The sequence below is a fragment of the Mycobacterium attenuatum genome, from assembly GCF_900566085.1.
GTDB lineage: Bacteria > Actinomycetota > Actinomycetes > Mycobacteriales > Mycobacteriaceae > Mycobacterium > Mycobacterium attenuatum.
The window spans coordinates 1-100,714 of record NZ_UPHT01000004.1; the positions used below are offsets into that span (position 1 = coordinate 1).

At 65.5% G+C, this 100,714-nt stretch carries 105 protein-coding genes and 2 pseudogenes; 53 read left to right on the forward strand and 54 right to left on the reverse strand.

What is annotated here, in order from left to right; all coding sequences use genetic code 11:
- On the forward strand, positions 1-341 hold a 341-nt coding region (locus tag EET13_RS30080), incomplete at its 5' end, for a PPW family C-terminal domain-containing PPE protein (RefSeq protein WP_483237986.1).
- Positions 342-348: 7 nt separating this feature from the next.
- On the opposite strand, the gene EET13_RS00325 is transcribed toward EET13_RS30080, so the two are convergent.
- The 4 genes from EET13_RS00325 to EET13_RS00340 all read right to left on the reverse strand — a co-directional run bounded on the left by EET13_RS00325 (position 349) and on the right by EET13_RS00340 (position 3,557).
- Positions 349-648: a GNAT family N-acetyltransferase gene (locus tag EET13_RS00325; RefSeq protein WP_122440404.1), complete on the reverse strand. Its 300-nt coding sequence runs from the start codon at positions 646-648 to the stop codon at positions 349-351.
- Positions 645-1,622 carry a pirin family protein gene (locus tag EET13_RS00330; protein WP_122440405.1) on the reverse strand — a complete coding sequence of 326 codons (978 nt, stop codon included), beginning with the start codon at positions 1,620-1,622 and terminating at the stop codon, positions 645-647. Before EET13_RS00330 ends, EET13_RS00325 begins: the two co-directional genes overlap by 4 nt.
- 52 nt (positions 1,623-1,674) lie before the next feature.
- Positions 1,675-3,057 (reverse strand): acyl-CoA dehydrogenase family protein, encoded by a 1,383-nt coding sequence (locus EET13_RS00335; RefSeq protein WP_122440406.1) that lies wholly within the window; start codon positions 3,055-3,057, stop codon positions 1,675-1,677.
- Between the two features lie 83 nt (positions 3,058-3,140).
- Entirely contained in the window at positions 3,141-3,557 is a 417-nt protein-coding gene (locus EET13_RS00340; protein WP_122440407.1) for a WhiB family transcriptional regulator, read from the reverse strand.
- Between the two features lie 190 nt (positions 3,558-3,747).
- Between EET13_RS00340 and EET13_RS00345 the strand changes: the two genes are divergently transcribed.
- From EET13_RS00345 to EET13_RS00370, 6 genes are all read left to right on the forward strand, one after another.
- Positions 3,748-4,545, forward strand: coding sequence for a helix-turn-helix domain-containing protein (locus tag EET13_RS00345; protein WP_122440408.1), 798 nt, complete (start codon positions 3,748-3,750; stop codon positions 4,543-4,545).
- The gene (locus tag EET13_RS00350; RefSeq protein ID WP_122440409.1) at positions 4,542-5,354 is read left to right on the forward strand and encodes a C40 family peptidase; all 813 of its coding nucleotides are present in this window, start codon (positions 4,542-4,544) and stop codon (positions 5,352-5,354) included. The genes EET13_RS00345 and EET13_RS00350 overlap by 4 nt, the downstream gene beginning before the upstream one ends.
- Before the next feature lie 50 nt (positions 5,355-5,404).
- Positions 5,405-5,767 carry a DUF4226 domain-containing protein gene (locus EET13_RS00355; RefSeq protein ID WP_122440410.1) on the forward strand — a complete coding sequence of 121 codons (363 nt, stop codon included), beginning with the start codon at positions 5,405-5,407 and terminating at the stop codon, positions 5,765-5,767.
- A 62-nt stretch (positions 5,768-5,829) separates the two neighbouring features.
- Positions 5,830-7,080 (forward strand): DUF4226 domain-containing protein, encoded by a 1,251-nt coding sequence (locus EET13_RS00360; protein ID WP_122440411.1) that lies wholly within the window; start codon positions 5,830-5,832, stop codon positions 7,078-7,080.
- Positions 7,081-7,119: 39 nt separating this feature from the next.
- Positions 7,120-7,437: an ESX-1 secretion-associated protein gene (locus EET13_RS00365; RefSeq protein WP_122440412.1), complete on the forward strand. Its 318-nt coding sequence runs from the start codon at positions 7,120-7,122 to the stop codon at positions 7,435-7,437.
- 7 nt (positions 7,438-7,444) lie between these two features.
- On the forward strand, positions 7,445-7,750 hold the full coding sequence (locus EET13_RS00370; RefSeq protein WP_122440413.1) for a DUF2694 family protein: 306 nt from the start codon (positions 7,445-7,447) through the stop codon (positions 7,748-7,750).
- 6 nt (positions 7,751-7,756) lie between these two features.
- Here the strand turns inward: EET13_RS00370 and EET13_RS30085 are convergent, their stop codons facing one another.
- Positions 7,757-7,900, reverse strand: coding sequence for a hypothetical protein (locus EET13_RS30085; protein ID WP_168990630.1), 144 nt, complete (start codon positions 7,898-7,900; stop codon positions 7,757-7,759).
- A gap of 79 nt (positions 7,901-7,979) precedes the next feature.
- Between EET13_RS30085 and EET13_RS00375 the strand changes: the two genes are divergently transcribed.
- The gene (locus tag EET13_RS00375; protein WP_122440414.1) at positions 7,980-9,227 is read left to right on the forward strand and encodes a DUF5631 domain-containing protein; all 1,248 of its coding nucleotides are present in this window, start codon (positions 7,980-7,982) and stop codon (positions 9,225-9,227) included.
- Between the two features lie 56 nt (positions 9,228-9,283).
- Positions 9,284-9,604, forward strand: coding sequence for a DUF2710 family protein (locus EET13_RS00380; RefSeq protein WP_122440415.1), 321 nt, complete (start codon positions 9,284-9,286; stop codon positions 9,602-9,604).
- 73 nt (positions 9,605-9,677) lie between these two features.
- Here the strand turns inward: EET13_RS00380 and EET13_RS00385 are convergent, their stop codons facing one another.
- Both EET13_RS00385 and EET13_RS00390 read right to left on the reverse strand, forming a co-directional pair.
- Positions 9,678-10,451 (reverse strand): TIGR03084 family metal-binding protein, encoded by a 774-nt coding sequence (locus EET13_RS00385; RefSeq protein WP_122440416.1) that lies wholly within the window; start codon positions 10,449-10,451, stop codon positions 9,678-9,680.
- Between the two features lie 11 nt (positions 10,452-10,462).
- A complete protein-coding gene (locus EET13_RS00390) occupies positions 10,463-11,749 on the reverse strand; it encodes an MFS transporter (protein WP_122440491.1) in 1,287 nt (428 codons plus the stop codon).
- A gap of 144 nt (positions 11,750-11,893) precedes the next feature.
- Here EET13_RS00390 and EET13_RS00395 point away from each other — a divergent pair, with 144 nt between their 5' ends.
- Positions 11,894-12,499 carry a YqgE/AlgH family protein gene (locus tag EET13_RS00395; RefSeq protein WP_122440417.1) on the forward strand — a complete coding sequence of 202 codons (606 nt, stop codon included), beginning with the start codon at positions 11,894-11,896 and terminating at the stop codon, positions 12,497-12,499.
- A 20-nt stretch (positions 12,500-12,519) separates the two neighbouring features.
- Here EET13_RS00395 and EET13_RS00400 read toward each other — a convergent pair whose 3' ends face one another.
- From EET13_RS00400 to EET13_RS00410, 3 genes are all read right to left on the reverse strand, one after another.
- On the reverse strand, positions 12,520-13,509 hold the full coding sequence (locus tag EET13_RS00400) for a bile acid:sodium symporter family protein (protein WP_244603709.1): 990 nt from the start codon (positions 13,507-13,509) through the stop codon (positions 12,520-12,522).
- A 21-nt stretch (positions 13,510-13,530) separates the two neighbouring features.
- The gene (locus tag EET13_RS00405) at positions 13,531-13,881 is read right to left on the reverse strand and encodes a hypothetical protein (protein WP_122440493.1); all 351 of its coding nucleotides are present in this window, start codon (positions 13,879-13,881) and stop codon (positions 13,531-13,533) included.
- A gap of 65 nt (positions 13,882-13,946) precedes the next feature.
- On the reverse strand, positions 13,947-14,993 hold the full coding sequence (locus EET13_RS00410) for an LpqN/LpqT family lipoprotein (RefSeq protein WP_122440418.1): 1,047 nt from the start codon (positions 14,991-14,993) through the stop codon (positions 13,947-13,949).
- A gap of 196 nt (positions 14,994-15,189) precedes the next feature.
- Here EET13_RS00410 and leuS point away from each other — a divergent pair, with 196 nt between their 5' ends.
- On the forward strand, positions 15,190-18,129 hold the full coding sequence (gene leuS, locus EET13_RS00415; protein WP_122440419.1) for a leucine--tRNA ligase: 2,940 nt from the start codon (positions 15,190-15,192) through the stop codon (positions 18,127-18,129).
- A gap of 85 nt (positions 18,130-18,214) precedes the next feature.
- On the opposite strand, the gene EET13_RS00420 is transcribed toward leuS, so the two are convergent.
- The 7 genes from EET13_RS00420 to EET13_RS00450 form a co-directional block, all read right to left on the reverse strand.
- Complete coding sequence (locus EET13_RS00420) at positions 18,215-18,880, reverse strand: SDR family oxidoreductase (protein ID WP_122440420.1); 666 nt, start codon at positions 18,878-18,880, stop codon at positions 18,215-18,217.
- Between the two features lie 41 nt (positions 18,881-18,921).
- Positions 18,922-19,422, reverse strand: a complete 501-nt coding sequence (locus EET13_RS00425; protein WP_122440421.1) for a MarR family winged helix-turn-helix transcriptional regulator — start codon at positions 19,420-19,422, stop codon at positions 18,922-18,924.
- 63 nt (positions 19,423-19,485) lie between these two features.
- Positions 19,486-20,232, reverse strand: coding sequence for an amino acid ABC transporter ATP-binding protein (locus EET13_RS00430; protein WP_122440422.1), 747 nt, complete (start codon positions 20,230-20,232; stop codon positions 19,486-19,488).
- A complete protein-coding gene (locus tag EET13_RS00435) occupies positions 20,229-22,049 on the reverse strand; it encodes an ABC transporter substrate-binding protein/permease (RefSeq protein ID WP_425294210.1) in 1,821 nt (606 codons plus the stop codon). The genes EET13_RS00430 and EET13_RS00435 overlap by 4 nt, the downstream gene beginning before the upstream one ends.
- Positions 22,050-22,085: 36 nt before the next feature.
- Positions 22,086-22,850 (reverse strand): GntR family transcriptional regulator, encoded by a 765-nt coding sequence (locus EET13_RS00440; RefSeq protein ID WP_122440424.1) that lies wholly within the window; start codon positions 22,848-22,850, stop codon positions 22,086-22,088.
- 120 nt (positions 22,851-22,970) lie between these two features.
- Complete coding sequence (locus EET13_RS00445; protein WP_122440425.1) at positions 22,971-23,759, reverse strand: LLM class F420-dependent oxidoreductase; 789 nt, start codon at positions 23,757-23,759, stop codon at positions 22,971-22,973.
- 36 nt (positions 23,760-23,795) lie between these two features.
- On the reverse strand, positions 23,796-24,710 hold the full coding sequence (locus EET13_RS00450; protein ID WP_122440426.1) for an alpha/beta fold hydrolase: 915 nt from the start codon (positions 24,708-24,710) through the stop codon (positions 23,796-23,798).
- Between the two features lie 553 nt (positions 24,711-25,263).
- Here EET13_RS00450 and EET13_RS29795 point away from each other — a divergent pair.
- Positions 25,264-26,289, forward strand: a complete 1,026-nt coding sequence (locus EET13_RS29795; RefSeq protein ID WP_136623072.1) for a hypothetical protein — start codon at positions 25,264-25,266, stop codon at positions 26,287-26,289.
- Between the two features lie 365 nt (positions 26,290-26,654).
- Here EET13_RS29795 and EET13_RS00460 read toward each other — a convergent pair whose 3' ends face one another.
- The 3 genes from EET13_RS00460 to EET13_RS00470 all read right to left on the reverse strand — a co-directional run bounded on the left by EET13_RS00460 (position 26,655) and on the right by EET13_RS00470 (position 29,419).
- Positions 26,655-27,764 carry an inositol-3-phosphate synthase gene (locus EET13_RS00460; protein WP_122440428.1) on the reverse strand — a complete coding sequence of 370 codons (1,110 nt, stop codon included), beginning with the start codon at positions 27,762-27,764 and terminating at the stop codon, positions 26,655-26,657.
- A 73-nt stretch (positions 27,765-27,837) separates the two neighbouring features.
- Positions 27,838-28,380: a PadR family transcriptional regulator gene (locus EET13_RS00465; RefSeq protein WP_075545942.1), complete on the reverse strand. Its 543-nt coding sequence runs from the start codon at positions 28,378-28,380 to the stop codon at positions 27,838-27,840.
- A gap of 169 nt (positions 28,381-28,549) precedes the next feature.
- Complete coding sequence (locus EET13_RS00470) at positions 28,550-29,419, reverse strand: DUF1707 SHOCT-like domain-containing protein (RefSeq protein ID WP_122440494.1); 870 nt, start codon at positions 29,417-29,419, stop codon at positions 28,550-28,552.
- Between the two features lie 144 nt (positions 29,420-29,563).
- Here EET13_RS00470 and EET13_RS00475 point away from each other — a divergent pair, with 144 nt between their 5' ends.
- The 8 genes from EET13_RS00475 to rplI all read left to right on the forward strand — a co-directional run bounded on the left by EET13_RS00475 (position 29,564) and on the right by rplI (position 36,816).
- Complete coding sequence (locus tag EET13_RS00475; RefSeq protein ID WP_211189003.1) at positions 29,564-30,007, forward strand: DUF5318 family protein; 444 nt, start codon at positions 29,564-29,566, stop codon at positions 30,005-30,007.
- Positions 30,000-32,528, forward strand: a complete 2,529-nt coding sequence (locus EET13_RS00480; RefSeq protein WP_122440429.1) for a transglycosylase domain-containing protein — start codon at positions 30,000-30,002, stop codon at positions 32,526-32,528. The genes EET13_RS00475 and EET13_RS00480 overlap by 8 nt, the downstream gene beginning before the upstream one ends.
- Complete coding sequence (locus tag EET13_RS00485) at positions 32,525-34,159, forward strand: glycosyltransferase family 87 protein (protein WP_122440430.1); 1,635 nt, start codon at positions 32,525-32,527, stop codon at positions 34,157-34,159. Before EET13_RS00480 ends, EET13_RS00485 begins: the two co-directional genes overlap by 4 nt.
- Positions 34,159-34,797 carry a DJ-1/PfpI family protein gene (locus EET13_RS00490; RefSeq protein WP_122440431.1) on the forward strand — a complete coding sequence of 213 codons (639 nt, stop codon included), beginning with the start codon at positions 34,159-34,161 and terminating at the stop codon, positions 34,795-34,797. The genes EET13_RS00485 and EET13_RS00490 overlap by 1 nt, the downstream gene beginning before the upstream one ends.
- A 211-nt stretch (positions 34,798-35,008) precedes the next feature.
- Positions 35,009-35,299 carry a 30S ribosomal protein S6 gene (gene rpsF, locus EET13_RS00495; RefSeq protein WP_023369150.1) on the forward strand — a complete coding sequence of 97 codons (291 nt, stop codon included), beginning with the start codon at positions 35,009-35,011 and terminating at the stop codon, positions 35,297-35,299.
- Positions 35,300-35,504: 205 nt separating this feature from the next.
- Positions 35,505-36,017, forward strand: coding sequence for a single-stranded DNA-binding protein (locus EET13_RS00500; protein WP_122440432.1), 513 nt, complete (start codon positions 35,505-35,507; stop codon positions 36,015-36,017).
- Positions 36,018-36,061: 44 nt separating this feature from the next.
- Positions 36,062-36,316 (forward strand): 30S ribosomal protein S18, encoded by a 255-nt coding sequence (rpsR, locus tag EET13_RS00505; protein ID WP_023369156.1) that lies wholly within the window; start codon positions 36,062-36,064, stop codon positions 36,314-36,316.
- A gap of 41 nt (positions 36,317-36,357) precedes the next feature.
- On the forward strand, positions 36,358-36,816 hold the full coding sequence (gene rplI, locus EET13_RS00510) for a 50S ribosomal protein L9 (RefSeq protein ID WP_122440433.1): 459 nt from the start codon (positions 36,358-36,360) through the stop codon (positions 36,814-36,816).
- Between the two features lie 86 nt (positions 36,817-36,902).
- Here rplI and EET13_RS32215 read toward each other — a convergent pair whose 3' ends face one another.
- The gene (locus tag EET13_RS32215) at positions 36,903-37,031 is read right to left on the reverse strand and encodes a hypothetical protein (RefSeq protein WP_280177651.1); all 129 of its coding nucleotides are present in this window, start codon (positions 37,029-37,031) and stop codon (positions 36,903-36,905) included.
- A 67-nt stretch (positions 37,032-37,098) separates the two neighbouring features.
- Between EET13_RS32215 and EET13_RS00515 the strand changes: the two genes are divergently transcribed.
- From EET13_RS00515 to EET13_RS32680, 6 genes and pseudogenes are all read left to right on the forward strand, one after another.
- The gene (locus EET13_RS00515; RefSeq protein ID WP_122440434.1) at positions 37,099-37,281 is read left to right on the forward strand and encodes a hypothetical protein; all 183 of its coding nucleotides are present in this window, start codon (positions 37,099-37,101) and stop codon (positions 37,279-37,281) included.
- Between the two features lie 141 nt (positions 37,282-37,422).
- Positions 37,423-40,488, forward strand: coding sequence for a replicative DNA helicase (locus tag EET13_RS00520; protein ID WP_122440435.1), 3,066 nt, complete (start codon positions 37,423-37,425; stop codon positions 40,486-40,488).
- A gap of 127 nt (positions 40,489-40,615) precedes the next feature.
- Entirely contained in the window at positions 40,616-41,362 is a 747-nt protein-coding gene (locus EET13_RS00525) for a TnsA-like heteromeric transposase endonuclease subunit (protein ID WP_122440436.1), read from the forward strand.
- Entirely contained in the window at positions 41,352-43,469 is a 2,118-nt protein-coding gene (locus EET13_RS00530; protein WP_122440437.1) for a Mu transposase C-terminal domain-containing protein, read from the forward strand. The genes EET13_RS00525 and EET13_RS00530 overlap by 11 nt, the downstream gene beginning before the upstream one ends.
- On the forward strand, positions 43,469-44,686 hold the full coding sequence (locus EET13_RS00535; protein ID WP_122440438.1) for a TniB family NTP-binding protein: 1,218 nt from the start codon (positions 43,469-43,471) through the stop codon (positions 44,684-44,686). Before EET13_RS00530 ends, EET13_RS00535 begins: the two co-directional genes overlap by 1 nt.
- Positions 44,683-45,042 (forward strand): annotated as a pseudogene (locus EET13_RS32680) (TniQ family protein); the annotation flags it as partial. The gene EET13_RS00535 and the pseudogene EET13_RS32680, both read left to right, overlap by 4 nt.
- 241 nt (positions 45,043-45,283) lie before the next feature.
- Here EET13_RS32680 and EET13_RS31105 read toward each other — a convergent pair.
- Positions 45,284-45,544: pseudogene (locus EET13_RS31105) on the reverse strand (permease); the annotation flags it as partial.
- A 199-nt stretch (positions 45,545-45,743) separates the two neighbouring features.
- Between EET13_RS31105 and EET13_RS00550 the strand changes: the two are divergent.
- Complete coding sequence (locus EET13_RS00550; protein ID WP_122440440.1) at positions 45,744-46,001, forward strand: hypothetical protein; 258 nt, start codon at positions 45,744-45,746, stop codon at positions 45,999-46,001.
- Between the two features lie 75 nt (positions 46,002-46,076).
- Here the strand turns inward: EET13_RS00550 and mrf (EET13_RS00555) are convergent, their stop codons facing one another.
- Positions 46,077-47,270 (reverse strand): ribosome hibernation factor-recruiting GTPase MRF, encoded by a 1,194-nt coding sequence (mrf, locus tag EET13_RS00555; protein WP_122440441.1) that lies wholly within the window; start codon positions 47,268-47,270, stop codon positions 46,077-46,079.
- 61 nt (positions 47,271-47,331) lie between these two features.
- Here mrf (EET13_RS00555) and EET13_RS00560 point away from each other — a divergent pair, with 61 nt between their 5' ends.
- From EET13_RS00560 to EET13_RS00585, 6 genes are all read left to right on the forward strand, one after another.
- Entirely contained in the window at positions 47,332-47,784 is a 453-nt protein-coding gene (locus EET13_RS00560) for a hypothetical protein (RefSeq protein WP_122440442.1), read from the forward strand.
- 100 nt (positions 47,785-47,884) lie between these two features.
- The gene (locus EET13_RS00565) at positions 47,885-48,841 is read left to right on the forward strand and encodes a metal ABC transporter solute-binding protein, Zn/Mn family (RefSeq protein ID WP_122440443.1); all 957 of its coding nucleotides are present in this window, start codon (positions 47,885-47,887) and stop codon (positions 48,839-48,841) included.
- Positions 48,834-49,613, forward strand: coding sequence for a metal ABC transporter ATP-binding protein (locus EET13_RS00570; RefSeq protein ID WP_122440496.1), 780 nt, complete (start codon positions 48,834-48,836; stop codon positions 49,611-49,613). The genes EET13_RS00565 and EET13_RS00570 overlap by 8 nt, the downstream gene beginning before the upstream one ends.
- A 14-nt stretch (positions 49,614-49,627) precedes the next feature.
- Positions 49,628-50,539 (forward strand): metal ABC transporter permease, encoded by a 912-nt coding sequence (locus tag EET13_RS00575; protein ID WP_122440497.1) that lies wholly within the window; start codon positions 49,628-49,630, stop codon positions 50,537-50,539.
- Positions 50,540-50,607: 68 nt separating this feature from the next.
- Entirely contained in the window at positions 50,608-51,570 is a 963-nt protein-coding gene (locus EET13_RS00580) for a permease (RefSeq protein ID WP_122440498.1), read from the forward strand.
- Positions 51,567-52,301, forward strand: coding sequence for a TIGR03943 family putative permease subunit (locus EET13_RS00585; RefSeq protein ID WP_122440444.1), 735 nt, complete (start codon positions 51,567-51,569; stop codon positions 52,299-52,301). The genes EET13_RS00580 and EET13_RS00585 overlap by 4 nt, the downstream gene beginning before the upstream one ends.
- Before the next feature lie 10 nt (positions 52,302-52,311).
- Here EET13_RS00585 and rpsR (EET13_RS00590) read toward each other — a convergent pair whose 3' ends face one another.
- From rpsR (EET13_RS00590) to rpmB, 4 genes are read right to left on the reverse strand one after another with little or no spacing between them, the layout of a single operon-like run.
- Positions 52,312-52,566, reverse strand: coding sequence for a 30S ribosomal protein S18 (gene rpsR / locus EET13_RS00590; protein WP_122440445.1), 255 nt, complete (start codon positions 52,564-52,566; stop codon positions 52,312-52,314).
- A 6-nt stretch (positions 52,567-52,572) separates the two neighbouring features.
- Entirely contained in the window at positions 52,573-52,878 is a 306-nt protein-coding gene (rpsN, locus tag EET13_RS00595; protein WP_122440446.1) for a 30S ribosomal protein S14, read from the reverse strand.
- A gap of 1 nt (position 52,879) precedes the next feature.
- Complete coding sequence (gene rpmG / locus EET13_RS00600; RefSeq protein WP_122440447.1) at positions 52,880-53,044, reverse strand: 50S ribosomal protein L33; 165 nt, start codon at positions 53,042-53,044, stop codon at positions 52,880-52,882.
- Positions 53,044-53,280 (reverse strand): 50S ribosomal protein L28, encoded by a 237-nt coding sequence (rpmB, locus tag EET13_RS00605; protein ID WP_122440448.1) that lies wholly within the window; start codon positions 53,278-53,280, stop codon positions 53,044-53,046. The genes rpmG and rpmB overlap by 1 nt, the downstream gene beginning before the upstream one ends.
- 109 nt (positions 53,281-53,389) lie before the next feature.
- Between rpmB and mrf (EET13_RS00610) the strand changes: the two genes are divergently transcribed.
- The 3 genes from mrf (EET13_RS00610) to EET13_RS00620 are packed head-to-tail and all read left to right on the forward strand — an operon-like array spanning position 53,390 to position 55,988.
- Complete coding sequence (mrf, locus tag EET13_RS00610; RefSeq protein ID WP_122440449.1) at positions 53,390-54,592, forward strand: ribosome hibernation factor-recruiting GTPase MRF; 1,203 nt, start codon at positions 53,390-53,392, stop codon at positions 54,590-54,592.
- Positions 54,589-54,843: a type B 50S ribosomal protein L31 gene (locus tag EET13_RS00615; protein WP_122440450.1), complete on the forward strand. Its 255-nt coding sequence runs from the start codon at positions 54,589-54,591 to the stop codon at positions 54,841-54,843. Before mrf (EET13_RS00610) ends, EET13_RS00615 begins: the two co-directional genes overlap by 4 nt.
- Before the next feature lie 2 nt (positions 54,844-54,845).
- A complete protein-coding gene (locus tag EET13_RS00620) occupies positions 54,846-55,988 on the forward strand; it encodes a GTP-binding protein (RefSeq protein ID WP_122440499.1) in 1,143 nt (380 codons plus the stop codon).
- A gap of 58 nt (positions 55,989-56,046) precedes the next feature.
- On the opposite strand, the gene EET13_RS00625 is transcribed toward EET13_RS00620, so the two are convergent.
- Together EET13_RS00625 and EET13_RS00630 are read right to left on the reverse strand one after the other, a co-directional pair.
- Positions 56,047-56,472 carry a Fur family transcriptional regulator gene (locus EET13_RS00625; protein ID WP_122440500.1) on the reverse strand — a complete coding sequence of 142 codons (426 nt, stop codon included), beginning with the start codon at positions 56,470-56,472 and terminating at the stop codon, positions 56,047-56,049.
- Complete coding sequence (locus EET13_RS00630) at positions 56,472-56,774, reverse strand: ArsR/SmtB family transcription factor (protein WP_122440501.1); 303 nt, start codon at positions 56,772-56,774, stop codon at positions 56,472-56,474. The genes EET13_RS00625 and EET13_RS00630 overlap by 1 nt, the downstream gene beginning before the upstream one ends.
- A gap of 307 nt (positions 56,775-57,081) precedes the next feature.
- Between EET13_RS00630 and EET13_RS00635 the strand changes: the two genes are divergently transcribed.
- Together EET13_RS00635 and EET13_RS00645 are read left to right on the forward strand one after the other, a co-directional pair.
- Entirely contained in the window at positions 57,082-57,558 is a 477-nt protein-coding gene (locus EET13_RS00635) for a hypothetical protein (RefSeq protein ID WP_122440451.1), read from the forward strand.
- A gap of 701 nt (positions 57,559-58,259) precedes the next feature.
- Positions 58,260-59,474, forward strand: coding sequence for a cytochrome P450 (locus tag EET13_RS00645; RefSeq protein ID WP_122440453.1), 1,215 nt, complete (start codon positions 58,260-58,262; stop codon positions 59,472-59,474).
- Positions 59,475-59,509: 35 nt separating this feature from the next.
- Here the strand turns inward: EET13_RS00645 and EET13_RS00650 are convergent, their stop codons facing one another.
- The 3 genes from EET13_RS00650 to EET13_RS00660 all read right to left on the reverse strand — a co-directional run bounded on the left by EET13_RS00650 (position 59,510) and on the right by EET13_RS00660 (position 62,494).
- Complete coding sequence (locus tag EET13_RS00650; RefSeq protein WP_122440454.1) at positions 59,510-60,544, reverse strand: zinc-dependent alcohol dehydrogenase; 1,035 nt, start codon at positions 60,542-60,544, stop codon at positions 59,510-59,512.
- Positions 60,545-60,605: 61 nt separating this feature from the next.
- Positions 60,606-61,496, reverse strand: a complete 891-nt coding sequence (locus tag EET13_RS00655; RefSeq protein WP_122440455.1) for an NAD(+)/NADH kinase — start codon at positions 61,494-61,496, stop codon at positions 60,606-60,608.
- Entirely contained in the window at positions 61,493-62,494 is a 1,002-nt protein-coding gene (locus tag EET13_RS00660) for an SPFH domain-containing protein (protein WP_122440502.1), read from the reverse strand. Before EET13_RS00660 ends, EET13_RS00655 begins: the two co-directional genes overlap by 4 nt.
- 83 nt (positions 62,495-62,577) lie before the next feature.
- Here EET13_RS00660 and EET13_RS00665 point away from each other — a divergent pair, with 83 nt between their 5' ends.
- The 3 genes from EET13_RS00665 (at position 62,578) to EET13_RS00675 (ending at position 65,787) form a co-directional block, all read left to right on the forward strand.
- Positions 62,578-63,300 (forward strand): NUDIX hydrolase, encoded by a 723-nt coding sequence (locus EET13_RS00665; protein WP_122440456.1) that lies wholly within the window; start codon positions 62,578-62,580, stop codon positions 63,298-63,300.
- A 185-nt stretch (positions 63,301-63,485) separates the two neighbouring features.
- A complete protein-coding gene (locus tag EET13_RS00670; RefSeq protein ID WP_122440457.1) occupies positions 63,486-64,493 on the forward strand; it encodes a glycoside hydrolase family 6 protein in 1,008 nt (335 codons plus the stop codon).
- A gap of 130 nt (positions 64,494-64,623) precedes the next feature.
- Positions 64,624-65,787 carry an AAA family ATPase gene (locus EET13_RS00675; protein ID WP_122440458.1) on the forward strand — a complete coding sequence of 388 codons (1,164 nt, stop codon included), beginning with the start codon at positions 64,624-64,626 and terminating at the stop codon, positions 65,785-65,787.
- A gap of 23 nt (positions 65,788-65,810) precedes the next feature.
- Here the strand turns inward: EET13_RS00675 and EET13_RS00680 are convergent, their stop codons facing one another.
- Both EET13_RS00680 and EET13_RS00685 read right to left on the reverse strand, forming a co-directional pair.
- Positions 65,811-66,257: a hypothetical protein gene (locus EET13_RS00680; protein ID WP_122440459.1), complete on the reverse strand. Its 447-nt coding sequence runs from the start codon at positions 66,255-66,257 to the stop codon at positions 65,811-65,813.
- A gap of 238 nt (positions 66,258-66,495) precedes the next feature.
- The gene (locus EET13_RS00685) at positions 66,496-67,410 is read right to left on the reverse strand and encodes a ribonuclease Z (protein ID WP_122440460.1); all 915 of its coding nucleotides are present in this window, start codon (positions 67,408-67,410) and stop codon (positions 66,496-66,498) included.
- A gap of 71 nt (positions 67,411-67,481) precedes the next feature.
- Between EET13_RS00685 and EET13_RS00690 the strand changes: the two genes are divergently transcribed.
- Positions 67,482-68,201 carry an NUDIX hydrolase gene (locus EET13_RS00690; protein WP_122440461.1) on the forward strand — a complete coding sequence of 240 codons (720 nt, stop codon included), beginning with the start codon at positions 67,482-67,484 and terminating at the stop codon, positions 68,199-68,201.
- A gap of 71 nt (positions 68,202-68,272) precedes the next feature.
- On the opposite strand, the gene EET13_RS00695 is transcribed toward EET13_RS00690, so the two are convergent.
- From EET13_RS00695 to EET13_RS00730, 8 genes are all read right to left on the reverse strand, one after another.
- Complete coding sequence (locus EET13_RS00695) at positions 68,273-68,941, reverse strand: type II CAAX endopeptidase family protein (RefSeq protein ID WP_244603714.1); 669 nt, start codon at positions 68,939-68,941, stop codon at positions 68,273-68,275.
- Between the two features lie 255 nt (positions 68,942-69,196).
- Positions 69,197-70,384 carry a glycosyltransferase gene (locus EET13_RS00700; protein WP_122440463.1) on the reverse strand — a complete coding sequence of 396 codons (1,188 nt, stop codon included), beginning with the start codon at positions 70,382-70,384 and terminating at the stop codon, positions 69,197-69,199.
- A 4-nt stretch (positions 70,385-70,388) separates the two neighbouring features.
- The gene (locus tag EET13_RS00705; protein WP_122440464.1) at positions 70,389-71,600 is read right to left on the reverse strand and encodes an acyl-CoA dehydrogenase family protein; all 1,212 of its coding nucleotides are present in this window, start codon (positions 71,598-71,600) and stop codon (positions 70,389-70,391) included.
- Between the two features lie 27 nt (positions 71,601-71,627).
- Entirely contained in the window at positions 71,628-72,233 is a 606-nt protein-coding gene (locus tag EET13_RS00710) for a TetR/AcrR family transcriptional regulator (RefSeq protein WP_122440465.1), read from the reverse strand.
- 105 nt (positions 72,234-72,338) lie between these two features.
- A complete protein-coding gene (locus tag EET13_RS00715; protein ID WP_122440466.1) occupies positions 72,339-73,556 on the reverse strand; it encodes a GNAT family N-acetyltransferase in 1,218 nt (405 codons plus the stop codon).
- Between the two features lie 78 nt (positions 73,557-73,634).
- Positions 73,635-74,039 (reverse strand): nitroreductase family deazaflavin-dependent oxidoreductase, encoded by a 405-nt coding sequence (locus EET13_RS00720; RefSeq protein WP_122440467.1) that lies wholly within the window; start codon positions 74,037-74,039, stop codon positions 73,635-73,637.
- A 224-nt stretch (positions 74,040-74,263) separates the two neighbouring features.
- Entirely contained in the window at positions 74,264-76,501 is a 2,238-nt protein-coding gene (locus tag EET13_RS00725) for an NADP-dependent isocitrate dehydrogenase (RefSeq protein ID WP_122440468.1), read from the reverse strand.
- A 165-nt stretch (positions 76,502-76,666) separates the two neighbouring features.
- Positions 76,667-78,292 carry an FAD-binding protein gene (locus EET13_RS00730; protein WP_122440469.1) on the reverse strand — a complete coding sequence of 542 codons (1,626 nt, stop codon included), beginning with the start codon at positions 78,290-78,292 and terminating at the stop codon, positions 76,667-76,669.
- Positions 78,293-78,679: 387 nt separating this feature from the next.
- On the opposite strand from EET13_RS00730, the gene EET13_RS00735 reads away from it, so the two are divergent.
- On the forward strand, positions 78,680-79,063 hold the full coding sequence (locus EET13_RS00735; protein ID WP_122440470.1) for a hypothetical protein: 384 nt from the start codon (positions 78,680-78,682) through the stop codon (positions 79,061-79,063).
- Between the two features lie 277 nt (positions 79,064-79,340).
- Here the strand turns inward: EET13_RS00735 and EET13_RS00745 are convergent, their stop codons facing one another.
- Positions 79,341-81,113 carry an N-acyl-D-amino-acid deacylase family protein gene (locus EET13_RS00745; RefSeq protein ID WP_122440472.1) on the reverse strand — a complete coding sequence of 591 codons (1,773 nt, stop codon included), beginning with the start codon at positions 81,111-81,113 and terminating at the stop codon, positions 79,341-79,343.
- Between the two features lie 153 nt (positions 81,114-81,266).
- Positions 81,267-81,644 carry an STAS domain-containing protein gene (locus EET13_RS00750; protein WP_122440473.1) on the reverse strand — a complete coding sequence of 126 codons (378 nt, stop codon included), beginning with the start codon at positions 81,642-81,644 and terminating at the stop codon, positions 81,267-81,269.
- 289 nt (positions 81,645-81,933) lie between these two features.
- Here EET13_RS00750 and EET13_RS00755 point away from each other — a divergent pair, with 289 nt between their 5' ends.
- On the forward strand, positions 81,934-82,983 hold the full coding sequence (locus tag EET13_RS00755) for an ABC transporter permease (RefSeq protein ID WP_122440474.1): 1,050 nt from the start codon (positions 81,934-81,936) through the stop codon (positions 82,981-82,983).
- 3 nt (positions 82,984-82,986) lie between these two features.
- Positions 82,987-83,979: an ABC transporter ATP-binding protein gene (locus EET13_RS00760; protein WP_122440475.1), complete on the forward strand. Its 993-nt coding sequence runs from the start codon at positions 82,987-82,989 to the stop codon at positions 83,977-83,979.
- Positions 83,980-84,057: 78 nt separating this feature from the next.
- Here the strand turns inward: EET13_RS00760 and EET13_RS00765 are convergent, their stop codons facing one another.
- A complete protein-coding gene (locus EET13_RS00765; RefSeq protein ID WP_425293614.1) occupies positions 84,058-84,981 on the reverse strand; it encodes an extracellular catalytic domain type 1 short-chain-length polyhydroxyalkanoate depolymerase in 924 nt (307 codons plus the stop codon).
- A gap of 107 nt (positions 84,982-85,088) precedes the next feature.
- On the opposite strand from EET13_RS00765, the gene EET13_RS00770 reads away from it, so the two are divergent.
- On the forward strand, positions 85,089-85,553 hold the full coding sequence (locus EET13_RS00770; RefSeq protein ID WP_122440477.1) for a MarR family winged helix-turn-helix transcriptional regulator: 465 nt from the start codon (positions 85,089-85,091) through the stop codon (positions 85,551-85,553).
- A 46-nt stretch (positions 85,554-85,599) separates the two neighbouring features.
- On the opposite strand, the gene EET13_RS00775 is transcribed toward EET13_RS00770, so the two are convergent.
- The 3 genes from EET13_RS00775 to EET13_RS00785 form a co-directional block, all read right to left on the reverse strand.
- The gene (locus EET13_RS00775; RefSeq protein ID WP_122440503.1) at positions 85,600-86,925 is read right to left on the reverse strand and encodes an acyltransferase family protein; all 1,326 of its coding nucleotides are present in this window, start codon (positions 86,923-86,925) and stop codon (positions 85,600-85,602) included.
- Positions 86,926-87,092: 167 nt separating this feature from the next.
- Entirely contained in the window at positions 87,093-87,473 is a 381-nt protein-coding gene (locus EET13_RS00780) for a hypothetical protein (RefSeq protein WP_122440504.1), read from the reverse strand.
- A 119-nt stretch (positions 87,474-87,592) separates the two neighbouring features.
- Positions 87,593-88,423, reverse strand: coding sequence for an alpha/beta fold hydrolase (locus EET13_RS00785; protein ID WP_122440478.1), 831 nt, complete (start codon positions 88,421-88,423; stop codon positions 87,593-87,595).
- A 65-nt stretch (positions 88,424-88,488) separates the two neighbouring features.
- On the opposite strand from EET13_RS00785, the gene EET13_RS00790 reads away from it, so the two are divergent.
- Positions 88,489-89,094 carry a TetR/AcrR family transcriptional regulator gene (locus EET13_RS00790; protein WP_122440479.1) on the forward strand — a complete coding sequence of 202 codons (606 nt, stop codon included), beginning with the start codon at positions 88,489-88,491 and terminating at the stop codon, positions 89,092-89,094.
- On the opposite strand, the gene EET13_RS00795 is transcribed toward EET13_RS00790, so the two are convergent.
- Positions 89,091-90,041, reverse strand: a complete 951-nt coding sequence (locus tag EET13_RS00795; protein WP_168991206.1) for a LysR family transcriptional regulator — start codon at positions 90,039-90,041, stop codon at positions 89,091-89,093. The two genes, EET13_RS00790 and EET13_RS00795, sit on opposite strands and share 4 nt — an antisense overlap.
- Positions 90,042-90,143: 102 nt before the next feature.
- Between EET13_RS00795 and EET13_RS00800 the strand changes: the two genes are divergently transcribed.
- The 4 genes from EET13_RS00800 to EET13_RS00815 all read left to right on the forward strand — a co-directional run bounded on the left by EET13_RS00800 (position 90,144) and on the right by EET13_RS00815 (position 94,545).
- Entirely contained in the window at positions 90,144-91,256 is a 1,113-nt protein-coding gene (locus EET13_RS00800; RefSeq protein WP_122440481.1) for a hypothetical protein, read from the forward strand.
- 38 nt (positions 91,257-91,294) lie between these two features.
- Entirely contained in the window at positions 91,295-91,885 is a 591-nt protein-coding gene (locus tag EET13_RS00805) for a UGSC family (seleno)protein (RefSeq protein ID WP_136623073.1), read from the forward strand.
- Positions 91,878-93,053, forward strand: coding sequence for a CaiB/BaiF CoA transferase family protein (locus EET13_RS00810; protein WP_122440483.1), 1,176 nt, complete (start codon positions 91,878-91,880; stop codon positions 93,051-93,053). Before EET13_RS00805 ends, EET13_RS00810 begins: the two co-directional genes overlap by 8 nt.
- Before the next feature lie 268 nt (positions 93,054-93,321).
- Entirely contained in the window at positions 93,322-94,545 is a 1,224-nt protein-coding gene (locus EET13_RS00815) for a PPE family protein (RefSeq protein ID WP_122440484.1), read from the forward strand.
- 70 nt (positions 94,546-94,615) lie between these two features.
- On the opposite strand, the gene EET13_RS00820 is transcribed toward EET13_RS00815, so the two are convergent.
- From EET13_RS00820 to EET13_RS00835, 4 genes are all read right to left on the reverse strand, one after another.
- Entirely contained in the window at positions 94,616-95,425 is an 810-nt protein-coding gene (locus tag EET13_RS00820; protein ID WP_168990635.1) for a polysaccharide deacetylase family protein, read from the reverse strand.
- Positions 95,426-95,646: 221 nt separating this feature from the next.
- On the reverse strand, positions 95,647-96,201 hold the full coding sequence (locus EET13_RS00825; RefSeq protein WP_122440486.1) for a pyridoxamine 5'-phosphate oxidase family protein: 555 nt from the start codon (positions 96,199-96,201) through the stop codon (positions 95,647-95,649).
- 52 nt (positions 96,202-96,253) lie between these two features.
- Entirely contained in the window at positions 96,254-97,231 is a 978-nt protein-coding gene (locus tag EET13_RS00830) for an LLM class flavin-dependent oxidoreductase (protein WP_122440487.1), read from the reverse strand.
- Positions 97,232-97,233: 2 nt separating this feature from the next.
- Positions 97,234-97,890: a TetR/AcrR family transcriptional regulator gene (locus EET13_RS00835; protein ID WP_122440488.1), complete on the reverse strand. Its 657-nt coding sequence runs from the start codon at positions 97,888-97,890 to the stop codon at positions 97,234-97,236.
- Positions 97,891-98,041: 151 nt separating this feature from the next.
- Here EET13_RS00835 and EET13_RS00840 point away from each other — a divergent pair, with 151 nt between their 5' ends.
- On the forward strand, positions 98,042-98,698 hold the full coding sequence (locus EET13_RS00840; RefSeq protein ID WP_122440489.1) for a TetR/AcrR family transcriptional regulator: 657 nt from the start codon (positions 98,042-98,044) through the stop codon (positions 98,696-98,698).
- A gap of 415 nt (positions 98,699-99,113) precedes the next feature.
- On the opposite strand, the gene EET13_RS00845 is transcribed toward EET13_RS00840, so the two are convergent.
- Positions 99,114-100,271 carry a Zn-dependent alcohol dehydrogenase gene (locus EET13_RS00845; protein ID WP_122440490.1) on the reverse strand — a complete coding sequence of 386 codons (1,158 nt, stop codon included), beginning with the start codon at positions 100,269-100,271 and terminating at the stop codon, positions 99,114-99,116.
- A 145-nt stretch (positions 100,272-100,416) separates the two neighbouring features.
- On the opposite strand from EET13_RS00845, the gene EET13_RS00850 reads away from it, so the two are divergent.
- Positions 100,417-100,714 (forward strand): PE family protein (locus EET13_RS00850; RefSeq protein ID WP_136623074.1); only part of this gene is annotated, 298 nt, incomplete at its 3' end.

Sequence of the window (100,714 nt, forward strand, 5' to 3'; positions counted from 1 at the left end):
CGCCGGCGGTCGGCGTCGCCGCGCCGGCCGCGGCCATTCCCGCGGGCGCGACACGCCGAACCCGCCGTCGAAGCAAGGCGCCGGAGCCGCAGCGTCAGTATGGCGACGAGTTAATGGATCTGGATGGTGAGGCCGACCGCGACCCGGTTGATGACGCCGCAGATCTGCGTGCCGCCGCATCGAGCCGCGGGGCCGGTGAGATCGGCTTCGGCGGCACCGCGGTCAAGGGCAATGCCGACGCGACTGGATTGACCACGCTGTCGGCTGGCTTCGACCGCGGTCCGACCACCCCGATGCTGCCGGGCACCTGGGACCCCCACGGGTCAGCCGCGCGCACCTAGACCTCACCTAGACCGGGTCGGTGATGTCGGCGTATTCCGGGTGCTTCTTGAGCACGGTGACGACCATTGAGCAGACCGGGACGATGCGCTTGCCGTCGGCTCGCGCCCGTTCCAGGGCCTGCTCGACGAGCAGAGTCGCCAGCCCACGTCCACCGAACCTGGGGTCGACTTCGGTGTGGTCGAAGACGCGCTGGTTGCCGCGGTCGAGGTAGGTGGCGAAGCCGACCGTCTTACCCTCGACCGCGATCGTGTACCGGCCCTCCTCCGCGGTGATCGTGGCTTCTGCGCCGGTGTTGTCGGCAGTCATCCGGTTTCCCTCCGGTCGGATATCGGTCTGGGAAGCAGGCGGGTGTTCGGCAGTGGCGGGGCGGGTAGCCGAGGGACCCGGCCCTGGTATCCGCGGACGGCGCCGAATCGTTCGTCGCCGTCGAGCCACAACTGCCGATAGGTGACGATCTCGTCGTGGCTGCGCCCGACGAAGTTCCACCACATCACCAATTCCTCGGTGAACGGCGTGCCGCCGAGCAGTAGCACGCGGCCGGGTCGTGGCCCGGCGTTGCGCAGGCGCAGGTTGGTGCCACCCGGACCTTGATAGCCCAGGTCGCCGACCGTAAGAGCGGTGCCACCCAGCTCTATGTCACCGACGTCGCAGAGCACCCCGTGCTCGAACGCCGGGTCGACGTCGAGGTCCAGCGCGGCGTGGGGTTCCAGATCGATTTGGGCGCCGACCAGTGCGGTGAATGTCTCTACCGGCGACCGGCTGTCAGCGAGCTCGCCGAGAAACACCCGCACCGCCGCACCCGGCAGCCACACCGGTGCGGGCGCGTAGTGCGCGAAATCTCGCCCGGTGTGACGAGCGGAGTCGGGAAGCGCCACCCACAATTGGGCGCCGTGCAGCACACCGGATCCGACGGAGACTTCGGAGTGGCAGATGCCCGCGCCTGCCGTCATCAGATTCAGTTGGCCGGGCCGCACCCGCGCGTGCACCCCGGCGCTGTCGCGGTGCTCCACGTCCCCGCTGAACAACCAGCTCACCGTTTGCAATCCGGTATGCGGATGGGGTGCGACGTCCATGCGCGCGGCGGGTCCGGACACCGGACCGTAATGGTCGACAAAGCACCACGCGCCGATCAGCGAGCGCTGCCGCTGCGGAAGCGTGCGCTGCACCCGGATCGCCCGGGGGCCGCCTAGCGGAACCTCGCGCGGACGCAGCACCTCGATACCCGCAATCTGCGAAGCACTGCAGGCGAATTCAGCAGGCGTGGTTTCGAGGTTGCTCATCGGTCCCCTTGATCGTGCGCTGTCCGGTCCGATACCGCGACCCTACGCCGGCTCACCTGCCCGGCGGCCGCAGCACCTTCATGGCCGCCCGCATCACCGGCTCGGGGACCCGGTCTTGCATCGACAGCGCGGCGTCGGCGGCCCGGGACCTCAGGGGGGTGCCCCGGCCGAAGATCCGGTTCAGCGGTCCGCCGGACGGCTCCAGCACCACATGCAACGGCGGAGTGCCCGCGGCAGCGCCTAGCGCATTCGAGATGACCATCCGCTGGATTTCGCTGGTGCCTTCAAAGATCGTGTACAGCTTGGCATCTCGGTACCACTTCTCGACCGGATGATCGGTGATGTAGCCCCAGCCGCCCATGGTTTGAATGGCGCGTTCGGTGGCCTTGACGGCGACCTCGCTGGCCGCAAGCTTGGACATCGAGCCTTCGCCGCGTTCGAAAGGTACGCCGTTGGCGGCCATCCAGGAGGCGCGCCACGTCAATAGCCGCGCGGCGTCGATCTGAGTTGCCAAGTCCGCCAACGGAAACGCTATGCCCTGGTTATCGATGATGGGTCCGCCGAACGCTTCCCGCTCGGTGGCATACGCCGTCGCATATTCCAAAGCCGCGCGGGCGATCCCGATCGCCTGTGCGGCGACCATCGGCCGCGTCTGCTCGAAAGTGCCCAATGTTGCCGAACCCGAGCGTTTCCCGCCCGCCACGACTTCGCGCGCTTTGGCAAGTTTGCGCTCCAACTTTTCCTGCCCGCCAAGCAGATTGGCGCCTGGGACCCGGACGCCGTTGAATCGTAACTCGGCGGTGTGCGAAGCCCGGCAACCCAGCTTGTCGAGCTTTCGCACCAATTCCAGCCCGGGTGTGCCGCCCGCAACCACGAAGAGCGCCTGACCCCGGTGACCAAGTTCCTCGTCGACGACGGCGTTGACCACATGCACGTTGGCGATGCCGCCGTTGCCGATCCACATCTTGTGGCCGTCAATGACCCAGTCGTCGCCATCGCGGCGGGCGCGGGTGCGCAGGTTGCGGACGTCGCTGCCGCCTTCGGGTTCTGATATCGCCAGCGCGGCGAGTTTGATATCACCCGGCGTGCCGAAACATTCCGGCGCCCACCGCAGCATCTGCTCTGGCGAGGCGGCCTGACCGATGGCCGACAGTGCCAGTGCGGGCATGACGATAGCCAGGCCGATTCCGGCGCAGCCCCAAAACAGCTCCTCCATGAACATCGGCAGCGACAGGCCCGTCGGGTCGCCGATCAAGTCGCGGTAGAACAGCGGGCTGTAGAAGCCGCGCTTGGCGGCTTCCTCGAGCACCGGCCAGGGGAACTCCTGGCGCTGGTCGTAGTCCAACGCGACCGGGCGGATCACCTCGTTGGCGAACTCATGGGTGCGCCGGGCCAGATCGTGTTGTGCCGCGGTGGGTGTCAGGTCGAACGTCATGGGGCGCCCTCGGAGTCGATCATCTCGGTTACCCGGATCTACCCCGAAAGCCGACTCAGCAAACTGACCGCCGTCGTCGTGCGTTACGCCGCGGAGCGGGGCCCGACATGTGCCGACGGCAGGTGCACTACGAGTGCGGTCACCGGCGTGGCGTCGTGTTCGCTGCGCGCCAGCAGATCAGCGTTTTCCGGGAGCTGCCGGGCATTGATCTCACCGGCGGCGATCCGCCGCAACACCTCGTGAGCCTGAGCAAGTTGCGCCCGCTTGCGGTATTGGCCGCCGGGAAGCTTGACGCCGGCCCATACGCCGTACTCCTCGCGATACTTGACCGCCCGTTGTGCGCATAGCCGCTGCTGCGCCAGCGGGCACCGGCGCAGGCACTGAATCCGGGCTTCGGTGGCCGACCGCTCGTAGGCGCGGGCCTTTGCCGCGCCGTCGCCGGCGTCGTCGTCGGGGTAGCCGAACCACAGTTCCGGGTTGGCGGTGCACGGGCTGGCCATGTGCTTGGTCGGGTACCTAGCGATGTCTACAGCGATGTCGTTAGCCATGTCTGAGTCTCCTTATCCGACGAAACGTAGGCAAAAGCGTATACACAATGCGGGCCGCCCCGCAAGCGAAACGTGACAAAAACGTATATAGAAGCGTATGTGGTCGGTGGTGTGTACTATCCGGCTATGGCCGGAGCCTGCGGTGAGCCGTGAATCGGCCGGCGCGGCCATCCGTGCATTGCGCGAGTCGCGCGATTGGTCGCTGGCTGAGCTGGCCGCCGCCACGGGCGTGAGCATCATGGGCCTCAGCTATTTGGAGCGTGGCGCTCGTAAGCCACACAAAGGCACAGTTCAGAAGGTCGAAAACGGCCTCGGTCTGCCGCCCGGCACCTATTCTCGGCTGCTGGTCGCCGCCGACCCCGATGCCGAGCTCGCGCGGCTTATGGCCGCGCAGCCACCGGCGGCAACCTCGCCGCGACGGGCCGGCGCCGTGGTGGTCGATCGTCACAGTGACACCGATGTGCTCGAGGGCTACGCCGAAGCCCAGCTCGACACCCTCAGATCCGTCATCGATAGACTGCCGGCGACAACATCAAATGAATACGAGACGTATATTCTGTCCGTGGTCGCGCAATGCGTGAAGGCGGAAATGCTGGCAGCAAGCTCCTGGCGGGTGGCTGTCAATGCCGGTTCGGAATCCAGCGGCCGGCTCATGCAACATCTGCAGGCGCTCGAGGCAATGCGCAGCACGCTACTGGAGCGGATGTCGACCAGCTTGAGCGCGCGATTCGATCGGGCATGTGCGCGCTCACCCCTGCCGGAAGCCGTCATCGCCGCGCTGATCGGAGTGAGCATCGACGAAATGTGGGATATCCGCAATAGGGGAGTCATCCCCGCGGGAGCGCTGCCCCGCGTCCGGGCCTTCGTGGACGCGTCGGCGGCTGACGAGGCGGTGGAACCCGACCAACCCGACCCAGACGGCGGTGGCCAAGACCCGTGAGTCAGACCGAAATCGAGGTGTTGCGCCGCGCCCATCAGCTTTTCGACGGCAGCAGCCGCCCGCCTGCGCTGGACGCCGGTACCGCATCGTACGAGCAGCTGCTGCGACGCGCCGCGCAGTTCAACAATGCTGTGGTGCAAGGTCGTTACCAGCTCCGGGTAGATCATGGCCGGGAAGCCCTGCTGGCTGCGGCTCACACCGACGCCGAAGTTGCCGCGGTCATCGCCGACGCCCAACGCGACCGGGAGCGGGCTCGCCGGTCGACCGGCGACGTCGTCGAGCAGGCGCATGCGGATGCCGCGGTGCTCTCGGCGACGCCACTAGCTCAGCGTGAAGAGATCCGCCGTCGCGTGGCGCGATTGCGTGCCCAACGAGCACATATCTTGTCAGCCAGCCGACGGGCGCGTCGGCATCGCGCGGCGCTGCGTGCGCTGCGCTACCGGATATCGCATCACGGCGGCGGGTCACTGCACGGCCCGGCCGGAATCGCCGTGCGGGCGGCGCTGTCCCGGCTGGGCTGCCCCTATGTGTGGGGCGCAACGGGGCCCGACCGCTTCGACTGCTCCGGTCTGGTGCAGTGGGCCTACGCGCAGGCGGGTGTTCACCTGGACCGCACGACCTATCAACAGATCCACGACGGGGTTGCGGTGCCGCGTTCGCAGGTGCGGCCCGGTGATCTCGTCTTCCCGCATCCGGGACACGTGCAAATGGCGATTGGCAACAACCTGGTTGTCGAGGCACCGTACTCGGGCGCTTTGGTGCGCATCAGTCGGTTGGGCGGCAACGTGCAGATCCGTAGACCACTTTGAACGGCCGATTACCGCCCGGCGAGCTCGGGCCGGATGGGAAGGTTGAACCCATGTCGGAGCAAGCGGGATCCTCGTTGGATGCCATCGCGGCACGGCAGGCGGCCCTGGGTCGGCATTACGAAGGGATTGCCGAGGCGGATCGCGTGCTGGCCGAGGCACTGGCCAGCGCGCACACCGCGATGCGGGAGAGTGTTCGCCGGCTGGACACGATTGCGCGCGACATCGAGCGTGCGGTGTCAGGCCAGGACGAAGTGGCCGTCGATACTTCGATGGGAGCCCGGGAGTTTCAGAAGTTTCTGCTTACCAAGCAACGCGAGATCGCGGCGATCGTGGCCGACGCCCATGAGCTGGATCGCAGCAAAAGCGCTGTGCTGGCTCGGCTCCTGGCGCGATATGGCGGGTCCGCGGGTTAGCCGGCCTCCGCCGACCCGAGGTGAATTGTGGGCACTCGAGCACCTGGGTACTGTCACGCGGCATGGCAGGGTCGCGGGATCACGTGCAGCGCGTCGAATCTGCATCCCCACCACCGGATGGCGGCCGAGCTGCCGCCAGTGCTATCGCAGGTGCGGAAGCCGCTCTGGCACAGCAGAATTCAGCAAGCTCGCAACTCGATCTGCAGGTGATTTCGGCGATCCTGAACGCGCACCTGACGGCGGTCGACGGTCGAGACGCGCTCGACAAACTTCAGCAGGAGACGGAAGCAGCGGTTCAGACCCGATCGGATCTCGACACGCCGGCCGGAGCCCGCGACTTTCAGCGGTTCCTGATCGGCAAGCTCAGGGATATCCGTGAAGTTGTCGCCAACGCCAGCCTCGACGACACGTCCAAGGCGGCCCTGATGGCTGCATGGACGGCGCTGTACAACGCGTCGAAGGACGCGGGCGGGAGCAGCCCGGCGGCGGCCCCCGCGAGTGTGACCGCTCAGGGTGCCGGCGGGCAGACGGATCTGCTGCCCGACGATGCCCTTCTCGATTCACTGTTGTATGACGACCCGGGTCTGCCGGCAGGGGATTCCCCGCCGGCAGGCGGCGGATCCCCGGCACCGCCGACGACGCCCGGCATGCCCAGCCTTGGCGGCCTGCCGTTGCCGGGATCGCCCAGCGGTACAACCGCGCCGATGCCCGGCCTCGGTTGGAGCTCACCAGGCGACTTCCCGCTGTCGGGAGCGCGCCGGGGCTCTGAACCAGCATTCGCGGACGGCGACGAACATCAGCTGGGCGCCGACCAAACCGACCACGACACCGAGGGCCACGGCGAAGACGGTGAAGGCAAGGACGACACCGACCGCACCGAGCCATCGGACAATCCGGAACAGCCACCGGTGGGCCCGACGACCGTCACCCTGCCTAACGGCGAGCTGGTGACCGCCGCCAACCCGCAACTGGCCGCTGCCATCAAGGCCGCCGCCTATGGAGTGCCTATCCCAGATGCGTTCCAGCAGCAGGGAATTGACCTCCCGCCGCTGGGCACGAAGGTCGCTGGCCCGCTGGATCCGTCGCGACTCGAACCCGGAGACGTCGGCCGCTTCGTCGACCGATATGTGCTTGCACTCGGCCGCGGCAAAGCTCTGCTCGATGGTCAGATTCAGCAGGTCTCCAGCATCGCCGGGCCAAGCTTCTTAGGCTGGGAGCACCCGCCCGCATCGGCGACCACGACCGCGCCGGCCAGGACCGGCGCACCGACACCGACCCGGCCGGCGGCGCCGTCGGCCGCTTCGCAATACTGACCCCGCCGGCCTCATCGCTGGCCACAAAAGGAGACGCGGATGGCAGATCAAATCCATGTGGTGCCGGCGCACTTACGTGAAGCCGCTGCCCGTCACCAGCAGACCTCCGAGTACCTGCGTACGGTGCCGTCGTCACATGAGGCGATCCTGGAGAGTCTGGAATCACTCGGACCGATTTTTGGTGAACTTCGCGGCGCCGGCCGGGAACTGCTCGAGTTGCGCCGCCAGTGCTACGAGCAGCAAGCCGATGACCATGCCGACATTGCGCAGAGCCTGAAGACCTCGGCGGCCATGTGGGAACAGCACGAACACAGCGCGGCGAGCGACTTCAGCAGCGTCTTCGACACCGACCGATGACAGGTCGATGACCGACGCCAATCCTGCCTTCGATACCGTGCACCCCAGCGGCCACATCCTGGTCCGCTCCTGCCGCGGCGGGTGCCTGCACAGCGTGGCGCTGAGCGAGGGCGCGATGGATACCGACGCGGAGACGCTGGCCGAGGGCATCGTGCTCACCGCCGATGTCTCCTGTCTGAAGGCGTTACTGGAGGTCCGTGATGAGATCATCGCGGCCGGTCATACGCCGTCGGCTGGTGTACCGACAAATCAGGATCTTGACTCTGCGATCGAGAAGCTACTGGCGCATCAACTGCGGCGCCGCCGCCGCTGAGGAGCTCTAGCGCATCCAGGTCTTGGCGGTGTCGGGATCCGGCGCGATGTCGGTGGGCGGCTCAATAGGGTTGGCGCCAAACAATTCTCGCGCGCGGCGTAACAAGACACGAACCTCGTCGAGTTGCTGCTGCAGCGCAGAATCGGCCATGGCTTTACGCTACCCAGACCAAGAGGACGGCACAATTCACCATCTGCTGCGGCTCTAGCAGCCCCGGTACGCTTAGCCGGTGGCGATCTTCGGCAGGCGGACGGCGCGCCAGCGCCTGCGGAGAGCGACCGAGGAATCCCTGACAATTCCGGCTTTCAGCTCTCCCCCCGATTGCACCCCCTGGGTGATCGGGGGGCTCTGGCCCGCCCAACTCTCGCCGAATGACGCCGAAACAGCCGCGCTGGCAGAGTATCTGAAAGCCGACTTAGACCGGATCGCCAGATCGGCCAACGAAGAACTGCGGACCCTGTGGCTAACGGTGATGCTTGACTCGGCGCGACGCGCGGCGGAAACCGCGGTGATCGACGAGGCGCGCCAAAGGGCGATGCGACGGGTCGAGTCCACATTGCGTCAACTGCGCGCGGACGGTGCGCCGCCGGCTGCACCGCGTCCGACGGTATCCGCGGCACCGGATCTGGACAGGACCCAGGTGCTGCCAGCCATCAAGGAAGCCATCAACGACCACGCACCGGGCGCACCCAGCGACCTGGAGAGGACCCGGGTGCTTCCTGCCGTCAGGGAGCCCACGACGGACGAGGAACCGGCGATCGACGAGCAGGAACGAGACTCGCCAGCCGCCACGACGGTCGGACCTCCCGAAGCTGAGGTCGCTGCGGCGGAGCCCGCGGTGCCAATGCCGGATGTGGTTGCGCCGGAGTCCGACGACGAACGAGTGCAGCGGCTACTAACCTTCGTGGCTCGCCAGGAACCGCGGCTGAACTGGGCCGTCGGCCAGCGCGTGGACGGCATGACGGTGCTGGTGACAGACCTGGCCCACGGTTGGCTACCCCCCGGGGTCATGCTTCCCGAAGGTGTGCAGCTGCTGGAGCCGAAGCGCCGCAGCGGCGGTGTCACCACGCTGATCGGCTCCACCGTGCGCGTGGCAACCTATCGCCCCGGTGACATGTTGGCGTGGACAAGCGACTTCGCTACGACGAGATCCTCGCCCCAGCCGCGCGAATTGCCGATGTCCGACACCCTGGGATCGGAACTCGCCGAGGCCACTCGCTGGCGCGACGGATTGCCGCGGATCGCACACCTGCTGGCCAACGCCGCCGTTGCCGAAACCGGGGTCGCCGACGACGAAATCGACCTGCTACGAGTGCATCTCGATACTGCGCGCCACGGAATCGTGGCCCAGTACCCGAGTGTCGATCCCGCGTTGTTGCTCAACTGTATGTTGTTGGCCGCCACCGAAAGCAGTGTTACCGGAGACGCGGTGTCGGCCAACTATCACCTCGCCTGGTTCCGAGAACTCAGCGCGTAACCGGTCGACAACCCGCCGCTTGAATTGACGCTGGTTGGAGCCGTCGACATACTGACCTGGTGCCGGGGTCTGGTGATCGCGCGGAACTGAGCGACAAAGACCTCGTCGAATCAGTTCTTCGGGAGCTCAGCGAGGCAGCCGACAAGTGGGAAGCGCTTGTCGAGCAGGCCGAGAACGTCACCTACAGCGTGGATCTGGGAGATGTTCACGCCGTTGCCAATTCGGATGGTCGACTACTCGGGTTGACGTTGCATCCGGGTGTCATGACCGGCTATTCGCACGCGGAACTGGCCGACAGATTGAATCTGGCGATCGCCGCAGTGCGCGAGGAAGCGGAGGCCGAGAACCGGGCGCGATACGGCGGCTCATTGCATTAAGCGCCCGCTTGGCCCTGACGCCGCACCGTGCCGCGGCTCGGTGGTGGCGCTAGCTGCTAGCGCTAGCGCGCGTTCATCGCCCGCGGCCGGGAGGGCCAGCAAACGCTTGCGCGATCGTCAGCCACCGCTGCGCGTCCTCCCCGGTTGCGGTGAGATCGAGGGTGCCTAATGCCCGCCGCTGCGTGACCAGGAAACAGAAATGCTCGGCGGATCCGGTGACACGCTGCGCCGCATCGGCCGGCCCCCAGGACCAGGTGTCTCCGTCGGGGCCATGTAACTCGACCCGGAACGGCTCGGCCGGGGGTGCGAGATCGTTGACGAAGAACGCGTAATCACGGGTGCGGACACCGAGATGGGCGATCGAGCGCAGCCGCTGGGTGGCGGGGCGAGTGACACCGAGGGCGTCGGCGACGTCCAGTCCATGTGCCCAGGTCTCCATCAACCGCGCGGTCGCCATCGAAGCCGCGCTCATCGGCGGGCCGAACCACGGCAGTTTGCGGCCGTCGGGAACCTTCAGCAGCTCGTCGTGCAATTGGCCGCGGGTGACCCGCCACTCCCCCAACAACTCCCCCGGCGGCCGGGCCGCCAATTCTTCGGCGCCGGCGTCCACGAAACCTGCCGGATCGGCCGCCGCCTTGGCGAGCACGTCGGCGAATCCGGTCTCGTCGGTGACCGCAGTCAGCGCCACCTGGTCGGTCCACAACAGGTGACCGATCTGGTGTGCAATGGTCCAGCCGGCTGCGGGCGTCAGCTCAGCCCATCGCTGCGGCGCCAGCGGCGCCACGAGGGCGTCGAGGTCGTCGCTTTCAGCCCGCAGGTCAGCGACGATCGGACCCGGACCTGCCATCAGTGCCTCCCTCAATCGCCGTTCGCCGGCCGGCCCCGTCGGCCGACGATGCCATGAATCGCCAATCCGATCAGATAGATCACCGAGCCGAACAATACGAATACCGGTGCGTGCCCGTCAGCGGGAACCAAGGCCGCTGCCACCGTAACCGACGCGATGTAGGACACCCAGAACAACGCATCCTGGACGGCGAACACGTGACCGCGCAACGCGTCATCGACGTCGATCTGCATCGCGGAGTCGGCAGACAGCTTGACCACTTGACCGGCGACGCCGAGCAGGAACCCACACGCCACCATGATCGGGAGCACCAAGCCCGCACCGGCTACCTCGATGATCGCCGCCGCCAATAGGGCGCCGTTGGCCGTCGCATAGCGGCCCCATCGCCGTATCAGTACCGGTGTCAATACGTTGGCCAGGAAGGCCCCCAATCCCGTGGCGGCGAAGAACAGCAGGGCGGTACCAAACCCTTCGACTTCCGCATTCTTCATGTGATGCACCAGTAGCAAGATCAGCAGTGAGTTGATGCCGACCACCATCCGGTGTGCCGCCAACCCCGACAAGGCGGCGGCAACCGTCGGCTGCTGCACAACCGTCCGGACACCGTGCAGCCAGCCCGTGACCACCAGATACACGACCGACCCATGGACCGCGCGCTTGGTGTCGTCGGGGCCAAGCACCCGTGGGCCGAACCGCATTGACAACAGCAACGCGATCAATACCGGAACCAGAACCGTGAAGACGACTACCGCGGCACCATGGTCGCCGTCGCCGGCCAGCCAGCGGGGCAACAGCATGAAGTTGGCGCCCAGAAACGCGGCGACCGCACCCGATGCGCTGGCCACCGAGTTCATCGTGACCACCTGTTCGCGCGGCACCACGTGGGGCAATGCTGCCGACAGCCCCGACGCGACGAACCGGGCCAAACCGTTGGCCAAAAGCGCTCCGCACAGGAGCAGCAGATCGCCGCCCCCGACCGCCAGAATCGTGCCGATCCCGGCAATGAAGGCCAGCCGGCCGATGTTGGCGCCGACGAGCACCAGCCGCCGATCCCAGCGGTCCATCAGGGCCCCGGCGAACGGTCCCAACAGCGAATACGGCAGGAACAGCACCGCGAAGGCTCGGGCAATCGCCATCGGATCGGTGGCACGATCGGGATTGAACAGCAGTGCACCGGCCAGCCCTGCCTGGAAGATGCCATCACCGAAATGACTGGCCATGCGCAACTGCAGCAGCCGGCAAAAGTCGGGCAGATCGCGTACCGAACGCCAAAGTTCGACGGGAGCGCGGGTTTGCATCTGGCTGCGAGTCACAGAACCTACTTCCAGGATCGGGCACAGGCAATGCAGGTTGCGCGCTGTGCCGACCCGACCACAGTACAAATATCTGCCGACCGTGTTTGTTTGGACTGACGATGCTGTGGTGAGTGCGATGATGGTTTCGTGGCTGCGCAGGAAGACCCCGAGGACTACATTGCACCCGCCGCACAACGGGTGCGAGCGGGTACTTTGCTGCTGGCTAACACCGACCTGCTGGAGCCGACGTTTCGCCGCAGCGTCATCTATATCGTCGAGCACAACGAAGGCGGCACCTTGGGCGTGGTGCTCAACCGGCCCAGCGAGACGGCGGTTTACAACGTATTGCCGCAGTGGGCCAAACTCGCCGCCAAGCCAAAGACGATGTTCATCGGCGGCCCGGTGAAGCGCGACGCTGCGCTGTGCCTGGCGGTGCTGCGGGCGGGCGCCGATCCGGACGAGGCGCCGGGCCTGCGGCATGTTGCGGGCCGCTTGGCGATGGTCGATCTGGACGCCGATCCCGACCTGATCGCACCGGTGGTCGAAGGTGTGCGAATCTTCGCCGGGTACTCGGGCTGGACGATCGGTCAGCTGGAAGGCGAAATCGAACGCGACGACTGGATTGTGTTGTCGGCGTTGCCTTCTGACGTTTTGGTTCCGCCCAGGACCGACTTGTGGGGCCAAGTACTGCGACGGCAGCCGTTGCCGCTTGCCCTGCTCGCCACCCACCCGATCGACCTCAGCCGCAACTAGGTACCGGCCGGCTGCACCGGTCAATGCGGGAATGCGCTCGGGTCAGCCTGTCGGGCCTGCCCGAGCCGGCTGGCAATCAGGGCGCAGACGATCAGCTGAAGCTGGTAGTAGAGCATCAGCGGCAGCATGGTCAACGGAACGGCGGTGGCGGGAAACAGCACCAGCGCCATCGACAAACCCGGCGACAGGCCTTTGATCGAACCGCAGAACATCAATACGGCCGCATCGGCCGAGTCGAGTTCGGCAAGCCGGCCCAGCGTCGCGGTGCTCAACAGTATCGCGGTCAGCAGCACACCAGCTGTGGCTGTCACCGCAACGAGCCGCCAGGTATCGACCCGACCCCAGATGCCCTCCACTACGGCGATCGAGTACGCCGAATACACCAAGAGCAAAATGACTCCGCGGTCCACCCGTTTGAGCACACTGGCCCGGCGGACGAGCAGTTCGGTGATCCACGGCCGAGCCAGTTGGCCCACCAGAAAGGGCACCAACAGTTCGAACACGATGGCGCGGATGCCGGCACCATTTACGCCAGCCGCGTCCGTGGTGTCCATCAATAGCATCACCAGCAGCGGTGCGAACAGCACCCCAAGAATGTTGGACAACGATGCGCCAATTACGGCAGCCGGCACATTGCCGCGAGCTACCGAGGTGATGGCTATCGAGGACTGCATGGCCGACGGGACAAGGCACATATAGAGCAGCCCGTTGCGCAAGTCGGGGCCGAGCCACGGGCCAATCCATGCGCTCGCGACGGCTCCGAGAACTGGAAAGATCACGAACGTGGCGGCTAACACCATCAGATGCAGCTGCCATTGACGTATCCCGTTCCACACATGCTCCGGCGACAGCCGGGCGCCGTGCAGAAAAAACAGCGATGCGACCGCCACTTTGGTGCCTATGGACAGGATGTCGGCGGCCGCACCGCGCGCCGGCACAAGCGTGGCGATCACCATGCTGCACAGGACCAACGGGAGCAGCGGGTCGACCTGGATGGTGAACCTTCTCAAGGTGCCGTCCGACCCAGGGCGTTACCGACAGGACAAAGTGCAGCCAGCGCAGCTGCCGCCGCAATCAGCCACATCGGGTCCGGCAGCTTCACGGCGCAGCGCGTAGCGCGCACTCTGCCACGATCCGGCGGCCAGCGTGCCCAATGCGCCGGCCACGCAGACGATCACGACCACCAGCGCGGTGGATGCGGACGCCGCAAGCGCCACCACCCCTCCGGCTGCCAGCATGACCGCGGCCGCGAATTGAGTGGGTGCCATCGCACGCAGCGCCAGCTGGGTCGGATCACCGGCGTGGCCCTGGGACAGTGACCAGACTCCGAAGGCGGCGGAGGCTACCGCCGCACATAGGCACAGGACACCTGCGATAACCATGGGCTCACGATACGAGTACGTCCGCGCGTTCGTCCGGCCTGCTCCCTCGAAGGGCTTGTACACGCCTAGCGCGACGGCGACGGTGTCGGGGTGACCAGCGGCGGCAGCGCCGGCGCCACACTGGGCAGGGTTTGCGTCGCGGGGTTGAGGCTGGGCGCGGGTACCCCAGCCGGCGCCGACCGGGTGACCGGGGCCTGGGCCGGCAGCTGCGGCGCGCCCGATGCCCCAGCCCGCGGGGGCAGCTGACCGGCTGCCGTCGGTAACGCCAACCGGAATCCGTTGACGATCGCGTCGGTGGCCGGCGCATCGGCAATTGCCTGCGCTGCGGCGGTGGTCACCGACAACGACACCAGGTACCTGTCGGCCCCGGAGGTCGCCAGCACATGGCGACGCGAGGTGTTGAGGGTCATGTCGTTTTCGCGATACGTACCCTCGATGATCGACGACGGAAAGCCGTTGAAGTCGGCCATGGACGAGTTGGTCGTCCGCCAGGCCAGCAGCTTCTGGCTGTCAACGAAGCCGTGCGTCATTGCCTCAGCCGGGTCGAAGTCGCCGACCAGCTTGTAGACCACTACTTGTGCATTGGAGGTGTAGATGCTGTTACCGCCGACCCGGTCGGCGATCACCAGGAAAGCATCGGGCACGTTCGGGTCGGGCACGGCAGTCCAGCGCGGCGGCATCGGCAGCGTGATGTCGAGTGCCTTGAACCCCTGCGATCGCTGCGGCTCGAACTTGACCCCCTTGCCCTGCAGGAATTCCCGCAGCGTCCCGGTTGCAGCGGGCGTCACCGCCGGCGGCATGGCCGTCACCGCCGGGGGTGCGGGGGCCGCCGCAGGCGGCATGGGCGTCACCGCCGCCGGGGGTAGCGCGGACACCACCGGGGCGGGCGCCGATGCCTGTGCGGGAGCCGGGGCGAACCGGTTGCTGACACCGCCGGGGACCGCGGTGAGGTTCTGGACGGGCGGCGCAGCCGGTTGCACCGGCGCGGGCAGTGGCGGTTGGGGAAACAGCGGTTCGGCCGATGCCTTGCCCCCCGCGATGAGCGCGACACCGACGAAGCCAGCGGCCATACCCCCTGCGAAAACCCGCCAGGTACGCGCGATGTGGATCATGTGCGTCGGTCCCTCCGAACTACTCGGGCGTCACTGCCCGTCATCGAGGCTGAATTTAACGAATTCTTAGAGGCGCCAATAGGGGCGAAATCGAGCTGGGATGAACCCCTGACCGAGGTGCAACGCAACCGAGACCAACGCGTGGCCAGCGGCTTGGTCGCCAGGCTCGAAGGGGCGCCCTTATACCCTGTTGGGCGTGACCGAATCGCCGACCACCACGCCTGGCAGCGCATCCGGCGAACCGACCGGTGCACCGTCCGGTGTCAGAGACACCGAATCCGACGCGCCGCGGTATCGCTACACCGCCGAGTTGGCATCGGGGATAGAGCGGACCTGGCAGGAAAACTGGACCCGGCTCGGGACGTTCAATGTGCCCAACCCGGTCGGCTCGCTGGCTCCCGCGGACGGTTCGCCGGTACCCGCGGACAAGTTGTTCGTCCAGGACATGTTTCCCTATCCCTCCGGAGAGGGATTGCACGTCGGTCACCCGCTGGGCTACATCGCCACCGACGTCTTCGCCCGCTACCACCGCATGACGGGCCACAACGTTCTGCATGCATTGGGGTTCGACGCCTTCGGGTTACCCGCCGAGCAGTACGCCGTGCAAACCGGAACACATCCGCGTACCCGGACCGAAGCCAACATCGTGAACTTCCGCCGGCAGCTGGGCCGGCTGGGTTTGGGGCACGACAGCCGCCGCAGCTTCTCGACCACCGACGTCGAGTTCTACAGGTGGACGCAGTGGATCTTCCTGCAAATCTACAACGCGTGGTTCGACACCAACGCCAATAGGGCGCGGTCGATTGCCGAGCTGGTTGTCGAATTCGAGTCTGGCGCAAGAATTCTCGACGACGCCCGGCCGTGGTCTGAGCTGTCGGCGGGGGAGCGGGCCGAGCTGATCGACAGCTACCGGCTGGTCTACCGGGCCGATTCGATGGTGAACTGGTGTCCGGGTCTGGGCACCGTTCTGGCCAACGAAGAAGTCACCGCCGACGGCCGCAGCGACCGGGGCAATTTCCCGGTGTTCCGCAAGCGGCTACGGCAATGGATGATGCGCATCACCGCCTACGCGGACCGGTTGCTTGACGACCTCGACGCGCTGGACTGGCCCGAACAGGTCAAGACGATGCAGCGCAATTGGATTGGGCGTTCGACGGGCGCAGCGGCGCTGTTCTCGGCGACCATCGCGGCCGGTGACCGCGCCGGCTCGCAGGTCGACATCGAGGTTTTCACCACCCGGCCCGACACGTTGTTCGGCGCGACGTACCTGGTGCTGGCTCCCGAACATGAGCGGGTCGACGAATTGGCCGCCGCCGCGTGGCCCGACGACGTCAACCCGTCGTGGACCTACGGCGCCGCCGCACCGGTCGACGCCGTCGCAGCCTACCGCCGCGCGATCGCGGCCAAGTCGGATCTGGAGCGTCAGGAAAGCCGCGACAAGACCGGTGTCTTCTTGGGTAGCTATGCGATCAACCCGGCAAACGGCAAGCCGGTGCCGATCTTTATTGCCGACTACGTGCTGGCCGGATATGGCAGCGGCGCCATCATGGCCGTCCCGGGCCACGATCAGCGCGACTGGGACTTCGCCCGTACGTTCGGTCTGCCGATAGTGGAAGTCATTGCCGGCGGCGATATTTCGCAAGCCGCACATACCGGCGACGGCGTCTTGGTGAACTCCGGTTTCCTCGACGGGATGAACGTGAGCGGCGCCAAGCAGGCCATGACCGCCCGTCTGGAGTCTGACGGCCGAGGCCGGGCCCGTATCGAATTCAAGCTGCGGGACTGGCTTTTCGCGCGGCAACGGTACTGGGGCGAGCCGTTCCCGATCGTCTATGACAGCGACGGACGGCCCCATGCGCTCGACGACGCCGCGTTGCCGGTGGAATTGCCTGAGGTGGAGGACTATTCACCGGTACTGTTCGATCCCGACGACGCCGACAGTGAGCCATCACCGCCGCTGGCCAAGGCGACCGACTGGGTACATGTCGACCTGGATCTCGGTGATGGCCTCAAGTCGTACAGCCGCGACACCAACGTGATGCCGCAATGGGCGGGTAGCTCCTGGTACGAACTGCGCTACACCGATCCACATAACTCGGAGCGATTCTGCGCCAAGGAAAATGAGGCGTACTGGATGGGCCCTCGGCCCGATGAACATGGCGCGGCCGACCCGGGCGGTGTTGACTTGTACGTCGGTGGAGCCGAGCATGCGGTGCTGCACTTGCTGTATTCGCGGTTCTGGCACAAGGTGTTGTACGACCTAGGACACGTGAGTTCACGCGAGCCCTACCGCAAGCTCATCAACCAGGGCTACATCCAGGCGTTCGCCTATACGGACGCGCGCGGCTCCTATGTGCCGGCGGATCAGGTGATCGAACGCGCCGGCTGCTTCTTCTTGCCGGGTTCGGACGGGGAGATCGAGGTCTTCCAAGAATTCGGCAAAATCGGCAAGAGCCTGAAGAATTCGATTTCGCCCGACGAGATCTGCGACGAATACGGCGCCGACACACTGCGGGTGTACGAGATGTCGATGGGCCCGCTGGAAGCCTCGCGCCCTTGGGCCACTAAGGATGTTGTGGGCGCTCACCGTTTTCTGCAACGAGTGTGGCGACTTGTGGTCGCGGAGGACACCGGTGCGACGCGAGTGGTTGACCGGACCGAACTGGACACCGACACGCTGCGAGCACTGCACCGCACGATCGCCGGAGTGGCGGAAGACTTCGCGGCACTGCGCAATAACACCGCGGTTGCCAAGCTCATCGAGTACACCAACCACCTGACCAAAGCGCAGCGTGACGCGGTGCCTCGCGCGGCCGTCGAGCCGTTGGTGTTGATGCTGGCTCCGTTGGCTCCGCATCTTGCCGAAGAGCTGTGGCTGCGGCTGGGCCACGCCGTTTCTCTGGCGCACGGTCCCTTCCCGGAAGCGGACCCGGCCTATCTTGTGGACGAGACTGTCGAATACCCGGTTCAGGTGAACGGCAAAGTCCGTGGCCGGATCGTGGTGGCCGCCGCGGCGGACAACCGGGCGATCGAAGCGGCCGCGCTGGCCGACGAAAAGGTGCGTGCGTTCTTGGCGGGAGCCATTCCCCGCAAGGTGATTGTGGTCCCGGGCCGGCTGGTCAATCTCGTCGTCTGACGGCGCCGAATGTGAACGGCACGACGCGACACGCCGGAAATCGGAAATCCAACATGCAATTCACGCTCGGCGCCAGAACAGAGCGCTAGCGAGGTCGGATGACGACCTCGTGGACGTGACCATCCGGTGGGGTGGCGACCACGTTTGCCACCACCGAGGCTACCGTCTCGGCCCGCAGGAATCTGGCGGGATCGTAGTTGCCGCCCTCGAACTCGACCAGTTCGCGCTGCATGTCGGTGTCGGTGCGGCCGGGGAAGATCGTCGTAACCCGCAAGTCGGGCTCGTCGGCGCGCAATGAGTCGGCGAAGGCACGCAAGGCGAACTTACTGGCCGAGTAGGACGCCATGCCCGGCGAAACATTGCGTCCGCCACCGGAGTTGATGAATATCACCTGACCGCGGGCTTGCCGTAGTGCCGGCAACAGCGCCAGCGTCACTGCCACGGCGCCAAAGACGTTGACGGCAAAGGTGGCGCGCCACTCGTCGACGTGCGAGTCAGCGACATGGCCGGGGATGGACAACCCGGCATTGTGCACCAACACGTCGAGCTCGTCGACCACTTCGCAGCTGGCCTCGATGGTGCTGTCATCGGCCAGCTCGATCGGAAAAGTGGTGGCGCCCAACTGTTCCGCAATGGCGTCGAGTCGTTCGGAGGGCCGGCCGGCCAGCAGCAGGGTGTGTGTCGGCGCTAAGGCGGTGGCAATTGCCGAGCCGATGCCGCGGCTGGCTCCGGTGATGAGTGCGGTGGGCATGACTTCGAGCGGTTACCAATCAGCTTGGCGGTCGGTTGCTTTCACGCCTGTTCGCGCGCGTCATCGTCCGCGGTGGGAGTGGCCGGTTCTCCGCTGGCCAAACGTTCCAGCGGCGCCAGCGCTTTCATCAGCGTGTCAAGGTCGGAATGGGGGAGCTGGCTGAGCATCGCGGCAAGGGCGGCATGCCGGTTGGCCAGTGACTCGGCGTGTACCGCCCGCCCCTGCGGGGTGATGTCGACCAGAACGGCCCGCAGATCTGACGGGTCCCGGGAACGCTTCACCAGCCCGATCTTTTCCAGCCGCCGGATGGCCACGGTAGTGGTGGGGGTCCGCACACGTTCGTGTGCGGCCAGGTCGGTCATCCTGATGGGACCGCGATCGAGCAAGGTGACCAGAATCGACAACTGCGCCAGCGTCAACTCACCGGCAACCGCGCCGTTGGGATCCCCGCGACGCAAGATCGAGAACAACTTGGACAGCGCGCGGTGCAAACCCTCCGCCAATTCCGTCACCTCGGGTGCGGTGGATTCGCTGTCCGCCATAAGTCGGCAGTCTAACCCGACATGGCGATTGCCGAAGACCTGTGTGGTGACTGTCAGCAGCGGCTAAAGCACTTCGGCCAGGAAGCGCTGTAGTCGCTCGGTCGTAGCAGCTTCGAAGATCTGCTCCGGGGGACCGGCTTCCACGACCTTGCCGTGGTCCATGAAGATGACCGCATCTGATGCCGAGCGGGCGAAGCCCATTTCGTGGGTCACCACTACCATCGTCATTCCGTCGGCACCGAGGTCGGCGATCAGTCCCAGGATTCCCTTGACCATCTCGGGATCCAGCGCAGAGGTCGCCTCGTCGAAGAACATCACCTGTGGGGCCATGGCCAGCGCGCGTGCAATCGCAACGCGTTGCTGTTGGCCGCCTGACAGCATGCCGGGACGGGCATCGGCCTTGTGTTTCAGGCCAACTCGCTCCAAATGACCCAGCGCCATATCCCGGGCCGCGGCGCCGGACAAGCCCCGCAACTTGCGCGGCGCCAGAGCCACGTTGTCGAGCACGCTGCGGTGCGGGAAGAGGTTGAAGTGCTGGAACACCATGCCGATCCGCTGGCGCAGTTCGTTGGGCTTGTCCCGCAACACCGATCGGCCGTCGAGAAGGACGTCGCCGCTGTCCGGCTCATGTAACCGGTTGAGGGTGCGAAGCAACGTCGACTTGCCCGAGCCCGATGGGCCGATCACCGCTGCGGTGGTGCCTGCGGGAACGTCGAGATCGACGCCGCGAAGCACAGCGTTACCGCCCAGCGCCTGGTGAATATCCCTGGCTGCCAACGAAACCGGCGTCCGACGGGCGTCGCCCGTCACGTCATCTCCTGACCGATGGTCGAGCTGACCACATCGGAGGGATCCTGCGGGTCGATCCTCGCGCGGCCGCGCCGAAGCTTGGCGTCGATGTAGTTCACCAGGTGCGTCAACGGGATGGTCAGCAACAGGTAGAAGATGCCGGCGGCCACCAACGGCGACAGGTTTCCGGTCTGCGCGTTGAGGTCACGGCCGATCTGGAACAGTTCACGCTGTTTGGCCACCAGGCCCAGAAAGTACACCAGGGCAGAGGCTTTCAGCAGCGCGATGAACTGGTTGACCAATGCCGGCAGCACTCGCCGGATTCCCTGCGGCACCACCACCAGCCGCATCGCGGCGGAGTAGCTGAAACCCAGGGCACGGGCGGCCTCGAGCTGGCCGGGGTCCACACTCTGGATTCCCGAACGCAGGATCTCGCCGACGTAGGCGCCGGCCATCAACCCCAACGCGGCAATACCCAACGGGTAGGGGTTGTTGTTGGTCAAGCCGCCCACGATCGGGCCGACGCCCAGCCCGATGATCAGGATGATCACCACCTCGGGCAGGCCGCGAAAGATATCGGTGTACACCCGCGCCGGCCACCGCAGCCAGCGCTTGTGCGAGATCCCGGCGACCGCCAGTGCCATCCCGATTGCCAGCCCTATTGCGCTGGCGCTGACAGTCAGGATCAGCGTGTTGGGCAGCCCGGTGTGGAACAGCGCCGGGATGGCCTGGCGGTACATGTCCCAGTCGAAAAAGGAATCCCGAAGCTGCGCAAGGGTCGACTTTGGTGCGGCCGGCTGGACTGGCTTACGGTGCTGGCTGGTCGCGATCGCCGCGAAATCCGGCAAAGTCGGAGCGGCGACGGCCCTCGAGCCGGGTTTCCACCCGGGCGGCACCGTGCGGGGAACCCAGTCGCTGTAGAGCTTCGCCCAGGTTCCGTCGGCGATCACCGCGTCCAGCCCTGAATTCAGGGCGTCGACGAGAGCGGGATTGTCCCTGGCGATCGCATAGGCCACGAAGTCCTCGGTACTGAAAGTGTTTGCGACGGTAACCGCCGGATCGCCAGCCCGCATGGCCGCTGCTGCTTGATTGGCCGGGGCCACCCACGCGTCGATCTGGTGGGTTTTCAGGCTGGCGTACACCGTGGCGAAGTCGGGATACTTCACCGGTTGCAGGTGCAAGGTGTCGACGACGTAGGACTCCTCGACCGTGCCTTGTACCACGCCGATACGCTGGCCCGCGGCCAGGTCGGTAAAGCTGGTGATCGCCGAACCGGGAGGCACCACCAGGGAGTAGTAGCCGAAGTCGTAGCCGTTGGTGAAGGCGACCGTGCGCCGGCGTGCATCGGTGGCCTTCACCGATGCCGAGCCGACGTCGAAACGGCGCGACGCCACCTGGGCGAGTAGCCCGGAGAAGTCCGTGCCCACGAAGCGGACATGCAGGCCAAGCTTGGCGGCGATGGCGCGTAACAGCTCATTGTCGAACCCGGTGAACCGTCCGGTCGAGTTGATGCAGACGTTCGGCGGGGCATCCGAGAGCGTGCCCACCGTCAGCACACCCGGTGTGCCCAGACCCAGTGCACTGACATTGATCGAGCTCAGCGGAACGACAGTCGCGGTGGTGTCGGTGTCGTCGTCCATGCCTGCCGCGACAGCCCTGGACAGGTTGCCGGGCAGAACCGTCGCGCTTTCCACACCGGCTGGCGAACACTGATGCCGATCTGCTGCCGCGGGTGCGGCGGCCGTCATGCTGGCGCTGCCCAGAATGAACAGGGTCGCGCCGGCAGCAAGCAATCTGCGCCCGATTCCGGCGCACGCACCCATACGTGAACTCATCATCGCCACCGTATCGGCCGACCGGCGGGCGCGTGCGGCTCAGAGCACGATCGACGACGGTTCGCGGGTGCCCGTCAACACGCCGACGGCCGGCAGGTCCGGCGGCACGGCGGTCAGGCGTACCGGAACTTCATCCGGCACCAGGCTGCCGTTCGAGGTGAAGACTCTGCGCCGGAACAGTTCGGCCAGCATCGTGTGAGCCATCAGTTGGGAGCGCCCGATACAGGCGGCCCGCGCGGCTTCCGGATCGCGCCGATGTATTGCCGAGTGCTCGTCTTCGTAGAACGACCGCATGTCGTCACGGCCGTTCTGGTAGGTCAGCCAGAAGGCCCGGGGAATGAGGTTTTGCGAGGCGCGAATGCTCGCATGCAGCCGCGGACCCGCGTACTCGTCGTTCACCGTTCGACGGTATTGGCTCGCGACTTCGGAAAAAGTCCGCGGTTCCTTCGACGTGCGCAATGAGCGCATCAGCGCGTCGAGCTGACCCAAGAACCGCGGCGTGGGGTTGGCCGCGGCCCGTGCCGAGGCAATGCCGTTGAGCAGGCCGTCCAGCTCGTGGTGTTCGAGGACGGTTGCTTCGTCGAACCGCTCGATGAACGCCCCGCGGTGGTAGCGAGTCGACACGACGCCGTCATGTTCGAGCTGCACCAGTGCCTCTTGGATCGGCACGCGGCTGACCCCCAAGCCCTGCGCGATTTCGTTGCGGTCGACGCGGTCGCCGCTGCGCAGCTTGCCAGCCAGGATCAGGTCGAGGATGTGCGAAACAACCTGGTCTTTTTCTTTGATCCCATATTTCTTAGGCATCAGTTCCGTTGGTTTCCGTCGAGTCTCTTTCGGCCGCTTCGGCTATCGGCGCTGGCAAGTTTCTCATGACTGGCAGCGCACTAGCGGGCGTTTGGCGGATGAAATCGACGCAAACGCAAACTAATGCCCGTCTCGCCATCTGCAGAGCTGCTCGGCCGCGGTCAGGTCGTAATCGGGGCCGTCGCAACCGACCGTTAGCAGCCTGACCCCAAGCCCGACGAGGGCTTCGGCGTTGGCGATCCCGCCTGTTACGGCGGCCGAGCGTTCAATGGTGGCCGGATCCCGGCCGACGTCGGCGCAGTGCCGGTGGAGCACCGCGGCCTTGGCCTCGAATTCGTCGGCGGCGGTGAAGCTGTGCCACATGTCGGCGTATTCGGCTACCAGGCGCAGCGTCTTGCGCTCGCCGCCGCCTCCGATCAGCACCGGGATGTCGCGGGTGGGTGGCGGATTGAGTTTCGTCAGTCGGGTCTTGATTCGGGGGAGCGCGGCAGCGAGGTCGTCGAGGCGGCTGCCCGCGGTGCCGAACTCGTAGCCGTATTCGTCGTAGTCCTTTTGCTTCCAGCCAGAACCGATGCCCAGCACAAGTCGGCCGTCTGCAATGTGGTCGACGGTACGGGCCATGTCGGCCAGCAACTCCGGATTGCGGTAGGAGTTACACGTGACCAGTGCACCGATCTGGATACGCGATGTCTGCTCGGCCCACGCCCCGAGCATGGTCCAGCATTCGAAGTGAGCACCGTCGGGATCCCCGAAGAGCGGGAAGAAGTGGTCCCAGTTGAAGGCGATGTCGACACCGATGTCCTCGCAGCGGCGGACGGCATCGCGGATATGGCCGTAGTGCGGGGCGTGCTGAGGCTGCAATTGCACGCCGATACGAATGGGTAAATCGGGATGCACGGCTGAGGTCATAGGACCACCGTATGCCCGGCACTACGGGCCCAATGCTCAGCGCCTGCCGAACACCGCACGCAGTATGTCGACGAGCGCGCGCGGTTGGTCGCTTTGCACCGAGTGACCCGACCCCGCTACGACGTGCGCGCCACGGAAATGTGTTGCCCGCCGGGCGAGTTCGGCAACGTCTTCGTCGCTGACGAAGCCCGAGTTGCCGCCGCGCACCAGCGTGATGGGTGCCGACAAGGCGTCGACGTCGTGCCACAAACTCGCGAAGTCCGGGAAGCTGCGGATGGCGTCGTAGCGCCACGTCCAGTTGCCGTTGTCGAGGCGGCGGGAGTTGTGGAACACGCCGCGGCGCAACGCCTTCACCTCGCGATGCGGCGCCGCGGCGATGGTCGCATCCAGCATCGCCTGGAAGCTGGGGAATTCTCGCTCACCGTGCATCAGCGCCACCGTGCCCTGCTGCTGCTTGGTCATCTCCGAGTGCCGCTGCAGCGCCGACGGCGTGACGTCGATGACGACGAGCTCGTCGACGAGCTCGGGGGCGACGGCGCCGAGCCGGATCGCGGTCAGCCCGCCCAACGACATCCCCACGACCAACTCGGCCGATGGCGCCAGCTCACGTAGCACCGGGGCCAGCGTGTCGGCGTTGGGCTGAGGAGAGTAGTCGCCATCCTCGCGCCAACCGGAATGACCGTGACCCGGCAGGTCCACCGCCAGCGCCGGCTCGCCGAGGCCGACGATCACGGTGTCCCAGGTGTGCGCGTTCTGGCCGCCGCCGTGCAGAAAGACCACTCGCGGCGCCGAGCTGCCCCAGCGCAGCGCGCTGATGCTGCCCGCAGCGGTGCCGGCGTCCACACGCTCCACTTGCGGCAGCGGGCCGGCAGCGCCGGCCTGTTCGGCATTCTCGGCCAGCAGATCGAACTCGCAGAGTCCGGCCAGTTCGTCGTCGGAGTTCTCGGTCACGGCTCTGACTCTACGAGTCACGCCCAAGGGCCAGGCGGGGATGACTCTCGACGTCCCGTCGTTCGCTTCGTCCGACCCACCCGGCGGACCACCTGCTATGTGATGCCCAGACGCTGCGTGGGTTCCGCCAATGCACCGCGCGCAGCGATCTGAGCCGGTAGCGGTTGCAACCTTTTGAACCGGACAGGTCATTTTGTGGCCATTCGCGCTGGTTGCCTGTGACGGCTGGCGCACCGAGCCCCGAGCCAACCTTTTCGCAGAACGATGCTGAGGCCGAGAAGGTGCCGCTCCATAACCTATGAATATGAATCGATCGTTGATCACAATTGACGCAAGTGAGCATTTGTCCCAGAATATTGTGACCTCTGCCTGATTCGAACAGCAAATCCAGGATTACCGATGTCACTGCGGATGCCAATGGCCACGAGCTCGTATCCTAGACGCCGCGGTGATTCTGTGAAGGCGACGTCGGACCGCCCCACATCCGGCTTGAACTCCGTGGAATGGTGATCGGCTGCAGGGCCAACATGATTGGAAAGGTTATTAATTAATAATGTCCAAAGACATTAAGGCGGCAAACTTTATCGATGCGAGTACGGTTGAATGCGATGTTGTTCTGTTCAATCGCTCCAAGGCCGCGGAGACGACGGCCAAACAGCGCCGGAAGATCGGCGTCGCAGTTGCAACTTTGGGAGCGCTAACTTTGTGCAGTGGAAGCGCTGCAGCTAATACCGTCCATCTCGGTAGGTTCAATGTTGGCAGACTCGATATCGCTTTAACAGCCTACGATGGCTTCAAGCTAGACACTTGCTCGAACGGCGACTTTAGCTCTACCGACGGCAGTGGTTCCGGCGGAAACTCAGACCCGGTGAGTCCGAGCGGCAGCGGGGGCAATCTCAACGAAATCAACAGCGGAAGCGATAACCCAAGGCCGGAGCAAGTACAGGTCTTTATTTACAGTGATTATAATCCAAACGACACAAGTTACGATCCAAATAGCATCCCCCGCCCTCAGATCGAGCAAAGCTATAATGAGGCGCCCAATTTCGATGTACTAGCTCCAGATCTTACCATTTCGTCAGTTGATCCGTCCCGTTTAATGGAAGTGGGTGTGCCCGAGGTCTATTTTGAACGCGAGCCGGATAGCTTTGACGCCGGCTACGCGAATGGTAGCGTCCACGATTCCGATTCAGAACAGGTCAACCCATTTTCTACACAAAGCATTGTGAGAGAAGATCCCGGGGCGGGCGAGCTACTTCAGGAATATTTCGTCGTAACGACAGACGGGGGATTATTTCCGCGTAACAGCATCAGGCCGGGCGCAGATATAGATGATCTAGGCCAAAATTGGTACAACGAAGTGGTTAGCAATTCTGAAAACAGTCGCTGGACTATGCATGCCGTATATGATCCCGAAAGACTAGACCTGCTCCGTGACTTTGTGCGGGAGCGGCCAAACCAACCACAATGGACCGCCTCAGATGAAGAAAGATATTCTCCAGAAAATATCGACAACTTTGCTCGTCCCAATTATAATGATCCACGTTTTCGTGATGATGATTCAAGTGAAGGCGATTAGGAGCTTCATCCGGAACAGCTGTTAAGAATGCACTGGGCTGGCATGCTCGGCCCGGCCGAACCGGATCCAGGAGCTGACGTTGCAGGCGGCCACCGCGAGCGGCGGGTGCTGGACTGCACCTTGTACGACGCGATGGCCACGATGGATCACGACCACGCTGATCCCGTCGGCAATCCAGGGCCGGTGCAGTGGTCGATGGTGCGTTCGAGCTCCGGTTGCGGGCGCGGCGGTCACGTGACGATGGCTAGCGACCGGCCTTAACCGGCCACTACACCAACACCAGCCCACACCAACCGCCACGTCAAGCCGACCGCAGCGTGCTTACTACCTATCCCACCAAGCCCATTCGACACCAACCGACCGAGCTAGTCGGCCCCGATAATGAACTCTTCGAGCTGAGCGCGGGCGACGTCGTCCGGCAACTGCTGTGGCGGGCTCTTCATCAAGTAGGCCGACGCCGGGATCACCGGGCCGCCGATGCGGCGGTCTTTGGCGATCTTCGCCGCCCGCACCGCGTCGATGATGACGCCCGCGGAGTTCGGCGAATCCCAGACCTCGAGCTTGTATTCCAGGTTCAGCGGCACGTCGCCGAAGGCACGGCCCTCCAGCCGCACATAAGCCCACTTGCGGTCGTCGAGCCAGCCGACATGGTCGGACGGGCCGATGTGCACATCCTTGGTCTTGAACTCCCGCTGCAGGTTGGAGGTGACCGCCTGCGTCTTGGAGATCTTCTTCGATTCGAGTCGTTCGCGTTCGAGCATGTTGAGGAAGTCCATGTTGCCACCCACGTTGAGCTGCATGGTGCGGTCGAGTTGCACACCACGGTCTTCGAACAACTTGGCCAGCACCCGGTGCGTGATCGTGGCACCGACCTGGCTCTTGATGTCGTCACCGACGATCGGCACCCCCGCATCGGCGAACTTCTTCGCCCACACCGGGTCGGAGGCGATGAACACCGGCAGCGCATTGACGAACGCCACCCCGGCGTCGATGGCGCACTGGGCGTAGAACTTGTCGGCTTCTTCCGAACCCACCGGGAGGTAGGAGACCAGCACGTCGACCTTGGCGTCCTTGAGCACCTGGACCACGTCGACGGGCTCTGCGTCGGACAACTCAATGGTGTCGGCGTAGTACTTGCCAATGCCGTCCAATGTCGGGCCGCGCTGCACCACCACGTCGGTCGGCGGTACGTCGGCGATCTTGATGGTGTTGTTCTCCGAGGCGAAGATCGCCTCCGACAGGTCGAAGCCGACCTTCTTCGCATCCACGTCGAAGGCCGCCACGAACTTGACGTCACGGACGTGGTAATGACCGAACCGCACATGCATCAGCCCGGGCACCGTCGAGTTTTCGTCGGCGTTGTAGTAGTACTGGACGCCCTGGACCAGCGAGGACGCGCAGTTGCCGACGCCGACGATGGCGACCCGTACCTCAGGCTGCGCCTCCGGCGCCCCTACCGGCTTGTACTCACTCATTCGGGCGTTCTCCTAACCTCATAGCTTCGGGCAGTGGTTTGTGTCGTTGTGTTACAGGGGCTTTGGTGCAGATTCACGTCTGTTCAGCGTGATTGGGCGCGGCCCGTTCTGCGGCGATGAGCTCGTTGAGCCACTTGACTTCACGCTCGCTGGATTCGAGCCCGAGCTGGTGCAGTTGCCGGGTGTAGCGGTCCAAGGAGCTGCTGGCCCGTGCCACCGCTTCGCGCAGGCCTTCCCGCCGTTCTTCGACCTGGCGGCGACGGCCTTCCAGGATGCGCATCCGGGCCTCGGCCGGAGTGCGGTTGAAGAACGCGAGGTGCACCCCGAAGCCGTCGTCGGTGTAATTGTGCGGGCCGGTGTCGGCGACCAGTTCGGCAAAGCGTCGCCGGCCCTCATCGGTCAGCTGGTAGACCCGGCGTGCGCGCCGCACCGGCGTGCCAGCAGGCGCGGCATTCTCCGCGATCAGCCCCTCGGCCTGCATCCGGCGCAGCGCCGGATACAGCGAGCCGTACGAGAATGCCCGGAATGCGCCGAGCAACCCGGTCAGCCGTTTGCGCAACTCGTAGCCGTGCATGGGCGACTCGATCAGAAGTCCCAGAATGGCAAGTTCCAGCATCGAGTCACCCCCTTTTGTCTGACTGGCTGCGTGAACTACTTAGCGGTTCGACGCCTCGCGTCATCGTATCGTTTCGATATATTTGCCACAACACCACGCGTCGTTGGTGAGTTGTTTGTCACGCACCGCACCACGGTTGTACCCCGCCGCTTGGCCTGGCCAGGGCCGGTTATGAGGGGTAACTCACCTGTTTGACGGTGCCGTCACCGGCGAAGACGATATAGCCGCCGCCGTAGTCGCTGGAAACATACAACGACAGCGACAGCGCTCCGGGCGTGGTGGGATCGTCGGCCGGATCGATGACCAAATACATGGTGGTGACGTCGGACTGCTTCATGCCCAGCGTTTCGGCGGCCCCCCGCATGATCCCCACCGCAGCCTTCACGTCGAACTTACTCAGATCCACCAGGGACGCGTCGGTGCCGCTCTTGGCGGAGCTGGTGGGATCACCCCAGCCACCGCGGTAGGTGTAGCTCAACACCCTGCGATCGTCGGCGGGGTCCTTGCGGTCGAGCACCGCGTACGTGGGATAGATCACCAAGCGGTACCCCATGGTGTCGCCGAACCTCTTGCGGGTCTGCTCCAGTAAGCCGGTGAGCCCACCAAGGGAGTGCAACTGCTTCGGTGGGGTCAGCACCACGGCCGCGATACCGTCCGGCTTGGCTCCCGGATCCGTCGTGAAATCCAGCGGCGAGCTGGTGTTGCCGTACAGGCCCCAGCCGATGCCCACACCTAACAGCACCGATACCCCCAGTGCGGCGGCCAGTAGCCCCAACCCGTTGCGCCGGGCCCGTGACTTGAGGGCGGGAACCTCCGCGGGGGCACTCTCGGACTGCAGGTCGGCGATCAGGTCCTGCAGGTCGCCTAGCGTCACGGCCTTGGTGGCGGTGCTGACCCGGTCGCGGTGTTCTTCCATCGAGAGCTGGCCGTCGTTGAGGGCGGCGTCGAGAATCTGGCAGGCGTCTTGGCGATCGCTGTCCTTGGCCCGTGTCGTCGTCGATCCGCCGCGGGTCAGCGGTGTGCCCAGCCATTTCGCCACGGGGATGATCGTAGAAGTCCCGACCTCGGACACGCGATGCAGCATCGGTGGCGCAGGTCGAGGTGCCGTCGCTCCCGCCCAGCCTGTACCCAGGCCGTGCCGGGCTACATGGCCACGACGGGAAAGCGACGTACTCTGGTCAGCGTGCAACTGCAGCGACAGGTAGTGGACTACGCGCTTCGCCGGCGTTCACTGCTGGCCGAGGTGTACTCGGGGCGCACCGGCGTCTCCGAGGTGTGTGATGCAAATCCCTATCTGCTGCGCGCCGCCAAGTTTCACGGGAAACCAAGCCGGCTGGTCTGTCCGATCTGCCGCAAGGAGCAGCTGACGCTCGTGTCGTGGGTGTTCGGGGAGCACCTGGGCGCGATATCGGGCTCGGCGCGGACCGCCGAGGAACTCGTCCTGCTGTCCACCCGGTTCACGGAGTTTGCGGTCCACGTTGTGGAGGTGTGCCGAACCTGCAGCTGGAATCATCTGGTCAAGTCCTACGTCCTGGGCGCGGCACGTCCTGCGCAACCCCCAAGGGCACCAAGGGGGGCCGCTCGAACGCGGACGGCGCGCAACGGCGCCCGCACGGCCAGTGAATAACGAGGGGCGCCACCACCAGTCGTCGAGTGACGCTGCAGGCGGGCCGGCGGCTGACGGCGTTGACCAACCCCGAGGAAGCGACGACGGGGCCCGTCCGGCAACGCCGCCGCGCCGCCCGGTGCCGCCCGACGATCGAATGACCACGATCATCCCGCCGGTGACCGATGACCAACCCCGGCACGCGGACCCCATTGAGGAGGTCCGGGCTGCCCTGGACAATCCTGCGTCGGCAGCCCTGCATCGCGACCCGCTGGAGCAGGTCAAGGCTGCGCTGAACAGTCCCGAGGCGCGGCCTCGGCACGAGCGGCTGAGCAGCGCGGGCGGTCCGCCGGGCCCAAAGGGTCCGCCTAGTCCGCCTGGTCGGTCCGGTCCAGGGGGGCCGACGGGCGCTCGGTCGCCCAGGCGCAGGCCCGACTGGGTCCGGCAGATCAACTGGAAATGGGTTCGGCGATCGGTTGGCCTGGCCGCAGCGGCGATCATCTTGCTGCCGATTGTCACCTTCACCATGGCTTACTTCATCGTCGACGTGCCCAGGCCCGGAGACATCCGCACGAACCAGGTCTCGACGATCTTGGCGAGCGACGGCTCAGAAATCGCCAAAATCGTTCCTCCCGAGGGCAATCGCGTCGACGTCAACCTCAGCCAGGTTCCGGTGCACGTACGCCAGGCGGTGATCGCCGCGGAGGACCGCGGCTTTTACACGAATCCCGGTTTCTCGTTCAGCGGCTTCGCCCGTGCGGTGAAGAACAACCTGTTCGGTGGCGATCTGCAGGGCGGCTCCACGATCACCCAGCAGTACGTCAAGAACGCGCTGGTGGGTTCGGCGCAGCACGGGTGGAGCGGCTTGATGCGTAAGGCCAAGGAGCTGGTCATCGCGACGAAGATGTCGGGGGAGTGGTCCAAAGATGATGTGCTGCAGGCATATTTGAACATCATTTACTTCGGGCGGGGTGCTTACGGGATCTCGGCCGCTTCGAAGGCCTATTTCGACAAGCCCGTCGAGCAGCTCACCGTCTCCGAGGGGGCGTTGCTGGCGGCGCTGATCAGGCGGCCGTCCACGCTGGACCCGGCGGTCGACCCGGAAGGCGCAGTCGCGCGGTGGAACTGGGTGCTCGACGGCATGGTGGAGACGAAGGCGCTGTCCGCCCAGGACCGCGCCGAACAGCAGTTTCCCAAGACTGTGCCACCCGAACAAGCCAGCGCGGAAAACCAGACCACCGGCCCCAACGGGCTCATTGAACGCCAGGTGACCAAGGAATTATTGGAACTGTTCAACATTGATGAGCAGACGCTGAACACGCAGGGGTTGCAGGTCACCACGACGATCGATCCGCAAGCCCAGCGGGCGGCCGAAAAGGCGGTGGCCAAATACCTCGACGGTCAGGATCCCGACATGCGGGCGGCGGTGGTGTCCATCGACCCGCGCAACGGCGGCGTGCGCGCCTACTACGGGGGCCACAACGCCAACGGCTACGACTTCGCCCAGGCCGGATTGCAGACCGGATCGTCGTTCAAGGTGTTCGCATTGGTGGCGGCCCTCGAACAGGGGATCGGCCTGGGCTACCAGGTCGACAGTTCGCCGCTAACGGTCGACGGCATCAAGATCACCAACGTCGACGGCGAGGCTTGCGGGACGTGCAACATCGCCGAGGCCCTCAAGATGTCGCTGAACACCTCCTATTACCGGCTGATGCTCAAATTGAAGGGTGGCCCCCAGGCGGTCGCGGACGCCGCGCACCAGGCCGGTGTGGCCACCAGTTTCCCGGGCGTGCCCCACACGCTGTCCGAGGACGGCAGGGGCGGACCGCCCAACAACGGGATTGTGTTGGGCCAGTACCAAACCCGGGTGATCGATATGGCCACGGCGTACGCCACGCTGGCCGCGTCGGGCATTTATCACCGGCCGCACTTCGTCCAGAAGGTAGTGAACGCGGAAGGTCAGGTCCTCTTCGACGCTGCCAGCCAGGACAATTCCGGTGAGCAACGCATCCCCAGGGCCGTCGCCGACAACGTGACCGCGGCGATGATGCCGATCGCCGCCTATTCGCGTGGCCACAGCCTGGCCGGTGGCCGGCCGTCGGCAGCCAAGACCGGCACGGTGCAGTTGGGTGATACCACCGCCAACAAGGACGCCTGGATGGTCGGCTACACCCCGTCGCTGTCCACCGCGGTCTGGGTGGGGACGGTCAAAGGCGACGAGCCGCTGGTGACCGCCTCGGGCGCAGCGGTTTACGGCTCGGGTCTGCCCTCAGACATCTGGAAGGCCACTATGGACGGCGCCCTGAAGGGCACCGACAACGAGAGCTTCCCCAAGCCCACCGAAATAGGCGGCTACGCGGGGGTGCCGGCACCGCCGCCGCCCCCGCCGTCAGCGGCGCCGCCGTCGGAGACGGTCATTCAGCCCACCGTCGAAATAGCACCCGGGATAACCATTCCCGTCGGACCGCCCACCACCGTGACCCTCGCGCCCGGGCCACCGTCGGTGCCACCGCCGGCTGACAATCCCACGCCGCCACCGTGACGGCCGTCCCGACCCGCCGCGCAACCGTCTCACCCCAGCCGTTGGCCGCCGATCTGCGTAGCGCAGATTACCGCGACTGCCCCAGCCGCAACGATGTTTTGGGTGCGGCTCTGGCCGACGTCATCGGCGGGCCGGTGGGCCGGCACGCCCTGATCGGGCGCGCCCGGTTCATGACTCCGTTGCGGGTGATGTTCGTGATCGCGCTCGTGTTCCTCGCGCTTGGCTGGTCGACGAAGGCCGCTTGCCTGCAGACCACCGGCACCGGGCCGGGCGACAAGAGGGTGGCCAACTGGGACAACCAGCGCGCCTACTACGAATTGTGCTACTCGGACACCGTGCCGCTCTATGGCGCAGAGTTGTTGAACCAGGGCAGGTTTCCCTACAAATCCAGCTGGGTCGAGACGGACAGTACCGGCGCACCGCAGATCCAATACAACGGACAGCTCGCGGTGCGTCACATGGAATACCCGGTGCTGACCGGCGTATACCAGTACGTCGCGATGGCTATCGCCAAGACCTACACCGCGTTGAGCAATGTCACGCCGCTGCCGGTGATCGCCGAAGTGGTGATGTTCTTCAACGCCGCGGCGTTCGGGCTGGCCATAGCCTGGCTGGCTACCGTGTGGGCAACCTCGGGCCTGGCCGGCCGCCGTATCTGGGATGCCGCACTGGTGGCAGCGTCGCCCCTGCTTATTTTCCAGATATTTACCAACTTCGACGCACTGGCAACAGCTTTCGCGATGGGTGGACTGCTGGCTTGGGCTCGGCGCAAACCATGGCTGGCGGGGCTGCTGATCGGGTTGGGCGCCGGGGCCAAGTTGTATCCGCTGCTGTTCCTGGGCCCGTTGCTGGTGCTGGGAATTCGAACCGGTCGGCTGGGCGCGGTCGGCCGCACGGCGTTGGCTTCCGCGGTGACGTGGCTGGCGGTGAATTTACCTATTATGGTGCTCTACCCCCGGGGCTGGTCGGAGTTCTTCCGGCTCAACACCCGTCGCGGGGACGACATGGATTCGCTGTATAACGTCGTGAAGTCGTTTACCGGCTGGCGCGGCTTCGATCCCGGGTTGGGCTTCTGGGAGCCGCCGATGGTGTTGAACACGGTTGTGACAGTGCTGTTCGCATTGTGTTGTGCCGCAATCGCTTACATCGCATTTACCGCTCCGCAGCGGCCGCGGGTGGCGCAGCTGATGTTTCTGGTGGTGGCGGCGTTCCTGCTGACCAACAAGGTGTGGAGTCCGCAGTTCTCGCTGTGGTTGGTGCCGCTGGCCGTGCTGGCCTTGCCACATCGGCGGATCTTGCTGACCTGGATGACAATTGACGCGCTGGTGTGGGTGCCGCGGATGTATTACCTCTACGGTAATCCGAACCGCTCGCTGCCGGAACAGTGGTTCACTACGACGGTGTTGCTCCGCGACCTTGCCGTTGTGATGTTGTGTGCGTTGATAATTCGGCAAATCTACCGGCCTGAGGAGGATTTGGCGCGCTGGAATGGGCGAGTCGACGATCCCGCGGGCGGTGGTTACGATCGCGCTCCGGACGCCGCACCTGATTGGCTTCCCAGTCGGCTGCGTCCCGTGGCGTCGCGCCTTCAGCCGATGGCGGCGACGACTGGTGCCACGCGGGAGGCCTGATGCAGGTTGCGATCCCGCTGTTCCCGAGGTTTACCGCGCTGGACGCGGTCGGACCCTATGAAGTCCTGCAACGTATTCCGTCGATTGATGTGGTGTTTGTCGGGCACCAGCGCGGCGAACTGCGCACCGAAAACGGCATGCTCGGCCTTATCTGCGATGCCACCTTCGACGAAGTCGGCGCGCCCGATGTCGTGGTTTTTCCCGGCGGTATTGGGACTCGGGTGCTGGTCGGCGACGAGATCATCAGCGGCTGGCTGCAATCGGTCCACCCGCAGACCAGATTCACCACCTCGGTGTGCACCGGAGCGTTGTTGCTGGCCGCCGCGGGTCTGCTCGACGGCCTGACCGCCACGACGCATTGGCGAGCGGCTGATCAGCTCAACGCGCTGGGCGCGCAATATGTGCCCGACCGTGTGGTCGAGCACCTACCGCAGCGCATCATCACCGCCGCGGGGGTCTCCAGCGGCATCGACATGGCGTTGCGGTTGGTCGAGTTGCTGGTCGATCGGCAAGCCGCCCAGGCTGCCCAGCTGCTCATCGAATACGACCCGCAGCCACCGTTCGCTTCGGGATCGCTGGCTGGCGCCGACGAGGCGACACGGGCGCGGGCCGCCGAATTCCTGCACCGCCGCAAGTAACTGGATTGGCAAATGCCGAGATTGCGGTGCGCGTTGCGGTTTCTCCCCGGACCGAGACCCGCGGCGCAATCTGGGCGCGCAGCACGGCTTCGTTCGGCGATTTCTCTGGGCAGCGCGTTATCCGGTAGCCTGGGGCGGTTGCCGACGCAGGCGACCCTCCTGCCACGGACCGACCGTGACCGCACAGACCAGAGGAGGTGATGAGGTCCCTATGCGTCCATACGAAATCATGATCATTCTCGATCCCACCCTCGACGAACGCACCGTCGCCCCGTCGTTGGAGACGTTTCTGAACGTCGTCCGCAAAGACGGTGGAAAGGTCGAGAAGGTCGACATCTGGGGCCGGCGGCGCCTGGCCTACGAGATTGCCAAGCACTCCGAGGGCATTTACGTCGTCGTCGACCTGAAAGCTGCCCCGGCGACGGTTTCCGAGCTCGACCGCCAGCTGAGCCTCAATGAGTCCGTACTGCGCACCAAGGTGATGCGCGCCGACAAGCACTAGCCCGGCGACGATGCGGCCGCGGAGCGGGGGCGGAGGAGCTGGGCAATCAGGCACTAGCCCGGCGACGATGCGGCCGCGGAGCGGGGGCGGAGGAGCTGGGCAATCAGGCACCAGCAGCCGCTGTCGCCCCTGTTGCCTAGGCTCGACTCAAAGACGCTCATGACTACCCGCCGGGCGCGGTTCAGGCGGAACAAGGAGAACTATTGTGGCTGGTGATACCACCATCACCGTCGTCGGGAACCTGACAGCTGATCCTGAATTGCGATTCACGCCGTCGGGGGCTGCCGTCGCGAATTTCACGGTGGCGTCGACACCGCGGATCTACGACCGGCAGAGCGGTGAATGGAAAGACGGTGAGGCGCTTTTCCTGCGCTGCAACATCTGGCGGGAGGCCGCCGAGAATGTGGCGGAAAGCCTCACCAGAGGTGCGCGGGTCATTGTGACCGGCCGGCTCAAGCAGCGTTCGTTCGAAACCCGTGAGGGCGAGAAGCGCACGGTCGTCGAGGTTGAGGTCGACGAGATCGGGCCGTCGCTTCGGTACGCGACCGCCAAAGTCAACAAGGCCAGCCGCAGTGGCGGTGGTGGCGGCTTTGGCGGCGGTGGCGGGTCCCGACCGGCGTCCGCGCCGGCCGGCGGCGCACCCACTCCCGGCGACGACCCGTGGGGCAGCGCTCCGGCCTCGGGCTCATTCGGCGGCGACGACGAGCCGCCCTTCTGATCGACATCACTTCCCATCACTGAGCTACGGAAAGAAAGAAACCCATGGCCAAGTCCAGTAAGCGCCGCCCGGCTCCGGAAAAGCCGGTCAAGGCGCGCAAATGCGTCTTCTGCGCGAAGAAGGATCAAAAGATCGACTACAAGGACACCGCCCTGCTGCGGACCTACATCAGCGAACGCGGCAAGATCCGTGCGCGCCGGGTTACCGGCAACTGTGTGCAGCACCAACGAGACATCGCAACCGCGGTGAAGAATGCCCGTGAAGTCGCGCTTCTGCCCTTTACCTCATCGGCGCGGTAGCCGACGGTAACTGCTGCAAGCCCAACGAAAGTACGCAAACGATGAAGCTGATTCTGACGGCTGACGTTGACCATCTTGGTTCCGTAGGCGACACAGTCGAAGTCAAGGATGGCTACGGCCGCAATTTCCTCCTGCCCCGCGGCCTGGCGATCATGGCCTCGCGTGGTGCCCAGCGGCAGGCTGACGACATCCGCCGAGCCCGTGAATCGAAGGCCGTGCGCGACCGTGAACATGCCAACGAAATCAAGGCCGCCATCCAAGCGCTTGGCCCGGTCGCACTCCAGGTGAAGACGGCGGGCGACTCCGGCAAACTGTTCGGTTCGGTGACCGCCGGCGACATTGTCTCAGCCATCAAGAAGGCGGGCGGCCCGAATCTCGACAAGCGGATCGTCCGCCTACCCAAGGCCCATATCAAGGCGGTGGGCACGCATCCGGTGGTGGTGCACCTGCACCCGGAAGTCGACGTCGAGCTCTCGCTGGACGTCGTCGCCGAAACTTAACCAGCCAGAGCTGTTCAACCCGGTGGAGCCAAGCGCCCCACCGGGTTCTGTGCTGCCCGAAACTGGCTGTCCGACCGCCTAGTTCGTTACCGGAAAAGGTTGCCGCTGGCGAACTTTTCCGGGGGTGTCTTGGTGTGGTCGCCGTTACCACGGCTTAACTCGCCGAAAATCTCGGCGAAAACCAACACGCCCGAGGCCGTAACCTCGCCCGACACGCCGGGAAGATTGTTGTCCACACAATACATATGCCGTTGTACGGCGTTTATCTGCACCGATGTTGGGATGACCGGGGTTGATCCACAGGTTTTGCACACCCCGTTCAACATGGGCGTCAGCGGATATGCACACGCCATGCACAGCTTCATCAACAACCACCCCTTGGAGGACTGGCCAGCAACGTTTAGCGTCGTCCCGGCGCAAGGCGATGCGGGCACCTCCGGGTGGCCAATTGAGCTGGGGTGGTGACGATGTGGGTGGCGCAGCGACCCGTCAAAGAGCCGGCCAACTGAGCTGGGAGCGGGGTTTGTTGTCGGAGCTTTGATTTACGCTCTGCATATCGCGATCGAATGTACGTTCGGATGCTTGTGTCGGAGGAGGTGATAGCCCATGGCGGTCGTCGATGATCTAGCCCACCCCGGAATGGACGCTCCGCCTCCCAGTGAGGACTTCGGCCGTCAACCCCCGCAGGACCTTGCCGCGGAGCAGTCCGTGCTAGGCGGGATGCTGTTGAGCAAGGACGCCATCGCCGATGTGCTGGAGCGCCTGCGGCCCGGTGATTTTTATCGTCCCGCCCACCAAAATGTCTACGACGCCATCCTCGACCTGTATGGGCGTGGCGAGCCCGCCGACGCGGTGACGGTCGCCGCAGAATTGGACCGCCGTGGACTCCTGCGCCGCATCGGTGGTGCACCTTACCTGCATACCCTGATCTCCACGGTGCCGACGGCCGCCAATGCGGGCTACTACGCCAGCATTGTCGCGGAGAAGGCGGTGCTGCGCCGGTTGGTGGAGGCGGGCACCCGAGTGGTGCAGTACGGCTATGCCGGTGCCGAGGGCGCCGATGTGGCCGAGGTGGTCGACCGTGCCCAAGCGGAAATCTACGACGTCGCCAACCGGCGGTTGTCCGAAGACTTTGTGCCGCTTGAGGATCTGCTGCAGCCGACGATGGATGAGATCGATGCGATCGCCTCCAACGGCGGCGTCTCGCGCGGTGTGCCGACGGGCTTTACGGAACTGGACGAGGTGACCAACGGCCTGCATCCGGGACAGATGATCATCGTCGCGGCGCGTCCCGGGGTGGGCAAGGCGCTGGCCTTGGATACGCCGCTACCCACACCGGTCGGCTGGACCACGATGGGAGACGTGGCCGTCGGCGATGAGTTACTCGATGCCGACGGCTTGCCGACGCGGGTCGTCGGCGCGACCGGCGTCATGTTGGGCCACCCGTGCTATCAGATCGAATTCTCCGACGGCACAATCATTGTCGCCGATGCCGAACATCAGTGGCCGACCGGTCATGGGATCCGGACCTCAGCCCAATTGCGTTGTGGGCTGGACGCTGTCGCGGCGGCCGGCTCCGGGCCGCATGGTGCCGGAGGTCAGCGCACCGCCACACTGACGCCGGTCTTGCAGGTCGTCTCGGTGCGCCGGGTCCCCAGCGTCGCGGTGCGCTGCGTCGAGGTCGACAACGCCGCACGGCTGTATTTGGCCGGTCGTGGCATGGTGCCGACGCACAACTCGACACTGGGGCTGGATTTCCTGCGGTCGTGCTCGATCAAGCATCGACACGCCAGCATCATTTTCTCGCTGGAGATGAGTAAGTCCGAGATCGTGATGCGGCTGTTGTCGGCCGAGGCGAAAATCAAGCTTGCCGATATGCGCTCGGGCCGCATGACCGACGACGACTGGACGCGGCTGGCCCGGCGGATGAGCGAAATCAGTGAGGCGCCACTGTATATCGACGACTCGCCGAACATGACCATGATGGAGATCCGCGCCAAGGCACGCCGGCTGCGGCAAAAATCCGGTCTGCGTCTGGTCGTGGTCGACTACATGCAGCTGATGACCTCGGGGAAAAAGCACGAGTCGCGTCAGGTCGAGGTATCGGAGTTCTCGCGCCAGCTCAAGCTGCTCGCCAAAGAGCTCGAGGTTCCGGTGGTCGCGATCAGCCAGCTCAACCGTGGGCCCGAGCAGCGCACCGACAAAAAGCCGATGTTGTCCGATCTTCGCGAGTCGGGCTGTCTGACGGCCGCTACGCGAATCTTGCGCGCTGATACCGGCGCTGAGGTCACCTTCGGTGAACTCATGTGCACCGGCGAGCGCCCACTGGTGTGGTCCTTGGATGAGCAGCTGCGCATGGTCGCGCGGCCCATGACCAACGTTTTCCCGAGTGGGCACAAGGAGGTGTTCCGCCTTCGGCTGGACTCGGGGCGTGAGGTCGAGGCGACCGGCAACCACCCTTTCATGAAGTCCGAAGGCTGGATTCCGTTGGAACAGTTGAGGATCGGCGATCGGGTGGCAGTACCTCGACGTGTGCCCGAACCGGTTGAGACGCAGCGAATGGACGAGCAGGAGCTGATCTGGCTGGCCCGCAGTATCGGCGACCGGTCGTGTGGTAAGTGTCAGCCAACCGGTTACGCGCCGGTGGATGAGGCCAACCTCGTGGCGGTGACCGTTTCGGCCGCGAATTCGGGTGTGATGGCGGTGTGCGACGGCTACGCTGCCGCGCAGGTGCGGCTGCCCTCGACCTCGACGGAGCGGCCGGTGCGCGGCCGAAGAAACCCGGTTGCGGCCTGGCTCGACGGACTCGGATTGTTCGGCAAGCGCGCTCACGAGCAGTTTGTGCCCGAGGTGGTTTTCCGTGCTCCCAACGACCAGGTCGCGGTGTTCCTGCGTCATCTGTGGGCGGCGGATGGGCGGATGCGCTGGGATGCCAAGCGCGCGCAGGCGCGCATTTACTATGCGGCTACCAGTCGGCGTCTCGTCGATGATCTAACTCAATTGCTGCTTCGACTCGGAATTAGTGCGTGTATTAGGCACGTACCGAAGCTTGGCTGCCGCGACTCGTGGCAGCTAGACATCCGCGGCCCCGAAAATCAGACCAGATTCCTGAACCACGTCGGCGGCCATGGTGCCAATGCGATCGCGGCAAGAGAAGTGCTGAGCCGCCTTGTCGGTATGGCGCACACTCCCGATCTGGGCTGGGAGCCGAAACACGTTGAGTTGCAAGTCAACAAGACCATGCTGCGGCGGTTGGCGGCCGCCGTAGGTATTCCGTGGCGTGGCCCGGCGCTGTGGAGGCGCTCGGCTGGTTGGTCGGGGCTGCATTGTGCGCCAGCGTGGCGCGACGACCCAGACATTCCTGCGCCGGCAACCAGCGACGTATCCTGGGACAGGGTTGTCGAGATCACCAGCCTTGGGGAGCATGACGTCTATGACGGAACGGTAAGCGGCACACACAATTTCGTCGCTAACGGCATGAGCGTGCACAATTCGCTGGAGCAGGATGCTGACGTCGTCATTCTGCTACATCGACCGGACGCATTCGACCGTGACGATCCACGCGGGGGAGAGGCGGATTTTATTCTCGCCAAGCACCGTAACGGGCCGACCAAGACAGTCACCGTGGCTCACCAGCTGCACCTGTCACGTTTTGCCAACATGGCAAGGTGAGAACCTACAGGTGTAGGTTCCCGATTTTGACTTCATAATCCCAGGTTTGGTTTCATGCGCGCTTCATTTATGAAACGAAATCGGGACGACCGGTTGCATTGGCGCGGTTTGGGGTGACCGTGGTGGTATGGCCGGGCTCTTGGTGGATTCCGCCCACGCAGTCGCGGAGATCCGGGACAGGGATACCCTGTCCGAGGTTGCGATCCTATGGGGTTGTGCGACAACAGATTTCCTGAGTACGGCGATGCCGTGGCGCACGTTCCGCTGGCGTGATGGCCAGCGGCACTATTCCGGTACCTACTGGTCCGCGACGAATCGTGACCACGTGATCTATGAATCGCGCCTGGAGTTGGCGCGGCTGTTGCTGGCCGACTACGACACCGCGGTGCTGAATGTGATCGCACAGCCGTTTCTGTTGCGCGCCAGAGTGAATCGGCGGATGCGCAGGCACATCCCCGACTTCCTTTTGTTCACCGACTCCGTTCCCACGGTGGTCGATGTGAAGCCGCGGCACCGGCTTGCAGTGGACAAGGTGCGTTTCACGTTGGACTGGACCCGCGCACTCGTCGAGACACTCGGCTGGCGGTACGAGGTGTGGAGCGGCTCGCCTGACGTGCTTGTGCACAATGTCCGTTTTCTGGCGGGCTTCCGCAACCCCGACCGATTCGATCCCCAACTGGTGAAAGAGATTCATCACCAGTCGATTTCGGACACGAACCTGGGCCAGGTCCTCGACCGCGACCTCGGTGAGCCGCCGTGGCGGGTCCGGGCGGCGGTGCTGCACCTGGTGTGGTGTCAGGCCCTGGAAGTCGATATCAGTGCGCCGTTGAGCAAGGCCAGCCCTCTGGTGAAAGGAAAGTGTCATGTCCGCTGAAGGTATTCGGATCGGGGTGGGCACCAGGGTGCTCCACGACGGCCAGCTCTGGGAGGTCACCGAGCTGCACCCTGGGCCCGCGGGAACCGAGGTGGTCCTGGGTGCCTACGGCCGCCATAGCGAGGTGGTGCGGATCAGTCTGCGCGAGCTGCTCGACGGCGATCGGGCCCGCGTGTACGGGGAGGGCTCAGGCCCGAACTCCGATGACCCGCTCGACCCGGCCGACGTGGTGCTGTCGGCGCTGAGCCGACCGGAACGCGAAGCCCTGCGCCAGCGCGCCGACCACATCCGAGAGGTACTGACCGGATACCACTGCGGCACAGCAGAGTTCGCTCAGCCCGGTGAACCCCGACCCGGCTATGACCCGGCGTCGCCGCTGACGGCCCGCTACGCCGCGAAGGCCGCCGAACTCGGTGTCTCGATGCGCACGGTGCAAAGCTGGGCCGCAGACTACCTGGCCTACGGCGAGGCCGGGCTTGCGCGGAGCACGGTGGGCCGGCAGAACCCGACCGGGCGGGTCGATGAGCGGTGGGTGCAGACCGCGGTGGAGGTCATGGTCGAACACACCGACCAGTCCCGGCCGTCGCAGGCGATGGTGATCACACGAACCAACGCCCGCGTCATCGCCCGGTTCGGCGTGGACGTGGTGGCGCTGCCCAGCCGCACCGCTGCGTACCGGATCCTGGCGCAGTTGGAGAACCGGTACCCGCTGTTTCGGCTCTCGACGAAACGCAACCGCGACATCGCCGCCCGCCCGGGCGGGGTGTACGGAAAGCTTCGGCCGACCCGGCCCGGGGAGTACCTGCTGATGGACACCACCCGCCTGGATGTCTTCGCGCTGGACCCGTTGACGTTGCGGTGGGTGCAGGCCGAGTTGACCGTGGCGATGGACTGGTACACCCGATGTATCACCGGGCTGCGGCTGACCCCGGTGTCGACGAAGTCCGTCGACGCCGCCGCGGTGCTCTACCAGAGCTTCCGGCCCCGCCCGGCCGGCACCGACTGGCCCCGGGAGGCGGTGTGGCCCGAGCACGGGATCCCGCGCACCGTGATGGTCGACCGCGCCGCGATGGAGGGACCGATGACCGGGGCCTCAGGCCCGGCGATCGTCCCGGAAACACTGGTCATCGACCACGGCAAAATCTATATCTCGGATCATCTGACCAGCGTGTGCCGGCGGATGGGTATCTCGATCCAGCCGGCGCGGCTGCGCACCGGCCGCGACAAAGGGCCGGTGGAGCGGTTCTTCCGTACCCTGCGTGAGGACCTGCTCCAGATCCTGCCTGGCTACAAAGGCCCGGATCTGCATTCCCGCGGTGTCGATCCTGAGGGGGAGGCGTTCTTCTATCTCGACGAACTGGAGGAACAGATCCGCCAATGGGTCGCCGCGATCTATCACCACCGTCCCCACGCTGGACTGATCGACCCCCACATCCCCAAGTTGCATCTGTCGCCGGCGGATATGTTCGAACACGGGGTCGCGCGCGCCGGGTACATCGAAGCACCCCGCGATCCCGACCTCGCCTACGAATTCCTCAAGACGCGATGGCGGCGCATCCAGCACTATGGGGTCGACCTGGACGGCCGCCGCTACAACGGCGCGGCACTGGACCCCTACCGCGGATTGGAAAGCCCCTATACCGGAAAGGCTCGCGGGCGCTGGCCGATTCACTACGACCCCGACGACATCACCCGCGCCTACTTCCGCGACCCGCACACCCGCCGCTGGCACACCCTGATCTGGGAACACGCCCCCGCCCTGCACATGGCCTTGAGCGAAGACGCGTTGCGCTTCGCCCGACGCAAGGCCGCCGAGAAGTACCGCTACCCCGACGACCGGCTGGCCATCAACGATCTGCTGGAGCGCTGGAACCTCGGCCTGGGCGCCACCCTGGCCGAACGGCGGATGGCCCTGCGGCTGGCCCGCGAGGAATCCCTCATCACCCCCGACCCAGATATTCCGCCGGCATCGTCGGACGACGGCGGCGGCGATAGCGGCGACGGTCAGCAGCGGATGGGTCCCGATGCGGCGGCCGTCGGCGGTGACGATGACGACGATGACGACGGCGATGACGATTTCTACGCCGGCGCGTTCGTGGATGCCTGATGGCGCGCACCAAGACCGTCCCCGCGCGGCCATCGGCACAGCTGGACAACTTGACCCTGTCCCGCAAGGAGGGATGGCGCGAGTTCGTCACCGCCGCCCCGCGCACTCAGCCCGAACAGCTCACGCGCCGGGCGCTGGGCAGGCTCAGCGCGCAGGCCCGCGACGACTACGAGACGCGTCGGCGCAAATGGCACGCCAACATCGGGCCGATCAAGACCCCGCAACTGGCCGCGGTGCACGACGACCTGTGGGACATCGTCGACAGCAACGACCAGGACGGCGACAAACCCAAAAGCGCGGTGGCCATCGACGCCTATCCCGGTCTTGGCAAGACCACCGCCCTGCTCGACTTCGCCAAAAAGTTCCACCTCCGCGATATCCGCGTCAACGGCGAGTTCACCGACAACGGCGATGAACGCTGGCCGGTGTGCCGGGTCGGGCTGGCCGGCAACACCGGCATGGTCGCCTTCAACAAAGCCATGCTCGCCTTCTACGCCCACCCCGGTAAGGCCAACGGCAGCACCGCCGACTTCGCCTACCGCGCCTTGGATTGCGTGCTCAGTTGCCACACCAAACTGCTGATCATCGACGACCTGCATTTCCTGCAGTGGCGCAACACCGCCGGAGTCGCGATCAGCAACCACTTCAAATACATCGCCAACGAATTCCCCGTCACCTTGATCTATGTCGGTGTGGACCTCGATCAACGGGGCCTGTTCTTCGACGGCCAACCCCACACCGACCGCGCGATCGCCCAAACCGCCCGCCGCACCACCAAACTCACCATGGCGCCCTTCGCGGTCGGCACCGAACGGCAACGCCGCCAATGGCACCAACTGCTGCTGACCCTCGAGCAACGCGTCGTGCTGGTCGACAAACGACCCGGCATGCTGGCCACCGACCTGGCCGACTACCTGTTCGCCCGCAGCACCGGCCACATCGGCTCACTGATGACCCTGATCAACCGCGGCTGCCTGCGCGCCATCCGATCCGGCCGCGAATACCTCGACCGCGACCTGCTCGACGCCGTCAAAACCGACACCGGATCAGACTGCCGCCGCGCCGAATTCGAGGCCGCCTTCGACAGCGGCACCCTGACCACCGACATCGCCCCCACCCGACAATCCCCGCGTGCCGCCCCGTGCGCGCCGGCAACCCGCGCCCGTCCCGCCGCCCGCAAGCGGAGCGCCGCACCCATCCGCAAGCGTGCGCCGTGACCGGGGTCCGGACCCTGCCGATCAGGGTCGCGCCGCTGTCCGGTGAGGCGCTGGACTCCTGGCTGGAATACCTCAGCCACCGATTACAGACGACCCACGGCGAGATCCTGACGGCCGTCGGGCTGAACCGACCCGCCACTACGGCCACCGACCGCAGCCACGTCATGTGGCTGTTCCCTGAGGCCGCCGAACGGATCAGCGCCGCCACCGGGGTGTCGGTCGGGCAGATCACCGCCATGACCCTCGCCCACTATCCCGCTGCAGCGCGGGTGCTGTCCCTGGGCGTGCAGTTCCCGCGCGGGCGGCCCCGCTACTCGCGCTTCTGCCCACACTGTCTGGCCGACGACCGCGGCCGCTGGCAATTGCGATGGCGGCCGGGCTACAGCATCGCCTGCCTGAACCACCGCTGCCTGCTCCTCGACGCCTGCCCCGCATGCGCAAAACCGCAGCGCGACAGAGTATTCCCCGGCGAACTCCGCGCCTACCCGGGCCGATGCGGGTGCCGCGCCGCCGACGGCAGCGGCCGGTTGGCCGCCCGCTGCGGCGCCGACCTGAGCGCCGCCACCACCCTCACCCTCGACGCCGACCACCCCACGCTAGCGCAGCACCGCCGGCGGCTGCGGCGAGCACCGCCGCCGCGGGTCGTTGCGGCAGCCACCGGGACAGCCGGTCGGGGGTCACGAACACCGCGATCAACGCACTCAACGTCACTCCGAGCGCCAGGAATGGCAGGGCTTGAACGAAGATGCCGCTGAACACCGTGCCCGCCGTCGACAACGCCGCACTGTCGTACACCGCAGCCCGCAACGTGCTGCCCAGCAACGCAAATGCCACAACCGCCGCGACGAGCACGGGCATCGACGCCGACTCCGGCAGTCGGACGGTCCTCACTGCGGCCACCCGGCCATTGTGTCAGCCGATCCCGGGATCGCATCCCTGGCGGTGGCGCGTGCCTGATGGAACGCGACCAGATCTCTAATGAAAATAATTTCCAATTCTATGGGACGCTATCGCGGTCATCTGGTTAGGCTCGAAGCAACCAACTTTTGGAGGAACGATGACACCTGCGGAACACGTCGATCCGGTTGACCACGAGCATCTACCGGGTGACGGCCACGAGACCGTCAAGCATGGCGACCACGTCGACCACATCCACGACGGTGAGCGGCACCCTGAGGCGAAGATCCACTCCGATCACGGCGCGGCGCACACCGAGGACGACGGATGTGAGACGGTGCAGCACGGCGACCACGTCGACCATGTGCACGACGGTCACCGACACTTCCAGCACGGCGACCACGTACACGAGCACTGACCGCGGATCACGGCTGCGGGTAGCGCCGGTGTAACCCAGGTTTCAGTCCCCGCTAGTCGGCTTGAGGTCGGGGTATTACTGCTCGTAGCCGTGTTCGGCATTCGGTGCATACATCGCTGTGTTCGGTGAGTCCACGCACGGATCCTTATGCCAGTCGCCGAACGGGTCCGCGAAGTGGCGCCATTGGTCGGGATAGGCCATCTCTGCGTCGGTCAGCAGCGCGGCCTGCAGTTCTCGCCTGATGTCTTCAGCCACCGCGCCGCAGGCAAGTGCGACCAGCGAGGTATGGCGATCGCCGTACCGGGTGTCCCAGGTAAGACCGGCCAGGACACGTCGCTGTTCATCGACGTTGGCGATCTCCGAGTCGGTCATTGCGGCCAGCCACTTGCCCCCGGAGTTGACCCGCAGTCCACCGCCGGCCGACTCCAGGCACATCACGTTGGAAGGATGGTTGGCGAGCCAGATCCTTCCCCGCGTCCGCACCACACCGCTGAGCAGAACGTCGAGGGCCTCGTGCAGCCGTTCGGGATGAAACGGTCTGTCGGCACCGAACTCGACGATTCCGACCTCCCCATCGAAGTCCAGGGGCGGCTGGCCGATCAGCAGTGGACCGAGCGGATCGTCGCTGCGGCCCCGGCGGGCGTCCTCGCCGAGCTTCGCCACGGCCCCGCCGACGCGGCGCGGGTCATGCACCACCGACGCGCGCGGGGCCAGCCGGCTCAGCACCGACATCGTGGCCTTGTCGATGTGGTCAACGACGATGACGTCGGCGAACTCGGCCTGCCCGACCGCAACCTGGGCGCGTGTGCGTCCGTCGTCAAGCTCTTGGTCACCTAACGCCTGCTCCAGCCAGTCCCATGTGTCCAGACAGCTGACCACCGCGGCGATCTGCACATCGCGGGCGGCGGGGCCGTCGATGAACCCGGGGCCCAGCAGTACCTTGACGTGATTGATCGCCCAGCAGATCGGCTGGGGTTCAAGCCATGGCGCCAAGTGGACGACCACCCGGTCGACGTCCTTCCAGCGGTGCATTCGGCGCAACAGCTTCAGCAGGTCGTTGCGGATCGTGCACGAGATACAGCCGTGGCATAGCTCCAGAACGGATTCCGTGGTCACGGGAGTCCCGTTGCGCAGGTTGGTGACGCTGCGCTCCACCACATGACCGTCGAAGCGATGCCGCACGACGAATGTTCCCTCTGCGCGCAAGAGTGCTGTGACCGCGCCGTCGGTGTCGCCTTGCCCTGCGACGAGCAGAACCGGAGTCCGCATACAACCCCCTAATGAATACAGTTTTCATTAATGCCGCCGACGGTACAGTACAAGCGACGACTTGTCGAAAATCATTGTCAATAAGATCGGGGGTGCCTTGGTGGGGCGTGCGCACCGCATTGTCGAGGCCGCAGCGAATGCCGAGCCTCCGCACCCCACGGACCGCGCCTTCACTGCGGTGGTCTGCGGCGGCTGCGGGACTGAACAGGGTGACTCACCCGCGGAGACGGTGGTCGCCGCGCTTCGTGACGTCGTTCGGCAGTGCCCGTTGGGGGTACTGGTCACTGTTCCCTGCATGTTCGGCGACCCCTGCCCGGCGTGGCTGGCTGAGGGTGTTTTTGTGGCGCTCCAGCCCTGCACGATCGACCGCGAGCCGACCTGTTCAGCGCACCTCGTCGGGCCGATTCGAGACCCCGAAGACATCGCTCAACTCAGTGCATGGGTGCGGGCAGGCCGCTGGAATGCCGGTCTGCTCCCGGTCCGCCTGCGCCGCAATGCTTTTCATCGTCGATGATGCGGATCTACAGGCGGCACATGACGCTGGCCGCGGCAGAGATCCAGAAAATAGTGCCCATCGTCCCGGCTCCAATTGAAAACGGTTACTATTTCCGTTTATGAACTCTCTCCGTTCTCGGCTGATCGGCGTCACGGCCGCAGTCATCGCCCTCATCGCGCCCCTCGGTTTGTCCGCATGCTCCTCGCGTGACGGCGGGAAAACCGCCGAGTCCTCCACCACGGCTGCGGCCGGCGGTGGATGCCCCACCACACCGGTCAATGTTGTGGTCAGCGTGGACCAATGGGGCGATATCGTCCGGGACTTGGGCGGTGAGTGCGCCCAGGTGACGACGGTGCTGGCCAGCTCGTCTGTCGATCCACACGACTTCGAACCCTCCCCGGCGGATGCGGCGACCTTCGCCAAGGCGCAGCTCGTCGTCGTCAACGGAGCGGATTACGACCCGTGGGCGTCGAAGCTCGCGGCAACATCGGCACCGAAGGCGCCGGTGGTCGATGCGGGCGTGGTGACCAAGACCGCGGCGGGGGCCAATCCGCACCTCTGGTACAGCCCGTCCGCGGTCGTTGCGGTCGCTGATGCGGTCACCGCTGAACTCGCGAAGCTGGCGCCCGAAGCAAAGGGCTACTTCGCCGACCAACGCACGGCCTTCGGCACTAGCCTCGAGCCCTACAATAAGTTGCTCTCCGCTATCAAGGCAGGCGCGACGGGTAAAACCTATGCGGCCACCGAAAGCGTCTTCGACTACACAGCAGAGGATGTCGGCCTGGTGAACGCCACACCCCAGGGCTACAAGACGGCGTCGGCGAACGAGTCCGATCCCTCGCCGGCGGATCTGGAGGCGTTCCGCCGCGCTCTGGCAGATCGCCAGATCAACGTTCTGATCTACAACACTAAGACCGAAGGCTCGGTCCCTGAACAGATCCGTACCGCCGCCGAAGCCGCGGGCGTACCGGTGGTCGATGTGACCGAGACGGTGCCGCCAGGAACGACCTCGTTTGAGACATGGCAGGTTGCCCAGTTGACTGCGCTGGCGAAGGCGCTCGGTGTCGCTGTGTGAGCCCGAATCCAGTGCTCCCGCGCTGAAATTCGACGACGTCAGTGTGGTGCGTGGCGGCACTCTGATCTGGTCTGAAGGCACATTCGAGGTGCCCGCCGGCGGCATCGTCGCGGTCATCGGATCCAACGGATCGGGCAAGACCAGCCTGTTGAACGTGATTCTGGGACTGATACCTCCTGCCTCGGGTCACGTCCGGGTGCTGGGAAAGCCGCCAGGAGAGGTCAACGAGTTCATCGGCTACGTGCCACAGAACTACGCGTCGGCGCCGGGAGATGCGATCCGGGTCTGCGATGCGGTGATGTTGGGCCTCAACGGAACTCGGTGGGGGCTCGGACGTCCCTCCCTTGAGGACCGACGCCGGGTCGACGAGGTGCTGGACGCGGTCGACGCCGGGGCGCTGGCCGGCCGCCGACTCTCCGAGCTTTCCGGCGGGCAGCGCCAGCGCGTCGCTATCGCCGAGGCGTTGGCCGCCCGCCCCAAGATCCTCATCCTCGACGAGCCGCTGGCGTCGCTGGATCTGCGGAATCAGCGCGAGATCGTTCAACTGCTCGATCGTCTCAACGAGCAACTCGGTGTGACGATCCTCGTCGTCGCCCATGATTTGAACCCACTGCTGGGCGTGTTGAGTAGCGCGATCTACCTGTTGGACGGACACGCGCACTTTGGCACCATCGGCGGGGTGGTCGAGGAAGACCTACTCAGTCACCTGTACGGCACTCCCATCCAGGTTGTTCGAACACCGCAGGGCGAGCTGTACATGAGGAGCACCTAGTGACTCCTCACGCGATGGCTTTCGGCTATCAGGACAATTGGTGGCCGATCCTCACCTCACCCTTCATGACCAGTGCATTGGCCGGCGGCACCATCGTCGCCCTCGCCGCCGGCCTGATCGGATACTTCGTCGTCGTCCGCAACACCGCGTTCGCCGCCCATGCCCTGGCACACATCGGCCTGCCCGGCGCCACCGGCGCGGTCCTGCTCGGACTGCCCGTCGCACTGGGCCTGGGCGTGTTCTGCGCGGGTGGGGCATTGGTCATCGGCGTCCTTGGCAACCGCCGGTCCGACACCGAAGTGGCCACCGGCACCGTTTTGGCACTGGCAACCGGTTTCGGATTGTTCTTCAATTCACTGGCAACCAAGTCGTCGAGCACGATGACCAATGTGCTGTTCGGCAATCTGCTGGCCATCTCACGCGAACAGCTGGCGACGTTCGCGGTGTTGTTGGTGTTGTTGGCAGCGTGCATCGGCTTCATCTACCGGCCTTTGCTGTACACCTCGGTCAACGTCGAGGTCGCCCAGGCAAAGGGGCTGCCGGTACGCCTGTTGTCGATGATCTTCATGGCGCTCCTCGGCCTGGCCATCACCATGGCGGTACAGGCAGTCGGCACACTGCTCCTCTTCGCCCTGATCGTCACCCCCGCCGCCACCGCGATCATGTTGACCCCGAGGCCCCCGAAGGCGATGATCATTTCCACGGTGATCAGCGTGGTCTCGGTCTGGCTCGGCGTCGTCATGTCGGCGATGTTCAACCTGCCGCCGAGCTTCGTCATCGTCACGATCGCATGTGGCGTGTGGTTGGCCGTGTGGACCCTCGAGCGTCATGTCCGGCCGCGATCCGTAGCGGCGCAACGGTTATCCACGGACTTCGTGGGGGATCTCAAGCCGGAAGTAGTTGGCGGCGACCACACCCACCGGTGACGGCGGGCGGCTGGCAGGATGAGCCCGTGACGGTTGTCGGGCGGACCCGCCCGCGATTTGCCGGGTCGATGCCACTGCTCTTCGCGGGGCTGATCGGGCTGGCCCTGTTCGCCGGAACGATACGGGCCTTCATGGTGGGTCGTCCCGACCTGGCGAAAGCTGCCACGGTGTTCTGCGGTGTGTTTGTCCAAGCGCTGCCCTTCCTGGCTTTCGGTGTGGTGATCAGCGGCTTGATCGCGACGTACGTGTCCCCGGAACGGCTGGCTCGTTGGCTGCCCCGGCGAACGGGCGTGGCGATCCTGACCGCCGGGGTCGGGGGCGCGGCCTTGCCGGGCTGCGAGTGCGGATCGGTTCCGGTGGCACGCAGGTTGTTCGGCGACGGCCCGTCGAGCGATCGGCAGGGTGCCGCCGCGTTGACGTTCATGCTCGCCGCGCCGGCGATCAATCCGGTGGTCCTGGTGTCGACGGCGGTGGCCTTTCCCGGCGAGCCGGCTATGGTCGGCGCACGGTTCACGGCATCACTGCTCACCGCGGTCGTGATGGGCGCTGCGTGGTCTCGATGGGGTCGCGCCGACTGGATCACCCGGCGGCTACCGCGATCGCCCCATGGCGGGGGGTCGAAGTGGACGGTGTTCAGCGAGGCGGCACGCCACGACTTTCTGCAGGCCGCGTCATACCTGGTCATCGGCGCCGCCACCGCTGCCGCACTGAACGTGTTGATGCCACCGACCGTCTACGAACACCTGGCCGGCCACCTGCTGCTCGGCATCATCACGATGGCGATCCTGGCCTTCGTCCTGGCTCTGTGCTCGGAGGCGGACGCCTTCGTAGCCGCGAGCCTGACCATGTTGCCGCTGCTGCCGCGGCTGGTGTTCCTGGTCGTGGGACCGGCGGTGGACGCCAAGCTGTTCGCGATGCAGGCGGGGGTGTTCGGCCGCGCGTTCGCCGTGAGGTTCGCCCCGGCCACCTTCGTCGTCGCCACGGTGGTTGCCACGGTGGTCGGGCTGATCTTGCTCGGGGGCGCGCGGTGAGCCGCAACACCGAGAACGTGGTCCTGTTCCTCCTGGGTATGTGCACCGCCGCGATCGTCGTCACCGGCACCTTCACCCGCTACGTCAAGCCCACCCTCATGCCGTGGTTGGCGGTGACGGCGGTGCTGCTCGTCGTTTTGGCGCTGTCGGCGGCCATCCGGGATTTCAGAGCTCGCGGAGGCTACGTCGAGGATGCAGATCACCACGACGGCGATATCGAACACACGCACCGGTCTGCGGTGGTGTGGTTGTTGGTGCTGCCCGTCGCACTGCTGGGCTTCGTCGTCCCCCCGGCGCTGGGCGCGCGGGCCGCCGAGCCCACGGTCACCGACCTACCGCGGTTGGTGCTGTTGCGTCCCTTTCCGCCGTTGCCCGCCACTCGTGCCCCGGAACTTCTGCTTCCAGAGGTGGTTGTCCGTGCGAATCGGGACTCGGCCCGCACCCTGGAGAATCGGCTGATCACCGTCACCGGCTTCACCATCAAGAAGGGCGACGAGGTCGATTTGGGTCGGGTCGTCATCATCTGCTGTGCGGCCGATGGACAGTTGGCCCGGCTTCATCTCCGCGGTCCGGCCGCGGCCATCGCGGCCACCTATCCCGAGGAGACCTGGCTGCGGGTGGAGGGCACCGTGGTCCCCAGCCCCTCCGATGTCGCCGGGTTGTCGACCCCGACTCTGACGGTCTCCGCGGTGACGCCCATCGAGGCGCCGCGGGATCCCTACGCGTACTAAGAGGCCTCCGCTAAGGACCTGCGAACGGCAGCAGGGCCATCTCGCGTGCGTTCTTGATCGCCATTGCCACCTGGCGCTGCTGCTGAACGGTCAGCCCGGTAACGCGTCTGGACCTGATCTTGCCGCGCTCGGAGATGAACGTGCGCAGCAGGGCGGTGTCCTTGTAGTCGACCGTCGTGATGCCGAGCTTCGTGAAGGGGTTGGCCTTCTTGCGCAGCGGATCGGCTGCGGGTGGTCGCCGGCCTGGCTTGCTTCTGTCTGCCATCGCCCGTCACCAACTCGACTTGCGAATGCCCGGCAACTCGCCGCGGTGTGCCAGGTCCCGGACGCGGACGCGGGACAGGCCGAACTTGCGCAGATGACCGCGCGGGCGACCGTCGACGACGTCGCGATTGCGCAGTCGAACAGCGCTGGAATCTCGCGGCAACCGCTGCAGCGCCGATTGAGCGGCGACGCGCTCGCCCTCAGTGCTCGATGGGCTGCGGATCACCTCCTTCAGTTCTGCGCGGCGTTCGGCGTAACGCGCCACCATGGCGCGGCGCTGTTCGTTCTTGACGATCTTGGATTTCTTGGCCACCTCAGCGCTCCTCGCGGAAGTCGACATGCCGGCGGATGATCGGGTCGTACTTCTTGAGCACCAGCCGGTCGGGATCGTTGCGCCGGTTCTTGCGGGTGACGTAGGTGTAACCGGTGCCGGCAGTGGAGCGAAGCTTCACGACCGGCCGAATATCTGTGCTGGCCATCAGATCTTCTGCCCCGCGGCGCGCAGCCGGGCAACGACGGCTTCGATTCCGTCGCGGTCGATCACCTTGATGCCCTTGGTGCTGACCCGCAGCGTGATATTGCGCCCCTGTGACGGCAAGAAGTAGGTCTTGCGCTGGATGTTGGGGTTCCAGCGACGCCGGGTTCGGCGATGTGAGTGCGACACCGAGTTGCCGAAACTCGGTGAACGCCCGGTCACCTGACAGTGCGCGGACACGCAGCCTCCTTCACGTTAAGACAAATGACAATCGTTTTCGACAAGTCTCCTGAAGCAGGGTACCGTAGCCGACAACTAGATGAAAATCGTTCCCATTAGAAGGCGGGAAATGCGCACACCAGTAGTCCTCGTCGCCGGCCAGGGCGACACCGACCGAGTGGCGGGCACGCTGATGGCCACCCCGGGCACGGCGATCGTCGGGCACGAATACGACGGGCAGGTGGTGCGGCGCTGGGTCAGCATCATGCGCGACGATGAGTTGTCGACCAGTGAATGGCCGTTGGAGTTGACCAATGGCTGCATCTGCTGCACGACTCGCAACGATCTACTGATACTTCTGCGTAGGCTCCACCGCCGCGCTGACGTGACCCGCATCGCGGTGCTGCTGGCACCGTGGTCCGAACCCGAACCCCTTTGTGTGGCGATCAACGAGGTTCAGGTTCACGTCGGACCCGGCTACATCGACGGCCCGGCCGGAGGTGACGTGGGCGTCGACGCGGTGCTCACCACGGTTGACCCTGGCAATTGGCTCAAGCAGGCGGTCGGTTCCGACGAACTCGACGATGGCCGGACTCTCGCCCAGGTGGTCGTGGGGCAGGCGGAGTTCGCCGATGTGCTGGTCTTGAGCCAGCCCGATGCCGCCACGCTGTCGGTTCTGCGGCGGCTGGCACCACTGGCCCGCATCACCGTGGGTGTGGACCGGGTCGAGCAGGCACTGGCGCATCTCGACCCGCACACGCGGCGCGGTCGGCGACGCGACCCGCACGACCCGTTGCTGGCCGGCCAACCACCGTTGGATCCCGCCGGCGAGATCACGCTGCTGGAGTTCACCGCACGACGGCCCTTTCATCCGCAGCGCCTGCACGCCGCCATCGACATGCTCCTCGACGGAGTGGTCAGGACTCGAGGCCGGGTGTTCGTCGCCAACAGGCTCGACGACGTCATGTGGATCGAGTCAGCCGGCGGCGGTGTCCTCGTCGAGAACGCCGGAAAATGGCTGGCGGCAATGGAACCCAATGAGCGGGCCCGCATCGACCCCGAGCGACGCGCACTGGCGGCGATGGGGTGGGATGACCGATTCGGCGACCGGCACATATCCATGGTGGTGCTGGTCTGCGGTGCCCAGCCGGCCGAGATCGACGGCGCCTTACGGGGCGCGCTCCTCACCGATCGCGAATTGGCCCGGCCCGGTGACTGGTCGCGGTACCCCGACCCGTTCGGGGATGGGCACGCCGATCCCGGCGAGGAGTTGCCCGACGTCCGCGATGAACTCACCGCGCGACCCAACCACCACAGAGAAGAGGAACGATGAAACCGGGCATCCACCCCGACTATCACCCCGTCGTGTTTCAGGACGCCGGCACGGGCAAGGCGTTCCTGACCCGATCGACGATCACCAGCGCACGCACCATCGACTGGGAAACGCCGGAGGGCATCCGCACCTACCCGCTGGTCGTGGTGGACGTGACGGCGGACTCCCATCCGTTCTGGACGGGCACCCACCGCGTGCTCGACGCGGCCGGACAGGTCGAGAAGTTCCGGCGCCGCTACGGGAAGCGGTGATCATGCCAGCCACCACACCGGAGAAGCTGCCGGTCACGGTGTTGTCCGGCTTCCTTGGCGCGGGCAAGACCACCCTGCTCAACCACATCCTGGCCAACCGCGATGGTCGCCGGGTCGCGGTCATCGTCAACGACATGAGCGAGGTGAACATCGACGCCGCTCTCATTGCCGGACAGGGCCACCTCGACCGGACCGAGGAGAAACTGGTCGAGCTGACCAATGGGTGCATCTGCTGCACCCTGCGGGAAGACCTCATCGAAGCGGTGGGTCGGTTGGCCCGGCAGGGCCGATTCGATCATCTGGTCATCGAATCCACCGGGATCTCGGAGCCGATGCCAGTTGCGGCGACCTTCGGCTGGGAGTTCGAGGACGGCTCCAGTCTGGGCGACGTCGCCACCCTCGACACCATGGTGACCTTGGTGGACGCGTCCACCTTCTTGCCCGAATTGGCCAGAGGTGAGGCGTTGGCCGAACGTGAGCTGGCCGCCGCCGACGGTGACTCCCGCAGCATCGCCGATCTGCTGGTAGACCAGGTGGAATTCGCCGACGTGCTGCTGCTCAACAAGACCGACCTGGTCAGCGAGCAAGCCCTCGGCACCGTGGAGACGATGCTGCGCCGGCTCAACCCGACGGCGAAGCTGCTGCGCACGGTACGCGGCGAGGTGGACCTCGCCGAGGTTCTCGACACCGGGAAGTTCAATCCGTTGGCCGCCGAGCAGACACCCGGCTGGGACGAGGAGATCGCTGGGGGCCACATTCCGGAGACCGAGGAGTACGGCATCAGCAGCATGACGTTTCGAGCCGACCGCCCGTTCCATCCGCAGCGGCTGGCCGATGTCCTCGACGAGGTGCGAGGCCTGTTGCGCAGCAAAGGTTTCTGCTGGATCGCCAGCCGTCCGGACATCGCCGCGATCTGGTCACAAGCCGGGCCGAACCTGGTGTTCGAGCCGGCCCAGTACTGGTCGACGACAGAGCTGGAGCCAGGACAGGAAATCGTGTTCATCGGGATTCGTCTCGACCGCGAAAGGGTGCGGCAGTTGCTCCGCTCAGCGTTGCTTGACGACGACGAATATGCAGCAGGAGAACAGGAGTGGCTCGGCTACCGAGATCCGCTGCCCGCGTGGGCGATCGTCCACACCCACTGACCCCGACAGGCGCACGTCACCGCCCGCCCCGCCGGGCGTCAAATGCGTTGTTCCAGCATCATTTCCCTGCCGAGCACTCGGCGCAAAGCCCGAAGATCTCGATCGTGTGGCTGATGTCGGAGAATCCGTTTTCACGCGCGACTTCGGCGGCCCATGCCTCGACTTTGGCGCCCTGCACTTCGACCGTCGCGCCGCATTGCCGGCACACCAGATGGTGATGATGCTGTTGCGAGCACCGTCGATAAACGGACTCGCCGTTCTCCGTTCGGAGCGTGTCGACAAGGCCGGAGGCGGCCATGGACTGCAACCTGCGGTACACCGTGGTCAGTCCGATGCCTTCGCCTCGGCGGCGCAGTTCGTCGTGAAGTTCCTGAGCCGAACGGAACTCGTCGAGGTTCTCCAGCAGATCCCAGACCGCCGCACCCTGTCGTGTCGCCCGGGTGCCAGGAATACTCGGCGGGCCGTAGTCGGCGCCGGCGCCCATCACCGGGCCTCTGTCGAGTGCGCGACTGCGGCCACGACGATATCCGCAAGATGCTTGTCGACCAGGCGATAACGCACTTCGCGCCCGACGCGATCGCCCGCCACCACGCCGGCTGCCTTCAGCACCCGCAAGTGCTGGCTGACCAGGGGCTGTGGAAGACCAAGGTTGCCGACCAGCTCGTGGACACACCGGGGTGACTCGCACAACAGCACGACGATGGCGATTCGCACCGGTGCTGAGAGGGCGCGCAGCAGAGCACTGGAGGTCCTGAGTACGTGATCCGTCGGCATGACGGACGGCATCGGATGCCACTGACGATCGGGGTCCAACGCCGATAGCTCGGCGTCGGAAATGCCGGACTTCAAGCGTCCTCCCAGGGTTATCACCAAGCAACGGGAACCCGAGCTCAAACGAAAACGATTTCCAACTTCGGGCAGAACTGTTTCATGCACAGTCGCGCATGTCAATGCGCCGTGCCGCCCCGCAATCGGTTCCCTTGGAACCGGATCCCTACCGGGCGGCCGCGATTGGTAACCTGAAAACGATTGCCATTACCAGTAGTGTTTTGCGCTGGCGACCACGCTGGCGCTCGACTTGGTGGGGAGAACCATGGGATACACCGCTGACGTCGGCCATGGGTCACACGTATTGATCGGCGTGCCCGCGCGAGTCGCACGTTCGCTCTCCGAGATGCGCACCGGGACTGTCTTGCTCAGCGTTCCGCTCTTGGACGACGTCATACAAGTGGGTACCGCCGGCGCGCCTGCGACCGGAATCATCGACGTCACCAAGACCCCGTCGACGATGGTGGTCCGCCGCACCGACGGCAGACGATTGCAAGCCCGGATCCTCCAGCAGCATGCGGGCGGCTTCGCGTCGAGGACGCCCGTATTCCTCGAACCGGTGCGGTCCCTGCGGCTGCAGTGCGTGCCGCGGGCCGATGCCCCCGAACTGTGGCTTGTATTGCCTGGCGTACAAATCCGCCGGCGGCCCGATCTTTTCCAACTCCTCGAGACGATCACAGCGTTCGGCCTGGCAAAGCAACGCAGACAGCACTGTCTTCCAGCAGCGGCGACGCCGAGGTGATTTCACATGCCGGCGGGTGCCTACACCCCCTAGGTTGTGGTGATCGCGATTCCCATTAGGAAATGAAACTGCGATTGAGACAAACCGCTTGTGAAACGGCGTGGGACAAACTGGAGAAGCGCAGGTCAGAAGACCGCGATATAAAACGGAATTTGAGAACCTACAACACAGGCGCACTGCAGGTCGCAAGTTTGACTGCGGTTGTGCCGCGAGCGTGCGAAAACGACAATGCTTGCCGGCTACCAATCCGGTGTCGCGAGAATCCTGAAGAGCACGCTGTCGGCGAAATTCATTGAGAGCGGTCTTCCGCAAGTTGGCGACCAAGCTAGGGGCCATCCGCGCACCGGCGTCCAATGGCACACCGAACCGATATCGGGGTCGTGGTCGGATATCGGCACAACGATGATCGTTGATTCACCGGAGATGTCGTTGTAGACGGTCGAGGAAATGACATGCACGTCGACTCCGATGTTTGTGGCCCAAAATTGCCCCTGGCGCGCCGTTGTCAACGCTTCGTCAACTCGTCACGGTCGTGGTCGACCCACGCCTCACCGCCCCTCACATCGGGGTGTTCTCGCACCCACTGGTCGTCGGCGTTCAAGCTGAATGCGCCGTCGTGTCCGCCCGCCAGGATGGCGGCTGCTCAGCCGTTACCCGTAAGGTTCTGACGACCCGGACGAGCTGTTGGTACGGTCCACGAAATGACCGCCACAATCGACCCGGCCGAGTTCTTCGGTGATACGGCCATCCAGGATCCGTACCCGCTGTATGCGCGGCTGCGGAGTGAGGGTGGCGTTCATCGTGTCGGAGATTCGGAGTTCTACCTCGCCAGCAGTTGGCAGGCAATCACCGACGTCGTGAACCGGCCCGAGGTCTTCTCGTCGAATCTGACTGCGACCATGACCTTTACCCCCGAGGGCGGGGTCGACGCATTCCCGATGGACGGCGTGGGCGGCCCCACCCACATCCTGGTCACCGCCGACGACCCGGCTCACGCCGCACACCGCAAGTTGATGTTGGGCCAGTTCACCGCCAAGCGGGTGCGGGCGCTGGAGCCGCTGATCAAGAACGTTTTCAAGAATCTCTGGGCTGCGGTAGCGGACGACGGCAGTGTCGAATGGATGGACGCCGTCGCCAACCGGTTGCCGATGATCGTCGTCGCCGACCTGATTGGTGTCCCCGGAGCCGACGCAGACCAGCTGGCGCGATGGGGATATGCCAGCACTCAACTACTCGACGGACTGATGTCGGCCGGCGAGCTGGCGGCGTCGATGGCCGCCATCGGCGAGCTGAGCGCCTATATCGCATCCCGGCTGCGGTTGGCGGCAACCAGCCCGCGCGACGACCTGCTGGGTGCGTTAGCGACGGCCTGTGCGGCCGGCGAGCTCGACCGCTCCACCGCCCAGCTGATCCTCATTTCACTGTTCAGCGCCGGCGGGGAGTCGACAGCATCGCTGCTGGGCACCGCGGTGGCGATCCTGGCCGCCGACGCCACGCTGCAGCGGCAGCTCCGTGACCGGCCGGATCTGCTCGGGGTGTTCATCGAGGAGACACTGCGCCTGGAACCGCCATTCCGCGCGCACTATCGCCATGTCCTGGGTGACACCGCACTAGCGGGTACCACGTTGCCCAAGGACGCCCGGGTGCTGCTGTTGTGGGGGGCCGCCAACCGCGACCCGGCTCATTTCGAGGCCCCGGACGAATTTCGGCTGGACCGTCCGATCAGCAAGGGGCACATGAGCTTTGGCAAGGGCATCCACTTCTGCCTGGGGGCGCCGCTGGCGCGACTGGAAGCCACGACCGTGCTGCGAATGCTCCTGGAACGCACCGGATGGATTGAGACCGCCGACGTCGGTCCATGGTTGCCCAGCGTGCTCGCGCGCCGGCGGGAGTCCCTTCGGTTGACCTTGCGCTAACGTCGGTGGGCGGCGTGTGCTGCTGCCGCCGCGCGTCAAGAAACGGTCATCATGACCTTGCCGCATTCGCGGCTACTGGTGAGCAACTCGAGTGCCGCGTCGATGCCGCCGAGCGGGAATCGGTGGGTGATCAGTGCCGAGAGATCCCGGCGAGCCAGCAGGTCGACGGCATCGGCGAAGCGGTCCGGATACTCCATCGAGCCGCGGATGGTCAATTCCTTCATCAAGACATTGAGAAAACTGACCGGTACCGGCGTGTAGTGCAGGGCCACCACGCTGATCCGTGCGCCGGGACCGGCCCGGTCGATGATGTCGGTGAGCACCACATCTGACCCGGACGCCTCGATGAACGCGTCAGTGGCCGGTGCGTGGCCGTAACCCAATGACCGGACTCCGTGCAGATGCCGAAGTTCGCGCCACACCCTGGCCTGGTGCGGGTCGATCGACGCCGAGGCGCCGAGGGTTTCGGCGAGCCGTCGCCGCCGCGCCGAGGGATCGACCCCGACGATCTGGCTCAGTCCGCGGTCGGCAAGGGCGGCGATTGCGGCTAAACCGATTGGGCCGCAACCGAACACCGCCACAGTGTCGCCAGGTGCGACATCGGCCTGCTGGGCGGCGTGCATCCCCACCGCGACCGGCTCGGCCAGGGCCGCGACGTCCATCGGCATGCCGTCGGGCACCCCGATGAGCCGCTCTCCGGCGGCTGCTTCCCGGACCAGCACCACTTCAGCCAGGCCACCGGCGGAACAGCCCCCGCCGATCCGACCCGATACGTCGTTGCCGGGATGGACCACGACCCGCTGGCCAGGTTCCACCCCGGCGACCTCGGCCCCGACCGCCCGTACCACCCCGGAGAACTCGTGCCCGAGTGGCATGGGACCCCCGCCCGGTCCGGCCAGTCCGCCCAGGCGGATGTAGGTGAGGTCACTGCCGCAGATGCCGCAGGCGTGCACCTCGACGAGGGCGTCGCGCGGACCGCAGGGCGGCAGCTCCACGCGATCCAGCGACACCGTCCCGGGCGAATGGACGCGAACTTGCCGGGTGGTGGGAATCAATGGCACCGAGGTCATGTGGCAGCGAGATTATGCGCAACGGCGTTGCCGGGCAAGCTCCGCCGCGCACCGAGGACATTCAACGCACGAGCCGCAGCTGCCGCGCGGCCAGTCGCAGCGTCAGCCGCTGACCCCAGGACATGGCCAACGCATCGCTTTCGATGCCGTCGCCGAACGCCACGAGCCGATCCGACTCCACATCGAGCGTCAGCATCGCGGCGGACAGGTCCCCCTCAACCAGGGATGTTCCCGTGGCGGGCGACGGCCAGGCCTCGCGCACAAACCACGCCAGCCGCGGTTCGGTCGGTCCCGGCAACACGAGACTGCTGTCGCGTTGTTCCCATATCGAGCGACACCATCCGGTTGCGCCGGTTCCAGTGGAGACGATCACCCCGGACGACGCCTGCCGTTCGGCACGGCCGTCAGACAAGGCGAGCGTGTAGTGGGCGGTTTGATGGCTGGCATGGCCGACGAAGATCTCGTTGACGGCCAGTAGTTGCTGCCCGTCATCGGTCACTGCCTCGACCATGGTGCGCGGCTCCACATCGGTGCCGCCCTGCCCCGCGGCCCGGATCAGCGCACCGGCATGGCCGGGGGCGTGCCGCACCAGGACCCCGGCGTTGCGATCCGGTTCCGGATCGACGCCGATCACCGGCTGACCATCAAGGTATTTGGCGGTGTTGGCCACGAGCCCGTCCTGCCCCACCACGATCACGACGTCGCCGGGCTCGAACAGGAATCTGGGAAGGTCGGCCCGCTCGACCCGGCCACGTCGCCAGTCCGTCGGAATCGCGGCGGCGACGGAGGTCAGGGCCGATTGGGTGCGGTCGTGCCGGATCTCGAGTTCGTCGATGCTGCGCCCGCGGCTGGACAGGAAGAACGCCGCCTGCCCGTGGGTACCGTGCCGGGCCAGGGCATCGTCGAGTTCGGTGCGCCGATGCACCACCACCGCCCTGGGTGGAAGCGTCATTGCCCACCGGCCCCCAGTCGGGCCAGCACCGGTGCTAGCAGATCCGGCGTCAACACCAAGTGCTCGATCTTGGGCAGGTTGGCCGCCAGTTCCTTGACCGCCAGGCCCAGCAAGGTGGCCTCAGACAGGTCGCGATAGGCGGTCAGCCGCGCGGACTCGGCGGCCGCCTCGGCGTCGCCGACCAGCCGAGTGGCTTGTGCCCTAGCCTCGGCCAGCTGGACTTCGCGGCGAGCCTGCGCTTGGGTGGCGATCGCGTCAGCTGCCCAGGATTCCTGAGTTTTCAACCGCTCGTTGGCGCCGTTTTGGGCCACCAGCTCCTCTTCGCGGCGCGCCAGTTCGATCTTGGTTTGCAGTTCGTTCTCGCCGATGGCGCGTTCCCGTTCCACGGCCAGTGCCCGGCGCTCGAATGTGGCGCGGTCCGCCTCTTGCTGGACCTGTTCGCGGGCCGGGGTCTGCAGGGCGCGTTCCACCTCCGGCTCGGGGCGAATTGCCACCACGCGAACGCCGATTACCGCGATGCCGGTTTCGGTGAGTCGGGTGTCGGTGGCGAGCCCCTGAGCCATGCGGTCGCGTACCGCGCTGATTCCGTCCACCAGCGCCGTGGCCAACATGGTGCGCGCCAGCAGGTCGAGCCCGTGCTGCTGAGCGGATTGGGTGAGCATTCCGGCCACCTGCTCCAGCGGGGCCGCACGCCAGTAGCCGGTGTTGGTGTCGATGGAAAAGTCGATACGCTGCGCGGCCAGCGCCGGGTCGACGATGCGGTAAGTCACGGTGGCCTGGACGGCCACATCCTGGAAATCGGCCGTCCTGGCGTGGAACAGCAGCGGCAGTTCGCGGTCGTCGAGCGGGATCTCTGACAGGGCCGCGGTGAGCGGCAGAAACCAGAACGCCAGTCCGGGCCCGTCGTGCACAAGCTTGCCCCGGCGCAGCGCCCGGATGTGCGCGGTCGGTTCGACGCGCAGGTGACGTAGCAGTGGATAGTGGTTGATGACGGCCATGGCGGCCACCTCCTTCGGATTATCGTCTTGGTGCCGATAAGGGGGGAAGCGCTTTCCGTCAATCCGACGATTAATCTGCATTGGTGCCGCGTGACGAGCTGAACGACTATCCAGCGGTGGCGGTGACCGTCGACCTCGTGGCCTTGACGATCCGTGACGACTCGTTGTGTGCGTTGGTGGTCCGCCGCGGGCAACCGCCCTATGCCGGCCGCTGGGCACTACCTGGCGGATTCGTTCGCCCCGGCGAGGACCTTGACGAGGCTGCCGCCCGTGAACTGATGGAGGAGACCGGTGTGCCGGTCGATCGGCTACACCTGGAGCAGCTGGCCAGCTATGGTGCGCCGCAACGTGATCCGCGCATGCGGGTGATCACGGTCGCGTATTTGGGCCTGGCGCCAGATCTTCCGCTGCCGGCCGCGGGCGGCGATGCTGCCGGTGCACGCTGGGCACCGGTATCGGAACTGATGACGGCCCGGCTCGCATTCGATCACCGCCAGATCCTGGCCGACGGCGTGGAACGCGCACGCGCAAAGCTCGAGTACACCCCGCTGGCGACCACCTTCTGCGCGGCCGAATTCACCGTTGCCGAACTGCGCCGGGTGTACGAAATCGTCTGGGGCACGGCGTTGGACAGCCGGAACTTTCATCGCAAGGTCACCGGAACCGAAGGATTTCTAATTCCTACCGGGCGAACTACGACCCGTGACGGCGGCCGTCCGGCGCAGCTCTATCGGCCGGGCGAACTGCGATTTCTGCACCCCCCGATGACGCGTGCCAGTATCCCTGAACGCGGCGCGGGCGGCTGAGCATCGCCGGGGCGACAGCAAGCCCGGTTGATGACGCGCCGCGACTTCGAATTCGAATCTGCCGTGGAGCACGCGCCGGTGTCGTTTTCGCGCCAGGGGAAGGGCTGCCGGTTGCCCGCTAACGCGCGCAGACCTGTCGTCCAGGATTGGCGTTTCTCACATGGCGGCACTATTTTACTGGCGTGATGTCAATAGCAGCTGGTGCTGTAGCTCGGTGGATCACCCCTTTTCTAGCGGTTGCGACCGTTGCCGGCCTGGTTTCTGCTGGTTCCGCGCATGTTGGTGCTGCCCGCGAGGTGCGTCTGGCTGATGCGGGAAACCCGCTGGCGGGACAACCCTTCTACGTGGACCCGGCGTCGGCGGCCATGGGCGCCGCGCGTAGCGCCAATCCGCCAAGTCCGCAGCTGGCCGCCATCGCCAACACCCCGCAGGCATACTGGCTTGACCAGGCATTTCCTGCTGGGTCGGTTGGGGGGAGGGTCGCGGCCTACAGCGGCGCGGCGCAGGCAGCCGGCAGCATGCCGATTTTTGCGCTGTACGGGATTCCGCATCGCGACTGCGGTAGTTACGCATCCGGCGGGTTCGCGTCAGGGGCGGACTACCGCCAGTGGATCGACAGTATCGCCTCCGGCCTGGGCGGCTCGCCTGCGGCGATCATCGTCGAACCCGACGCGCTCGACATGGCCGATTGCCTTTCGGCCGACCAGCGCCAGGAACGCTTCGATCTGATCCGCTACGCAGTGGACACGCTGACCCGCGATCCGGCCGCCGCCGTCTATGTCGACGGCGGACACTCGCGCTGGTTGAGCGCCGAGGAGATCGCCGCCAGGCTCAACCAGGCCGGTGTGGGCCACGCGCGGGGTTTCAGCCTCAATGTCTCGAACTTCTTCAGTACCGACGAGGAAACCGGTTACGGCGAGGCGGTTTCGGGGATGACCAACGGTGCGCACTACGTGATCGACACGTCGCGCAACGGCGCCGGCCCTGCGCCCGACTCCGCGCTGAGCTGGTGCAACCCCGGCGGTCGCGCGTTGGGCACCCCGCCCACCACGGCTACTGCGGGCGCGCATGCCGACGCCTATCTGTGGATCAAACGTCCCGGCGAATCCGACGGATCGTGCAACGGGGGCCCCTCGGCGGGTCATTTCGTGAGCCAGTACGCCATCGATCTGGCCCAAAACGCGGGCCAATAGGACCCACACGCGTTGACCCGCCCGTCACGAGGCCGCTCGCACGCGGTCGGCGCCTGACCAGCCGGGTCCCGTGAGCGCGTAACAGCGGCCCATTGGCGCGAGGGCATCGGCGTTGGATTAGCGTGGCCAGGTGCTGGCTACGGTTGCGGTGGAGAATTACCGTTCGTTGCGCCAGGTAGTGGTTTCCCTGGGTCAGCTCACCGTCGTCACCGGTCCCAACGGCAGTGGAAAGTCCAACCTGTATCGGGCTTTGCGGCTGCTCGCCGATTCGGCCCGCAACGGCGCAGTGGCCGCGCTGGCTCGCGAGGGCGGATTGAGCTCGACGATATGGGCCGGCCCGGCAGTGATTGGTAAGTCAGTGCGACAGGGGCGTCATCAGATACAGGGGACGGTGCGCGCGGAGTCGGTCAGCCTGAAACTGGGCTTTGCCGGCGACGATTTCGGCTATGCCCTGGACCTCGGGCTGCCCATTGCCAGCTGTACGGCGTTCGGGCTCGATCCGGAGGTCAAGGTCGAGGCGCTGTGGGTCGGTCCGGTATGGCGCCCCGCCACGGTGATAGCGCAGCGCGGTGGCCCGACCGCCCGGGTGTGCGACGGGGACGGTGGCTGGCATGTGATTGCCGACGTGCTGCGACCTTTCGACTCGATGCTCAGCGAGCTGGCGGATCCGGTGCGAGCACCCGAGCTGATGCAGCTGCGGGAGCGGATGCGCAACTGGCGCTTTTACGATCATCTGCGCACCGACGCCGACGCGCCGGCGCGCCAGCCCCGAATTGGCACGCGCACAACGGTATTGGGTCACGACGGCGCTGACCTGGCCGCGGCTTTGCAAACGATTCGCGAGATCGGCGACGACGGAGCACTCAGTGCAGCCATCGAACGAGCGTTTCCGGGTAGCAGCGTCGATATCCGCAGCACCGGTGGGCGCTTCGAACTCGTGCTGCATCAGCCTGGAATGCTGCGGCCATTGGGCGCGACCGAGTTGTCTGACGGCACCCTGCGATATCTGCTGTGGGCCGCGGCTCTGCTGACGCCTCGTCCACCCCAAATGCTCGTGCTCAACGAACCCGAGACCAGCTTGCATCCCGAGTTGTTGCCCGCTCTGGCAGCGTTGATCGCCACGGCAGCCCAGAACAGCCAAATCATCGTCGTGACCCACTCCGAGCCCCTGGTCGCGACCCTGCAACAGGCCGCAGAGGTACACACCGTGCGTCTGACCAAAGAATTCGGAGAGACGCGTATTGCGGGCCAGCGCCTGCTCGACCGACCGCCATGGCATTGGCCACCACGCTAGGTTTACCCGTTGAGACGTGCGTTCTACCGGCCGGTAGCCCCCGACGCTCCTGTGTTGGCGTGAATGTTTCTGGCGCCCTTGACGTTACGTAGGCCAGAGCAATTCACACAGCCGATGCAGCCGACACAGTCGGTGCAACGCACACAGCCGATACAGGCCACGCACCGGGCGCAGGCGATGCACGCCAGGCATGCCACGCATTCGCGGACACCTACGCACAACACGCTCAGCGCGCTGGCAATCACCGCAATGCTGCCCGCGATCGCCGTCGACCCGGCGACGGCGATGCTGCCCGCGGTCGCGACCGAACCTGCCACTGCAACACTGCCCGCCGTCGCCGCCGACCCGGCGACGGCAACGCTGCCCGCGGTCGCGACGGAGCCCGCGACCGCAACGCTGTCCGTCGAGGCCAACGAACCCACAATGCTGTCGGCATCGGCGGTCACCGTCGCCTCCCATGGAATTGCCATGCACACATCTTCTCAGCCAGCGCGGTGGAGTTCGACCTACACACCGATCAGCATCAACCGGCGCCGTCCATGGTTTCCGGTACGCATGCGGTCTACCGGTGTCCCCCGACGTTGCCAGCCGTATCGTGACCGCCAGCGATCGACTGGGAGAGGTAACCTCCGGAAGTTCTTCGCTGGGCGAAATCGGATGCACGACCACCGCGCTAAGCAGCAGCGCGCGTTCCCGTTCTCGCCGCTCTCACTGCCGTTTGGGGACCGATATCCGCGCCAGATCCTCGGCGATTATCAGGTCGCCGTCGAATACCTCGGCCGCTTCGTCGCGAAAACTTCGGGCGTCGGGGTATCGCTGAGAGAAATGCGTGAGCACCAGCCGCCGCACTCCGCACTCGGCCGCGACCCGCGCCGCTTGCCGTGCGGTCAAATGTCCGTAATGTGCGGCCAGCTCCGAATCCTGGCTGAGAAATGTCGCCTCGATCACCAACAGGTCCACACCCTCGGCCAGAGCATAGACCGCGTCGCACAATCGGGTGTCCATCACGAAGGCGAATCGCTGGCCCCGGCGTGCCTCGCTGACTTCTGACAAATCGACTGTGTGCCCGTCGATTTGGACCGACCCGGCCCGGTGCAACTCGCCTACTGCGGGCCCCGCGATTCCGAAACGCGCCAGCAGCTCGGGCACGAACCTCCGGCCGTCGGGCTCGATCAGCCGGTAGCCGATCGCGTCCACGGAATGATCGAGCCGTCGCGCTTCCAGGACCCCGAACGCTCCCGTCGCCACCGGCCCGTCTACGGAGACCGGCTCCGCGCGCACGTCCGCACGGTCGTGGAAAATGCTGGCGTGGCGCAGGCGCGTGAAGAATTCTCGTCCGGAGGCCGGGAAGTAGGCGTGCACCCGATGTTGGGGCCCGTCCAACGACAACCGTTGCACCACCCCGGGAACACCCAGGCAGTGGTCGCCATGAAAGTGTGTCAGACACAGCCGTGTTACGGCTGTGAGAGGCACCCCGGCCAGCAGCATTTGCCGCTGGGTCCCCTCGCCGGGGTCGAACAGCAGCCGCTCCGCATCCCAGCGCAGCAGGTATCCGTTGTGGTTGCGGTGTCGGGTTGGCACCTGACTAGAGGTACCGAGCACAATCAACTCCCGGACCGACACAGTCCGAGACTACGACCCGCGCTGAAGTCGGTCGCTGGTGATATCCGGCGAATTGGCCTTATCGTCTAGCCGTGACCATCAGCTACGACGATGCGTTACGGGAGCGGATTCAGGCTCACCTGGCTGATCACGACCGCCGCGAGGTCACCGACCCGACCAAGCGGCATGCCGCCGTCGCCGTGGTGCTCGTCGACTCCGAGGTCGGTGAGGACGGGGTGGCTCCGGTGCCGGTGGGCGAGCAGTTCGCCAGCCGGCAGCCGCCCGTGTCAATCGTCGACAGTCGTCTGGTCCACGCCTCGGGCGGCGCTGCTTTTCTGTTGTGCCGCCGGGCATCTCGTCTGACTTCGCATGCCGCGCAGTGGGCGCTGCCCGGTGGCCGGATGGATCAGGGCGAAAGCGCGATCGATGCCGCGCTGCGGGAACTCGACGAAGAGGTCGGCATCCGGTTGGCGGGCACGGCCGTGCTGGGCCTGCTCGACGACTACCCGACGCGGTCCGGCTATGTCATCACGCCGGTGGTGATCTGGGGCGGCGGGCGGCTGCAACCCCGACCAGAGCCCGACGAGGTGGTCGCCGTATACCGGGTGGGACTGCACCAGTTACAGCGCGAGGACTCGCCGCGATTCATTGCAATCCCGGAGAGCCCGCGACCAGTGGTGCAAATTCCGTTGGGTGATCACCTGATTCACGCGCCCACTGGCGCGGTGTTGCTGCAGCTGCGCTGGCTGTGTCTGGAAGGTCGCCACGACCCCGTCGACGAGTTAGAGCAACCGGTATTCGCCTGGAAATAGGCAGGCCTCCGGCGATCGCCGCTTAGTTCGAAATCCATTGGTGGCCCAGGGGCTTCGATGCCGGGTGTGCCTCAGGGCAGCGGTATGACCCCAGCCACACCAAGCATCAAGATGATTCCCGGCAACAGGTTGGTCACCTGGTGTGCGACGATGCTGGCCAACAGGCCGCCGGAGTACAACCGCGCAAGCGCGATCGGGATCGCCACCACTACCAATAGCGGGGCCCGGGTGAACTCCAGATGAGCCAGCGCGAATACCACGGTAGTTACCACCAGCGCAGCCCACCGCCCCCAGCGCCGATCCACCGCTCCCCACAGCAGTCCCCGGAAGATGATCTCTTCGCACAGCGGCCCGACGAACGCCACCAGCGCGAACACGGCGATCGCCCATGGCCAGGAAGCTTGGACACCAGTGAAAACCGTGGCCACAGCGGATTTCACACCCGGCCCGACGAGCGAGGCGTAGATCATCGAAGCGGGCACCGTCACCAACAACCCACCTAACCCGAACGTCAATCCCAGCCGCACCCCTTGCCACGACCAGTGCAACTGCAGATCGGCGCGCGGACCGTTGCCGCGCAGCTTCGTCATGAGCACGGCCAGCCCGGCCGCGACCACGGTCGGGGCTCCCACCGCTAGCGCAAGCATCCCCGCCGATAACCGGCCCCTATCGGCAAGGGCGCCGACGAAGGCGGCAGAGGTCAGTAGGTAGACCAGCCCTACCAGTAAGAAGGCGCCCAGACCCCAGCGGTGCGCAGGTGCGCAATCCGAGACCGGTGTCGGATTCGCTGACGGCCCGGGTGCAGCGGGCTCGTCGGCATGCTCGGTGTCCACGCCGCGACGCTACCGCTTCACGTCGGCGTGGGCATGCGACGGCCCGGCAGGGTGGCCCGGCAACCGCTTGACATCGGCGGCAACCGCTACGCCAAGCACCGCGGAGGGTCGCGCGCGGTGAGTGAGAAGATCGATGGGAGAGTCGAACGCGCCGAAGATTAGTTAGCCGACACGTCCCGCCCCGGCGGCCTGTTCCAGCAGATCGGCCGCCAGGGCGGCGCTTTTGGCGGGAGGAGTCAACTGCGCGGCCAGTTCCCGGGCACGCGCGGTGCACCGCGCAGCAAGTATGGAACGCAAGCCGGCAACCAGCGATGCATGAGTAGTGGCTGAAAACGGCTGCCCGGTGCCAACTCCCAGCTGCTCGACCCCGGCCGCCCAGATCGGCTGGTCGAGCCAGAGCCACAGGATCAATGTCGGTATTCCGGCGCGCATCCCCGCGGCCGTGGTGCCGGCACCACCGTGATGTACCACTGCGCGGCACGCCGGAAGGACGGCCGCATGGTTGACCGCGTCGACCACTTTGATGTGGCCGGTATCCGGAACATCACCGAATTCGTTGGCGCCCAGGCAAATCAACGCTCGCTCGCCCAATTCGGCACAGGCCGCACCGACCTTGGCGATCGTGTCGGCTACCGAGGAGAGCGGTGTACTGCCGAAGCCGAAATAGACCGGTGGTGCGCCCGCGGCGATCCAGCGCAAGACCTCCTGGTCGGCGTCTGTGGGAAGCTCCAGTGTCAGCGTACCGACGAAGGGCCGTCGTTCGGCCGGGTCCACCCACTCGGCCGCCTGTCCGGGCAGGCAGAGCTGGTCATAGGCCTGCATTTCCAAAATCGGTTGTGGTTGGTCGAACTCGGGCAGCCCCAGCGCACTGCGCTGGTTGCCATCGACCTCGGTGGTGATCGCCGCTGCCATACCTCCTGGCGCCCAGATGCGTGCCGGGAAGAAATGCAATGCGGCCGCTGAAATACCGTGATATTCAGCAACATTGGCTGCCAAATGCTGTTCGTTGTAGCTTGCCAGTACCACATCGGCACCATCTGTGAGTGCCGTCAGGGTGGCAGTTTTGTCCCGGTTGACCTTGGTGACATGCTCGATCACGTTGGACAGCAAGCTCATCGGATTGATGCCCCGCGTCGCGACGTCGCGGACGAGATCCATGGCCGGATTCAGCTGCTCACGCGAGTCCGGGCCGTAGGGCACTGCGGTGAGCCCCGTCGATTCGACGAAACCGACCATATTGGGCGGGACGGCCAGAAGTACGTCATGACGCCGGCGCCGTAACTCGCGACCGACGGCGGCGCCGGGCTCGACATCACCTCGGCCTCCGTAGCCGACCACCACAACTTTCAACGCTCTACCGGATGGGCAGACCGGTCAGCGCCCGCGAGATCACCAGCCGCTGAATCTCACTGGTTCCTTCGAAGATCGTGAAGATCTTTGCGTCGCGATGCATCCGTTCAACGGGGTAGTCGCGGGTATAGCCGTTGCCGCCGAGGATCTGGATGGCCTCGTCGGTGACGTACACCGCGGTCTCGCTGGCCACCAGTTTGGCCATCGAGCCTTCCGCCGAGTCAAAATTCTGATTGTTGCGCGCCATCCAGCCAGCCCGCCACACCAGCAGACGGGCCGCGTCGATCCGGCTCTTCATGTCGGCCAACTTAAACGCCACCGCTTGGAACTCACCGATCTTTTGGCCGAATTGTTCCCGCTGACAAGCGTATTCGAGGGCATATTCGTAGGCAGCGCGGGCCACGCCGACGGCCATCGCCCCGACCGTGGGCCGCGTACGCTCGAAGGTCTTCATAGCCGCCTGGCCGCGCACGGAAGCACCGGATTTCGCCCTGGCGATCCGTGCCTCGAATTTCTCCCGGCCGCCCAGGATCATGTCTTCGGGCAGCCTGACGTCGTCAAGCGTCACCTCGGCGGTGTGTGAAGCTCGGATGCCGTGCTTCTTGAACTTCTGCCCCTGGGCTAGGCCCTTGGTGGCGGGCGGGATGATGAAAGTGGCCTGGCCACGGGTGCCCAGCTCGGGATAGACGGATGCCACCACGATATGCACGTTGGCGATTCCGCCGTTCGTGGCCCACGTCTTGGTGCCGTTGAGCACCCATTCACCGGCCGCCTCGTCGTAGCGTGCGCGGGTGCGGATCGCGCCCACGTCAGACCCCGCGTCGGGCTCCGAGGAACAGAACGCGCCGAGCTTGGGATCGTCGGCCGTGCCGAACATTTCGGGCAGCCAGTGGCCCAGCTGTTCCGGAGTTCCGTTGCCCGCCAACGCGGCTGCGGCCAGGCCGGTGCCCATGATCGACAGCGCGATGCCGGCGTCGCCCCAGAACATCTCCTCGAACGCGGTGAGCATCCCCAGACCCGTCGGTTCGGCTGCCTGTTGCCCGAAGAAATCCGGGGAATAGAGGCCGACCTTGGCGGCCTCCTGGATGACCGGCCACGGAGTTTCTTCGCGTTCGTCCCATTCGGCGGCCGCCGGGCGGATCACATCGGCCGCGAACTCGTGCACCCAGTCGCGCACCTGGATCACGTCGTCGCTCAGCTGCAGTGAGAATGTCATGGTTGTACTCCTGAGATTGTCTAGTGCTCAACGGGTATCGGCGTAACGCACGAGGACGCTGACCGTCTGGTTCACCCACGCCTCGAAATAACGAGCGTCCTCGATGTTTCCGGGGGTGCGGCCGGTCAATGCCTGCAGGGTGGCGGCATGGGACAACGACGCGATGGCGACGGCCGCTGCGGCTTCCGGGTCCGGGATTCGGGTACGGCCGGAGCGGTTGGACGCAGCCAATTCGTCGGCGAAGCGCTGGTAGGCGTTGTCGGTAATGACCTGCCATGTCTTCTCGTCGAGATCACCGAGTGCATCGGGTTCGCGCAGCATGACTTTGAGTAAGTCTTCGCTTTGTTTCAAGTTGTTCCAGATCAACTGGCCGGCAGTGCGCACCGCCTGCTCGACACTGTCCGGTTGCCCGGCGTCGTATTGCTCCCGGGCGGCCACGATGCTGGCGATCCGGTGCGTCACCGCGGCCTCGAGCAGTTCTCGCTTGGAGCTGAAGTGCTTGTAGAGCGCACCCGATCCGGGCGCTAGCCCGGACGCGCGCTGGATGTCGGCAACCGACGTGGCCGCATAGCCTTTGGCGGCAAAAAGCTTCAGTGCTGCCGACAGCAGTCGGTCGCGTCCCGATACGGGCATAGTGAGAGAATACTCACTCACCGGGATGCGGGCAAGCGCATGCTTGTGCGACCGCGGCGTGCACACACTGCCGCGGGCAAGGCCGTAGTCGCCCCCGCAGGCACGTCAGAAAAAGAATCCGGCATACGGCGCCTCCGGCACCGCGAACAACCGATCCGCCATGGCGAGTACGGCTGGGTCGTCGGCCCGGGCCAGCCCCGCCGTCGCGAGACTGCGCCAGGTCGTGCCGCCGAGCAGAACCGCGGCGAGCCCGTCGGCGCCCACCAGTAACTGCGGGCGGCGCTGCGTCGGCTCGGCGCCGTCGCCGGTGACAGTGAAGCTGGTCGAATTACCCTGCAAGAGTGGATCATTGACCGCGATGGTGACGGAACCGTCGCCCGCATATCGGCGTACGGAAAGCGCCTGGGAGGCGTCGACAATGCGCAGCCACGTCTCGTCGTATACCCGGGTGACCTTCGCCGCCCGCCGGTCGACGAGCAGCCACGGCAACGGATCGTCGACCGGCAGCATCCAGAACACCAAGCGATCAATGAGATCCAGCCCCAGCAGGAAGCGCAGCAGGCCCAGATAGGCATCCGCGGAAGGGGCGAAGAAATCCTCGACCGCGATGGTGCGCTGTTCGCTGACAAACCAGGTTTCGGTGTCGAGCGGGCGGTAGCGGACAAACCCCGACTCCGCTCCTGGCTCACCATGTACCGCGATATACCTGGGCCCGGGATGCGATTCGGTGCGCAGCTGCAAACCCCGCCACCAAACGTCTGCTCGCTCAACGGTTCCCGGCCGGGACAGCCCATTCGCGGCACAGATTCGGGGCAGGACGTCCCATGCTTGCGCGGTGTCGAGCAATCGCACCGGGCCCCCGGTCCCGACGCCCGGCCGTAGCGCGGCTCGCCGGGTGTCAACTTCGACGCTGTGCGCCGAACTTGCCACGCCGTAGCCAAACCGTTCATAGATCGTCGCCTCAGAAGCGCGCAGTGTCGCGACCACCTCGCCCCGTGCGGCGATGTCGTGCAGCTGATGACGGACGAGTTCGGTCGCGATACCTCGACGGGTGAACGACGGCAGCACGCCGATGTGTGTCACGGCGGCGTGCCGCACCACGGCGCCCCCGGGAAGTGTCAGTCCGCAGGTGACGGCATCAGCCGTGCCGACCAGCTGCCGTCCGGCGAACGCGCCCACCGTACGGCCCGGCTCGAGCAGCGTGGTGATCTGGCCCGGTGCCAGCTCCGGCAGCGGCGGCAACCCGACCATGGCGGCGCGAAACAGCCCGGCCGCCGCGACAAGGTCGTCTTCGCTGTCGAGAACACGGATCTCGATGCCCACACAGCCATCATGGCTGTTGCCCGCGACGACAGCGCGAGCGCCCTGGCTCGACACTAGCGACAACCCGGCCGAGCTGAATCACTTCCGGAGCGACGGTTCGGCCGCGGGCGCCATCTTCAGATAATGGCTGACGTTGAATCGGTCGAAGGCGCGTTTCCGTCGCGGGGCCAGCTGCCCGGCCGCAGCGGCCCCGTCCAGGATCTGCGGGTCGACGGCCTTATACGTTTTTCCGTGGACGCGGATCGTGGCATGCCCCGCCGCCAAGACATTTCGCAGCCAATCGGTGTGTGTGCCGTAGGGCAGCGGAATGATGAAGCCGTCGGTTACTCGTTCCGCCACCACGGGTGTGGCGTACCTCTTGCCAGTGCGACGTCCGGTGTGCTCGATGACGCTGGCGTACCAGTACCTTCGGCCGGCCAGCAGCATCATCGCTGGATTCAGCAGGTGCTTATTGAACACTCGCACGGCATCCAGGACCGCCATGATGAACCTTCTTTCTCGGCGGAGCACCGATTACCGGCGATCGAAATCGTCTCGCGCAGTTCGGTCTTCAGCCCTGCACCAGGGTAGGTCCGTCAAGGCGGCCGACCTAGGGCCGTTGGTCCCCCGGGCGCCTAGCGTGGTGCCGACAATTCTGCTGCCCTGCTTCGCCGATGATGCCCGGCCGACCGAGCCTGAGCCGTCGCTGTATGCGGCGCAGGAGGGTGTCAGCCCTGTGTGGCCGCCAACGCCTCGTTGAACGTCTTACTCGGCCGCATCACCGCCGTGGTTTTCTCCCGGTCCGGCGCATAGTAGCCGCCGATGTCCGCCTCTTCGCCCTGCGCTGCGGCGAGTTCGGTGACGATGGTTTCCTCGTTCTTGGCCAGTGTGCCGGCCAGGGGTGCGAAGTGTTCGCGGAGCTGCTGGTCCTCGTTTTGTGCGGCAAGTTCTTGCGCCCAGTACATGGCGAGGTAGAACTGACTGCCCCGGTTGTCGAGCTCGCCGGTCTTGCGTGACGGGCTCTTGTTGTTGTCCAGCAGCTTGCCGATCGCCGCGTCCAGCGTCTTACCTAGGATCTTGGCCTTCTTGTTGCCCGTCTTGGCGCCCATGTCGTCCAGGCTGGCGCCGATTGCCAAGAACTCGCCCAGCGAATCCCAGCGCAGGTGATTCTCCTCCACGAGTTGGTGGACATGCTTGGGCGCCGAACCGCCGGCCCCCGTCTCATACATGCCGCCACCGGCCATCAGCGGAACGATGGACAGCATCTTGGCGCTGGTGCCCAATTCGAGGATCGGGAACAGGTCGGTGAGGTAGTCACGCAGGATGTTGCCGGTGGCGGCGATGGTGTCCAGCCCGCGGATCAGGCGCTCCAGCGTGTACCGCATGGCGCGCACCTGCGACATGATCTGGATATCCAGGCCGTTGGTGTAGTGGTCCTGCAGATAGAGCTTGACCTTCTTGATCAGCTCGTTCTCGTGCGGACGGTAGGGGTCGAGCCAGAACAGCACCGGCATTCCGGAATTGCGGGCCCGGGTGACCGCCAGCTTGACCCAGTCGCGGATCGCCGCGTCGGTGACCGTGCACATGCGCCAGATGTCACCGGACTCCACGTTCTGGGTCAGCAGCACTTCGCCGGTGTCGAGGTCGACGATGTTGGCGACGCCGTCCTCGGGAATCTCGAATGTCTTGTCGTGCGAGCCGTATTCCTCGGCCTTCTGCGCCATCAGCCCGACGTTGGGCACCGTGCCCATGGTGCGCGGATCGAAGGCCCCGTTGGTCTTACAGAAATTGATCAGCTCCTGGTAGATGCGGGAGAAGGTGGACTCCGGCATCACCGCCTTGGTGTCCTTGGGCCGGCCGTCGGCACCCCACATCTTGCCGCCGGCTCGGATCATCGCCGGCATGGAAGCGTCCACGATCACATCGCTGGGCGAATGGAAGTTCGAGATGCCCTTGGCCGAATCCACCATGGCCAGCTCGGGACGATGTTCGTGGCAGGCGTGCAGATCCCGGATGATCTCATCGTGCAGAGACGCGGGCAGCGACTCGATCTTGTTGTAAAGGTCGACCAACCCGTTGTTGACGTTGACACCCAGCTCGTCGAACAGCTCCTGATGTTTGGCGAAGGCGTCCTTGTAGAAGGTCCGCACCGCGTGGCCGAAGACGATGGGATGCGAAATCTTCATCATCGTCGCCTTGACGTGCAGTGAGAACATCACGCCGGTCTTGCGCGCGTCCTCCATCTGCTCCTCGTAGAACTCGACCAGCGCCTTTTTGCTCATGAACATGCTGTCGATGATGTCGCCTTCGCCCAGCGACACCTTGGGCTTGAGCACCAGCGTCTCGCCGCTCTTGGTCACCAACTCCATCTTCACGTCGCGCGCGCGGTCCAAGGTCATGGACTTCTCGCCGTGGTAGAAGTCGCCGTGCTTCATGGTCGCGACATGGGTGCGCGAGGCCATCGACCACTCGCCCATGCTGTGGGGGTGCTTGCGGGCGTATTCCTTGACCGCCTTGGGTGCGCGACGGTCGGAGTTGCCCTCCCGCAGCACCGGGTTCACCGCGCTGCCCAGGCACTTGGCATAGCGGTTCCGGATGTCTTTTTCCTCGTCGGTCTTGGGATCTGCCGGGTAGTCCGGAAGTTTGTAACCCTTGCCCTGCAGCTCTTTGATGGCCGACACCAGCTGCGGCACCGAGGCGCTGATGTTGGGCAGCTTGATGATGTTGGTCTCCGGTAGCTGCGTCAACCGTCCCAGCTCGCCCAGATCGTCCGGTACGCGCTGCTCTTCGGTCAGGTAGTCGGGAAACTCGGCGAGGATCCGGCTCGCCAGGGAGATGTCACTGCTCTTGACCTTGATGCCTGCCGGCTCGGCGAACGCGCGAAGTATCGGCAGGAAGGCGTAGGTCGCCAGGAGCGGCGCCTCATCGGTCAGGGTGTAGATGATGGTCGGCTGCTCGTCGCTCATCGGTGTGTCTCCCGGCGTCGCTATTGGTCAGATTCGAAGGCTCAGCGTTGGATCGGCGCCTAACCAGTATCGCGGCTCCATTGTGCCGAAAATCATTCGGGCAGTGTTCGCTGCGTCTGCCCCGATTCCATGAGCGCGACGGCACTGGCCACACCAGCCACTCGGTTAACGTGAGCTCTGCTCGGCCGGCGCCGCGGCGGCGTGTGCTCCGGCGCGGCGGCCCGAGAACACACAGTCGGCGAGCGAGAGCCCGCTGACGTACGAATTGGAGCAGATTCCGGCCGCGGTGCGTCCCGCGCTGAACAGCCCCGGAATGGGCTCCCCGGATTCGTTGACCACGGCTCCGCTGCGCTCGTCGACTCGGATACCGCCGAGGGTCAGCATCGGGGTGGGATTGAGCAGGCTTGGCCGCACCGAAATGTTGAGTAGGGTGAACGGCGCCTGGCTGATCCGGCGGACAAACTCGGCGGGTTTGCCGGCGGGGTCCGGTGCGCCGGCGTCGATCGCGGCATTGTGCGCCGCGACCGTGGCTACCAGGCCGTCGGGATCGATACCGGCCGCCTTCGCGACCTCGGGCAGCGACGGCGCCGTCACCGCGTCGGCCAACATCAGCGCCGCAACCTGAGCGCGTTGAAACCACAACGGCTGCGTGATCATTTGACGCCGGGCCTCTCGCATCAATGCGGCATCGGCGAGAAGCCAACCGGCGCCGTCGTGCTGCCGGATTATTGCTTGCCCGACCGCGGCTCCGTAGCGACTTTCGTCGATGACGCGGTGCCCGCCCCGGTCCACGATGACGGCGCCGATGAACGCGCTCGGCGGGGTGATGAAGCGCCAGGCCGAGACATTGTCCATCCGGTCGGTGACCGCTCCGGCGCTCTGCGCGAGCGCGATGCCGCTACCGTCGTCGCCGCTGGTGCCCAGTTGCAAGCCGCCCACGTATTGGGGTGCGAAGCGCTGCACCCACTCGGTGTTCGCGATGAAACCGCCGGCGCAGACGATCACGGCGCGGCGCGCATCGATGCGGACCGGCTGGGCGTAGCGCCGCTCGAGCCTTCGCAGCTGTCCTTCCATCAGCCGGCGAAGCGGCGGGTAGTAGATACCCGGCTTTGTCGAAAGTTTTGCTGCCGCCGCGTAAAGACGCTGAACAGGCGCTGGTGCGAAGCGCATGGTGCGCGCATCGATTCCGGTTACCCGACCGGAGGAATCCTGGATCAGGTTCGTCACCGTGGTCTGGGGCCAGAACCGAACACCAAGGGCCAGTGCGGCTTTGGCTAACGGCTCATACAGCTTCCGGCCCGAAGTGCCGCGGCCCTGCACGCGATGACCGCGCTGGACGGGCGGGGTGTGGCAGCGAAACGCGCCGGCGTTTTCACTACCCGAGTGATACAGGTAGTAGCGGTTGTTCGGAAAAGAGGTCTTGTACGGGCACGATGCGGGGCTGAACGGCACCCCGTAGCTGCTCAGCCAGTCGATCATCTCGGGGCTGGAGCGCACGAACGACTCCAGGGTTTCCTGGCTGACGGCATCACCGACTTCGAGGCGGAGATAGGCCAGCATTTGCTCGGGGCTGTCTTTGACCCCGGCCTGCTGCTGAACTGTGGTGCCGCCGCCGGCGTAGATGATCCCGCCCGCTATCGCCGTTGCGCCACCACCATTGGCGCGGTCCAGCGCGATGACGTCTGCGCCGCGTTCGCGGGCGGCGATGGCCGCGCATTCACCTGCTGCGCCGAACCCGATCACCACGACATCGGCGGATTCGCAGATGCGCGCCGACTTGTCGCCAGCCATGCCAGTCCTTCCGCTCGGGTTGCGCGTTGTGGGGTGCACTGTAACAGGTTCTAATACTGACTCCATCTCGGTCGAGCGCGTCGAATCCGGGGTGCCTGAGGAGGTAGTTCGCAGCCCAGGACGATGGCCGCAGCGGAGTGCGGCAGGGGGCGTTGTCGGCGGCCGAGTCGCCCGATGCGAGACAAGATTTGATCGTTCTCATTTCCCTAGAATCTCGACACCAAGCTCCAAGCCCACGCTGGAATCTCACCGCTTGTTGCTCGGTCGCGTTGAAGACCGGGGAAGGCGGGACATCTGACGTCCTCATACGCTGAGGTACGACTCCACATCAGCAATGGGCCAGAGCCGGCTTGGAGCCGCAAGGTCTCCCACGCGGAAGGACAGCCAGTGGACGGCCCCGCGATTGGCAGGACGACGCGGCCGCATTGGTTGCGCACTGGGTACAAGTTCTTTCCTTATGCTGCACACCAGTCCGGTCAGTGGTGGGTGCTGCGACTCAACCACGGATTCCCGGAGCACGACTTGTACACCCTATTCATCGACGGCAGGGCCGTTGCCGACATCACGGGTGAACTCGACGACCGATCCCCGTTGGTCGCTGCTGTGGCTGTGCTTAAGCCGTACGATCACGAGGCCGCCGAACCGGTGCTTGATGCAGAAGCGGCCGCCGCGGTGGTGAATACCGTCTCGTGCTATGTCAACTACGGCAGCGAATACGACAAGCCATGCAACTATTGCTCCGATAACTACGACGGCATGGCCCAAAGCTAAGCGGGCAGCGCCAAAGCGGAGATTCACACGCTAGCGCTAGATATCAGCTTCTGCGAAGCAGGACTCGTAAAACTAATTTAGTAGGGCTAGCTCGGCTCGTACGCCGCGGCGGGATCATCCGCGACTACGGTTGTAGCCCAATTCTTCGACACCGGCCGAGGCACTCCGTCGCGCAGGTCGATGATGGCTCCCTCTGCCGTATAACCCTCGATCGGCCGCCGGGTGTAGCGATGGGGGAATATTGCCGGTTTGTAGTAGCTTTCGAACAACTCGGTGGCTAGCGCGCGCCGCGCACCAGGCGGCCCGGGCGGGCACCGGTGTCTACGCCGTCACGGCGCGTGACCCTCCCGCTGACGATCGTGGCGGTGTATCCGCTTGCGCCCTGCAATATTCGGTGGCCACCGGCCGGCAGGTCGTAGGCCATTGCCGCGGGGTGCAGGGTGAGTTTGTCCATGTCGATGACATTGAGGTCGGCCTTCTTTCCGGGCGCGATGGTGCCGCGGTCGGTGAGGCCGAACAGCTGCGCCGTGTCGCGGGACTGCTTACGAATCACGTACTCCAGCGGCAGCCGGTCCCCGCGCCGACGATCGCGCGCCCAATGGGTCAGCAGAAACGTGGGATAGGAAGCGTCGCAGATCATCCCGCAGTGGGCGCCGCCGTCGGAAAGCCCCAGCACCCCGGCGGGGTGCAACATCATCTCCCGAATCGCATCGCAGTTGCCGTCGGCGTAGTTGAACAGCGGCAGCATCAACATGGTAGTCGCGTCCGCCTCGAGCATCAGGTCATAGAGGGTTGCCAGCGGGCACTCGCCCCGCGCGGCCGCGATCGCGGCGACCGTGCGGTCGGCCGTGGGCTCGTAGTCGGGCGGATCGCCGAGCGCGTAAAGACGTCCCAGGGCGTGCTGAACGAAGGCGGACATGCCGTCGAACAGCACCGTCGGGTCGATGGGCAGATCTTCTTCGGCGAGAATGGCGGCTTTGACCGCCGGGTCGGCGAGCCGCTGTGCCAGCTCGTCGCGGCCGCATTGCGACTTGATCCGGCGGTAAGTGGGCCGATGGCCGAAGGCGTGGTGTCCGCGAAAGCCGATCATCATGCCGAAGGGGCGCGCCGCGATCTGCGGATGCAGGCGGCTGCCCGCCTGGTGCGCGGCCGCCGACAGGTCCAGCTGCTCGCGCCACAGGTTCGGGTCGGCATCGACCTGGATGAGCGCGAACGACACCGGCCGGTCGATCTCACCACTCAACCGCCGCATCCAATCCAGTTCCCGCTTCGGCCCGACGATGTCCTCGCCCGCTGCCCCCTGCGGGGCCAGCTCGAAGACGGCCTGGCCGCCTGCGGCCATGGCGCGTCCGAGGCCAAACAGCTCGTCTTCGGCGGCGAAGGTGCCGGGCACCGGTTCGCCGTCCATCGCTCGGTGTGCCAGCGTGCGGGATGTCGAAAAGCCCAGCGCGCCGGCTTCGACCGCCTCGGTGACCAGCCGGCTCATCGCCGCGATGTCGTCAGCGGTCGCCGGCTGGTTTCGGGCCCCGCGCTCACCCATCGTGTAAGCGCGCACGGCGCCGTGGGGGAGCTGGCTGCCCACATCGATAGCGAACGTGCGGCTGTCGATCGCGTCGAGGTACTCGGGGTAGCTCTGCCAGCCCCAGGTGATGCCCTCGGTCAGCGCGGTGCCGGGAATGTCCTCGACACCCTCCATCAACGTGATGAGCCAATCCTCCCGGCCCGGACGAACGGGTGCGAACCCCACCCCGCAATTGCCGGTGACCACCGTCGTGACCCCGTGCCCGCTCGCCGGTTCGAGCAAGCCGTCCCAACTCAGCTGACCGTCGTAGTGGGTGTGGATGTCGACGAAGCCGGGGGCCACCAATTGCCCTGTCGCGTAGATGGTTTCGGCGGCATCAGCCGTCTCCAGGCCGTCCATCGCAGAGTTGTTGGATCCGCGGCGGACAACGTCGACGATCGTGCCGTCCTTGACGCCGATGTCAGCGCGATACCGCTGGGCGCCGGTGCCGTCCACGACGGTGCCGCCGACGATCTTCAGATCGAACATGGCGTCCCTCTGAGTTCTCTTTCCGGTCACCGGCTGCGATGCGCGGCAGGCGGCAAACCCGGATCATTACGCTACGGCACGTAGCGTATGTGTCGACGGTAGGCGTCGCGACCCCTTGAGTCAACGAGGTCAAGCTGCGGGGCCGCGCTGAATTCACTGTCCGGCAAGGCTGCTGAGGGCGCTATCAAGTGTCCGATAGAGGGGGAATACGGAATCGATGCCCATGATTTTGATCGGCCGGCTGGTGGCCGGGCCGTCGGCCACGACCGCGAAGCGGGTGGGGGCCACCACCTGAGCGTTGGCGGTCACGAGGACGGTCATTCCGGCGGAGGCTAGGAAGTCCACTTTGGACAGGTCGACGATCAGGGCCGCGGGGCCGGCGGCCAGCGCGGTCTGTATCGCCTCGGCGAGCTGTGGGGCGGTCAGCATGTCCACTTCGCCCGATACGGCCAGCACAACCGCATGATCTGCCTGGGATTGCTGGATGCCGAAAGCTGTCGGCGTTATCGGGTCGCCAGATTGTTCGATCATGCTGCGTCTCACATCCGTTGCTGGTGCGACATTGCTGGTTCCCAGGTGGGCACGGGGTGGGCCTGGGCAAACCTGGGGCTGTTGTCTCAACCCTGTCGATCCTGCACAGCTGAGCCGCGATGTCACCTTGACAACAGCGGCCGAGGATCAGGGTAGCGATCCTCTTCCCGGGCCGGGATCGACCGAATGCCCATGTTACCTGTGGCGTTCGACGCTGTCGCCGGCCCGGTACGCGGCCCGCCCGGACAAACCTGGACCGGGATGACGGGGACGTTGGTAGGTTCTGGGAATGCTCTTCGCGGCCCTGCGCGACATGCAATGGAGAAAGCGGCGCCTTGTCATCGCGGTCCTCAGTACCGGATTGATCTTCGGGATGACGCTGGTTCTGACCGGACTCGCGAACGGCTTCCGGGTCGAGGCCCAGCACACGGTCGACTCGATGGGCGTGGACCAATTCGTGGTCAAGACCGGCGCGGCGGGGCCGTTTCTGGGTTCGACCCCGTTCCCCGACACTGATCTCGCCCGCGTGGCCGCCGAGCCCGGTGTCACGGCTGCGGCACCCCTGGGGTGTGTCGGAACGATCATGAAAGAGGGCACCTCGACGCGAAATGTCACCGCCTTCGGCGCACCCGAGCGCGGGCCGGGCATGCCGCAGATCTCGGAAGGACGGGCCCCCGCCAAGCCGGACGAGGTGGCGGTTTCGAGCACGCTGAGCCGCCGCCTCGGCGACACCTTGCAGGTCGGTGCGCATACCTTGCGGATCGTTGGCATCGTGCCCAATTCGACCGCATTGGCAAAGATCCCCAACATCTTCCTGACCACCGAGGGGTTACAGCAACTGGCCTACAACGGACAGCCGATGGTCACCTCCATCGGGGTCGACGGATCGCCCCGGCACCTCCCGGACGGATACCAGACCTACGATCGCGCGGGCGCGGTCCACGACTTGGTACGGCCCCTGCGGGTTGCCGTGAATTCGATCTCGATTGTGGCGGTGCTGCTGTGGATCGTGGCGGCGCTGATCGTGGGCTCGGTGGTGTACCTCTCGGCGCTGGAACGGCTGCGCGATTTCGCGGTGTTCAAGGCGATCGGCACGCCGACGCGTTCCATCATGGCGGGGCTCGCATTACAGGCACTGGTCGTCTCCCTGCTCGCCGCAGTGGTGGGCGTTATCCTGTCGAAACTGCTGGCCCCGCTGTTCCCGATGATCGTCGCGGTCCCCGGCTGGGCCTATCTGGCGCTGCCGGTGGTGGCCACCCTGATCGGCCTGCTGGCCAGTCTTGCCGGATTAAAGCGCGTCGTGACCGTTGATCCTGCGCTCGCGTTCGGAGGTCCCTGAGCCATGGGCGATCTCAGCATCCAGAATCTCGTCGTCGAGTACCACAGCGGCGGGTACGCTCTGCGGCCGATCAACGGGTTGAACCTCGACGTGGAGGCCGGGTCGCTGGTGATCCTGCTCGGGCCCAGCGGCTGCGGGAAGACGACATTGCTGTCCTGTCTCGGCGGCATTCTGCGGCCCAAGTCGGGGGCGATCAAGTTCGAAGACGTCGACATCACGACGCTGGAGGGTGCCGCGCTGGCGAAATACCGGCGCGACAAGGTAGGCATCGTCTTCCAGGCGTTCAATCTGGTACCGAGCCTCACCGCCTTGGAAAACGTGATGGTTCCGATGCGAGCGGCCGGGATGTCGCGCGTCGCGTCCCGCAAGCGCGCGGAGGAACTCCTGACGCGCGTCAACCTTGCCGAACGAATGAAGCACCGGCCCGGCGATCTCAGCGGCGGACAGCAGCAACGGGTCGCGGTCGCGCGCGCGATTGCGCTGGATCCGCCGTTGATCCTGGCCGACGAACCCACCGCGCACCTCGACTTCATCCAGGTGGAGGAGGTGTTGCGGCTGATCCGCGAACTGGCCGACGGTGATCGGGTGGTGGTGGTCGCGACCCATGACAGCCGGATGCTGCCCATGGCCGATCGTGTCGTGGAGCTGACCCCGGACTTTACCGACACCAACCGGCCGCCCGAAACGGTGCAACTGAAGGCCGGCGAGGTGCTGTTCGAACAGAGCACGATGGGCGACCTGATCTACGTGGTGTCCGCAGGTGAGTTCGAGATCGTGCACGAATTAGCCGACGGCGGTGAGGAATTGGTGAAAGTGGCCGGGCCCGGCGACTACTTCGGCGAAATGGGTGTGCTGTTTCACCTGCCGCGTTCGGCTACCGTGCGAGCGCGCACCGACGCGACTGCCGTCGGCTACACGGCGCTGGCCTTCCGGGAGCGCCTCGGTGCGGGGGGGTTGCGCGACCTGATCGAGCACCGTGCGCTAGCCAGCGATTGACCCTTCGCGGCGGGTTGAACCGGCTCCGGTCGCGTGTCGTGATTGCGGGAAGGCCCGCGGCCCGAACACTCGCTACCTCTAGTGGTGGTGCCGGCCGAAGAATTGCCAGATCGTCTCGGTCGCATCCAGAGCCGTCGACGGTTCGGGCAGGCCCAGTCGTTCCAGCAGTGGGCTGCGGGTACTGCCGGGCCACTGATGGCCGGCCCCGGTTACCGAGATCAATTCGACAGCCCGTCCGTCGGGGCAGTCGGCGGTTTCGGTCGTCACCAGCCCGGCAGTGCTCGACGACGGTGGTCCGCAGCTGTCGACGCCCCGCCAGGTGGCGTTCACCGAGGGCACCGCAGGACCATCCACACGGGGAGTCCCGTTGGCAGTCAGGGCTTTACCCGGCCCACCGGCATAGGGAACACTTTCGTCGGCGGTTCCGTGGATTTGCAGGACCGACGTCGGCTGTGCGTGTGAGCACTCGGTCAGCAGCGTGCCGGCCACGGGCGCGATCGCGGCGAACATGCCGGTCTGGCAACCCAACCGAAGCGCCATCATGGCCCCGTTCGACATTCCGGCGGCATAGACACGGGTGGGGTCGAGCGGAATCTGTCGTCCGATGTCGGCGACCATCGCCGTGATGAAACCGACGTCGTCAACGTCGGTTTGTTGCGGTATGCCGCAGCACGACCCGGCATTCCAGGCGCGGTTGAGACCGTCGGGGTAGGCCACCAGGAAATGTCCCCGGTCGGCTTCGGCATCCCAATGATAGGCCCGTTCGGCCTGTGCGCCGTTGCCGTAACCGCCGTGCATCATCACCACCAGCGGCACCGCGTCGGGAAGCCCTTGCGGCCGGTAGAGATTGAAGGTCCGGTTGACACCGCCCCATTGGATGCTGTGGCTGGACTGGCCGGTGGGAACGGTCGGGGCTCCGGTCGCGTGCCCGGGGCCTACTAGGACTAAGACTAATTCCAAGCACGCGCCGACTGATATCACCAGCGTGCCAAGCAGAACCATCGTGCGTACCCACAGGTTTCCGGACGGCATGGGCTCTATGGTGACACCACGTCCGCAGAATGACAAGAAGCTTGTCAATAGGTGGGTGGGTGCGACACTGTTCGGTTATGCGACGTCATGTGGATGCCGAATGGGAACCCACCGTGCCGGCCTTGGTGCAATTGGTGGCGGCAACTGGTGTGCCGAGGTTGCGAACGGCATTCGCCGATGCCGGGCTCGACGGGTTGCGTCCGGCGCAGGCGGTGCTGCTGGTGCCCCTGGCCGCCGGGAGCCTGCATGCATCGGATCTGGCGGGGCGCCTTGCCGTTAGCCGCCAAGCGGTGGCTCAGGCCATCGCCGCACTGGAGCGCCACCACTATGTCACCCGGGTCGGCGACCCAGCGGATTCGCGGGCCAGACTGATCCAGCTGACGCCCCGAGGTCGCCAGGCGCTTGGCGTGATGCGTTCCAACGCAGTCGATCTGGAAGAGCGGTGGAGACAGATCCTGGGGCAGCACCGCCTCGCCGAGCTGCGGAAGACCTTGCAATTGCTGCTTGCCGCACGGGACGCCGAAGCGTCCGGCACGCCCTGACAGTAGGCGGGCACCCGTGGGCCGGCGCCGAGGAACCGGACGGGTTTCACTTCGCCGTGACCGCGGGTGCTGAGCGTACGCCCTGCCGCGTTGTGGCCACGGCCCGAGCGAGCACCAGGGCGCCGAGCATGATGGCCACGCAGACAAGTCCGCCGTCTTTGAGGCCCCACTTCACCGCTGCCAGGATCGCTGACCCGGCCACACACAGCAGCACGCCGGCCGCTGTCCCGCGCCAGAGCGAGGCGATGGCGGGCGCACCATCCCAGCCGGGCAGCGGATTGTTCTCCAGGGGACGCAGCACGACAAAGAGCACTGCCATGACGCCGCCCATGAGGAGAAGCTGCTGGAGGCTGATGACGAGAAAACCGGGCTGTCCGGGGTAGCGCGGGTGGCCGACGGTGTCGAAGAGCAGGTGCAGGCCGAGCAGTACCGGCATGTGCCACAAGTACAACGTCATGGCGCCGCTATTGCCGATAGCGGTCAACCACCACACTCGCGGCCGCTGAGCCCATCGAGCGATCCCGGGAGCCACCGCAACGGCCAACGTGCTCAACATGATTGCGTGACCGGCCAGTAGCAGCGACGGCGGGCTCATGTTGGGCAGCCGCTGTCCTGCGATACCGACCAGGCTCAGTTCATACGATCCCCACCGAAGCAGCGCAACGTTGACGCCGAACAGTGCCGCGGCGGTGCCCAGCGCGGGACGGATGCTGAGCAAGCGGCGCCGGTAGGCAACGCCGAACATGGCGGGAATAAGCCAGACCGCGAGGTTGAGATAACCGAGTGACGCGGCTGCGGGCCAGTAAAGCCGAATCGCGTCGATGACCGCGATGAACAAATAGACCGCGGTCACGCCGGTGACCAGGCGGCCCGTCGTGGTGATTCGAGATAGCAGCGGCATCGCGGCCAACACCAGTACGTAGGCACCAAGAAACCACAGCAGCTGAATGCTCACTCCCGCGACGGGCTGGTAAACGTGTTGGGGCAGAACGGGATACAGCATGGTCAGCGCGATCGCCCAAAACCCCAGGTAATAGAGCACCGGGCGAAACAGCCTGGTGCAGCGCTTCATCAACCAGTCGCCCCAATTGATGCCGGCCCGCCACGACGTCACGCACGCCGCGGCCCCCGCGAAGAAGAACAGCGGCATGATCTGGAATATCCAGGTCAGCGCTTGGAACACGGTCGAGGTGGTGAGCAGGTTGTCCCAAATGAGTACGCCGCCGCGGATCACGCTGGTTGCCATCACCGTGTGGCCGACGATGACTCCGAGCAGGGCCGTGATGCGGATGACGTCGATGGCGCGGTCGCGGTCGGCCGGGGTGCGCGCGGCCAGTTCGGTGGGGCCGGGAAAGGATAGGAGCGTTGTCATGCCGGGAGCATCGCCGATCGACGCACCGGCCGACGTGCGTAGTTCTACCCGCATCGGCTGAGTACCGCTACCGGAACATGGTGTCGGCGGCTATCCCGTCGTTTCCGGCATCGGCTCCGGTAGGGCAGCGCGGGCGTGGGCCGACCGACGCGGACTGGAGCCGGGATTCACCATGATGACGCGTGCTGGGTCAACGTCAAGAACAGGTACCCGATGCACAGCAGGAAATTCAATGCCACCAGAGCCAGCCCAACCGATATCAACGCGTGCCGGCAGCAGCGCTGTAGCCGCCGCAATTTGGCGACCCGGTTTTCATGGTTTATCCGGATAGCGATCAAAGCGAAACTGACACTTGTCATCTCGTCGTCTGAGACCGGCATACCGGCCAGCATTTCGCGCAGTCGTGCCGGTGGGATTTCGACTCCTACCCGGGCAAAGCGCCGGCTCAGCCGCCGTGCTTGGTGACGACCGAAAAAGTGATCGCGCATCGGAAGCTGATGCGAGAGTCTCCGTCGTTCGTCGCCCCAAGGGTTCGACGGGGTCGTCACAAAGCGGAATTCTATGCCCGATTTGTACGGCGCCGGCGCTGCCGCGCCAATTTTTTTCAACGCGCCTTTTCCAGGTCGTGATGTGCCCGCAAACCAGCGGGCTTACCTTGCCTTACGCGTTACGCGCGCACCGCCACCGCGGACAGTAGATCGGCGAGGCGATCGGGGCGGTCCAGCATCGAGAACGTCCGGGCGCCTTCGATCAGCTCGAGCCGGGCATTGGGGATGGTCGCCGCCAGGCGTTCGCCGTCCTCTCGCGCAAAGAACTTGTCGTCGGCTGACCAGGCGATCAGCGCTGGCCTGTCGAACTGGGGCAACCGGGCGGCGACGCCGGTGGTCACCTCCGTGCGCAGCGACAGCGAGAAGCGGCGCAGGTCTTCGGCGACTCCGGGATTGGATAGCGCAGGGCGCACCCAGGTCTGGGTGAGGTTGTCGATGTCCGCGTATGACAGGTCGGCGTAGGCGCGCTTGCGTGCCGCCGGGGCGCGCATGGTCTGGATGGCCGCCCGGAACAGTGGCTTGGATTTGGCCGCGAGGATCACCGGTTTGAGGATAGACGGCGGAAAGTGTTCGAACGCATCACAACTGGTGAGCACCAGAGCGCCGACTCGCTCGCGATAGTGCACGGCGACGAGCTGGGTGACCACTCCGCCGGTGTCGTTGCCTACCAGCACCACGTCCTCTAGGCCGAGGGCGGCGAGGAATTCGGCGACGATTCCCGCGACGCCTGTGATGGACTGGTCAGCGCCGGGGCGCAGTGGTTCCGGATGCGCGCCGAGCGGCCAGGTTGGCGCAAGGCACCGCAGACCCAGAACCGCGAGTCGTTCGCTGACTTGCCGCCACAGTTGCCCGCCCATCAGGTACCCGTGCACGAACACGACCGGCCGGCCGCCGGCGGGTCCGGTTGCTTCGTAATGGATGGTCCCGGCACTAATGTCGATCCTCGACATGGATGACTCCTAACCCCGATATACTTACAAACAGGCTGTCTGTTCGTAAGTTACCGACAGGTTGTATGGAAATCAAGAGGCGGACTCAGGAGCAGCGTTCGGCGGCCACGCGCGAGGCGCTGATCTCGGCTGCCCGCACGCTGTGGGGTGCACGGGGTTACGCGGAGGTGGGAACGCCGGAGATCGCCAAGGAGGCGGGAGTCACCCGCGGCGCGATGTATCACCAATTCACCGACAAGGCAGCGCTGTTTCGCGACGTGGTCGAAGCGGTCGAGCAGGATGTGATGGCGCGGATGGCCACCCTGGTCGCTGCGTCCGGAGCGAAAACGCCCGCTGACGCGATCCGTGCCGCGGTCGATGCCTGGCTCGACGTGTCGGGCGATCCCGAGGTGCGGCAGCTGATCTTGCTGGATGCCCCGGCTGTGCTGGGATGGACGGCCTTCCGCGACGTCGCCCAGCGCTACAGCCTGGGTATGACGGAACAATTGCTCACCGAGGCCGTCCGGGCCGGACAGTTGGCGCGCCTGCCGGTGCGCCCGCTGGCCACGGTGATGATCGGCGCCCTCGACGAGGCGGCCATGGCCATCGCCACCGCCGAGGACCAACAGCGTGCCCGCCGCGAGATCGGGCAGGTGCTGCGACGGCTCATCGACGGGTTGCTGGAGGACTAACTTTCGACGGCTGGTGGGGCCAGTTGCGGATAGTGCCGACGGAGGTCGTCGAGATAACGCGGGGACTCTGCCGCCGCGACGTCGAGAAAGCAACGCACCGTGGGTGATTGGTTGGCGGTGCGCCAGGCCAACGCCAGCGGGCGTTGGGGCACCGGTCCGTCGAGCGGGATGAACCGGACGCCCTGCCGGCTGAGGTTGATGAACGACGTTGGTAACAAGGCACTTCCGGCGCCGCATGCCACAAGCGCAAGAATTGTCTGAATCCGCGCTACCTCGTCGACGATCGGCGGCTCGATGCCGTGCATGCGAAACAGCTCCACGACGTCGGCGTATGTGGTGGCCGCGGCGCTTCTGGTCAAGAGGATCATCGGCTGGTCTGCCAGCAATGACGGAGCAAGACGCTGGTGTTCGGCGAGTGGGTGGTCCACGCAGACGACCGCGGCAAGCGGGTCGTCGAGCAGGGTTTGGATGGTGAGCGACGGCTCGTCGACCGGTCCGCGCACAAAGCCGATGTCGATGCGGTGGGCGACCAGCTGTGCCATTTGCTCAGCGGTATCGAGCACGGCGACTTCGAGTTTCACCGCGGGGTAGTTGCGGCGATGTGCGCGCATGAGGTGTGCCAAGACGCCGTCCACCGCTGCCTGCAGCGCACCGATGCGAATGTGGCCGAGTTGTCCTGTGGCGGCTCTGCGTGCCGCGGCAAAGGCCCGCTCGGCGTGGGTGAGCGCCAGGGTGGCCTCTGCGAAAAGGGCGTGACCGGCATCGGTGAGCTCGATCGGACGGCGGGAACGATCGATGAGCTCCACCCCAAGCTGACGCTCCAACTTTTGAATCTGCTGACTCAGCGGCGGCTGGGCGATGTGGAGTCGTTCGGCGGCGCGGCCGAAGTGGCGTTCCTCGGCAACGGTCACGAAGTAGCGCAGCAAGCGCAGCTCCGGATCCGCCATATGTTGAAGATATATTGCCTGACGGAATATGTCTTGGACAGTAAACATGTGGCGGCCCTACGGTGAATCCAAAGGCGACCAGATCCCGAGGAAGGCAACCGCATGACCGCCGTGCTCACCGACGAACGCGACCTCGTCGAGTACTACTTCAACCAGCCCTGGAGCGACGGGTTGCCCGTGGTTCCGCCCACACCCGAGCGGGTCTGTGCGGTGCTCGACATGTTGGGGGGACGGCCTCAGGAACTGGTGGCGCGCATCCCGCCCCGATGGGGCAGCCTGACCCAAGAACTGCTGGCGATCAACATGGTGATGGCCGGATGCAAACCCGAATACGCCCCTGTGGTGCGTGCGGCCGTTCTGGCGTTGACCGATGCGCGGTTCAACCTCAACGGCATTCAGGCCACCACGCACGTCGTATCACCGCTTATCGTGGTCAATGGGCCGATAGCCCGCCGAATCGGAATGAACTCCGGTGGCAACGTATTCGGCTCAGGTAACCGAGCCAATGCCACCATCGGCCGCGCGATTCGCTTGATCATGCTCACCGTCGGCGGCGGGATTCCCGGCGAGCTCGACAAGAGCACCCTGGGCCACCCCGGCAAGTACACGTTCTGTATCGCCGAAAACGAAGCGGCCAGCCCGTGGGCTCCGTATCACGTCGAGCATGGCTACTCCCCGGACGACAGCACGGTACTGATCATCGGCGCCGAAGCGCCGCACAGCGTTACCAACCACATTTCCGATGACCCGCAAGGGATTCTGGATTCCATCGCCTCGGCGATGGGCACCATCGCCCACAACAACGCGGTGCTTGGCGGCTCCTGCGCGGTGGTCATCGGTGTGGAGCACGCGCACACCATCGCCTCGTTCGGCTGGACCCGCGACGACGTCCGTCGCTACCTGTGGCTCAACGGCACCAACGACTGGAACCACGTGAGCTACGGCAACCGGTACGCTCCCCCCGGCGGGCGCACCTACAACCGCAACCTGCCGAAGTGGTATCCGCGCGAGTCGGGCCGGCGGGTGCCGATCGTCTTCACCCCCGACGACATTCACCTGTTTGTCGCGGGCGGATCCGCCGGCCGGTTTTCGGCGTTCCTGCCGGGCTGGAGCACCGCGACGACACCGGTGTTGCGCGCAGTTGCTGACGACATTGCCGGAATCGGTGGCAGCCCACGGGAGCGGGAGTGCTCCGATGGCTCCTGCCGGCTCTGATCGATCCCGCAAAGTCCCAACTCACCAAAGGAATTCCGATGAACGCGATGAGCTATGACCCATGCGGCGTGATCGAGGTGACAGCTGTGCCCATGGCCCCGCGGCCCAACCGGGCCGCGGGGCTTCGCCTGGGTGTGCTGAGCAACACCAAATGGAACGCCGCCAAGCTGCTCCGGGCAACGGTGCGCGAATTGGTCGCTCACAGAGTAAATTTCGCGGCAGTCAACTATTACGACAAGCGTCACTTCTCCTCGGATGCCCACCCCGAGTTGATCAGCCAGATCGCAGCCGAAAATGACATCGCGCTGACGGCGATCGGTGACTGCGGCTCATGCTGTTCGGCATGTGTCAATGACGCGGTGCGGCTAGAGCAGGCGGGGGTGCCGACGGTGGTCATCGTGACGACCGAATTCGAGCGCGAGGCACGCCTGCAGCGGGAGTCACGCGGCATGGCGGGCCTACAACCTGCCATCACCACCCATCCGATCAGCAGCCTGACCCTCGACCAACTCGACAGTCGCGCAGCCGAGATTGCTCCGCAAGCCCCTCGGATCTGGTTCGGTGTTACGCCGGTATCGCGCAGTAACGGCAAGGTGCCAGCGGCGTTCGGGCCGGCGGGACATGACTGACCGGGTTGCGGCACCGCCGCTGTCGTCGGTGCTGGTGGCTGACTTTTCCCGGGTGCTGGCGGGACCGTTCTGCACGATGACTCTCGCTGACCTGGGCGCGCAGATCGTCAAGATCGAACCGCCCGGCGGCGACGACACGCGGGCCTGGGGTCCGCCGTTCATCGGAGACCAAAGCGCGTACTACTTGAGCGTCAACCGCAACAAACGCAGCATCGTGCTGGATCTGCACGATGCCGAGAACCTACGGGTGGCCAGGCTCCTTGCCGAACAGGCCGACGTGCTGGTGGAGAACTTCCGCCCGGGCACCATGGCGCGCTTCGGCCTGGACGAGCCCAGGCTTCGTGCTGCGAACCCTGCTCTGGTGTACTGCAGCATCTCGGGATTCGGGTCCGCAGCGGGACGCGAACTGCCCGGCTACGACCTGCTGGTCCAGGCGCTCGGCGGGTTGATGAGTATCACCGGCGCAGACCCCGACAGCCCGACCAAGGCCGGTTCGGCGCTAGTGGACGTCGTGGCGGGACTCTTTGCCACGGTTGGCATCCTCGCTGCGCTGCGCGAGCGGGACCAGTCCGGGTGCGGCCAGCATGTCGAGGTGAACCTGTTGTCTTCGCTGCTGTGTGCACTGGCCAACCAGTCCACCAGCTACGTTCTGGCCGCGCAGATTCCGCGTGCCCTGGGCAACGGGCACGCCAGTATCGCCCCTTACGACACCTACGCGACCGGGGACGGGCCGATCGTGCTCGCCGTTGGCAACGACAAGCAATTCGGTCGACTCTGCCACGCGCTGGATGTCTCCGGCCTTGCTCGAGATCCGCGATTTGTCACCAACCGATTGCGGGTGCTCAATCGGTCGCGGCTGCGTGAGCTTCTGGAAGGTGCACTGGCAACCAACTCAGCCGCGTACTGGACGAAAACCCTGTCGGCACTTGGAGTTCCGGCAGGCCCCGTCAACAACATCGGCGAAGCCTTTGCTCTTGCCGAGCGGCTGGGCCTGCACCCGATCCGCAATACCGAAGACGGTGACAGGCTCGGTCGGCAGGTGGCCAGCGCCATCAATTTGTCCAGCACGCCCGTGACCTACCGCACCAGGGCGCCGCGGCTGGGCGAGCACAGTAACGACATCCGTTCCTGGGTAGCCCGCCGCATTCCGCGACGCAAGACCGCGTGAATCCGTCACCGCGGCCGGGAGCTGGCAGTCCGCCGGTCAACGTCTTGCGCAGCGTTATCTCACAGTTGCTGAGCAGCTCACTCACAGGCGACTCACGGCGTACTGACACACTCCGGTAACCCGGCATTTCGCGATAGTTACGTTCGATCCGATTTAAAGTCCCGCGGAGGTAATTGGCTGCTCCGGTCGTTGACGGGGTGCCCTCGTCGATAGGGATCGGAGAGTCTGCGCGGTGACATTGCGGGTCGTTCTTGGGACGCCGGTTTGGATGGCCACGCCGCCGGAGGTGCATTCGGCCTTGCTCAGCAGCGGCCCCGGCCCGGGTGCGCTGTATGCGGCCGCCACGGCGTGGACCGCGTTAAGCGCCGAATACTCCTCGGTCGCAGCGGAACTCACCACCATGTTGGACATGGTCGCCCGCGACGCGTGGCAGGGTTTCAGCGGTGAGCGGTGTGTTGACGCCCACCTGCCCTACCTGGCCTGGTTGGTCAAAGCGAGCGCGGACAGTGCGCGGGTGGCTGCCCAGCATGAGGTCACGGCGGCGGCGTATGTCAGCGCCCTGGACGCGATGCCGACGCTGGCCGAGCTGGCCGGCAACCACGCCATGCACGCAGTGCTGGTGGCGACGAATTTCTTTGGCATAAACACGATCCCGATTGCTGTCAACGAAGCCGACTACATGCGGATGTGGATACATGCCGCGACGACGATGTGCGTGTATGAGGCAGTCACCGCGACGGCGCTGGCGTCGGTGCCGCAGCCAGCCCCGGCGCCCGTGGTGGAAAAGCCCGGCGCCGGTTCGGAGCTTGCATCTCAGGCCGGAGCGCTCGTCGGCGCCGGCGGGGTGGGGATCCATTGGAATGTGCTTGTGGAACTGGTCGTGCACCTGCTGTATCTCTGGGAGTTGTGGTCGGCCTGCGTCGACTTTTGCACCTGGGGTATGCACGAGGCGGTCATGTTTCTGGTGCACCCGATCGTGGACGTCCTGCAGAAGATCAACGGTTTCCTGGCCGACCCGTTCACCATCCTGCTGCAATGGGCCCCGCAGATCTATGCGCTGGCCTACCAGGCTTTTCACACGTGGCCGATGCTGGGCGCGGCGCTGGCCACCGCAGCTAGCGGCTCGATGGCGCTGCCGTTCGCGCTGCCGGCCGGCGTGCTGCCGGCCATCGCTTCGCTGGCGGGTATCGGCGCGTTGCCGGCCGGCGGGGCCGTTGCCGCAAGTGTCGAAGCGATGCCGCAACTGGGAGCGCTGGCCGGGGTGCCCGAGGCAAAGCTCGCTTCGCCTGGGGCGGCGGGTTACGTCGGTGCCTCGGTCGCCGCAGTAGACCCGGCTCAGGATGCCGGCGCGCCGGGCTTTGCCGGCGGCGACGCCTTGTCGCGCCCGGCAGGGCTGACCATGGTAATTGGTGACGAGTTCGGAGATAGTGCCCGCGCTCCGATGCTTCCGGCCACGTGGGGCGCGCAGTGCGCCGGCGTGACTGGCCGGTAATTTGCCCGCAACCGCATGTACCGGTTGGCGACAATTGCCTGTGGCGCAGGACTTTACGGGCGCGTGCTGGCTATGGTGTTCGCAGGAATACGTCGTTGAAGGTGACGGTGCGAAGGTTACGCGCGCGGATGATGTCGACCAGCTGTGGGTAGACATGGGTTACCGGCAGGTGATTGAGGTGTCCGATGACGATGGCCTGCGGCGTGAAGTATTGGTCGGCCATCTTAATGATGTATTCCTCGGTGATCAATGTCGAATCCGATAGCGAGCCCGACCACAGCACGGGAACCGCATAACCAAGGTCGGCTGCGACCGCGTCCACTGCCGCATTGTGCTTTGCATACGGCGGACGCCAATACGGTTTCGCGCCAATGCCGTACGTCTTCTTCAGAAATTCGTCGTTATGGGTAAGTTGTTGCGCTATCTCGCTTTTCGACAGCGTCGTCAGATCAGGATGCGACCAAGTGTGGTTGCCGAGCTGAATCTGCCCGGACTCGACCAACGGCCGAAGCAGTGCCAGGTTTTCGGTCCAGGAGTCATATGTGCCGTTGACGAAGAACGTCAGCCGTATGCCGGTGTCCTTGGCGAACTGCGTGTAGGCGCGCACCACCTCGGTGTTGACACCGTCGTCGACCGTCAGCGCAAGCAAGTCACCCTGGCCGGGAAGCTGGCTGAGCACCCCGCCGCCGGGCAACCGGATGCGGGTACTCGGTGGTGGCGGCGGCAATAGGCCGGCGACCGTCGGGCCGGGAGTCGGCGTGGCAGCCGCCGGGGCCGCCTGCGCGAACGTGCGCGGCTGCGGGTCGACCATGCACCGGGCCGCGCCCACACCGACGACGGTTGCGGCGGCGAGCGATCCGAGGAAGCGGCGGCGATTCAGCTCTGACATTCGAGGGTCGCAATCGAACGCCCCGGCGCCGGGGGAGGTGGCGAACCCGGCATACCCGCAACAGGGATGCCGGTTACGAAGGATAGAGCCACCACAGCAGCGAACCGTATCATTACCAGGTCAGATATGTCGTATTGAACGCGGTGGCGTCGGCGTTCTGTTATGCCGGTCATGATCGCGGGCACGCTGCGCAACGACCGCGCAAGTGCAGGTTATGGCGGGTCGGGCGCATCCCAGGCCACGGTGCCGGACACCCAGTGCGTGAGCTTTTTCACCTGGTCGTTGCGGTGCAAGTGCCGCGGCGGCGTCGCATAGGTTGCGTACGGCTTGCAGCGGATGACCACGCGATTTTCGCGTTCACACATCGCTGCCACCGACGGGCGCGCATCCTCCCCGAGGGGCCGCCCCGACATCCGGCCGGCGACCGCCATCATGACGTCGACTGCGAGGGCGCGGTCCCGGTCGAGAGCCGCCTGTGCGTAGACCTGTAGATAGGAAAAAGGCCAGCGTTCATCCAGAACACACAAGCCGACCTTGTTATCGCGTCCGATCACGCGGGCCTTGCCGCGACCGGCCATGGTGGACACCAGCAATTCGTCGTCGTCGGTGGGTATGTAGTAGACGATCGACATGGCCGGGCCGTCGCTGCGACGGCGGTATCCGAAGACACAGGTGCGGTGGGTGCGCACGAATTCGCGGCGCTCGGACGGGAGCATGTCCCGGTCGGTAGGTGCGGTGAACGGATCTGCCGCCCAGGGGAGAAGCATCGTCTCATCACACGCCACGGCGAGCGTGTACGCAACGACTCGGCGGTGTGACCTATACCCGCGGCAAGACCTTGTCCGTCAACAGCTGCAAGCTTGCCCAGCCGGCGTCCAGTGGAAGCCCGCCGACTAGCGGATTCATCACGACTTCCCTTCGGCCGCTGCGAATTTGGTCGATCAATTGTTCCGGTGTGAGGATCTCGACGTTGTTCAGCGCGCGCAGCTCGTCGACCGAGCCGGCCGGCTTCTCATTCGGCCGCGGCACGCCCGCCCGCTTCCAGGCGCTGTATTCGGCGGTCTCGTTCATGATGAAACTGCCATAACGGGACCAGGCCTCGTCTGGGTCAGGGTGCAACAGGGTGACGGTGCTGCCGTTTTCGGGGTGATAGACAAAGCCTTGTTTGCCCTGGTTGCGTAATTCCTGCTGATACACGGCGGCGAGCTCAGGCATCGCCATGGGTGGCGAGAACGGCAGCCCGAAGCGCGCGGCTCGCCGGGCCGCCGCAACCGTCATACCGCCGACGAAGACGATCGGATGGGGTTGGGTATGCGGCTTCGGCGTGACATTGATGAGCGCGCCCTCATGTTCGAACGGCTCGTCGCTCCACGCCTTGAGCATCACTGACAGACAGCGATCCAGCAAAGCACCGCGCTGCGACCAGTCCTTGCCCGCGGCGTGGTATTCCTCAGGCCGGTAACCCATTCCGGCCACCAGGCTGAAGCGGCCCTGGGCAAGGTTGTCCAGCACGGCGATGTCCTCGGCAAGCCGAATCGGATCATAGAGCGGGACGATGAGAGCGTTGATGCTGATGCGCACGCTGCGCGTGCGCCCGGCGACCGCAGCGGCCAGGATCAGCGGTGACGGCAGCCAGCCGGTGTGGGCCAGATGATGCTCTTCGCCGCTGACCGCGGTGAAACCGTGGGCATCGGCGAACTCGGCCATCTCGAGCGCGGCTTGATACCGACCCGTATGGCGGGCCGCAGGGTCGGCGATATTGGTCATGTTCAGCCGTAGCGCGGTGAGCAGAGGCATCACTACCCGCTGACCGATCTGCCGGCACCCGCGAACAGCGTTCCCCGGATCAGTCTCTTTGCTGAGCCCAGTGTTGCTGCGTATGCCTCCGGCGCCAACCGGGCCGCCTGCTCGGACAGGCCGCGGGTCAACGCGCAGATGGCTTCCACCGCTCCGGCCGGGCCCGTATCTGGGGACAACACGCCTTGCCCGTCCGCGTCCGCGACGATCTCGCTGACGACATCTCGCAGTGCCCTGGAGCCGGGATACTTCGGAGCACCGCGTGACAACCGGGCATTGCCTTCGAGACGGACCGCCCGCAAGAACGCGGCCAGGTGCGGGTAGTCGTGAATCAGCCGAGTCGACTCGTCCAGCACCGCATCGAGCCGGTCGACGACGTCGCCGGGCCGGGCCGTGGCAGCGCGCAGCCGGGGCAACACGATTTGCTCGATTTCCTCACCGGTGGCGTGGAGCAGCTCGGACTTGTTGGGAAAATAGTGATAAAGGCTGCCACTGGTCATGCCGGCTGCACGGGCGATTTCGCGGATCGTGGCCTGGGAATAGCCGACTTCGGCCACGCAGCGCATGGCCGCGGCGATGATCCGTTGCCGGGTCTGCTCACCATCTGCGCCCACCGGCCGGCCCAATTGCGACCCCGACGCAGAAGTGCTAGCGGCCATGCCTCGCGGCGACCTCCGTGGTCTGTCGGTTACCCGCCGCCCGCGGGCGCGGACGCTGGAACTGATCGATCAGTCGAATATATTCGACCATGCCGAACCACACCGCCCGCCAAGGGCAGGCAACCCACGTCAGTGAGGAACACGGTCCGCCATGACCCGGGCACAGCTTGGTCGCCCCGTCGGCGCAAGCGGCGAGGAGACCCGTAGGCGCATCATCGTCGCGACGATGCGCTGCGTGGCCGAGGTCGGCTACTCGCAGGCCACAATCCGCGAGATCGCGCGGATGGCTGACATGACCAGTGCCAGCTTGTACAACTACTTCCCCAACAAGTCGGAACTGATTAAAGCGACCATTGCGGCCAGAGCCGAGGCGGCCATGCCGCGGCTGTGGGACGCGGCGCGAGGGCCCGGCGACGTCGTCGAGCGGATCGAAGCAGTGCTCGACGAATGCGGCCAATTGATGCGTGAATACCCGGATTTGGCCGCCTTCGAGTGGGCGATCCGGGCGGGAAACATCGTGAGCTCCGACCCGTCCGCAGCCCCCGAGGTGGAAGACGGCGAATTCACGACGTTCCGCGAAATCATCGAGGGCATCATCGGGGATGCGGGTCAACGCGGCGAACTCGGTGACCACCCAGATCCGCGGGCCACAGTGGAGGCGATTTACGCGCTGATCTATGGCCTGACTGAGCTGGCCGCCACATTGCCCCCGGATGAGTACCACGCGGCGCTAAGTTCGGCCAAGGTATTGGTCAGAGGCGCGCTGTTCGGCTCTACGTCCGCGGCAGACCCGGGCCCGTCATCCTGATTGCCGCAGATGCCTTCTCGCTGGCGTGAGCTGTGGGGGTCGAATGTGAGCGGTGGGGTCGAGCGTGAGTGGTGGGCACCGAGTGTGAGTGGTGGGCGTCGAATGTGAGTGGTGGGCGTCGAGTGTGTCGCCATGGCGGTCTCAACAGCGAATCCCCGCCCTGCGTGCACGCTGAAAGCCGTCACCGCACGCTCGATAGGGCAGCACCGCCGCACGCTCGATACGGCAGCACCGCCGCACGCTGGATACGGCAGCACCGCAGCATTCGACCCGGTCAGCATGTGAGTCGACAGATGACGGCCGTCGCCCGACTCGAGCCGACACAGCTTGGGAGAAGCATCCCACCGGGCGATTACGGCGGGCGCTATCGATAAACCACCGCCTGCCCGTTGGGAAACGCGGGACCGAGCGCGTCTCAGCCAAGGTCGAAATCGATGACTCCGCGGATCAATTCGCCCGCGGCGAGATCGGCGTAGGCGCCGTTGATTTCGGTGAGCGCGTACCGCTTGGTGATCATCTCGTCGAGGAGGAGCTGCCCGGACTCGTACAGCCCGGCCAACAGCGGGATGTCGCTCTTGGGATTGCAGGAGCCGAAGACGGTGCCGCACAACGTCTTATTCATCAGAATGAAATTCTGCAACGTGAGGTCGACCGACGATATGTTCGGTGCGGGCAGGCCGGTGAGCACACATGTGCCGCCCTTGCGGGTGAGCCGCAGTGCCGCTTCGACATCGGCCGGTTCGATCATCGCGGGGGAGACGACAACAGCGTCGGCCATCACGCCTCGGGTTAGTTCGCGCACCAGCTCGAACGCTTCTGGTGCCGTCGCCACCGCATGCGTGGCCCCGAATGTCGGCGCGGACCGGCGCTTGAATTCGGCGGGATCGACGGCGACGACGCGGGCGGCCCCACTGATCCGGGCGCCCTGAATGGCGGCGGTGCCGATGCCGCCGGCGCCGATGACCACCACGGTGTCGCCGCCGCACACCCCGCCCCGACGGGCCGCCGAACCGTATCCGGTCGGAACTGCGCATGCCAGCAGCGCCGCAGGCACCAACGGGAAACCGGGATCGATCTTGACCAGCGAATCGGCCGATACCACGGTGTGTTCGGCAAATGCCCCAATCTTGGATATGTGACCCAGGTTTCGCCCGTCAACGGTGTGGTGGCGAAACGTGCCGTCGGTCGGCATACCGGGCGCGAGTGTCCCGGCCCCGGTATCGCACAGGTATTCCATGCCGGAGGCACACCACCGGCACTGACCGCACACCGCGACGAAAGAGGTCACCACATGATCGCCGGGAGCAAAGCGCCGGACGCCCTCACCGACCTGCACCACGATGCCCGAGCCCTCGTGTCCGCCGATCGTCGGTGACATCTCCGGAAGTCCCAGGGCGCGCAGGGTTTCCGCGGGGGGCGCGAGCCTGCCCTGGCGGATGTGTTCGTCGGAGTGACACAGCCCGGTGGCAGCCAGACGCACCAGCACTTCGCCGGAACGGGGTGGATCCAAGTCGAACTCTTCGACGGTCCACGGGCGGCCGTACTCGTAGAGGATGGCGGCGCGGCTTCTCATGGACCCCTCGCCTCCGTCATCGCTCGCCGGAATAGCCGGACGACATACTATCAATTGATTGATTATTGGGTGATAGCGACACCGGGAGCGTCGGAAACCGATATGATCAAGCGTTTGATTATATAGCTTGGTCGGAGGAACGGCGATGTCCAATGTGGTGGCGGTTCCGCAGCTGCTGTCGTCCGCGGCCGCCGAATTGGCGACCATCGGCCAGGCGGTGAACTCCGCAACTACAGCCGCAGCGCTGCCCACCACCGGAATTCCGGCAGCGGCTCAGGACGAGGTTTCGGCGGCGGTGGCGTCGCTGTTTGCCGCGTACGCCCGGGACTATCAGGCGCTGAGCGCGCGATCCAGCGCGTTTCACCAGCAGTTCGTCGAGTCGTTGACGGCGAGTGCGAGTTCGTATGCGGCCGCGGAATCGGCCAATGCCAATCCGCTGGCGC

Excerpts from the sequence above, each read along its gene's own strand:
- EET13_RS00580 (WP_122440498.1), top strand. The coding sequence starts at position 50,608 with ATGCCACTGCTCTTCGCGGGGCTGATCGGGCTGGCCCTGTTCGCCGGA.
- EET13_RS00830 (WP_122440487.1), bottom strand. The coding sequence starts at position 97,231 with ATGCCTCTGCTCACCGCGCTACGGCTGAACATGACCAATATCGCCGAC.
- EET13_RS00390 (WP_122440491.1), bottom strand. The coding sequence starts at position 11,749 with ATGCAAACCCGCGCTCCCGTCGAACTTTGGCGTTCGGTACGCGATCTG.
- EET13_RS00750 (WP_122440473.1), bottom strand. The coding sequence starts at position 81,644 with ATGATCGAACAATCTGGCGACCCGATAACGCCGACAGCTTTCGGCATC.
- EET13_RS00650 (WP_122440454.1), bottom strand. The coding sequence starts at position 60,544 with ATGACCTCGGTGCCATTGATTCCCACCACCCGGCAAGTTCGCGTCCAT.
- EET13_RS00410 (WP_122440418.1), bottom strand. The coding sequence starts at position 14,993 with ATGATCCACATCGCGCGTACCTGGCGGGTTTTCGCAGGGGGTATGGCC.
- EET13_RS00765 (WP_425293614.1), bottom strand. The coding sequence starts at position 84,981 with ATGGTTCTGCTTGGCACGCTGGTGATATCAGTCGGCGCGTGCTTGGAA.
- EET13_RS00775 (WP_122440503.1), bottom strand. The coding sequence starts at position 86,925 with ATGACAACGCTCCTATCCTTTCCCGGCCCCACCGAACTGGCCGCGCGC.
- EET13_RS00335 (WP_122440406.1), bottom strand. The coding sequence starts at position 3,057 with ATGACGTTCGACCTGACACCCACCGCGGCACAACACGATCTGGCCCGG.
- EET13_RS00720 (WP_122440467.1), bottom strand. The coding sequence starts at position 74,039 with ATGGCGGTCCTGGATGCCGTGCGAGTGTTCAATAAGCACCTGCTGAAT.
- EET13_RS00565 (WP_122440443.1), top strand. The coding sequence starts at position 47,885 with ATGAACTCTCTCCGTTCTCGGCTGATCGGCGTCACGGCCGCAGTCATC.
- EET13_RS00445 (WP_122440425.1), bottom strand. The coding sequence starts at position 23,759 with ATGACCTCAGCCGTGCATCCCGATTTACCCATTCGTATCGGCGTGCAA.
- EET13_RS00360 (WP_122440411.1), top strand. The coding sequence starts at position 5,830 with ATGGCAGGGTCGCGGGATCACGTGCAGCGCGTCGAATCTGCATCCCCA.
- EET13_RS00660 (WP_122440502.1), bottom strand. The coding sequence starts at position 62,494 with ATGGCCGTCATCAACCACTATCCACTGCTACGTCACCTGCGCGTCGAA.
- rpsR (WP_023369156.1), top strand. The coding sequence starts at position 36,062 with ATGGCCAAGTCCAGTAAGCGCCGCCCGGCTCCGGAAAAGCCGGTCAAG.
- EET13_RS00805 (WP_136623073.1), top strand. The coding sequence starts at position 91,295 with ATGAACGCGATGAGCTATGACCCATGCGGCGTGATCGAGGTGACAGCT.
- EET13_RS00440 (WP_122440424.1), bottom strand. The coding sequence starts at position 22,850 with ATGCCTAAGAAATATGGGATCAAAGAAAAAGACCAGGTTGTTTCGCAC.
- EET13_RS00490 (WP_122440431.1), top strand. The coding sequence starts at position 34,159 with ATGCAGGTTGCGATCCCGCTGTTCCCGAGGTTTACCGCGCTGGACGCG.
- EET13_RS00370 (WP_122440413.1), top strand. The coding sequence starts at position 7,445 with ATGACCGACGCCAATCCTGCCTTCGATACCGTGCACCCCAGCGGCCAC.
- EET13_RS00790 (WP_122440479.1), top strand. The coding sequence starts at position 88,489 with ATGGAAATCAAGAGGCGGACTCAGGAGCAGCGTTCGGCGGCCACGCGC.
- mrf (WP_122440449.1), top strand. The coding sequence starts at position 53,390 with ATGCGCACACCAGTAGTCCTCGTCGCCGGCCAGGGCGACACCGACCGA.
- EET13_RS00630 (WP_122440501.1), bottom strand. The coding sequence starts at position 56,774 with ATGCCGTCCGTCATGCCGACGGATCACGTACTCAGGACCTCCAGTGCT.
- EET13_RS00705 (WP_122440464.1), bottom strand. The coding sequence starts at position 71,600 with ATGACATTCTCACTGCAGCTGAGCGACGACGTGATCCAGGTGCGCGAC.
- EET13_RS00425 (WP_122440421.1), bottom strand. The coding sequence starts at position 19,422 with ATGGCGGACAGCGAATCCACCGCACCCGAGGTGACGGAATTGGCGGAG.
- EET13_RS00520 (WP_122440435.1), top strand. The coding sequence starts at position 37,423 with ATGGCGGTCGTCGATGATCTAGCCCACCCCGGAATGGACGCTCCGCCT.
- EET13_RS00525 (WP_122440436.1), top strand. The coding sequence starts at position 40,616 with ATGGCCGGGCTCTTGGTGGATTCCGCCCACGCAGTCGCGGAGATCCGG.
- EET13_RS00625 (WP_122440500.1), bottom strand. The coding sequence starts at position 56,472 with ATGGGCGCCGGCGCCGACTACGGCCCGCCGAGTATTCCTGGCACCCGG.
- EET13_RS00550 (WP_122440440.1), top strand. The coding sequence starts at position 45,744 with ATGACACCTGCGGAACACGTCGATCCGGTTGACCACGAGCATCTACCG.
- EET13_RS00365 (WP_122440412.1), top strand. The coding sequence starts at position 7,120 with ATGGCAGATCAAATCCATGTGGTGCCGGCGCACTTACGTGAAGCCGCT.
- EET13_RS00615 (WP_122440450.1), top strand. The coding sequence starts at position 54,589 with ATGAAACCGGGCATCCACCCCGACTATCACCCCGTCGTGTTTCAGGAC.
- EET13_RS00755 (WP_122440474.1), top strand. The coding sequence starts at position 81,934 with ATGCTCTTCGCGGCCCTGCGCGACATGCAATGGAGAAAGCGGCGCCTT.
- EET13_RS00760 (WP_122440475.1), top strand. The coding sequence starts at position 82,987 with ATGGGCGATCTCAGCATCCAGAATCTCGTCGTCGAGTACCACAGCGGC.
- rplI (WP_122440433.1), top strand. The coding sequence starts at position 36,358 with ATGAAGCTGATTCTGACGGCTGACGTTGACCATCTTGGTTCCGTAGGC.
- EET13_RS29795 (WP_136623072.1), top strand. The coding sequence starts at position 25,264 with ATGTCCAAAGACATTAAGGCGGCAAACTTTATCGATGCGAGTACGGTT.
- EET13_RS00810 (WP_122440483.1), top strand. The coding sequence starts at position 91,878 with ATGACTGACCGGGTTGCGGCACCGCCGCTGTCGTCGGTGCTGGTGGCT.
- EET13_RS00405 (WP_122440493.1), bottom strand. The coding sequence starts at position 13,881 with ATGGTTATCGCAGGTGTCCTGTGCCTATGTGCGGCGGTAGCCTCCGCC.
- EET13_RS00710 (WP_122440465.1), bottom strand. The coding sequence starts at position 72,233 with ATGCCCGTATCGGGACGCGACCGACTGCTGTCGGCAGCACTGAAGCTT.
- EET13_RS00635 (WP_122440451.1), top strand. The coding sequence starts at position 57,082 with ATGGGATACACCGCTGACGTCGGCCATGGGTCACACGTATTGATCGGC.
- EET13_RS00845 (WP_122440490.1), bottom strand. The coding sequence starts at position 100,271 with ATGAGAAGCCGCGCCGCCATCCTCTACGAGTACGGCCGCCCGTGGACC.
- EET13_RS00355 (WP_122440410.1), top strand. The coding sequence starts at position 5,405 with ATGTCGGAGCAAGCGGGATCCTCGTTGGATGCCATCGCGGCACGGCAG.
- EET13_RS00825 (WP_122440486.1), bottom strand. The coding sequence starts at position 96,201 with ATGCTTCTCCCCTGGGCGGCAGATCCGTTCACCGCACCTACCGACCGG.
- rpmG (WP_122440447.1), bottom strand. The coding sequence starts at position 53,044 with ATGGCCAGCACAGATATTCGGCCGGTCGTGAAGCTTCGCTCCACTGCC.
- EET13_RS00515 (WP_122440434.1), top strand. The coding sequence starts at position 37,099 with ATGACCGGGGTTGATCCACAGGTTTTGCACACCCCGTTCAACATGGGC.
- EET13_RS00835 (WP_122440488.1), bottom strand. The coding sequence starts at position 97,890 with ATGGCCGCTAGCACTTCTGCGTCGGGGTCGCAATTGGGCCGGCCGGTG.
- EET13_RS00465 (WP_075545942.1), bottom strand. The coding sequence starts at position 28,380 with ATGCTGGAACTTGCCATTCTGGGACTTCTGATCGAGTCGCCCATGCAC.
- EET13_RS00745 (WP_122440472.1), bottom strand. The coding sequence starts at position 81,113 with ATGTTCGATCTGAAGATCGTCGGCGGCACCGTCGTGGACGGCACCGGC.
- EET13_RS00785 (WP_122440478.1), bottom strand. The coding sequence starts at position 88,423 with ATGTCGAGGATCGACATTAGTGCCGGGACCATCCATTACGAAGCAACC.
- EET13_RS00840 (WP_122440489.1), top strand. The coding sequence starts at position 98,042 with ATGACCCGGGCACAGCTTGGTCGCCCCGTCGGCGCAAGCGGCGAGGAG.
- EET13_RS00420 (WP_122440420.1), bottom strand. The coding sequence starts at position 18,880 with ATGCCCACCGCACTCATCACCGGAGCCAGCCGCGGCATCGGCTCGGCA.
- EET13_RS00330 (WP_122440405.1), bottom strand. The coding sequence starts at position 1,622 with ATGAGCAACCTCGAAACCACGCCTGCTGAATTCGCCTGCAGTGCTTCG.
- EET13_RS00815 (WP_122440484.1), top strand. The coding sequence starts at position 93,322 with ATGGCCACGCCGCCGGAGGTGCATTCGGCCTTGCTCAGCAGCGGCCCC.
- EET13_RS00325 (WP_122440404.1), bottom strand. The coding sequence starts at position 648 with ATGACTGCCGACAACACCGGCGCAGAAGCCACGATCACCGCGGAGGAG.
- EET13_RS00645 (WP_122440453.1), top strand. The coding sequence starts at position 58,260 with ATGACCGCCACAATCGACCCGGCCGAGTTCTTCGGTGATACGGCCATC.
- EET13_RS00530 (WP_122440437.1), top strand. The coding sequence starts at position 41,352 with ATGTCCGCTGAAGGTATTCGGATCGGGGTGGGCACCAGGGTGCTCCAC.
- EET13_RS00340 (WP_122440407.1), bottom strand. The coding sequence starts at position 3,557 with ATGGCCAGCCCGTGCACCGCCAACCCGGAACTGTGGTTCGGCTACCCC.
- EET13_RS00800 (WP_122440481.1), top strand. The coding sequence starts at position 90,144 with ATGACCGCCGTGCTCACCGACGAACGCGACCTCGTCGAGTACTACTTC.
- EET13_RS00725 (WP_122440468.1), bottom strand. The coding sequence starts at position 76,501 with ATGAGCGACGAGCAGCCGACCATCATCTACACCCTGACCGATGAGGCG.
- mrf (WP_122440441.1), bottom strand. The coding sequence starts at position 47,270 with ATGCGGACTCCGGTTCTGCTCGTCGCAGGGCAAGGCGACACCGACGGC.
- EET13_RS00680 (WP_122440459.1), bottom strand. The coding sequence starts at position 66,257 with ATGGCAATTCCATGGGAGGCGACGGTGACCGCCGATGCCGACAGCATT.
- EET13_RS00770 (WP_122440477.1), top strand. The coding sequence starts at position 85,089 with ATGCGACGTCATGTGGATGCCGAATGGGAACCCACCGTGCCGGCCTTG.
- EET13_RS00385 (WP_122440416.1), bottom strand. The coding sequence starts at position 10,451 with ATGGCAGGTCCGGGTCCGATCGTCGCTGACCTGCGGGCTGAAAGCGAC.
- EET13_RS00535 (WP_122440438.1), top strand. The coding sequence starts at position 43,469 with ATGGCGCGCACCAAGACCGTCCCCGCGCGGCCATCGGCACAGCTGGAC.
- EET13_RS00575 (WP_122440497.1), top strand. The coding sequence starts at position 49,628 with ATGGCTTTCGGCTATCAGGACAATTGGTGGCCGATCCTCACCTCACCC.
- rpsF (WP_023369150.1), top strand. The coding sequence starts at position 35,009 with ATGCGTCCATACGAAATCATGATCATTCTCGATCCCACCCTCGACGAA.
- EET13_RS00670 (WP_122440457.1), top strand. The coding sequence starts at position 63,486 with ATGTCAATAGCAGCTGGTGCTGTAGCTCGGTGGATCACCCCTTTTCTA.
- EET13_RS00795 (WP_168991206.1), bottom strand. The coding sequence starts at position 90,041 with ATGGCGGATCCGGAGCTGCGCTTGCTGCGCTACTTCGTGACCGTTGCC.
- EET13_RS00460 (WP_122440428.1), bottom strand. The coding sequence starts at position 27,764 with ATGAGTGAGTACAAGCCGGTAGGGGCGCCGGAGGCGCAGCCTGAGGTA.
- rpsR (WP_122440445.1), bottom strand. The coding sequence starts at position 52,566 with ATGGCAGACAGAAGCAAGCCAGGCCGGCGACCACCCGCAGCCGATCCG.
- EET13_RS00435 (WP_425294210.1), bottom strand. The coding sequence starts at position 22,049 with ATGATGAGTTCACGTATGGGTGCGTGCGCCGGAATCGGGCGCAGATTG.
- EET13_RS30085 (WP_168990630.1), bottom strand. The coding sequence starts at position 7,900 with ATGGCCGATTCTGCGCTGCAGCAGCAACTCGACGAGGTTCGTGTCTTG.
- EET13_RS00655 (WP_122440455.1), bottom strand. The coding sequence starts at position 61,496 with ATGACGCTTCCACCCAGGGCGGTGGTGGTGCATCGGCGCACCGAACTC.
- EET13_RS00730 (WP_122440469.1), bottom strand. The coding sequence starts at position 78,292 with ATGGCTGGCGACAAGTCGGCGCGCATCTGCGAATCCGCCGATGTCGTG.
- EET13_RS00620 (WP_122440499.1), top strand. The coding sequence starts at position 54,846 with ATGCCAGCCACCACACCGGAGAAGCTGCCGGTCACGGTGTTGTCCGGC.